Annotated in this window: 108 protein-coding genes and 4 pseudogenes; 62 read left to right on the top strand and 50 right to left on the bottom strand. The window is 56.7% G+C overall.

Translation table 11 applies throughout. The annotated features are described in order from the left end of the window. Positions 1-220 (bottom strand): transposase (locus PH552_RS26165; protein WP_285166369.1); only part of this gene is annotated, 220 nt, incomplete at its 3' end. Positions 221-401: 181 nt separating this feature from the next. Here PH552_RS26165 and PH552_RS26170 point away from each other — a divergent pair. The 5 genes from PH552_RS26170 to PH552_RS26190 all read left to right on the top strand — a co-directional run bounded on the left by PH552_RS26170 (position 402) and on the right by PH552_RS26190 (position 4,676). After that, entirely contained in the window at positions 402-1,142 is a 741-nt protein-coding gene (locus PH552_RS26170; RefSeq protein ID WP_285166370.1) for a fused DSP-PTPase phosphatase/NAD kinase-like protein, read from the top strand. 143 nt (positions 1,143-1,285) lie between these two features. Continuing rightward, on the top strand, positions 1,286-1,681 hold the full coding sequence (locus tag PH552_RS26175; protein ID WP_113251804.1) for a cytochrome c: 396 nt from the start codon (positions 1,286-1,288) through the stop codon (positions 1,679-1,681). 33 nt (positions 1,682-1,714) lie between these two features. Beyond that, complete coding sequence (locus PH552_RS26180; protein ID WP_285166371.1) at positions 1,715-2,482, top strand: cytochrome b/b6 domain-containing protein; 768 nt, start codon at positions 1,715-1,717, stop codon at positions 2,480-2,482. A 233-nt stretch (positions 2,483-2,715) separates the two neighbouring features. Beyond that, on the top strand, positions 2,716-2,991 hold the full coding sequence (locus PH552_RS26185; protein ID WP_113251806.1) for a hypothetical protein: 276 nt from the start codon (positions 2,716-2,718) through the stop codon (positions 2,989-2,991). Positions 2,992-3,080: 89 nt separating this feature from the next. Further along, positions 3,081-4,676 carry an MBL fold metallo-hydrolase gene (locus PH552_RS26190; protein WP_285166372.1) on the top strand — a complete coding sequence of 532 codons (1,596 nt, stop codon included), beginning with the start codon at positions 3,081-3,083 and terminating at the stop codon, positions 4,674-4,676. 99 nt (positions 4,677-4,775) lie between these two features. Here the strand turns inward: PH552_RS26190 and PH552_RS26195 are convergent, their stop codons facing one another. Together PH552_RS26195 and PH552_RS26200 are read right to left on the bottom strand one after the other, a co-directional pair. Beyond that, complete coding sequence (locus PH552_RS26195; protein WP_285166373.1) at positions 4,776-5,222, bottom strand: DUF2267 domain-containing protein; 447 nt, start codon at positions 5,220-5,222, stop codon at positions 4,776-4,778. Positions 5,223-5,395: 173 nt separating this feature from the next. Continuing rightward, a complete protein-coding gene (locus tag PH552_RS26200) occupies positions 5,396-5,752 on the bottom strand; it encodes an SPW repeat protein (RefSeq protein WP_162737096.1) in 357 nt (118 codons plus the stop codon). Positions 5,753-6,587: 835 nt separating this feature from the next. Here PH552_RS26200 and PH552_RS26210 point away from each other — a divergent pair. The 5 genes from PH552_RS26210 to PH552_RS26230 all read left to right on the top strand — a co-directional run bounded on the left by PH552_RS26210 (position 6,588) and on the right by PH552_RS26230 (position 12,141). Continuing rightward, positions 6,588-6,956 carry an SPW repeat domain-containing protein gene (locus PH552_RS26210; RefSeq protein ID WP_113250106.1) on the top strand — a complete coding sequence of 123 codons (369 nt, stop codon included), beginning with the start codon at positions 6,588-6,590 and terminating at the stop codon, positions 6,954-6,956. 531 nt (positions 6,957-7,487) lie between these two features. Then, on the top strand, positions 7,488-8,981 hold the full coding sequence (gene arcD, locus PH552_RS26215; RefSeq protein WP_285166374.1) for an arginine-ornithine antiporter: 1,494 nt from the start codon (positions 7,488-7,490) through the stop codon (positions 8,979-8,981). A 12-nt stretch (positions 8,982-8,993) separates the two neighbouring features. Beyond that, on the top strand, positions 8,994-10,208 hold the full coding sequence (locus tag PH552_RS26220) for an arginine deiminase (RefSeq protein ID WP_285166375.1): 1,215 nt from the start codon (positions 8,994-8,996) through the stop codon (positions 10,206-10,208). Positions 10,209-10,220: 12 nt separating this feature from the next. Next, positions 10,221-11,222 carry an ornithine carbamoyltransferase gene (argF, locus tag PH552_RS26225; RefSeq protein WP_285166376.1) on the top strand — a complete coding sequence of 334 codons (1,002 nt, stop codon included), beginning with the start codon at positions 10,221-10,223 and terminating at the stop codon, positions 11,220-11,222. Between the two features lies 1 nt (position 11,223). Further along, complete coding sequence (locus PH552_RS26230; RefSeq protein ID WP_285166377.1) at positions 11,224-12,141, top strand: carbamate kinase; 918 nt, start codon at positions 11,224-11,226, stop codon at positions 12,139-12,141. Between the two features lie 70 nt (positions 12,142-12,211). On the opposite strand, the gene mgtA is transcribed toward PH552_RS26230, so the two are convergent. Further along, complete coding sequence (mgtA, locus tag PH552_RS26235) at positions 12,212-14,830, bottom strand: magnesium-translocating P-type ATPase (RefSeq protein ID WP_285166378.1); 2,619 nt, start codon at positions 14,828-14,830, stop codon at positions 12,212-12,214. 677 nt (positions 14,831-15,507) lie between these two features. On the opposite strand from mgtA, the gene groL reads away from it, so the two are divergent. Further along, a complete protein-coding gene (groL, locus tag PH552_RS26240; protein ID WP_285166379.1) occupies positions 15,508-17,136 on the top strand; it encodes a chaperonin GroEL in 1,629 nt (542 codons plus the stop codon). Further along, positions 17,117-17,320 (top strand): phosphoketolase family protein, encoded by a 204-nt coding sequence (locus tag PH552_RS26245; protein WP_285166380.1) that lies wholly within the window; start codon positions 17,117-17,119, stop codon positions 17,318-17,320. Before groL ends, PH552_RS26245 begins: the two co-directional genes overlap by 20 nt. A gap of 584 nt (positions 17,321-17,904) precedes the next feature. Here PH552_RS26245 and PH552_RS26250 read toward each other — a convergent pair. After that, the gene (locus PH552_RS26250; RefSeq protein WP_113250114.1) at positions 17,905-18,159 is read right to left on the bottom strand and encodes a DUF982 domain-containing protein; all 255 of its coding nucleotides are present in this window, start codon (positions 18,157-18,159) and stop codon (positions 17,905-17,907) included. A 212-nt stretch (positions 18,160-18,371) separates the two neighbouring features. Between PH552_RS26250 and PH552_RS26255 the strand changes: the two genes are divergently transcribed. From PH552_RS26255 to PH552_RS26265, 3 genes are all read left to right on the top strand, one after another. Next, positions 18,372-18,680, top strand: coding sequence for a hypothetical protein (locus PH552_RS26255; protein ID WP_285166381.1), 309 nt, complete (start codon positions 18,372-18,374; stop codon positions 18,678-18,680). A 133-nt stretch (positions 18,681-18,813) separates the two neighbouring features. Beyond that, the gene (locus PH552_RS26260) at positions 18,814-19,260 is read left to right on the top strand and encodes a pyridoxamine 5'-phosphate oxidase family protein (protein ID WP_113250115.1); all 447 of its coding nucleotides are present in this window, start codon (positions 18,814-18,816) and stop codon (positions 19,258-19,260) included. Positions 19,261-19,311: 51 nt separating this feature from the next. Further along, on the top strand, positions 19,312-19,641 hold the full coding sequence (locus PH552_RS26265) for a hypothetical protein (RefSeq protein WP_162736976.1): 330 nt from the start codon (positions 19,312-19,314) through the stop codon (positions 19,639-19,641). A 115-nt stretch (positions 19,642-19,756) separates the two neighbouring features. Here PH552_RS26265 and PH552_RS26270 read toward each other — a convergent pair whose 3' ends face one another. Beyond that, positions 19,757-22,345 (bottom strand): erythromycin esterase family protein, encoded by a 2,589-nt coding sequence (locus PH552_RS26270; RefSeq protein WP_285166382.1) that lies wholly within the window; start codon positions 22,343-22,345, stop codon positions 19,757-19,759. 419 nt (positions 22,346-22,764) lie between these two features. On the opposite strand from PH552_RS26270, the gene PH552_RS26275 reads away from it, so the two are divergent. Beyond that, positions 22,765-23,061: a hypothetical protein gene (locus PH552_RS26275; protein ID WP_113250118.1), complete on the top strand. Its 297-nt coding sequence runs from the start codon at positions 22,765-22,767 to the stop codon at positions 23,059-23,061. A gap of 270 nt (positions 23,062-23,331) precedes the next feature. Here PH552_RS26275 and PH552_RS26280 read toward each other — a convergent pair whose 3' ends face one another. The 4 genes from PH552_RS26280 to PH552_RS26295 form a co-directional block, all read right to left on the bottom strand. Next, positions 23,332-24,123 carry an amino acid ABC transporter ATP-binding protein gene (locus tag PH552_RS26280; protein WP_112342128.1) on the bottom strand — a complete coding sequence of 264 codons (792 nt, stop codon included), beginning with the start codon at positions 24,121-24,123 and terminating at the stop codon, positions 23,332-23,334. Then, positions 24,120-24,788 carry an amino acid ABC transporter permease gene (locus PH552_RS26285; RefSeq protein WP_113250119.1) on the bottom strand — a complete coding sequence of 223 codons (669 nt, stop codon included), beginning with the start codon at positions 24,786-24,788 and terminating at the stop codon, positions 24,120-24,122. Before PH552_RS26285 ends, PH552_RS26280 begins: the two co-directional genes overlap by 4 nt. Then, a complete protein-coding gene (locus tag PH552_RS26290; RefSeq protein ID WP_113250120.1) occupies positions 24,785-25,426 on the bottom strand; it encodes an amino acid ABC transporter permease in 642 nt (213 codons plus the stop codon). Before PH552_RS26290 ends, PH552_RS26285 begins: the two co-directional genes overlap by 4 nt. Positions 25,427-25,523: 97 nt before the next feature. Continuing rightward, complete coding sequence (locus tag PH552_RS26295) at positions 25,524-26,351, bottom strand: transporter substrate-binding domain-containing protein (RefSeq protein WP_113250121.1); 828 nt, start codon at positions 26,349-26,351, stop codon at positions 25,524-25,526. A 228-nt stretch (positions 26,352-26,579) separates the two neighbouring features. On the opposite strand from PH552_RS26295, the gene PH552_RS26300 reads away from it, so the two are divergent. The 4 genes from PH552_RS26300 to PH552_RS26315 all read left to right on the top strand — a co-directional run bounded on the left by PH552_RS26300 (position 26,580) and on the right by PH552_RS26315 (position 30,282). Then, positions 26,580-27,323 carry a histidine utilization transcriptional repressor HutC gene (locus tag PH552_RS26300; RefSeq protein WP_285166408.1) on the top strand — a complete coding sequence of 248 codons (744 nt, stop codon included), beginning with the start codon at positions 26,580-26,582 and terminating at the stop codon, positions 27,321-27,323. Beyond that, positions 27,320-28,261 (top strand): LysR family transcriptional regulator, encoded by a 942-nt coding sequence (locus PH552_RS26305; protein WP_113250122.1) that lies wholly within the window; start codon positions 27,320-27,322, stop codon positions 28,259-28,261. Before PH552_RS26300 ends, PH552_RS26305 begins: the two co-directional genes overlap by 4 nt. Before the next feature lie 111 nt (positions 28,262-28,372). Then, a complete protein-coding gene (locus PH552_RS26310; RefSeq protein WP_113250123.1) occupies positions 28,373-29,713 on the top strand; it encodes an LLM class flavin-dependent oxidoreductase in 1,341 nt (446 codons plus the stop codon). Positions 29,714-29,724: 11 nt separating this feature from the next. Then, on the top strand, positions 29,725-30,282 hold the full coding sequence (locus tag PH552_RS26315) for a flavin reductase family protein (RefSeq protein WP_113250124.1): 558 nt from the start codon (positions 29,725-29,727) through the stop codon (positions 30,280-30,282). A gap of 71 nt (positions 30,283-30,353) precedes the next feature. Here PH552_RS26315 and PH552_RS26320 read toward each other — a convergent pair whose 3' ends face one another. Next, positions 30,354-31,517 carry an aminotransferase gene (locus PH552_RS26320; protein WP_113250125.1) on the bottom strand — a complete coding sequence of 388 codons (1,164 nt, stop codon included), beginning with the start codon at positions 31,515-31,517 and terminating at the stop codon, positions 30,354-30,356. A gap of 96 nt (positions 31,518-31,613) precedes the next feature. Here PH552_RS26320 and speB point away from each other — a divergent pair, with 96 nt between their 5' ends. Then, complete coding sequence (gene speB / locus PH552_RS26325; protein WP_113250231.1) at positions 31,614-32,669, top strand: agmatinase; 1,056 nt, start codon at positions 31,614-31,616, stop codon at positions 32,667-32,669. A gap of 323 nt (positions 32,670-32,992) precedes the next feature. Here the strand turns inward: speB and PH552_RS26330 are convergent, their stop codons facing one another. Further along, a complete protein-coding gene (locus PH552_RS26330; protein ID WP_285166383.1) occupies positions 32,993-34,174 on the bottom strand; it encodes a Fic family protein in 1,182 nt (393 codons plus the stop codon). Positions 34,175-35,036: 862 nt separating this feature from the next. Between PH552_RS26330 and PH552_RS26335 the strand changes: the two genes are divergently transcribed. Both PH552_RS26335 and PH552_RS26340 read left to right on the top strand, forming a co-directional pair. After that, positions 35,037-35,387, top strand: coding sequence for an antitoxin Xre/MbcA/ParS toxin-binding domain-containing protein (locus PH552_RS26335; RefSeq protein ID WP_112345404.1), 351 nt, complete (start codon positions 35,037-35,039; stop codon positions 35,385-35,387). 10 nt (positions 35,388-35,397) lie between these two features. Continuing rightward, positions 35,398-35,895: an RES family NAD+ phosphorylase gene (locus PH552_RS26340; RefSeq protein WP_112345409.1), complete on the top strand. Its 498-nt coding sequence runs from the start codon at positions 35,398-35,400 to the stop codon at positions 35,893-35,895. A 402-nt stretch (positions 35,896-36,297) separates the two neighbouring features. On the opposite strand, the pseudogene PH552_RS26345 reads toward PH552_RS26340, so the two are convergent. The 5 genes and pseudogenes from PH552_RS26345 to PH552_RS26365 all read right to left on the bottom strand — a co-directional run. Then, positions 36,298-36,515, bottom strand: a pseudogene (locus PH552_RS26345) (ATP-binding protein); the annotation flags it as partial. Further along, positions 36,505-36,804: pseudogene (locus tag PH552_RS26350) on the bottom strand (IS21 family transposase); the annotation flags it as partial. The pseudogenes PH552_RS26350 and PH552_RS26345, both read right to left, overlap by 11 nt. A 60-nt stretch (positions 36,805-36,864) precedes the next feature. Beyond that, a complete protein-coding gene (locus PH552_RS26355; RefSeq protein ID WP_112345403.1) occupies positions 36,865-37,104 on the bottom strand; it encodes a tautomerase family protein in 240 nt (79 codons plus the stop codon). Positions 37,105-37,316: 212 nt separating this feature from the next. Next, complete coding sequence (locus tag PH552_RS26360) at positions 37,317-38,030, bottom strand: SDR family NAD(P)-dependent oxidoreductase (RefSeq protein WP_181592447.1); 714 nt, start codon at positions 38,028-38,030, stop codon at positions 37,317-37,319. A gap of 136 nt (positions 38,031-38,166) precedes the next feature. Then, positions 38,167-39,099 carry a LysR family transcriptional regulator gene (locus PH552_RS26365; RefSeq protein ID WP_112345402.1) on the bottom strand — a complete coding sequence of 311 codons (933 nt, stop codon included), beginning with the start codon at positions 39,097-39,099 and terminating at the stop codon, positions 38,167-38,169. 554 nt (positions 39,100-39,653) lie between these two features. On the opposite strand from PH552_RS26365, the gene PH552_RS26370 reads away from it, so the two are divergent. Both PH552_RS26370 and PH552_RS26375 read left to right on the top strand, forming a co-directional pair. After that, the gene (locus PH552_RS26370; RefSeq protein WP_112345407.1) at positions 39,654-39,932 is read left to right on the top strand and encodes an HU family DNA-binding protein; all 279 of its coding nucleotides are present in this window, start codon (positions 39,654-39,656) and stop codon (positions 39,930-39,932) included. A 109-nt stretch (positions 39,933-40,041) separates the two neighbouring features. Next, a pseudogene (locus PH552_RS26375) lies at positions 40,042-40,791 on the top strand (IS6 family transposase). A 46-nt stretch (positions 40,792-40,837) separates the two neighbouring features. Here PH552_RS26375 and PH552_RS26380 read toward each other — a convergent pair. From PH552_RS26380 to PH552_RS26390, 3 genes are all read right to left on the bottom strand, one after another. Continuing rightward, entirely contained in the window at positions 40,838-43,927 is a 3,090-nt protein-coding gene (locus tag PH552_RS26380) for an efflux RND transporter permease subunit (protein WP_285166384.1), read from the bottom strand. Then, positions 43,924-44,961 (bottom strand): efflux RND transporter periplasmic adaptor subunit, encoded by a 1,038-nt coding sequence (locus PH552_RS26385; protein ID WP_112345400.1) that lies wholly within the window; start codon positions 44,959-44,961, stop codon positions 43,924-43,926. The genes PH552_RS26380 and PH552_RS26385 overlap by 4 nt, the downstream gene beginning before the upstream one ends. Before the next feature lie 95 nt (positions 44,962-45,056). Next, on the bottom strand, positions 45,057-46,520 hold the full coding sequence (locus tag PH552_RS26390; RefSeq protein ID WP_112345399.1) for an efflux transporter outer membrane subunit: 1,464 nt from the start codon (positions 46,518-46,520) through the stop codon (positions 45,057-45,059). A gap of 294 nt (positions 46,521-46,814) precedes the next feature. On the opposite strand from PH552_RS26390, the gene PH552_RS26395 reads away from it, so the two are divergent. Together PH552_RS26395 and PH552_RS26400 are read left to right on the top strand one after the other, a co-directional pair. Then, positions 46,815-47,498 (top strand): response regulator transcription factor, encoded by a 684-nt coding sequence (locus PH552_RS26395; RefSeq protein ID WP_183764330.1) that lies wholly within the window; start codon positions 46,815-46,817, stop codon positions 47,496-47,498. Continuing rightward, positions 47,498-48,763, top strand: coding sequence for a sensor histidine kinase (locus PH552_RS26400; protein WP_285166385.1), 1,266 nt, complete (start codon positions 47,498-47,500; stop codon positions 48,761-48,763). Before PH552_RS26395 ends, PH552_RS26400 begins: the two co-directional genes overlap by 1 nt. 157 nt (positions 48,764-48,920) lie before the next feature. Here PH552_RS26400 and PH552_RS26405 read toward each other — a convergent pair whose 3' ends face one another. Continuing rightward, positions 48,921-49,898, bottom strand: coding sequence for an SDR family oxidoreductase (locus PH552_RS26405; RefSeq protein WP_112345396.1), 978 nt, complete (start codon positions 49,896-49,898; stop codon positions 48,921-48,923). Positions 49,899-49,980: 82 nt separating this feature from the next. On the opposite strand from PH552_RS26405, the gene PH552_RS26410 reads away from it, so the two are divergent. Further along, complete coding sequence (locus PH552_RS26410; protein WP_112345395.1) at positions 49,981-50,367, top strand: winged helix-turn-helix transcriptional regulator; 387 nt, start codon at positions 49,981-49,983, stop codon at positions 50,365-50,367. 46 nt (positions 50,368-50,413) lie between these two features. On the opposite strand, the gene PH552_RS26415 is transcribed toward PH552_RS26410, so the two are convergent. The 4 genes from PH552_RS26415 to PH552_RS26430 all read right to left on the bottom strand — a co-directional run bounded on the left by PH552_RS26415 (position 50,414) and on the right by PH552_RS26430 (position 53,213). Further along, on the bottom strand, positions 50,414-50,743 hold the full coding sequence (locus PH552_RS26415) for a hypothetical protein (protein WP_245430508.1): 330 nt from the start codon (positions 50,741-50,743) through the stop codon (positions 50,414-50,416). Positions 50,744-51,116: 373 nt separating this feature from the next. After that, the gene (locus PH552_RS26420) at positions 51,117-51,536 is read right to left on the bottom strand and encodes a cupin domain-containing protein (protein WP_183764339.1); all 420 of its coding nucleotides are present in this window, start codon (positions 51,534-51,536) and stop codon (positions 51,117-51,119) included. A gap of 25 nt (positions 51,537-51,561) precedes the next feature. Continuing rightward, a complete protein-coding gene (locus tag PH552_RS26425; protein WP_183764342.1) occupies positions 51,562-52,314 on the bottom strand; it encodes an SDR family oxidoreductase in 753 nt (250 codons plus the stop codon). A 62-nt stretch (positions 52,315-52,376) separates the two neighbouring features. Continuing rightward, positions 52,377-53,213, bottom strand: a complete 837-nt coding sequence (locus PH552_RS26430) for an alpha/beta fold hydrolase (protein ID WP_112345393.1) — start codon at positions 53,211-53,213, stop codon at positions 52,377-52,379. A gap of 621 nt (positions 53,214-53,834) precedes the next feature. Here PH552_RS26430 and PH552_RS26435 point away from each other — a divergent pair. The 4 genes and pseudogenes from PH552_RS26435 to PH552_RS26450 form a co-directional block, all read left to right on the top strand. Beyond that, positions 53,835-54,404: a DUF4269 domain-containing protein gene (locus tag PH552_RS26435; protein ID WP_210209444.1), complete on the top strand. Its 570-nt coding sequence runs from the start codon at positions 53,835-53,837 to the stop codon at positions 54,402-54,404. Positions 54,405-55,054: 650 nt separating this feature from the next. Next, a complete protein-coding gene (locus PH552_RS26440) occupies positions 55,055-56,461 on the top strand; it encodes a cytochrome B6 (protein WP_112345392.1) in 1,407 nt (468 codons plus the stop codon). A gap of 17 nt (positions 56,462-56,478) precedes the next feature. After that, positions 56,479-57,102 (top strand): DUF4142 domain-containing protein, encoded by a 624-nt coding sequence (locus tag PH552_RS26445; protein WP_285166386.1) that lies wholly within the window; start codon positions 56,479-56,481, stop codon positions 57,100-57,102. A 460-nt stretch (positions 57,103-57,562) separates the two neighbouring features. Then, positions 57,563-57,700, top strand: a pseudogene (locus PH552_RS26450) (SOS response-associated peptidase); the annotation flags it as partial. 138 nt (positions 57,701-57,838) lie between these two features. Here the strand turns inward: PH552_RS26450 and PH552_RS26455 are convergent. Both PH552_RS26455 and PH552_RS26460 read right to left on the bottom strand, forming a co-directional pair. Continuing rightward, the gene (locus PH552_RS26455; RefSeq protein ID WP_285166387.1) at positions 57,839-58,672 is read right to left on the bottom strand and encodes a nucleotidyl transferase AbiEii/AbiGii toxin family protein; all 834 of its coding nucleotides are present in this window, start codon (positions 58,670-58,672) and stop codon (positions 57,839-57,841) included. 24 nt (positions 58,673-58,696) lie between these two features. Next, entirely contained in the window at positions 58,697-59,314 is a 618-nt protein-coding gene (locus tag PH552_RS26460; protein ID WP_285166409.1) for a type IV toxin-antitoxin system AbiEi family antitoxin domain-containing protein, read from the bottom strand. Between the two features lie 219 nt (positions 59,315-59,533). Between PH552_RS26460 and PH552_RS26465 the strand changes: the two genes are divergently transcribed. The 4 genes from PH552_RS26465 to PH552_RS26480 all read left to right on the top strand — a co-directional run bounded on the left by PH552_RS26465 (position 59,534) and on the right by PH552_RS26480 (position 61,734). Beyond that, positions 59,534-59,803, top strand: a complete 270-nt coding sequence (locus tag PH552_RS26465) for a hypothetical protein (RefSeq protein ID WP_112345412.1) — start codon at positions 59,534-59,536, stop codon at positions 59,801-59,803. Positions 59,804-59,839: 36 nt separating this feature from the next. Further along, positions 59,840-60,493: a nucleotidyl transferase AbiEii/AbiGii toxin family protein gene (locus PH552_RS26470; protein ID WP_285166388.1), complete on the top strand. Its 654-nt coding sequence runs from the start codon at positions 59,840-59,842 to the stop codon at positions 60,491-60,493. Positions 60,494-60,963: 470 nt separating this feature from the next. Continuing rightward, positions 60,964-61,203: a hypothetical protein gene (locus tag PH552_RS26475; RefSeq protein ID WP_112345468.1), complete on the top strand. Its 240-nt coding sequence runs from the start codon at positions 60,964-60,966 to the stop codon at positions 61,201-61,203. Between the two features lie 201 nt (positions 61,204-61,404). Next, on the top strand, positions 61,405-61,734 hold the full coding sequence (locus tag PH552_RS26480) for a helix-turn-helix domain-containing protein (RefSeq protein ID WP_112345414.1): 330 nt from the start codon (positions 61,405-61,407) through the stop codon (positions 61,732-61,734). Positions 61,735-62,248: 514 nt separating this feature from the next. Here PH552_RS26480 and PH552_RS26485 read toward each other — a convergent pair. Beyond that, entirely contained in the window at positions 62,249-62,518 is a 270-nt protein-coding gene (locus tag PH552_RS26485) for a hypothetical protein (RefSeq protein ID WP_181592448.1), read from the bottom strand. 460 nt (positions 62,519-62,978) lie between these two features. Here PH552_RS26485 and PH552_RS26490 point away from each other — a divergent pair, with 460 nt between their 5' ends. The 4 genes from PH552_RS26490 to PH552_RS26510 all read left to right on the top strand — a co-directional run bounded on the left by PH552_RS26490 (position 62,979) and on the right by PH552_RS26510 (position 67,229). Next, positions 62,979-63,356, top strand: coding sequence for a helix-turn-helix domain-containing protein (locus PH552_RS26490; protein WP_169646475.1), 378 nt, complete (start codon positions 62,979-62,981; stop codon positions 63,354-63,356). Then, positions 63,356-64,462, top strand: coding sequence for a HipA N-terminal domain-containing protein (locus PH552_RS33845; RefSeq protein ID WP_483315508.1), 1,107 nt, complete (start codon positions 63,356-63,358; stop codon positions 64,460-64,462). The genes PH552_RS26490 and PH552_RS33845 overlap by 1 nt, the downstream gene beginning before the upstream one ends. Positions 64,463-64,651: 189 nt before the next feature. Further along, positions 64,652-65,827, top strand: coding sequence for a GGDEF domain-containing protein (locus PH552_RS26505; protein ID WP_285166389.1), 1,176 nt, complete (start codon positions 64,652-64,654; stop codon positions 65,825-65,827). A gap of 499 nt (positions 65,828-66,326) precedes the next feature. Beyond that, on the top strand, positions 66,327-67,229 hold the full coding sequence (locus PH552_RS26510) for a hypothetical protein (protein ID WP_285166390.1): 903 nt from the start codon (positions 66,327-66,329) through the stop codon (positions 67,227-67,229). A gap of 134 nt (positions 67,230-67,363) precedes the next feature. Here the strand turns inward: PH552_RS26510 and PH552_RS26515 are convergent, their stop codons facing one another. The 11 genes from PH552_RS26515 to PH552_RS26565 all read right to left on the bottom strand — a co-directional run bounded on the left by PH552_RS26515 (position 67,364) and on the right by PH552_RS26565 (position 75,722). After that, positions 67,364-68,227, bottom strand: a complete 864-nt coding sequence (locus PH552_RS26515) for an alpha/beta fold hydrolase (RefSeq protein ID WP_145646840.1) — start codon at positions 68,225-68,227, stop codon at positions 67,364-67,366. Positions 68,228-68,278: 51 nt separating this feature from the next. After that, positions 68,279-69,082 (bottom strand): exodeoxyribonuclease III, encoded by an 804-nt coding sequence (gene xth / locus PH552_RS26520; RefSeq protein WP_285166391.1) that lies wholly within the window; start codon positions 69,080-69,082, stop codon positions 68,279-68,281. Between the two features lie 3 nt (positions 69,083-69,085). Next, entirely contained in the window at positions 69,086-69,262 is a 177-nt protein-coding gene (locus PH552_RS26525; protein WP_285166392.1) for a DUF3606 domain-containing protein, read from the bottom strand. 137 nt (positions 69,263-69,399) lie between these two features. Continuing rightward, complete coding sequence (locus PH552_RS26530) at positions 69,400-69,855, bottom strand: hypothetical protein (protein ID WP_285166393.1); 456 nt, start codon at positions 69,853-69,855, stop codon at positions 69,400-69,402. Between the two features lie 104 nt (positions 69,856-69,959). After that, the gene (locus PH552_RS26535; protein WP_112345422.1) at positions 69,960-70,337 is read right to left on the bottom strand and encodes a response regulator; all 378 of its coding nucleotides are present in this window, start codon (positions 70,335-70,337) and stop codon (positions 69,960-69,962) included. After that, positions 70,334-71,320 carry a PAS domain-containing protein gene (locus tag PH552_RS26540; RefSeq protein WP_285166394.1) on the bottom strand — a complete coding sequence of 329 codons (987 nt, stop codon included), beginning with the start codon at positions 71,318-71,320 and terminating at the stop codon, positions 70,334-70,336. Before PH552_RS26540 ends, PH552_RS26535 begins: the two co-directional genes overlap by 4 nt. A gap of 352 nt (positions 71,321-71,672) precedes the next feature. Next, positions 71,673-72,065 (bottom strand): response regulator, encoded by a 393-nt coding sequence (locus PH552_RS26545; protein ID WP_113250133.1) that lies wholly within the window; start codon positions 72,063-72,065, stop codon positions 71,673-71,675. Between the two features lie 14 nt (positions 72,066-72,079). Next, positions 72,080-73,120: a sensor histidine kinase gene (locus tag PH552_RS26550; RefSeq protein ID WP_113250134.1), complete on the bottom strand. Its 1,041-nt coding sequence runs from the start codon at positions 73,118-73,120 to the stop codon at positions 72,080-72,082. Positions 73,121-73,126: 6 nt separating this feature from the next. After that, complete coding sequence (locus PH552_RS26555; protein WP_162736994.1) at positions 73,127-74,542, bottom strand: DUF7125 family protein; 1,416 nt, start codon at positions 74,540-74,542, stop codon at positions 73,127-73,129. A gap of 237 nt (positions 74,543-74,779) precedes the next feature. After that, on the bottom strand, positions 74,780-75,388 hold the full coding sequence (locus tag PH552_RS26560; protein WP_113250136.1) for a general stress protein: 609 nt from the start codon (positions 75,386-75,388) through the stop codon (positions 74,780-74,782). Between the two features lie 25 nt (positions 75,389-75,413). Beyond that, a complete protein-coding gene (locus tag PH552_RS26565) occupies positions 75,414-75,722 on the bottom strand; it encodes a PepSY domain-containing protein (protein WP_112345428.1) in 309 nt (102 codons plus the stop codon). Between the two features lie 343 nt (positions 75,723-76,065). Here PH552_RS26565 and PH552_RS26570 point away from each other — a divergent pair, with 343 nt between their 5' ends. Continuing rightward, a complete protein-coding gene (locus tag PH552_RS26570) occupies positions 76,066-76,356 on the top strand; it encodes a hypothetical protein (protein ID WP_285166396.1) in 291 nt (96 codons plus the stop codon). Between the two features lie 28 nt (positions 76,357-76,384). Beyond that, positions 76,385-76,516 carry a hypothetical protein gene (locus PH552_RS33785; protein ID WP_350223718.1) on the top strand — a complete coding sequence of 44 codons (132 nt, stop codon included), beginning with the start codon at positions 76,385-76,387 and terminating at the stop codon, positions 76,514-76,516. 706 nt (positions 76,517-77,222) lie between these two features. On the opposite strand, the gene PH552_RS26575 is transcribed toward PH552_RS33785, so the two are convergent. Beyond that, positions 77,223-77,963, bottom strand: coding sequence for an SDR family NAD(P)-dependent oxidoreductase (locus tag PH552_RS26575; protein WP_113250138.1), 741 nt, complete (start codon positions 77,961-77,963; stop codon positions 77,223-77,225). A gap of 81 nt (positions 77,964-78,044) precedes the next feature. On the opposite strand from PH552_RS26575, the gene PH552_RS26580 reads away from it, so the two are divergent. After that, positions 78,045-78,707, top strand: coding sequence for a TetR/AcrR family transcriptional regulator (locus PH552_RS26580; protein ID WP_210249898.1), 663 nt, complete (start codon positions 78,045-78,047; stop codon positions 78,705-78,707). A 103-nt stretch (positions 78,708-78,810) separates the two neighbouring features. Beyond that, positions 78,811-79,062 carry a DUF982 domain-containing protein gene (locus tag PH552_RS26585; RefSeq protein ID WP_113250139.1) on the top strand — a complete coding sequence of 84 codons (252 nt, stop codon included), beginning with the start codon at positions 78,811-78,813 and terminating at the stop codon, positions 79,060-79,062. Between the two features lie 309 nt (positions 79,063-79,371). Here the strand turns inward: PH552_RS26585 and PH552_RS26590 are convergent, their stop codons facing one another. Next, on the bottom strand, positions 79,372-80,085 hold the full coding sequence (locus PH552_RS26590) for an SDR family NAD(P)-dependent oxidoreductase (RefSeq protein ID WP_113250140.1): 714 nt from the start codon (positions 80,083-80,085) through the stop codon (positions 79,372-79,374). A gap of 158 nt (positions 80,086-80,243) precedes the next feature. On the opposite strand from PH552_RS26590, the gene PH552_RS26595 reads away from it, so the two are divergent. Then, a complete protein-coding gene (locus tag PH552_RS26595; protein WP_281411494.1) occupies positions 80,244-80,366 on the top strand; it encodes a hypothetical protein in 123 nt (40 codons plus the stop codon). Between the two features lie 109 nt (positions 80,367-80,475). Here PH552_RS26595 and PH552_RS26600 read toward each other — a convergent pair whose 3' ends face one another. After that, entirely contained in the window at positions 80,476-80,958 is a 483-nt protein-coding gene (locus PH552_RS26600; RefSeq protein ID WP_112345434.1) for a hypothetical protein, read from the bottom strand. A 346-nt stretch (positions 80,959-81,304) separates the two neighbouring features. Here PH552_RS26600 and PH552_RS26605 point away from each other — a divergent pair, with 346 nt between their 5' ends. Beyond that, entirely contained in the window at positions 81,305-89,797 is an 8,493-nt protein-coding gene (locus PH552_RS26605) for a GH36-type glycosyl hydrolase domain-containing protein (RefSeq protein ID WP_162736978.1), read from the top strand. A gap of 346 nt (positions 89,798-90,143) precedes the next feature. On the opposite strand, the gene PH552_RS26610 is transcribed toward PH552_RS26605, so the two are convergent. After that, the gene (locus tag PH552_RS26610; RefSeq protein WP_210260784.1) at positions 90,144-90,992 is read right to left on the bottom strand and encodes an NmrA family NAD(P)-binding protein; all 849 of its coding nucleotides are present in this window, start codon (positions 90,990-90,992) and stop codon (positions 90,144-90,146) included. Here PH552_RS26610 and PH552_RS26615 point away from each other — a divergent pair. Further along, complete coding sequence (locus tag PH552_RS26615; RefSeq protein WP_113250141.1) at positions 90,939-92,024, top strand: LysR family transcriptional regulator; 1,086 nt, start codon at positions 90,939-90,941, stop codon at positions 92,022-92,024. The two genes, PH552_RS26610 and PH552_RS26615, sit on opposite strands and share 54 nt — an antisense overlap. Before the next feature lie 266 nt (positions 92,025-92,290). On the opposite strand, the gene PH552_RS26620 is transcribed toward PH552_RS26615, so the two are convergent. Beyond that, positions 92,291-93,694, bottom strand: a complete 1,404-nt coding sequence (locus PH552_RS26620) for an aminotransferase-like domain-containing protein (protein ID WP_113250142.1) — start codon at positions 93,692-93,694, stop codon at positions 92,291-92,293. Positions 93,695-94,059: 365 nt separating this feature from the next. On the opposite strand from PH552_RS26620, the gene PH552_RS26625 reads away from it, so the two are divergent. The 10 genes from PH552_RS26625 (at position 94,060) to PH552_RS26670 (ending at position 103,437) form a co-directional block, all read left to right on the top strand. Beyond that, a complete protein-coding gene (locus PH552_RS26625; RefSeq protein ID WP_069610638.1) occupies positions 94,060-94,542 on the top strand; it encodes an MSMEG_0572/Sll0783 family nitrogen starvation response protein in 483 nt (160 codons plus the stop codon). Between the two features lie 53 nt (positions 94,543-94,595). After that, positions 94,596-95,651: a Nit6803 family nitrilase gene (locus PH552_RS26630; protein WP_113250143.1), complete on the top strand. Its 1,056-nt coding sequence runs from the start codon at positions 94,596-94,598 to the stop codon at positions 95,649-95,651. Next, positions 95,575-96,696, top strand: coding sequence for an MSMEG_0568 family radical SAM protein (locus PH552_RS26635; protein WP_183764369.1), 1,122 nt, complete (start codon positions 95,575-95,577; stop codon positions 96,694-96,696). The genes PH552_RS26630 and PH552_RS26635 overlap by 77 nt, the downstream gene beginning before the upstream one ends. After that, positions 96,693-97,235, top strand: coding sequence for an MSMEG_0567/Sll0786 family nitrogen starvation N-acetyltransferase (locus PH552_RS26640; RefSeq protein ID WP_113250144.1), 543 nt, complete (start codon positions 96,693-96,695; stop codon positions 97,233-97,235). The genes PH552_RS26635 and PH552_RS26640 overlap by 4 nt, the downstream gene beginning before the upstream one ends. Before the next feature lie 3 nt (positions 97,236-97,238). Next, a complete protein-coding gene (locus PH552_RS26645) occupies positions 97,239-98,228 on the top strand; it encodes a sll0787 family AIR synthase-like protein (RefSeq protein ID WP_113250145.1) in 990 nt (329 codons plus the stop codon). After that, a complete protein-coding gene (locus PH552_RS26650; RefSeq protein ID WP_113250146.1) occupies positions 98,225-99,379 on the top strand; it encodes an MSMEG_0565 family glycosyltransferase in 1,155 nt (384 codons plus the stop codon). Before PH552_RS26645 ends, PH552_RS26650 begins: the two co-directional genes overlap by 4 nt. Beyond that, entirely contained in the window at positions 99,372-99,659 is a 288-nt protein-coding gene (locus tag PH552_RS26655) for an MSMEG_0570 family nitrogen starvation response protein (protein ID WP_113250147.1), read from the top strand. Before PH552_RS26650 ends, PH552_RS26655 begins: the two co-directional genes overlap by 8 nt. Positions 99,660-99,677: 18 nt before the next feature. Further along, positions 99,678-100,958 (top strand): MSMEG_0569 family flavin-dependent oxidoreductase, encoded by a 1,281-nt coding sequence (locus PH552_RS26660; RefSeq protein ID WP_285166398.1) that lies wholly within the window; start codon positions 99,678-99,680, stop codon positions 100,956-100,958. 4 nt (positions 100,959-100,962) lie between these two features. Continuing rightward, entirely contained in the window at positions 100,963-101,808 is an 846-nt protein-coding gene (locus PH552_RS26665; protein WP_162736979.1) for a Pnap_2097 family protein, read from the top strand. A 1,203-nt stretch (positions 101,809-103,011) separates the two neighbouring features. After that, a complete protein-coding gene (locus PH552_RS26670; protein ID WP_113250149.1) occupies positions 103,012-103,437 on the top strand; it encodes a phage prohead protein in 426 nt (141 codons plus the stop codon). A 198-nt stretch (positions 103,438-103,635) separates the two neighbouring features. On the opposite strand, the gene ligD is transcribed toward PH552_RS26670, so the two are convergent. Both ligD and PH552_RS26680 read right to left on the bottom strand, forming a co-directional pair. Continuing rightward, the gene (gene ligD, locus PH552_RS26675; protein ID WP_113250150.1) at positions 103,636-104,679 is read right to left on the bottom strand and encodes a non-homologous end-joining DNA ligase; all 1,044 of its coding nucleotides are present in this window, start codon (positions 104,677-104,679) and stop codon (positions 103,636-103,638) included. A gap of 52 nt (positions 104,680-104,731) precedes the next feature. Further along, the gene (locus PH552_RS26680; RefSeq protein WP_285166399.1) at positions 104,732-105,220 is read right to left on the bottom strand and encodes a hypothetical protein; all 489 of its coding nucleotides are present in this window, start codon (positions 105,218-105,220) and stop codon (positions 104,732-104,734) included. On the opposite strand from PH552_RS26680, the gene PH552_RS26685 reads away from it, so the two are divergent. From PH552_RS26685 to PH552_RS26695, 3 genes are all read left to right on the top strand, one after another. Continuing rightward, positions 105,219-105,437 carry a hypothetical protein gene (locus PH552_RS26685; protein ID WP_113250151.1) on the top strand — a complete coding sequence of 73 codons (219 nt, stop codon included), beginning with the start codon at positions 105,219-105,221 and terminating at the stop codon, positions 105,435-105,437. The genes PH552_RS26680 and PH552_RS26685 overlap by 2 nt on opposite strands. Then, positions 105,430-106,017 (top strand): hypothetical protein, encoded by a 588-nt coding sequence (locus PH552_RS26690; protein ID WP_113250152.1) that lies wholly within the window; start codon positions 105,430-105,432, stop codon positions 106,015-106,017. Before PH552_RS26685 ends, PH552_RS26690 begins: the two co-directional genes overlap by 8 nt. 138 nt (positions 106,018-106,155) lie before the next feature. Beyond that, positions 106,156-106,389: a hypothetical protein gene (locus PH552_RS26695; protein ID WP_113250153.1), complete on the top strand. Its 234-nt coding sequence runs from the start codon at positions 106,156-106,158 to the stop codon at positions 106,387-106,389. Between the two features lie 233 nt (positions 106,390-106,622). On the opposite strand, the gene PH552_RS26700 is transcribed toward PH552_RS26695, so the two are convergent. The 4 genes from PH552_RS26700 to PH552_RS26715 form a co-directional block, all read right to left on the bottom strand. Then, positions 106,623-107,027 (bottom strand): barstar family protein, encoded by a 405-nt coding sequence (locus tag PH552_RS26700; protein WP_113250154.1) that lies wholly within the window; start codon positions 107,025-107,027, stop codon positions 106,623-106,625. 302 nt (positions 107,028-107,329) lie between these two features. Further along, entirely contained in the window at positions 107,330-107,701 is a 372-nt protein-coding gene (locus PH552_RS26705) for a hypothetical protein (RefSeq protein ID WP_162736980.1), read from the bottom strand. A gap of 8 nt (positions 107,702-107,709) precedes the next feature. Further along, the gene (locus PH552_RS26710; protein WP_285166400.1) at positions 107,710-112,491 is read right to left on the bottom strand and encodes an RHS repeat-associated core domain-containing protein; all 4,782 of its coding nucleotides are present in this window, start codon (positions 112,489-112,491) and stop codon (positions 107,710-107,712) included. A 55-nt stretch (positions 112,492-112,546) separates the two neighbouring features. Further along, positions 112,547-112,870 carry an RHS repeat domain-containing protein gene (locus PH552_RS26715; RefSeq protein ID WP_162736981.1) on the bottom strand — a complete coding sequence of 108 codons (324 nt, stop codon included), beginning with the start codon at positions 112,868-112,870 and terminating at the stop codon, positions 112,547-112,549. 407 nt (positions 112,871-113,277) lie between these two features. Between PH552_RS26715 and PH552_RS26720 the strand changes: the two genes are divergently transcribed. Next, positions 113,278-114,282 carry a hypothetical protein gene (locus tag PH552_RS26720; RefSeq protein WP_285166401.1) on the top strand — a complete coding sequence of 335 codons (1,005 nt, stop codon included), beginning with the start codon at positions 113,278-113,280 and terminating at the stop codon, positions 114,280-114,282. 143 nt (positions 114,283-114,425) lie between these two features. After that, positions 114,426-115,322, top strand: a complete 897-nt coding sequence (locus tag PH552_RS26725) for a hypothetical protein (protein ID WP_285166402.1) — start codon at positions 114,426-114,428, stop codon at positions 115,320-115,322. Positions 115,323-115,343: the final 21 nt, after the last annotated feature.

The following is a 115,343-nucleotide window of genomic DNA, read 5'->3' on the forward strand; positions in this document are numbered from 1 at the left end:
CAACTCCCGATGCCAGTGCCTTGCGACGCCACCCATAAAGCTGCGAGGGATCCAAGCCTTCAGACCGGGCAATCGCCGAGACATTGGCCCCAGGCTGCAACGTCGCGGCCACGATCCGCGCCTTCTCATCATCCGACCAGTCACGCGGCTTGCGTCGTCTTCGCACCGGCTCCGCCGTCAAAACCTCAAAGGTTCGAGGGTGATTCACACTGTCGCTCATGGAATTCTCCGCATGACTCATGCAGAAAATCGCCGATCAGCAGGCCGAAAGATACGTGGGGTGGCCTACGCGCTTACGACTGAATGTTGCATCTGAGGGAAAGGCTAACCGCACCAGGGAAAATGCCTCATCGCCGAAAATCGTAGCCTTCACATTAGGGATCGCATGAGGTTTTGAAAATTTGAGCAACCATGGATATACCTTTTCATGCTTTCGTCAGCACACTTCTGCTGCAAGGGAATCCAAAAGCTGGCGATATAATTGTCTTTATTCAGGTAGCCGTCAGGAGGATCTATCAAATGTTGTTGCAGGACAAATAGCCCCTTGGGAAGCAATGACGGAAATTGGCTTTCGGCGAATGATGGCTATCATCTTATCAGCGATCGGCTTTTTAGGTTTGAGTTGCGCCGCTTATGCTGCCTGTCTTCAACTGCATGATAATTTTCATACGGTCATCGATGGTCAACTCTATCGCTCAACACAGCCAACTTCTGACCAGCTTTCTGCCTATGTACGAACGCATGGCATCAAGACGATCATCAATTTAAGAGGCAATCATTCAGGAGCAGCGTGGTACGACAATGAAGTCACCGTGGCGAGAGGGTTGGGGATAATTCCTATCGACTTCGGCATGTCTTCTTCTAAGTCAATATCTCCTCAGACGGCACAGCAAATTGTCGAGCTCATTGCCACAGCATCCAAACCGATGCTTATCCATTGCCAGTCGGATGCCGATCGCAGTGGACTGGTCGCTGCTCTTTACATGAAAAAGATTGCCGGGTTTGACGGGAAAAAAACGCAAGACCAATTATCGTTTTATTATGGCCATGTCGAAATTCCCATAATTTCATCCGCCTATGCGATGAACCGCAGCTGGAGAGTTATCGAGGCGAACGATGAAAACAGGAGCGGATCGTATTAGAAAGTGCAGCTTTCGTGCGGTAGACGTCATGGCGTGCACGTCCGCCATGACGCCTATCACGAAGAACGAGCTCCTGCCACGGCACCGGATTTCACTATGACCCGCCGAGGCCTCGGCATGAAAATTGAGGACTGACAAGCTTCATGAGAATAATTCACCGACCATCCATCCGTTCGCGCCGCTATATTGCTGCCGCACTTGTTTTCTCCATTGTGGTCGGGCCGGCAGTTGCAGCCTCGCTGAAAAGCATAATGGGCGATATGCGAGACAACACAACATCGGCCAAAGCTATTCTCGTCAATTTCGACGCCGCCGCCGCCAAGCAGGTTCTGCAACGTTATGCTTCGCAAGCTCAAGCAGCAAACAACATGTTTGCAGGCCAAGGTGGCGCCAAGGAAAAAGACTTGAGCGTGCGCTTCCAGAAACTGGCAGCTATGGCAGCTGCCGCAAGCCAGGCCCCGCAGACAAAAGTCTCATTTCGCAAGGCATTCACCGAAGTGGCAAGCGAATGCAAATCCTGTCATTCGACGTACAAATAATGGCTCCGGACCTCGTCGGAGCAGGAGTATGATATGAAAGAACATCGGCATTTGATTGACAACCGCTCTAATGAAGACTCGGGTAACAGCAGCGATATTTCCTCAGCAAAGGACGAGCATATCCGGGCGTGGGATCTTCCTACACGTCTTTTCAAATGGTCGCTTGTCGCGCTTATCATAACGGCCTGGATATCGAGTGGCTTCGATGATCCCGAGATGGTCGTCCACAAGTTGGTGGGTTATGGTATTCTCATACTTATTGTTTTTCGAGTTCTCTGGGGCTTCGTTGGTAGCACGACTGCCCGCTTCTCAAACTTTGTGCGCTCGCCATCCATAATATCGAACTATCTTAAGGCATTGCGCCGGAACAGGGCCGAGCATTATCTCGGTCATAATCCCGTAGGAGGAGTGATGGTTATCGGGCTGCTTCTAGCTTGCGGGGTTCAAGGACTCCTCGGGCTGTTTGCCAGTGATGGAGTGACGGCAGCGGGACCCTTTGCCGACGCGGCAGGTGACACGATTTCGAGTTGGGCGGCCTCTGTCCATGCAACATGGTTCTATATCGCTATTGTTGGTCTTGCCTGCGTGCACATTGCGACAAACCTCTACTACCAGCTTATCAAGCGTGACAATCTCATCGGTGCGATGATTACCGGACGCAAGAAACGTGTGTCCTATGTAGAACGCGATGAGGCGCGTGGCGGATCCCTATTCGCCGCGGCAATTTGCCTAATTGTCGCAGCCGGCCTCGTCTTTGGAACGATTACCTTGTTTGGAGGAACTTTCTTCAACGCGACTTAGAAAGAGATCATCCATCCTAACTGCGCATTCGTGCCTGACAGGCATCTCTATCCGCAGTCACGATGATCAACACGTGTGAGGTCTTCCGGCGGAGCTTGTCGATCGACGAGCAACAAGCCAAGCAATGCGATCGTTGCGACGAGATAACGCTTTGACATGGCTCAAAGTGTTGGGCAGCCCATGTGGCGCATACTGGTTTCTCCGACATCATGAAGCAAAGTTTGGAGAGATCAATGCCACTTAAGCTGGTCACGGGAATGATGAAGTCATCCGGCAATGAAGCCTTGTTGGTCATGGATGCAGGAGCCATGAACAAGATCGTTCTTGTTACCAAACAAGCCCTCCTTGACCTGGCATATCCGCCACGTTGCGATGAAAGCCGGCTGCAAGAATATATCGGCGTGCTCAGCGATATCGCCAGCACGAAATATGATCGCGGCGAGATCAAACCTGACGGTCGCGTCCTGATCACCTCCAACGACGTGACAAAATGGAAAGAGCTTCAATAGGGCCGCCCGCCTACCTCCGCGCATCTCAAACTCAGTCGCAAGGAATTTGAACCTGTTTCTCTTAGCCACCCAATGGAGTGAAGAAAGTCATGGCTGATCCCCTTCTGTACTTTCATGGCGCTGCCGGCTCTGTGACGGGATCTTGCTTCCTGCTCGAACACGCAGGCAAGCGAACGTTGATCGATTGCGGTATGTTTCAAGGCTCGAAAACCGAAAAGGAGCTGAACTATCGCCCTTTCCCTTTCGAAGCCTCATCGATACATTCCGTTATCCTGACCCATGCCCATATCGATCATTCAGGCTTGCTACCAAAGTTGGTGAAGGCAGGTTTCCAGGGACCGATCTATTGTACGGCCGCGACATCCGATCTCTGTGCAATCATGCTGCAGGACTCGGGGCATATACAGGAAATGGAAGTCGAGCAGTTGAATCGGCGAAACAAATCCCGGTTCCGGCAAATGATTGAGCCGATCTATACCGTTGGCGATGCGCAGGCTGCAATGACACAGTTTCATTCGATTGAGTACAAAGAATGGCAGGAAATAGAAGGCGGCTGTAGATTTCGTCTTTGGGACGCGGGTCATCTACTTGGTTCGGCATCCGTCGAACTCGAATTTACTTCCGTCGGCGAAACAATCCGCGTGCTGTTTTCCGGTGATATCGGACCGCGACACAAGTTGTTCGAGTCTGCTCCTGAAGCTCCAGAAGGCTTCGATTACCTTATCTGCGAAAGTACTTACGGCGACCGGGAAAGGGAGGACGCATCGCCTGACGCGCGACGCAGACAGCTCCGCCAGATTGTGAACCAGGCGTACCATCCGAACGGTGTGCTGCTTATTCCTTCCTTTGCTGTCGAACGCACACAGGAACTGCTGGCCGACCTGAATACATTGATGGATGCCAACGAATTGCAACGCATCCCCATCATTATAGATTCCCCGCTCGCATCTCGCGCGACCTCCGTCTTCAAGCGACATGCTCGCTCATTGTCGAATGGCGATCTTCTCCTTCGAGCACTAAACGAGAAAAATGTCCGCTTCACCGAGAGCGTCGAGCAATCGAAGGCAATCGATCTCATTCGCGGATTTCATATCGTCATTGCAGCAAGCGGAATGTGCGAGGCAGGCCGCATACGACATCGACTGAAAAATTGGCTTTGGCACGACGAGGCGACAATATTGCTGGTCGGCTTTCAGGCCGCCGGCACCTTGGGGCGCATCCTGCAGGATGGAGCGCATGCAGTGAAAATCCAGGGTGAACAGATTGCAGTGCGTGCAACGATCAAATCGTTGGATGCCTATAGCGGCCATGCGGATGCGGCAGAATTGGAGGATTGGATCGAGGCACGACTACCAATTCGCAAGGGCCTGTTTCTCGTCCATGGCGAACCGGCGGCGATCGGCCAGTTGAGTAGCAGACTATCCAAACATCGATCCGTCCCCGTCGTGCTCCAGCCAAAACTTGACAGCGCATATCGGCTCACTAGGGACGGGGCCGTTGTCGCTGGCGCTAATATTTCGCCCCCCAGGCTGCGAGCTGAAGAAGTCGGGCACTTCGACTGGCATAACGACTACCAGTCGCTCGTCCTTGATCTTGACGAAGAACTCCGGCAGGCAGCCGATGAAAAACGCAGGGCGATTATCTTGAGGCGTGTCAGAAAGGCACTTCAGCATGCAGCGGATTAGAGAGGAATATGCCGCACGTGACAATGCCGCTTGCGAAAGCCGTTATGACGAGGAAATACCTATCCCTGCCATTTCCTAATCACTGCCGTGAAGAGATGTCTATCGCTGGCCTGACTGCGTGCCTCTCGTTGATAAAGATGGCGAAAGTGCTGCCCGCGGTAACGCTCGAAGCTTTTCGGTAATGACAGGATTTGCCCGAAGTTCGAGTATCTTGAATACCTCCGCAATCGCCCGCCGGCTTTCGGCTTCATCGCAGTCCAGCCGCGCACCAACGGCTGCGGAGATGTGTTCGATATCATAGCGAGCAGCACTAGCTGCTATTGGATGCCAATTCTCGTAAAAAATGCCCCGAAGAAGCACCGGCAAATAATTGGCAAACTCACTTATATCATACACCGTCATTGAATCGCGCAGCGCATGCAAAACCGTGCGTAGGACCTCGTAGGCCTCCCGCTGTTCGCAATCAAGATGATCGGCCAGCTCACAGACCCATAAGTTAGCTTGCTGGGCGGCATCAGGAAAGGTGCGTAGCGGAAAGTAGCTCATTCAGATCTCCATTCGATCGGCATATTCACACCACGCATTGTTGAGCCCGCGATAGATTTCCTGGGCGTATGTCGATAAATGCCTGAGGACTGAAACGAACGACTTGCGAATTGTAGTGTAGGGCATTAGCTGAACTCCTGATCGCAATACTGTCCAAGAAAAGCAGTCACGAATTACCCTTCTTTGCCATGCCCCACCTTGCTCAAAGCCCATATTGACGCGATAAAGAGAATGCCTCCGCTCAAAAGGAGATTCAGCGTTGCCAGCGGTTGAGCCTGAAATCCAAGTAACCAAGGCGACATCACGAGCCACGCGGCGATAAGTATCTCGAACCATATTTCCCATCGTTGAGATGGGATCATCCCAATTAAGCTTAGCATCACGACAAGCGCGCCACTGATTACGAGGTTCCAGATCTCCATGCCAGCATGTATCGAGCCGTTGAAGAGATAGCCCAATATCCAGGGCGAAAAACATAACCAAAAACCGACCATGCGTATGGCGAGATTCCACCATGAAATACTACGCATCGGCATCACTCCAAGCCAAAGCGATACATTGGGGTTAAAAGCTCGACAGCGCATTGCGCAAGATCAAACTCAAGTTCAGGTGATTTCCCCGGATTAGGGTTTATTGACGAGAGACAGGTCAACTGGACTGACAGAGGCTCACTGCTGACCGCCGTTCGCGCGGAACACTTCGAGCCGATCGAGAAATGACCGCCGGGCCGGAATGATCTTTGCACAGACTTGTTCAAGGGTGATCCATTCTGTGCGATCAATCTCGCGAAAGGGTTGGTCGCGTTTGCTAACCGGCGGCCATAGGGTATCAAATGTTTGGCTTCGCAAGGTTGCGACCTTAAATCGCCCTTCATCGCCAAGGCCGCAACGAGCTTGCCACGGCGTTGACGACTTGAACGAGGGAGCGAAGCTCGGACAGCGGTGGCCAACCCGTTTCCTCCGCAAATTCTCGCCTGGCAGCTATATCGGACGGCTCGTTGCGCGAGTGTTCACATTTTGGAATGGACCAAGCGCCTAAATCGCGATTTTGCCAAAAATGGACCACCCGGATGAAGCAAAAGAACCTCGACGTCATCATGATCGAGGCGGTAGGGCAGAATAATTGCGCGTTGCCTTACCATGATCTGCCGCGACATGTCGAGGCGTCAAACCACGACGACTATGCCCTTCGATCAGAAGATCATTAGAGGGTACCCAGCGACAGGTCAAATCAACTCATTTCAGCATATTTGTGTGTTTGCCTTCCTATAGGCATAAATGCCGTCACGGTATTTTTCTTGATCTCGATCAAGTTGCTTCTACCTCTATGGCCATACAATTGTTCTTCTTCTAGCGGGAGGTAAATATGCATGAACCGCGATGGCAAAATTGGTTTGGGCTGCTTCTTGGTATCTATATAATGGTGACACCATGGCTCATTCCGAGCATTTTTTCTCTTGCCCCGGCATCAATGATCACAGGCATAGCTGGATCAGCTTCCGGGCTCACGCTTGTAAGTATCTCGCTACTCGGAATTGTCGATCCTGAAATTTGGCTCGACTGGCTAAAGTTCCTGCTAGGCTTTGGCCTCCTCGTGACACCATGGTTGTTTCGATTCAGCAACGATATAATTATTACCTTCAGCTTTGTTTTCGCGGGAATGCTTTTGATTGTTGTCAGCGGATTAGCGTTTGCTTGGCGGCGCTCGAAGATTGGGCGTGACCAGTCCGATTGACAGACGCGGCGCGAAACCGACCGCCCACCGCAATCAATTCCACGATTGAAAGTGGAATGATTTACACAGGCCGACTGTTGCCGCTGGCACCTCAATAAGACCTGTTGGAAAGGTCGATCGCGGAGAGCTCAGGCCTGTTCGCGAAAGGCATCTTCGCTACCTGAAAAAATCCGGATGTTGAGCGGATATTTAACTTTGTGGTGAGTCAGTCATGATTTGAGCCTCGCGACCGTGGTGCCGATTGCCTCCCCGCTCACCTGTTTGTTCTGTGCGCCTGAGGAGTGAAGAATCCACGCACCCTAAGAGGGATCGAGCTACTTTGGAAAATGAACGATTTCATTCGTGACATGAAGAATAGTTAGCATATGAGATTGATGGTAAACTGTAACCTCGGAGCGGAAGGTGGAAATTCCTGGCAGATAACAATGCTCTCGTCTTTTCCAATCGTTCTGATGCTTCATTGACACGTATCAATGTCGCCGCTGATGTCTGATGATGAGGTTGCCGAGTTCGAAATAGGAAGAGGCAGCCATGTCGTCAATTCAGCCAAGACCGGCGGAATCAGCCCCGGATGCCAATGCCGCGGCTATCACCAACGCAGATAGTCCTAAGGGAAAGCTTCGCCTCGCGTCGCTGTCTGCGCTCGTCATTGGATCTATGGTTGGATCAGGTGTTTTTAGCCTCCCTCAGAATATGGCTTCCGCCGCAGGCCCGCTCGCGATAATAATCGGCTGGGTGATCACTGCGATCGGAATGCTGGCCCTTGTTTTCGTCTATCAATCACTCGCAACCCGCAAGCCCGAACTGAATGCTGGTCCGTATGCTTATGCCAAGGCGGGTTTTGGCCCTTTCATCGGCTTTAATAGCGCCTGGGGTTACTGGTTGAGCGCTTGGGTTGGCAATGTTTCATATGCTGTTGTTGTCTTCAGCGCTCTTTCCTATTTTATTCCCTCTTTTGGTGAAGGAAATACCTGGCCTGCCATCATAGGCGCATCGCTGCTTTTATGGATGGTTCATGCTTTGATCATGACTGGAATCCGAGAAGCTGCAATCGTCAATCTGCTAGTGACTGTAACAAAAATAGCTCCCATTGTTCTGTTCATCGGCGTGGCGATCGTCGCGTTCAAGATCAATATCTTCTCTATTGACTTTTCCGGCCTAGGCAACGCAAGCCTCGGCTCTGTCAGCAAACAGGTGAGGAGTACCATGCTCGTCACACTGTGGGTCTTCATCGGAATTGAAGGTGCAAGTGTGTTCTCAGATCGGGCAGAACGCCGTCTGGACATTGCAATCGCGACGATTACAGGTTTTCTAACCTGCCTTGCTCTATACGCACTTGTATCACTTCTTTCACTCGGTATCCTGAGCCAACCGGAACTTGCCGTACTTAAGAACCCCTCCATGGCGGGAGTTCTCGAATCGATCGTCGGCCCCTGGGGGGCCATTCTAATCAATATCGCATTGGTGCTCTCAGTCGCGGGCGCCTTTCTAAGTTGGACGCTTCTAGCTGCCGAAATCCCTCTCGCGGCGGCAAAGGATGGCGCCATGCCAGCATTCTTTGCGAACGAAAGTCGCAAGGGAGTTCCCTGGACTTCGCTGTTGATTACAAACCTCCTGGTTCAAGCGTTTTTATTTCTCACCTTATTTGAGCAAAGCACCTACCAAGCTCTGTTCTCGATAGCTTCGGCTGCCATTCTCGTGCCCTATATCTTTTCCGGCGCTTACGCAGCAAAGCTCGCATTTACCGGAGAATCCTACCAACGGGAAGAAAGCCGCGTCGGTCCGATGATCATGGGATTTGTTGCTACCATTTATGGTCTGTGGCTCGTCTATGCCGCCGGCCTTGCCTACCTCTTCATGTGCGCTGTTCTTTATGCGCCCGGCATTATTTTCTACATTATCGGACGCCGTCAGACGCACCAGCAGGTCTTCAAACCGGTCGAAGCTATTCTTGCCGTTGCTCTCGTCGCTGCAGGAGTGATTGCGGCTTACGAGATGTGGGTCGGTGCGGTTAGCCCTTTCTAAGGAGATATAGCGATGATGACCTTGGGCGTACACTCCGAGGTTGGCCGTTTGCGTGAAGTGATGGTTCACAGGCCTGATCTCAGTCTGCTTCGACTTACGCCAGCCAATTGCAGGGCCTTGCTTTTCGACGATGTCCTTTGGGTCAAGCGAGCGCGGCAGGAGCATGACATATTTGTCGACGCATTGCGCGAGCGAGGTGTCGTGGTCCATTCGCTGGGTGATCTTCTCGCCGAGACGCTGGAAGCAGCCGAAGCAAGACAATGGCTCTTGGCCCGAAGGATCAAGCCGCCAGCCGTCGCTGAGGACATGGTGTCCGAATTGCAGGCATGGCTAGAGGAGATGCCATCGCAGCAGCTTTCAACCTGTCTGGTGGGAGGTATCTCTCGTGCAGAGCTTCCATTTGAGCCTTTCGGGTTAAGTGGAAGAACACTATTGCAAGAAGACTTTGTCTTGCAACCATTGCCTAATCAGCTCTTCACCCGCGATAGCTCTTGCTGGATCTACGGAGGTGTATCAGTCAATTCCATGTATTGGCAGGCACGTCGACCGGAAGCGGCTAACGTGGAAGCTATTTACCGCTTCCACCCTCGTTTTCAAGATCTTAACTTCCCCATATTTTCCGCGGATGGAGACCAAGCACCGAGCCTTGAAGGCGGGGATGTCATGCCTATCGGCAATGGCGTCGTTCTTATCGGCATGGGCGAAAGAACGATTCCCCAGGCAGTGAGTGCTCTCGCCAAGCGGCTGTTTGCTGCAGGGTTGGCGACACAGATCGTTGCCGCTCTCATGCCACGCGACCGCAGCTTCATGCATCTCGATACGGTTTTTACATTCTGTGACCGCGATCTCGTAACGATGTATCCGCCGGTTGTCGATAGGTTGCGCTGCTACTCCCTGCGTCCAGGTAACAGGGAAAACCTGGTCGATGTCCGCGAGGAAGCCGCGCCGTTCGTTGATGTCGTGGCCGAAGCTATGGGACTCAAGAAGTTGCGCGTCGTCCAGACCGGGGGAGATCGTTACGAAGCCGAACGTGAACAATGGGACGACGGCAATAATGTCGTCGCCGTCGAACCTGGCATCGTGATCGCCTATGACCGCAATGTCTACACCAACACGCTTCTACGTCGCCAAGGGGTCGAAGTCATTACCATTGAAAGCGCAGAACTGAGCCGCGGGCGCGGCGGCGGGCATTGCATGACGTGCCCCCTGGTTCGCGAAACCGCCTAGGAAGGAGTACTTATGCCGATCAATCTGCGTGGCAGGAGCGTCTTGTCGCTCGACGATCTATCCCCCGATGAAATCCGTTTCCTGCTGCGCATGGCGGCAGAACTGAAGGCGGCCAAGATCGGCGGTTACGAGGTTCCGCGCCTGACGCGAAAGACCATAGCATTGATTTTCGAAAAGGATTCCACCCGTACCCGGAGCGGCTTCGAAGTGGCTGCTTATGATCAAGGCGCCCATGTCACCTACCTTGGGCCGTCGGGCAGCCATATCGGTCACAAGGAATCGGTCAAGGATACCGCGCGAGTCCTCGGCCGTATGTATGATGCAATCGAATTCAGGGGCTTTCAGCAATCAGCCGTAGAGGAGCTCGCGCGTTACTCCGGCGTCCCAGTCTACAACGGCCTGACGGATGTCTCGCATCCGACCCAAGTCCTGGCCGACTTCATGACGATGCGGGAATTCACCCACAAGCACCTTTCTGACGTGGCGATGGCCTTTGTCGGCGACGGCCAGGACAACGTTGCCTTGTCGCTCGCTCTCGGCGCCGCCAAAGTGGGGCTCGATTTCCGACTGGTTTCGCCAAGAGCGCTCTGGCCGGAACAAAAATTCGTCGAGCATATCAAGACCGAAGCGGCAAAGACTGGCGGACGGTTCGAACTCCTCACTGATATCGTTTCGGGCGTGAAGGGGGTGGACTTCGTTTATACCGACGTCTGGCTTTCGATGGGAGAGGCCGAAAGTCACTGGAAGGAGCGCATCGATCTGCTCTTGCCCTTCCGCGTCACACGGCAGGTGATGGAGGCAACGGGCAATCGCTATAGCAAGTTTATGCACTGCCTTCCCGCCTTCCACGATACCCAAACGGAAGTCGGCAGTCAGATCGCGGAAAAATACGGTATCGACTGCATGGAGGTGACGGACGAGGTGTTCGAATCTGAAGCCTCCATTGTCTTCGATCAAGCGGAGAATCGACTGCATTCCATCAAGGCGTTGCTTGTCGCAACGATCGGAGGCTGAGATGTTGATCGTCGCGGCTCTCGGAGGCAACGCGCTGCTGCGGCGAGGCGAGCCGCTGACTGCAGCGAACCAGCGCGCCAATGTCAAGCGAGCCGCAGTCGCGCTCGCCGAATTGATCGCAGACGGCCATTCGCTGGTCATAACGCATGGAAATGGCCCCCAAGTCGGGCTCCTGGCCCTTGAAACTGCCGGACCGAATGGGGCCGATCTACCGTTCGATGTTCTTGGCGCCGAGACCCAAGGCATGATCGGCTACATGATCGAGCAGGAACTCATCGGCATGGTGAAAGACCGTCGCTTCGCCACGCTTGTAACGCTCGTCAAAGTGGACGCCAACGATCGCGCGTTCCGGAACCCTACGAAATTCATCGGGCCTGCCTATACCGCCGCAACTGCCCAAAAAATCGGATCCGAGCGCGGCTGGCAGATTGCGCCCGATGGAGAGATGTGGCGACGTCTCGTCGCCTCACCGGCACCAAAGACTATTGTGGAAGCCGACATCATTTCCCTTCTCGTCAAGGAAGGTATAACGGTGATCTGCACGGGTGGTGGCGGAATCCCCGTTATTGATGGGGGCGATGGCAGCCTGCAGGGCGTTGAAGCCGTCATCGACAAGGATGCGGCCAGCGCGCTTCTCGCAGAACAGCTCGGTGCTGACATGCTGCTCCTGCTGACCGACGTTGACGCCGTCTACGAGGGTTTCGGGACGCCGGGTGCACGGTTATTGAAAAGGCTCGACCCGGAGCAAGTCGACGAAACGAAATTCCCAACCGGTTCGATGAGGCCAAAGATTGCTGCTGCGACTCGCTTTGCAAGGAGCGGCGGACGGCGCGCCGCCATCGGGCGCCTGGAGGATGCCGCCGCGATCGTGGCAGCGACAAAGGGAACTGCGTTCTCCGCAAAAAACGCACAAGTCTAATTTGCCCGGGCTCGCCTAGAAACGTAATATTTCAGCTTGGCCCTCAAAAAGTACATCAAGAAGCAATTAATCACACACCCCAGCGGCGCACAAACCAGGCTTTCACAAAATGGGTCAACAGGCCATAGGCAACAAGCATAATTACGACCAATGGCCAATAAAGCCAAGGCAGGGGGATGAAACCCAGCGCCGCGCCGATTGGCGTCAGCGGTAACGCGATACCGACGCAGGCAATAATGATACTCGTTGTCATCAGAGTTCGGCTGGCTCGACTCTCGATGAACGGAACCTTTGATGTGCGGATAATATGAATGATGAGGGTCTGACTGAGAAGAGACTCCACGAACCAGCCGGTCTGAAACAGCGAAGGATTGCTCCAGGCTCGAAAAACCCACAGCATCATGGCGAAAGTCGCATAGTCGAAAATCGAGCTGATAGGTCCGATAAAGATCATGAACTTGAAAATATTATCGATATCCCAGCGTCGAGGTGACATGAGGTAGTCCTCATCCACATTGTCCGTGGGAATGGCCGTCTGTGAAAAGTCGTAGAGCAAGTTGTTAGTCAGTACCTGGATAGGCGCCATCGGTAGAAAGGGCAGAAACAGGCTTGCTCCCAGAACGCTGAACATATTGCCGAAGTTCGAACTCGCTCCCATCTTGATATATTTGGTAATATTGCCGAAGATCTTGCGACCTTCAATGACTCCCTCCTGCAGCACCATCAGGCTCTTTTCGAGTAGGATTATGTCGGCCGACTCCTTGGCAATATCCACTCCCGAATCGACCGAAATACCGACATCGGCGACCTTGAGCGCCGGGCTGTCGTTGATACCATCGCCAAGGAAACCGACGACATGACCCTTTCGATGCAAGGCATTGACAATGCGTTCCTTCTGAGCCGGTGCTAATTTAGCGAACACATCTGTGCGGTCGGCAGCGTCAGCGAGTTCCTCGTCTGTCATGGCTTCGACATCGGAGCCGAGCAAGATCTCCTCAGCGTCAAGCCCTACATCACGACAAATCTTCCGCGTGATGACTTCGTTGTCGCCGGTCAGAACCTTGAAGCGAACTCCCTTCTGCGCGAGTGCGGCAATCGCTGCGCCCGCACTCTGCTTCGGGGGATCTAGGAAGGCAATGTACCCGATCAAGGTCAGATCGCCTTCGTCGGCAACCGAATAAACGGGACCATGACCGACCAACTCTTTACAGGCAACTGCAACAACTCTGAAGCCATCTGAATTGAGGGCAATGGTTTCTTTCTTGGCCGTGGCAAGATGGTTTTCATCCAGCAGCTGTGTTTTCCCGTCGATTTCGCAGCTCTTGCAGATGGAGAATATCTCCTCGACGGCACCCTTGCAGATCAACACATTTCTGCCTTCAGGGGTCGAAACCACTACAGAGAGCCGGCGACGGACGAAATCGAAAGGAATCTCATCGATCTTTGCGAATCCTTCATCGATCCCGAGGGCCTTATGTATCTCGACATGTTCAAGCACGGCGACGTCGAGGAGGTTTTTCAAGCCCGATTGGAAATGACTATTGAGATAAGCATATTGTAGCACACGCTCGGAATTCTCTCCTTTGATGTCGAGATGCCATTTCAGGATGATGCGATCCTGCGTGAGTGTGCCGGTCTTGTCAGCACACAGGATAGTCATGGCGCCAAAGTTCTGAATTGCATTGAGTCTTTTGACGATCACCCTTTTGTCCGCCATGGCAATCGCACCCTTGGCGAGATTGACCGTCACAATCATGGGAAGCAATTCCGGCGTAAGACCCACCGCCACTGCCACAGCAAAGAGCAGCGCCTGCAGCCAGTCATGTTTCGTGACTGCATTTATTACGAATACAATCGGTACCATAACGACTAAGAATCTGATCATCAACCACGTGAAACGATCGACACCTCGGTCGAACGCGGTCAGTTCACGCTGGCCGGCGATCTCATCGGCAAGTTGCCCGAAGTAAGTTCCACCGCCCGTGCGCACTACCACGCCTGTGGCATAACCGCTGACGACATTGGCTCCCATGAAACACATGTTTGATATATCGAAAGGATTGTTCGACCGGGCTTCGCAAGCATGCTCAAACTTTTCGGTTGGCATTGCCTCGCCGGTAAGTGCTGCCTGGTTGATGAACAGATCCCTGGCTTCAATCAGGCGCAGATCCGCCGGTATCATATCGCCGGCAGATAGACGGACTATATCACCTGGAACAAGTGTCTCAATAGCTATTTCATGGAACGAGCCTGCCGCAGGGCCAGTTCGCCGCTTCACTGCGGCCGTGGTCCGTACCATGGATTGCAAACGCGCCGCCGCTTCATTTGAGCGGTGCTCCTGAACAAAGGCCGTGGTAATCGCCAGGACGACCATAACGGCGATTACGACCGCTGCCCGGACATCACCCAGAAGGTAAGATGTGACTGCCAAAGTGATCAAAAGCGCATTCAAAGGGTTTTTGCCTCGGCCCCATATCTCCCGAAGAATAGTCGGCCTCCGCTCCCGCATAACCAGATTAAGCCCATATATCTTAAGTCGACGCTCCGCTTCTTCGGTAGTCAGTCCCTCCAAACTTGATCCGAGACGTGCGCAGGAGGGCTCGGGTTCGAGCTTACCTAGCGTGAAGACCTCTTCGGTTTCTCCTTCGCCTTTAGGTGGCCTCGATATATCCATGTGCTGATAAGCCATCGTAGTCTTGTCCGTGCCATCCGCCGACTATGCCGAACACGGCATCGGTTCCGGCGGTTACAATCAGCCAGGGCACTCCTCAAATTTGAGGGAGTGAAAGGCAGTTTAGCGAAGCATGCCTATGAGGAGAACGTGCACGATGATACAGATCAAATTGGCAATTGCGGATCGGGACACGAGCCGAAGGAGGAGGAAGGTAAACTTTATACCACTGATAGCTAAAGACGGAAAATGGGTGGGCCGCCATTCAATGCGCTATCGGAACTCCCATCTCGTGTCGTGCGGACCCCGAGACGAGTTTCATCGACATTTTACGCGACTGCTTCGCTTAGAGATCTCTTAAGATAGCTCTTGCAATGCCTCCTCACGTTCAACCGACAAGGCGGTCAGATTGAGAATGCCGCGCCTCATTTCGCCCGACTTGCTCCAGCGAGAACTACCATTAAACCGTCACTGCCACCGACATTGATTGCCGATATCTAGGTAAAACCTCAGATGGACTCAGTCGTTACCGAACATATGCGCAACCACTTCCGAGAGCGGACACCGATAGAGTGGCGCAATTCGGTTCCACTCTCCTCCAAGAAGCAATTCTTTCCAATACGACATCGGCAATTGATCGTCGTCAAAGCCGTTAATCGAGTCCGCCAATATGATCGCCACAATGAGGTGATGCCATGACATATAAAAACGTTCTTTTTCGTTCCGCAGCTCGGGAAAAGATCCTCAAAGGGACTGCACAACTGGCCGATGCGGTGCGCGTGACACTCGGCCCGCGATCCAAGGCCGTACTCATCGAAAAGAGATGGGGTAGTCCACTTGTGTGCAATGACGGCGTAACCATAGCCAAGGAATTCGAATTGAAAGATGCGGAGGAAAATCTCGGCGCGCGCATGTTGCGACAAGCGGCGGAGAAAACGGGCGACGTTGTCGGAGACGGTACGAGCACCGCGACGATTCTTGCGCAGGCGATCTTTTCAGATGGTCTGCGCAACGTGGTAGCCGGCGCTAGCGCGATCGATATCAAACGCGGTCTCGATCGGGGACTTTCATGCACGGTCGACTTTCTTAAACGGAACAGTCGTCCTGTGGCGGGCAAGCGGGAGAAAGTCCAGGTAGCCACGATCTCCGCGCATAATGATGGCCAGATCGGAGCTCTGATAGGTGACGCCTTGGAGACGATCGGTGATGATGGTGTTATCACTGTTGAAGAGTCAAAAACGACAGAAACCGTACTCGATGTTGTGAAAGGTCTGCAATTTGACCGCGGCTTTCTCTCTCCGTATTTCGTTACGGACAATGAACGCATGGAAATTGTTCTGGAAGAGGCCGCGGTTCTCTTGGTCGATCGCAAACTTGGCACCCTCAACGACTGCGTGTCCCTATTGGAAACAATCGCCAAGGCAAGTGTGCCGCTTCTAGTCGTCGCCGAAGACGTGGAGGGTGAAGCCTTGGCAACGCTTATCGTCAATCAGATTCGCGGCACGCTGAAGAACTGCGCGGTGAAAGCTCCGGGCTTCGGCGATCGGCGAAAAGCGATGCTGCAAGATATCGCCATTGTAACCGGCGGCCAGGTTCTGTCGGAAGATCTGGGAATCAAGCTTAATGCTGTGTCTCTCGATCAACTCGGCCGCGCTTCGCGCGTCGTCATAACCAAGGATACGACGACGATTGTCGGCGGCGCAGGCAACAAGAGCGCAATCTCCGGCCGCATTGATCAGCTGCGTCAGGAAATCAACGAAACTTCCAGCGACTACGACAAGGAAAAGCTGCGTGAGCGTTTGGCCAAACTCGCTGGTGGTGTAGCAGTCATCCGCGTCGGTGCGGCAATAGAAGCTGAAATGAAGACAAAGAAGGAAGCTCTCGACGATGCAATCAATGCTACTAAGGCTGCCGTCGCCGAGGGAATTTCTCCTGGCGGCGGCCTTGCTCTTTTACGCTGCACGGAGGCGATTGCAGCGGAGGAAACGAAGTGTGAAGGGGACGAGCGCACGGGAGTGCAAATCCTGAGACGAGCCCTGGAAGTGCCAATCCGACAGATCGCGGAAAATTCGTCCATCGATGGTGGTGTGGTTGTCGCGAAGGTATTGGAGGGCAACGGAACCTTCGGCTACGATGCAGAGAAGAAGGTCTATGTAGATATGTTTGAAGCCGGTATCGTCGATCCGACCAAGGTCGTTCGTGTAGCTCTGGAGAACGCTGTTTCGATTGCGAGCGTGCTACTGCTGACGGAAGCCACGATGACCGAAGTCGATGAAACCCTCAAAGACAAGAGCGCTTTGAGCGATGCGACCATGCAGGTTTGAGTTCGACAGCGTTTTGGCAGATCTCCAAAGCGAACTTGCCAAACGATCCGCTTTAAGAAAATGTGCCAGAATTGTCGTCATCGCATGCGCCGGCGATGTCCCGACCATGAAGACAATGTCCGCGGCCGATGTCCTTCGCCAAAATGCTCTGGAACTCTGGGTTTGGGTGGTCGATGTCGTCTAACCCTTGGCGCTGCAGCCCAAAGACCAGCGTCCGCACGGACTGGCTAAGGACGCCCTCGACAGAATTTTCACACCGTATCGGCCTGTAATCTTTGCCTCTGAATACTGTAGAGCAGCGCTCTCGACGAAGATACGAATCGGCAACTCGACGTCCATATGCTCGGAATACAAGCTACTGATTTCCCAAGGCGACTGCGATCTCAGATGAGATCGCTTTGGTTGTCACGTTTCCGAAGACTGGATGAGGGTCGCGGCCTCGGGGAGATAGGCAACGGACTCAATACTCACAGCGAGGATCTCGATCATCTCTTTGTCCAGTCAATTCCAGCTATTCATGCAAGGCACGATGTATTGCATGATGCTGGTGATAACGTCATCTCAAGGCCATCTAATCCATCGATCTAGATAAAAACCGACTGATTATTCGCTTAGACATCGTTTCATTGGAACTTGCGCTTTTCGCTTACGATCATCGATCGTGAAATTCTTCTAGAAGTGACGATTAAAGTATCGTTTGTAGGCTCGTCGATATGCAAGTTGGCGAAGAGCTCTCCTTCCAAAATCAAGCAACCGCATCTCGATCTGTCACTGCATTACTGATATACCTGCTTCTTCCGCAGCCTTTACCAATGCCTCTCGTACAGCTTCGGGAGCGACTCGGCCATGTATAGCATCGAGGCATACGTGCACCGCTGTTAGATACTCATCCCCGTCATCAATCGGCCAGTGGTCTAGAAGTGTCTCCACTGCATCTTGTACGGTATTTATGCATCGCGGAGATACCGCGCTTTCCGTGGTTAGCGTAATTGAAGGTATCTTACGACGCATTCCCGGCTTCATGGCAATTCTCTTCACAACGAAAAATTCGGATTGAGTTTATAAGATGCGTTTCGGCGGCAATTGATTTGCGTCAATCTCAGTTGACTTACCCGCTCTAGCCCTTCCGTCATGCAGCAGGCCATGCCGGAGATCGGTTGATCTACCTCAATGCGATGACGCAGCGGCCGTTGTATCGTGAACTTTTATTAACACGCTGAGATTGGATCGATACGATGGTAAGGAGCGAGCGTGGCAAATTGGGCGGACCATTTGGTTATGCGATTCCGTCTATGAGCGAAGTTGAGGGCAGAATGCTCGTTACACGGGTGGTCGCAACTGCATCACTTGAAAGGCTTTTGAAACACTACGATGAAAGAGGTCGAGCCATGCTGCTGGCAGCGCTTCGCCGCGCAATCGAGAGAAGAGGCAGGCATTCAAACTTTGCTGAAACCGACATCACGGCCGCTACGAAATATGCGCAAGGTGTATTCAGCGAGGCGCTTTCGATGATCAACAGGAACTCCTCTGTCAATCGTCGCTGATTTCTTCCGTTGCCCGCAAGCTCATCGCTTCAGCGGTTTCAGTGGTAAAACGGGGCTGCATTGTCGCGTGAAATCGGACAGCTCGATTGAGAATCACAGCTAAACGACCGCCTAACGACGGGAGGTGAATTCAATGAATGTTCAAAAGATGTCCTATGATGAGTGTATTACATTCATAAAAAAGCAATGGTTAGCGAGACTGGGCTGCGCGGACCGAAATGTCCCATATGTTGTTCCCATTCAGTACTCCTATTCTGGCGACAGGCTATACGCCTTTACGCTGCCCGGCAAAAAACTAGAGACCATGAGAAGAAATCCACACGTCTGCCTGCAGATCGATCAATTGAAAAGTAGGCATTCTTGGAAGAGCGTCGTCGTCGACGCCCACTTCATCGATCTCAGCACGGAAGAATGTCGAGAAGAAAAAGACCAAGCTTGGGGATTGCTCGCGAAGCGCGCCGATTGGTGGGAACCGGGCGCTTTGAAACCGATCGGCAAAGTGGCGGATACCTCCTCCAATACACATATATTTTTCGCCCTCGAAATTATCGATTTGAGCGGGCGGAAGACTGACGAGTAGAGTGCAATCTGCTGCCCCAAATCAGGTCAAACAAAAAGGAGGAGTTCAGCCATGCCGAAAGCAAAAAGTTCTGCCCGGAATGAGACGACCCGGGCCACGGCACCTTCAATCGGAGAGGTTATGGCGAGCCTTATGGTGCTCGACATGATTACGGCGAGCGCGACCGTCAGATTGTTACGCTTTCACGATAGCAAGGAGAAAGCAGAACTTACGGCCCAGATCCTGGACGAGATCGATACCACGTGCCGCCGGAAAGGACTTTTCGTTCGCGATATAATGGATGCTCAAGACTACGCCAGAAAACTACTTTACAACGCTCAAGCGCAGGCAGACCGCCTTGATGATATTAAACATGGTTATATCAACCAGGAGCAGAGCTAAGATTTTCACAAGATGCTTTCCAGGCGCCAGCGTCGTCATGGGATGATGACGCAACCAATCTTTCTCGATACCGGCGCTATTTTAGCGCTCATGACAATGGTTACTCGCGTCGATATCACAGGCCAAAGGGATAGGTTTCATCTTCGCTGATGGACACCTTCATTGGCAGGGGGATCACCGCGCTAGTCTTGTCGAACCACACGAAAGCATCGTACTGATCGGACAGCGAAGCAAAACTATAATGGCTCCAACGCTCCGTCTCCGGGCGATAGATAACGCCTATGTAGCGTTCAAGACGTGGGTCAGCCATGGCGCGCCGAAGATCGTCGTGCTGCCCAGCGCGAAAGTCGAGTAGGAAGCGTTCGGTACCGACGTCGTGGCAAAGAGCCTCATAACTGCCGGGCCGAGACGGGCGCACTGTCTTTATTTCCATGGGGGCATCCCATTCCGATGCCGCAGCAACAGTCCCGGTATGCATGCCGAAACCAATCAGAGCTGCATCCCTTCCGTAGGTTTGTTTGCATAACTGACCAATGTTCAACTCTCCCCTCTCCATCCCCATATCGGTGAATCGTGCATCCCCGATATGTGAGTTATGTGCCCAGACAATCGCTTTTGTCTTTGCACCTGTCCACGCAAGGATATTTTGAAGCGTGTTGAACATATGCTGGTCACGCTGATTCCAGGATTCATGGACGCCATAATACATCGCTCGATAGTATCGCTCCGCATCGGCCACAAGGTGAGCATTCTGCATAGCGTCAAAGAATTCCGCGCCATCCTTTTTTACGTACTGGAGCTCTTTCTGCAGGAGATCGACGAGAATACGTGTCACGGGCTGTTCGCACAAAGCATAGCCCTCCGTCAGAGATGCGCGGCCGTAAGCTGCCGGCTCTCGCGACCAAGGCGACAGGCAGGCATAGCGCGCTCGGGCCAGGTGCGCAGCCTGCGGATCCACACGATCGAGATAAGCGAGCACGGCGGCGATCGACGCCGTCATATTATAGAGGTCTAGTCCGTAGAAGCCCACTTTATTCGCGGGCGGCTGATTGGCGTTATGATCGCGCAGGAAGCTGACAAAGGCATCAACGTCCTTGTTGCGCCACATCCAGGTCGGAAAACGCGAAAAGGGAGGCGCATTCGTCAATTGATACGGCTTTTGGCGTACATGGCGGTCGACCGCGGCTGCGTCTGGCCAGTCAGCCTCCACGGCAACGACAGTAAAGCCGTGTCGCTCGATTAACCTGCGCGTGATGGCGGCGCGAGCCTGGTGGAATTCCGAAGTACCGTGCGAAGCTTCGCCAAGCAACACTATGCGAGCATCAGCAAAGCGATCGAAGACGTATGCGAAATCCGGATCATCCAGTGAGGGCAACGGCTCAGCGGCGGCTCGCACGATGGCCACTGTCGGAGCCTGCTGCGTTGACGACATTTCCGCTGGTGCTGGCATTTTTCTGGATGAAAGGACCAAGTAATGCTGAAACCACGCGCTGGCCATATCGGTCACGGTCTCCAATGTGCCCGGCTCCTCAAACAGATGTGTCGCGTTTGGCACGATCTTCAGCAATTTCTCACATGCGAGAGCAGCCAATGCCCTGCGGTTCAGTTCAAGAACTTGTTGGTCGTCACCGCCGACGATGAGCAAGGTTGGCGCCTCCACCTCGGGCAGTCGTGGAGCCGCAAGATCGGGCCGGCCGCCGCGCGACACCACCGCGGCCACGCGGTCACGCAGCTCGGCGGCTGCCAGCATTGCTGCACCTGCGCCGGTACTCGCACCGAACAAGCCCAACGGCAGGTCTGCTATATCCGGTTCAGCGCCGATCCAGATCACGGCCTCGAGCAAGCGTTCGGCGAGCAATGGGATATCGAAGACGTTCCGGCGATCTCTCGCCTCGTTCACCGTCAACAAATCCAGGAGAAGGGTAGCAAAGCCCTTTGCATTCAGACTTTCGGCAACTGCAGCGTTTCGAGGACTAAGGCGGCTTGAACCGCTACCATGAGCAAACAGGATGATGCCCCGCGGGTCGGCTGGCACGCTTAAATCACCCACCAGACCGAGCGGTGGGACCGCAATCTGCCGCTTCATGGAGCTGATAGCTGCCGGATCAACCTCAGCCCATCCCTGACGCAGCAATCCGATTGCTTCCTCATCGGTTAGCTGATGAAAGTCCTGATAGAACGATCCCACTCCATGGAAGCTCTTGGCGGGATGAAGGCACACTACGGTATCGGCGTGCTGACGCATCTCGGCGAGCGTTTCTGCCGGCGCGACCGGAATAGCGAGGATGACCTTGGCGGCTCCTCGGCTTTTGGCCGCGCTAAGCGCGGCTTTCGCGGTGGCTCCGGTGGCAAGACCGTCGTCAACGATAATGGCTGTATGTCCGGTCGGATCCACTTGCACGCGATCACCGAGATATACCGCGCGGCGGCGCTTAAGTTCAGCAAGTTCGCGTTGTTTCGCACGCTCTAAATAGACCTCATCGGCCCCGCTGAAGCGGCGAACATCTTCGTTGACAACGATTTCGGGGCTTGCTCCGTCCACAATGGCACCGAGTGCCACCTCGGATGCACCGGGTGCACCGATCTTACGCACGAGGATGAGATCGAGAGGCGCATGCAGCGCACTCGCGATTTCCAACGCTACAGGAATCCCACCGCGCGGCAGCGCATAAATAATCGGCCGGACAGGATCGAGTGTCACCAAGCGAGCTGCCAACTGGCGCCCCGCATCGCGTCGGTCCGAGAATTGAAAGAAAGTTCGCGTCATGAAATTATGGTATTCTCTTTGGCGATCTGATGCGTTGACCCGGATCAAAGCAGCGTTCCGCGAACTTATGGTTAGCGCAATCGACCCTTTGGGCGATCTGAAATAGGCCGATATTGACCCAGCGCCAGTCCACATCAGAACCGTCACGCCCAAAGGTGAGCTGACTAAACCCCTGAGAAGAGACCACTGGCGGCACGTAAAAAAGCGGATCAAAAGGCTTGTCTGAAAAGCGCGGTCGGAGGTTTGCCCGGTAACGATCTTAGCAGCATAGTGAGATTTCGTTGTAGGGCTTCTTGAAATGTATATCGGATTCTGTTGTCGAGATGCTTTTGAGCCAATAGGGATAGGATAAAACGATGGATAGTACGCTGATCTGCACCTCGTGCGGAATTGACACGACTGAGTCGATCGTCCACGGAGGCTCATACATACTTGGATGCGCCGCTTGTGGCGAAGTAATTGTCGCGACGTCATTCACGGCGATGCTCGACTCGGAATACGACTGGACCGCCTTTATCGACGCCGGTCCTGGAAAAATCCTGCTACCGGAGGCGCTCATCGCGCGTGGGCGGCTTCAACAGATATCGGTGGCAATCAAGGCCGCGGCACGTGATGGAAATCCGATCCGTCTGATCCTCGAAACAAAAGACTAAAGCGCCGCCTTCGCGCTACTTCCCCAGCATCGCACAGGCGACTTCAGCCATCGTTTAGTGATCGCTCAGACGAAAGTGGATCACCAATGGCTCATCTGCTTACGGCATCACATAAGCCGCTCTCTTTTGAATTCCCACCCACAGCGTTTGCGGTAGGAGGAGATATGATCACATGCACCATTCGGCGCAGCAACTGATTTCGGCTTTGCCGGAGCCAAACAGGTTCGCCGGAGCAACAGCGAGGCTTGGCTCAAGCCGCTTGACGCGATGTCAGAGCAACATCGACGCACCACGGTCGAGATAGGTATCGAGGAATTGCTCGAGACGAGGATTTCTCGGCTTCTTGAACACTTCCTGCGGCGGCCCGCTAAACAGCACCTTGCCATGATCGAGAAAGATGATCTGCTGGCCGACGGTCGCGGCGAAACCGATTTCGTGCGAAACCACCACCATCGTCATGCCCTCGGCCGCCAGGTCGCGCATGACGTTCAAGACTTCGCCGGTCAGTTCCGGATCGAGCGACGAGGTCGGCTCATCGAACAGCATGATCTTCGGCTTCAATGCCAGGGCGCGGGCGATCGCCACGCGTTGCTGTTGTCCGCCCGAAAGCTGCGAGGGGTAATGCCCTGCCCTTGCTTCGAGCCCGACCTTGACGAGTTGCACCATGGCCGCATCTTCGGCCTGCTTACGGCTCATCTTGTGAACCGTCTTCAGAGCCTCGCTGACATTACCGAGCGCCGTCATATGCGGCCAGAGATTGAACTGCTGGAAGACCATGCCGATCTGGGCGCGGATCGAACGATTGGTCGCTGCCGAGATACGTTCACGACGTCCTTGAGCATCCTCGGTAAAGCCAAGGACCTCGCCGTTGATGGAGATTGTTCCGCGCGTCGCCTCTTCAAGGAAAGCCATGCATCGCAAAAGCGTGCTCTTGCCGGAGCCGGATGGGCCGATGAGGCAAGAGACCTGCCCCGGCTCGATGGCAAGATCGATGCCATGAAGGACCGTGGTCTCTCCGAACGTCTTGACGAGATTCCTGACTTCTATAGCGGGGACGCTCATGCGTTGAAAAACCTGAATCTGGAAAGTTTCGTTTCGGCAAGGTTGCCAAGCCAGCCGGTGACTTCGACGAGCACCCAGTAAAAGAGCGCCAGGGCAGACAGCGCCTCGACGAAGGCATATTGCTGCGATCCGATCGCGCTCAGCGTCGCCGTCAATTCCGGCACGGTGATAATGGAGAGGACTGCCGTCTCCTTCATCAGGATGACAGTCATGTTCACGCAGGGCGGCAGCACCAGCATCGTCATCTCCGGCAAGAGAATACGCCTGACGATCTGCGCCCGCGTCAAGCCGACGCACTCGCCGGCCTCGATATGGCCTTTCGGCACAGCCCGAAATCCGGAACGGAAGATTTCGCTGAAATAGGCCGCACCATAGATCGAAATACCGATCAGTCCTGCCGGCACGGGATCAAGCTCGAGGCCGACGAAAGGACCGCCGTAATAGACGAGGAAAATCTGGATAAGAAATGGCGTGCCGCGCAGCACCGCCACGATGGCACCCAGCACCTTGTCGACGACCAGGCCGCCATATTGCCGGGCGACCGCCATCAGGAAGCCGATAATGGCCGCGGCGATCGTGCCCACAATCCAGATCATGATCGTGACGCCGGCCCCGCTGAGGATGGCTGGCCACTGGCCGATGAGGACGTTGATGTCGAAGGTCATCGCGCTACCCCCGGCAATCTGCTTTCGATCAGGCCGCCGGCAAGCGCCACCACCCAGTTGATCACGAGATAGATGAGGCCAGCGGCTGCGAAGATCTGCAGCGGCAGAAACGTGCTGCCGGCGAGATCCTGGGCCATGCGGGTCAGTTCGATGATACCGACGACGGAGACCAGCGACGATGCCTTCAGAATGAGGATCGCCTCGTTAACGAGGGCTGGGAATGTGAGACGCAGCGCGATCGGAACTTTGATGCGGCGGAAAATCTGACGTGGAGTGAGGCCCACCATCTCCGCCGACTCCACCAGGCCGCGCGGCACGCTGGCAAAGCCGCCACGTAGGTTCTCTGCCTGATAGGCAGCCGTGCAGAGCGACAGGCCGATGATTGCGGCAACGACACTCGGCACGTTGAGGCCGACAGCTGGAAGCAGATTGTAGATCAGCAGCAATTGCACCAGCAGCGGCACGCCGCGAAAAAAGCTGATGAAAAACTGGGCAGGTCGTACGAAAAGGCCACGCCCCGTCAGCAACATTCCCGAAATCAGGATCGCAATTGCAAAACCGATAAAGATCGACACAAAGCTGATCGTCACCGTGTAGATGGATGCCTGCAGAAGCAACCCAAAGAGCTCGATGGACATTGTTGAGTGTTCGCCCGCGTGGTGACCAGGAAGCTGAGATCTCGCTCATCAGCCGTGCCCGGCAGCAAAGCGGGCACGGCTGATTTCCGAGGGCTGATCAGAATGCCGGGTCCTTGACGGCGTCAGGCGTGTCAAAGCTTGCACCGAACCATTTCTTCTGCAGCGCCGCCATGCGGCCGTCAGCCTTGATCTTCAACATGGCTGCATCGATGGCGTCCATCAACGGTGCGTGATCGGCGTCCTTCAAGCCGATGAAGCCGAAATAGGACTTCTTGCCGAAGGGCGGCAGCACGACTTCGAACGTGCCTTCACGCTGCTTGGCGACGAATGCAATATTCGGCAGCGAGTTGGCAACGCCGGCGATACGGCCAGCCGCGAGATCGGCGTAGGATTCCGTAAAGGCCGGATATTCGCGGATATCGACCTTGGTCGGCAGGGTTTCGGAAAACTCCTTCAGCTGGTCGAGCTGCGCGGTCGCCTTGCCGACGCCGATCTTCTTGCCGGCGATATCTTCCGGCTTGCTGATCGTCTTGTCACCGGCCTTTTTCAGGACCGCAATGGTTGCTTCGGCCAGAGGCGGTGTGAAACGATAACGCTCCATGCGCTTCTTAGTGATCGTCGCCGGGCCGGCAACGACGTCGAACTTTCCAGCTTCAAGCGCCGGGAAAACGCCGTCCCATGGCAGCGTGACCCATTCGATCTTCACGCCCAGTTCCTTGCCGATCTCGTCGAAGAGGTCGACGTTCAAGCCCACATGCTTGCCTGCATCGATGAAGTCGAATGGGGCGAAGGCCGTCTCGGTGCCGACCTTCAGGGTGCCGGCGGCCTTGACGGCGGCAAGCGTGTCAGCCGCATGGGCCGACATCGTTGCGCCAAACAAAAGTGCGGCGCCCACCAAACCCTTCAGAAGCGAATTCTTCCTCATATCTTTCTCTCCAGTTTTGTACCCTTCGTTTGGAAGGTTCAGATTCCCCAAGCATTGTCCCGCCAGGCCGATTTTTATGACCTTTTGTCTATACAAATAGATACAGCCTCGCCTACACTGTCAAATACAAAACATAACGAACGCAAGAATTATGCCGCATGATGCCCGATGGATCTGGCAGGCGCGGTTTCCACGGACACTGAATTCATTGCCGGAGCAAGGCGAGCGTTGTTCCCAATTCATCAGAGAATTCTGAAGGATATCGAAAGCAGGATCGTGAGCGGCATCTGGCCGCCGGGGCACCGAATACCCGTCGAACATGAGCTGCTGAAGGAGTATCGATGCTCCCGGATGACGGTGAACAAGGCGCTTTCGACCCTGGCCGAGCGCGGCATGATCATACGTCGTCGCAGGCTCGGTTCCTTCGTCGCTTCGCGGCAAATCGACCGCACGGTCATGGATATCCAGGATATTTCCACGGAAGCGGAGTTGGCGGGACACGAACATAGCCACACGATGCTGATGCGGAAAATCGAGAGGCTCGATCCCGCCACCGCGATGCGGCTAGGCGAAACCACGGGCGCGGAGATCCTGCGGCTCCACTGCCTGCATGCGGTCGACGGCAAGGCGAATGCGCTGGAGCGGCGCATCATCATGCTGGACCTGGTGCCATCGGCAAGAACCGAGAGTTTCGCTTCGGTCCCACCCGGCAAATGGTTGCTGGACATGGTGCCCTGGTCGAAGGCCCGGCATGTCATTCGTGCAGTCTCGGCCGATGCCGCGACGGCGCGCCTGCTCGAAACCGAGCGCGGCGAAGCCTGTCTGACGCTCATCCGTCAGACATGGCAGAGCAGTCGCACGGTCACCTATGTCGAGTTCATCCATCCCGGCGATCGTTTCCAGTTTGCCGGCGACTTTTATCCGAATGAGAGAGCTGTCACCGATCAACCGTCGCAGGGAGACGACCCTTGAACGAGAAGCGGATCAGCAGGGCAGTTCCGCTCAAGGGCTTGCAGGCTTTCGAAGCCGTCGGCCGTTGCGGCAGCGTGAGCGCCGCAGCATTGGAATTGAAGGTTTCGCCCGGAGCGATCAGTCAGCAGATCCGTAAGATCGAGAGCTTTCTCGGTGTCACCTTGTTCGAGCGCAATGGTCGCACGGTGGAACTCACCCAATGGGGTCGGCTCTATCATCAGGAAATATCGAAGGGATTCGAGCAATTCGCACTTGCCGAACAGGTCCTGGAACGAGCGCGCAACGAGAATGCCCTTGTCCTCAGCGCGCTATCTTCCGTCGTCAACAAATGGATCGGGCGCCGGATCTTCGATTGGCAGGCCCTTCATCCAAACGCACATGTCCGGATCGTCGGGCGCGACAAGGAACCGCGCATGGGCTTCGACGACATCGATTTCCGCATCAGCTACGGATCGGACGTACTGCAGCATGAACATTATAGCGAGCTGTTCCGCGATTGGGTGGTTCCGGCCTGCTCGCCGGCCCTGATCAAGGGCAAGGCACTTTCTGCGGCGCAACTTCTTCAATATCCGCTCCTGCATGTCGAATGGGAGCGGCATTTCACGCCCTATCCAAGCTGGCTTGAATTCGCCGCGAAGACGGGAGCGGCGCTCGAAGAAACCGCCGCCGGCCTTTCCTTCACCCTATCGAGCAGTGCAATTGACGCCGCCGTCAACAAGCGCGGCGTCGTTCTCGCACAAATGTCGATGATTGCGGATGAACTCGAGGCGCAGACGCTCGTCATTCCCGTCGACATACGCATTCCCTTGCGCGAAAGCTATTTTCTCGCCTGGGACAGGGCGGCCCTGGAAAAACCCTACGGGCGCCAATTTCGCGATTGGCTTCTCACCATTTCCCGCCAGCAGGGCTTGGTATCGGCACCCGGTTCGACATTTTAGAAAAACTAAAACGGAACTCAGCTGCACGATATTGATGAAATTTTGCCCCTGGCGATAATTTGCGCATTCGCCGTCAGCGGAACGGCGTGACCGACATAATGGGAGAGTTCGATGGCGCGGACCGACAAGATGAAACTCGGAACTTTCGTCTATACGTTCGGCTTTCATCCGGCCTCCTGGCTGCATCCGGCAAGCGACGTCAACGGCGCCAACGACTTCGCGCATCTACTTGATGTCGCCAAACGATCCGAGGCGGCCAAATTCGATTTCATGTTCATGGCCGATTCTCCGGCAGCTGCAGTCGGCGATCCGAATGCGCTCGCCCGCATTCCCACGAAGATGAACCGTTTCGAACCCCTCTCGCTGCTCTCGGCACTGGCGGTCACGACCAACGATCTCGGGCTCGTGGCAACGGTCTCGACAAGCTACTATGAACCTTACAATGTGGCCCGTCTGTTTTCCTCGATCGACCATCTCAGCAAGGGCCGCGCCTGCTGGAACGTCGTCACGTCAGACCATGACGAAACCGGCTACAACTTCAATCGCGAAGGGCTGGATCCACACGCGCTGCGCTATGAACGCGGCAACGAGTTCGTCGACGTCGTCTTCGGTCTTTGGGACAGCTTCGAGGAGGGCGCGCTGCTCCTCGATCGCGAAAACGGTGTCTACTATGACAAGGACAAGCACCACACACTCAACCACAAAGGCAAGCACTTCCAGGTTCGCGGACCTCTGAACATTGCGCGAACGCCTCAGGGCCGTCCTGTCATCGCCCAGGCGGGCGGTTCCGAGCCCGGTATGGACATGGCGGCACGCACGGCCGAGATCGTCTTCAGCCTCGCATCGAACATCGAGCGGAACCGGGCCTTCTACGAGAATGTCAAAGGCCGGATGGCTGCCTATGGGCGTGATCGCGACGACCTGAAAATCATGCCGGGCATCGTCATCAACGTCGGAGAAACCGAGGCCGAGGCAAAGGCGAAGGTGGACTATCTGATCGACAAGATGCATCCCGATGTCGGGCGGCTGATGCTTTCCGAGTTCCTGGAGGCGGACCTGCGCGGCGTGGCGCTCGATGAGCCCTTCCCGATGGACCGTCTGCCGGCCGCTCCAAAAGGATCACGCGCGCTGTTCGACGAACTAGTCGATTTCGTCAAGAGCGGCCACACGGTCGGCGAACTGATCCGGCACTATGCCGAGAAACACACCGGCAATGGCATAACCGGCACGCCGGCCCAGATCGCCGACTACATGGAGGAATGGTTCGAAACGCGTGCCGCCGACGGCTTTATCCTGATGTTCCCGACCCTGCCATCCAGCCTCGACGATTTCGTGCGGCTCGTGCTGCCGGAACTTCGCCGCCGCGGCCTGTTCCGCGAGGAATATGAGGGCAGAACCCTGCGCGAAAACCTCGGCATTTCCACGCCGGCAAACCGTTTTTCCAAGAGCTGAGGGCCGGTCCAGTGAGCGACGAGGCGCTGATCAGCGACACGGAATTCAAGCTATCGATGCGTCACTTGGCCGGTGCGGTCAGTGTGATCACGGTCGGTGACGGACAGGACCGCACCGGCTTCACCGCGACCTCGGTTTCCTCATTTTCGGCGGATCGGCCTTCCGTCATTGTCAGCGTCAACAGGGCTTCCTCCTCCTGGCCGGCGCTGCAGCGGTACGGCTGCTTTTGCGTCAACGTGCTCGCAGCCAACCAGCAGCATGTGGCGCAATCCTTTGCCGGTATTGACGGGCGCAAGGGTGCCGATCGCTACGATGGTGCCGGATGGTATCGCCTCAGGACGGGTGCAGCCGCACTCGAAAATGCCCTCACGGTCCTAGACTGCAAGCTCGAAACCGTGTTTCAGCATCATTCCCATGCCATTCTGATCGGGCACATCCGTGCAATGGAAATCCGGCAGGATGTCGGGCCGCTGCTCTACTGGCGAGGCGGCTATCATGAACTTCCGACCGCCGTTGATGAGCGCTGCCTAGAGCCGGATGATTTTAGATCGAGTCGCGCTAAAATCTGAATCCGCTCTAGAATCAAAGAGGTAAAGCGTGATGTCGTCCGAAAACCGCCTACACTTTTCGGCATTACGCTCTAACGTAGTCGATCCGGCAATAGTCCGATCGAGGCGACATCGGCATTGGCGAAGGCAAGCCTAAGGTAGCGCTCCTGCCCCTCCCCGAAATATGCCCCGGGTATGCAGACGACACCACGCTCCCTGGCAAGTTCTTCGGCAACCTCGGACGACGATCGATCCTCGAAAGGATGGCGAACGAAGGCGAAATAGGCGCCGATCGCTGCGATCTCCCAACCCGTCAGCTCCGAAGCGGCCAGTCTCAAGGCATCGGCACGGCGAATGATTTCCAGCCGGTTGCCGGCCCGCCAATCGGCAAGGATAGGCAGAGCCGATGCAACGGCGATCTGAGGCGAACGCGGGGCGCAGATCTGCATATTGTCCATGACCTTCGCGATCTCAGCGATGAGCCCGGGGCCTGCCGTGACAGCACCGAGGCGATGACCGGGAATGCAGAAGGATTTCGAGAAGCTATAGAGAAGAACGAGCGTATCCTCCCAACCCGGCTCCGACAGCAGGGCGTGCGGCCTGCCGTAATCTTCGGCCAGGAAGTCGCGATAGGTTTCGTCGACAACCAGCCAGGCGCCATATTTTCGGCACAGCGAGAAAAGCTGGTGAAGCAGACCGGGCGGATACACAGCCCCGGTAGGATTGTTGGGCGTAACGACGGCGAGCATCTTCGCGCCGGCTGCAAGCGCGGCTTCGGCTGAGCCGAGATCTGGAAGAAAGCCGGTTGTAGGGTCGCAGTCGACCAGCAACCGCCCGATCCCCAGCATCGATAGCGTTGTGTCGTGATTGAAATAGAAAGGATTGGTCAGTGCTATCGTATCGCCTGCACCAGCAAGCGCAATCGCAGTGCACATGAACGCCTGATTGCAGCCGGCCGTGATATGGATATTGTCGGCAGATATATCCGCACCATAAAGCTCTGCGACATGAGCAGCATAAATCTGGCGCAACAAAGGCTCGCCCTCGATCGGCCCGTATCCGGTCATCGCCTGTTGCGCAGCCGTTTCGCCGAGAAGGCGCAGCATTTCAGGATGCGCAGGATAACCGGGCACGGCCTGTGACAGATTGATGAGTGGCCCCTTCAATCCCTTGTATTCGCGGCCCCAGGCGACGACGGAAGGAATGGGCGGAGGGGAGAGGCGGGAAACGAACGAATTGAATTTTGCAGCTGTCATATCGATTTCTCTTTGATACCGATTGCTACAACGATACCAATTGCTTTCTCAACCTCTTTGTTGAGTGAGACGGACCTCAAGTGGAGACGCATGCGCATGGTGTGGGACAAGATGCGGCTTGAACAGCTGCGCGCGGAATTTGCAGACGCCAATGGCGGCGAGATATTCGACGAGAAGTTTCGCAAAGTGGCGGAGAAGATCATCTCCAAGAGCGGTACGAGACTGGCGCCATATGCGGGTGTGCCGACTTTCCTCAGCGCGCCCTACATGCAGGTCGCAGCCGACGAGCCGGATTTCGGCAATCTCCAGGTCGCGATAACGGGAATCCCGATGGATCTCGGCGTCACCAATCGCCCCGGTTCCCGCTTCGGACCGCGTGCCATTCGCGCCATCGAGAGGATCGGTCCTTACAACCATGTTCTGGGCACGGCGCCTGTCTTCGATCTTCGCGTCGCCGACATTGGCGACGTACCGTTTCAAAGCCGCTACCGGCTGGAACTCAGCCACGACGACATCGAAAAACGTATCGGGCAGATTGTCGATGCCGGCGTTGCACCGCTCTCGGTCGGAGGTGACCACTCCATCACGCATGCCATCTTGAAGGCTGTCGGCCGGAATCAGCCGGTCGGTCTCATTCATATCGATGCTCATTGCGACACCAGCGGAGCCTTCGATCAGACGAAGTTTCATCACGGCGGACCGTTTCGCAATGCCGTGCTGGATGGCGTGCTCGATCCGACAAGGACGATCCAGATCGGTATCCGTGGTTCGGCGGAATATCTGTGGGAATTCTCCTATAAATCGGGAATGACCGTGATCCACGCAGAAGACATCAGCGCAATGGGGATCGCTGCCGTCATCGCCAAAGCCAAATCCATCGTCGGCGACGGCCCGACCTATCTCTCCTTCGATATCGACAGCCTCGATCCTAGCTTTGCGCCCGGTACGGGCACACCCGAGGTCGGCGGATTGACGACGCGTGAGGTTCTTGAGCTGATACGAGGACTAAAGGGCATAAACCTCGTGGGCGGCGACGTCGTCGAGGTTGCTCCCCAATATGACGCGACGACCAACACCGCGCATGCTGGAGCTCAAGTACTCTTCGAAATCCTGAGCCTCATGGTGTTTAGCCCATCAGTCGGCAAACGCTAGACACAAACCCTCGCAACCTTAGCAATTCGGATGATCGGACGCGGCGAGGCGGGAGCGGTTTCACGCTTGCGCCCCTACTGTTCGTATCTGCGAACGTAATCGTTGGTGACATCGCCATGGATCAATCTATCGTATCGTCAACGACAGGATTATTCCCGTGGCTGCGCCTCGATAACCTCAATCGCAGAGTCGAACTGACTGACCGGGAATCTGACCCGTAACTGAATTTTTGCTCTTGAGCGGATTCGAAGTGACGACCTCGCGATTTAAAAAGCATGCAGTTGAACGGATACGAACCAGCGACCTATAAATGTTCGGTCCGTTCACGCGGCCGGGGGCAAGGGATCGGTGCCCTCACTCAGAATTGCAAGATATCGGCTATAGCTGAAAACTCTGCCGCGCTTGCGACCCGTTATTTCCTTGATGATGCCGAAGCGCTCCAAGTCTGCGAGCGCCGCGTTAACTGTGGGCGCAGATAGGGCTGTCTTCTGTACGAGCTGATTTGCTGTAAAGAACGGATTTTGCTGAAAGAGATCGTGAATGCGAAGCGCTGAACCCGCGCGATCGCTTTCGGTTGTGATCTGGTCACGGTCTTCCTTGAACACATCCACAATCCGCGTGACAGCGTCGAACGCCTGATTGGCGGTGTCGGCAACACCCGTGAGAAAAAAGTCGAGCCAGCCCTCCCAGTTGCCTTGTTCGCGGACTTCCTGAAGCAGCCGATAGTACTCTGCCCTATGTGTCTTCAAATAAAGACTGAGATAGAGCAGCGGCTTGCGCAGAACGCCGTTCATGCAGAGATAAAGCGTGACCAGGAGGCGGCCGATACGCCCGTTACCATCAAGGAACGGATGAATCGTTTCGAATTGGACATGCAAAAGACCGGCCTTGATGAGGGCGGGCAGTCGCGACCGATCTTCGTGCATAAATTGCTCAAGCGCCTTTAAGCAAGCGTCCATCTCCGTCACCGGCGGTGGCACGAAGAGTGCATTGCCAGGCCGTGTTCCCCCAATCCAGTTTTGCGAACGGCGGAATTCTCCAGGATTCTTGGTGCCGCCGCGCCCGCTTTGCAGCAATCGCGCATGCATTTCGCGGATTACGCGTAGCGACATAGGAAAGGCTTCGAGCCGTTCCAGACCGTACATCATGGCATCGACGTAGTTGGAAACTTCACGTATGTCGTCGATCGACTGTCCTGCCTGCGCTTCTGTCTCAAAACGCAGCAAGTCAGAGAGTGTCGATTGCGTCCCCTCGATCTGCGAGGATAGAACAGCTTCTTTCCTGACATACATATAAAGAAACAGCTCCTGACGCGGGAGCAACACTGTGATGCCACCCAGGCGTCCGAGTGCTCGCTCCGCCAGGCTGAGGCGCTCCAACAGCGAAAGCACGTCAATGGCCGGCCATGGCGGCAATGGCGGCGGTACAAACGCTCGCACCTTTTCGCCGGCTGCGGATGTTTCTACAAAGCGTCCTAGCCGCCGAGAGCGTTCAGAATCAGACATGGCGATAGTATGATTTTTGATCGCTATTTAAGCAATGGCCATCTCACTTAAATAAGTGGCAGACTAAGGTAAGCGGCGTTAAATAAACGAGTTTCGGATCGTCCTTATGCTCTTGAAGAGAATCGAACCGAAAGCACCCAAGAAAATGGGTAAATCATTGATTGAACTGGAATTTGTCTTTGAGTTTATTTTATCGCATGCGCGCCAATACATAGAGTTTGACAGGCGCGCGGCATGTAGTGGTCGTCGGCCATGTCCTTCCAGAAGGTGAGGTGATCTCTGGATTTTTATTGTTTAGTGAGGAAGATTTTGGAATAGTGTACTATATAGCTTCATGCTGTCAGCCCTTTAGGCCATTACTACGACGTCTATTGCCTCCTGGACCAACCGGACGTTCGGGCATTTTTCGGTGCAGATGCATATCGCACTCACAAAGACCGGCGTTTCCCGAAGCTCAACAATCCCGATTAGCAGCAATCCGGCATTCAGCCTTGCTGACCCTGATACCTTCAGGCTTTACGAACGCGCGTATTAGCGGGCCGCGGCGCTTTATTACCACGACAGGCCCAATCCAAAAGAGATTCTCGCGCGTATCGCATCCAAATCGGAGCGCCTCCAGCGGTCCGCGTTTGCCGCAACTGCGGCTGAGCATCCTGCTATGTGTGACAGGCAGGGCTACCAGCCCGGCGAAGGACAAGCGGCTCGGATGGCGCAGGCGGCAGTTGTGCGATAGCGTCGGCAGGAGGACTATCTGCAACGGATTTCCCTTCCCCTTCAATTTTTCCCGAGAGGCGTTGAACGCCGCCATTATTGACGCTATATAGCGTCTACACTATTGGCACTCTGAAGATGGAGGTGGATCATGGGCATCGCTCAATATGCAGATGATGGGCTGTTCGCACCGCGCAAGATCGCGGATGCATTTCGCACGACCAGCGAAGAGATCGCCCGCACCGCCGGACTCGGAAAAGACGCAATTCAACGCAAGGATCGTATTCGTTCCGACAGAACGCAGCGCCGCTTACGCGAGATGATTGAGATCGTCAATAAGGTCGAACCGCGCTTCGGCTCGGCGCTGATGGCTTATGCCTGGTATCGCTCCGAGCCGCTGTCTGGCTTCTCTGGTCAGACGGCGATGCAACTGGTCCGCAACGGTCGCGCCGACGAGGTGCTCGATTATATTGACGCGGTCGACGCCGGCGTTCACGCATAGCCTCCGGCCGATGCAGTATCGAGGAAAGCTCTACCGGGCGCTCAACCCGATCTACGCCGGCGAGCCTCTGTCGGGACGCGGCGCGGAACTCTATGGCGGTCGCTTCAACCCGAAAGGCGTGCCCGCCCTCTATACGTCGCTGACAATCATGACGGCGCTGAAGGAAGCTAATCAGGTCGGAAATCTGCAACCGACGACGCTGGTTTCCTATGATGCCGATGTCGAACATGTGTTCGACTGCCGGGACGACGCAGCCCTTCGGGCGCAGGGCATGGATGCGGCGGCACTCGCCGATCCGACCTGGCGTGACCAGATGAAGGATTCGGGTGAGGCGAAAACACAAGCCTTCGCACGCCAGCTTGCTGCCGATGGCTGTTGCGGGCTGCTCGTGAAGAGCTTCGCACCCGCTGCAACGAATGACGATCTTAATCTCGTCCTCTGGACATGGGGCAGCACACCGCCTGGCCGCCTGATCCTGATCGACGACGAACACAGACTGTCCCGATAGTCTTACGCAGCATGCCATCTGTCTCGACGCGGAAAGGCGCACCGCAGATGACCACGCGACCGGCCTATCATTGCAGTGGTTTTGATGACCTATGCGGGGACTTTGCCATGGAAAGCAATGCAACAGAGCAAGCTCAATGAGTTGAGTCTTCCTTGTCTCGGCAACTCACCGTCGAGGACCTGTTACTGATGACGTTTCGGCTCCCTGCGACTCAATCGAAATAGCGTTCGCCTCCGGGCCGGAGATGATCTGCTGACCGTCAGGGCGCTTGTGGCGATGGGAATGGGAATTAGTTTTCTTCCCGGCTATCTTGCCCATCAGTTCAATCTCGCGCGGGTATGTCAGTACCGGAGCAATACTCCTCATGAGTGCTTCTGGGGAAAATTCACGCGGCATTGACACACGATAGGCAGGAAAGCGGGCGGTCTTGAGCTATAGGCGGTCGATCGCACCTCCCGTTCGGCTGTTTCCGCTTTCAAGAGCTGCGACAGGATCGGAACGGCAGCCTCGAACGCCGGCGATCCTTGCTCAGTCAGCTCGCCGACGGCTTGTGCCATGCCGTGCATCTTCAGTTGCCGCAGCATGATGACGATTGCACCGCTCGCTGGATTATGACGCATGGCCGGCCTCCGTCTTTCTCAGGGCATCGTATCGTTCGACATTGGCCTTGGGCTCGTTGACGAGCGTCAGGGCTTGCGGCGCATCGATCGTTGGCGGAATGAAGGATTTGCCGTCGACGAGACGGTGCAGCAGGTTCAGCACATGCGTCTTGGTTGGAACGCCGGACTTCAGCGCCATGTCGACAGCTGAGAGCACTGCTTGTTCGTCGTGCTGGAGAACAAGCGCCAGGATATCGACCATCTCCCTGTCTCCGCCTGGCTTCTTGAGCAGATATTGCTGCAAGGACTGTGTTTCGGCATGCAAATTTGCACGCCGATTGACAGTGGCGCTGGAGAAGAGCCAACGATCCTAGGAAGGCTTTGCAGCAGAACGTTGCTTTCTGTATTCTTCGACCGGTAGGCCGCCCCAGCCCCAGTTTTCAAGATCGACTTCCTCGATGACAACGAACGTTGAGGCCAGCGGCTTGTTCAGGACCTCGAGGAGGACGTTGCTGACGCCTGCAATGATCCGGGCCTTTTCCTCAACCGTCACCGAGTTCGCGCCGGGCGTATTGCCTTCTCGGGTGACCTGAATATTTACAATAGGCATCGGGAATTCCTTTCAGTTGGCCGGCTGGTTTAAAAGCCCAACTCCGACAGGTGATGTTCCAGGATGTCGACGTGTGCGTAGCCGGCCCCGACACGGGCTAGCCCTGCATCCTTTCTAACGAAGAGTGTCGGAAAACTGGTTACGACCATTGATCGTCCGCCTTTCGCAGGTGGACCCGGCGATTGGTTGCCGGATCCACTCCCAAAGCTCGTTCACCAGCGACCGGCGTTCTGACCGCCGTCGACGTGGAGGATTTCACCGGTTACGAACCCGGCGTCTTCGAGGAACAGGACGGCGTTAACGATATCGCTGACTTCGCCCATGTGAGCCACGGGATGAAGACCGGAGAGGAACTCGTGCGTCTCGGGCGCATGCATCGGCGTCTTGATGATGCCCGGAGAGACCGCGTTCACGCGAACACCCGACTTCGCATACTCGAGGGCGAGGCCTTTGGTCACGGAGTTGAGACCACCCTTCGTGAGCGACGCCAACGCAGCAGGCACACCCTGTATCGGCTGATCGACCAGGCTGGTGGTGATCGACACAATGTGCCCTGCACCCTGCTTCAGCATCTGACGTGCGGCGCGCTGCGTGATATGAAAGAACCCGGCAATGTTGACCCCGAAGTTGAGATCGTAGTCCTCTTGAGTGAAGTCGACGAATGGCTTTGCCGTGAACACGCCGGCGTTATTGACGAGCGTATCGATCCGACCAAAACGTTCCAGCGCTTCGCGCACCACACGATCTGCGGTTTCGGGCTTAGCGATATCACCAGCGATGGCATAGACTCCGGAGTCAGAGCCAGCTTTTGCCGACCGGGACGTCGCAACGACGTTATAACCTTTTTCGCGGTAGCCCCGCACCAAACCCTCGCCGATGCCCTGTGACGCGCCGGTGATGATTGCAACTTTCTGAGTGCTCATGATGTGCATCCTTCTCATATCCACGGCCGTTTCTTTCGGTCGTGCAACGCCCTCGGCGTCGATGGGTATGATTTAGATGCTCCCGCAGACCGGGAGAATTGCCACCATCAGGGTGACACTGTGCCGCTATACGGCATAATCACGACATTCCTTCAGCTTCCGATGCTATGCGTCTAAGGTCGCTTCTCAGGCGCGGTGCTGCAAAGTCGACGAAAGCACGAACTTTAGGGACTGTCATCCGGCCAGGAGGCGATAACAGATGGACGGGAAGTGCGGGAAGTTCATCGTCCGGCAACACGATCTTGAGGCTTCCGTCTTTGACAAGATGAGAGACGTGGTAGGAATAGAGCCTTGTCAGGCCGAGGCCACCCACAGCCGATGCAGCGGCCGCTCTCACGCTGTTGACGACGTATCTCGGCGTGAAGTGAACTGACCGCGGAATCGAAGATCCTCTCGATGGCGAAAAGTTCCACGATTCCAAACCGAAATTGCTGAACGCGATGATGCTATGTGCCGCGAGATCGGAAGGATCTTCGATAGCAGGACGCCCGGCCAAGTAGTCTGGCGAGCCAACGACCACTCGTCGCACGTCGCCACCAATCCTTGTCGATATGTTCGACGAGTCCGGCAAATTGCCGATGCGCAACGCGATATCGACACCCTCGTCCACAAGGTTTACAAATCGATCTAGCATCAGAAGCCTGACGGACACCGGCTCGTGCAGCCGGAGGAAGTCATCGATGATTGGGCGCAAAACCTCTTCCCCCAATATTGGCGGGGCGGAAATTGTCAGCATCCCGCGTGGGGAAGCTTCTTCGCCGACTGCGACAAGATCGGCTTCTTCGAGATCAGAAAGAATTCGTCTGCAAACGACCACATACCGCTGGCCCGCTTCGCTCAAATGCAGGCTCCGGGTAGTTCGATGAAGCAACTCGGTTCCGACATGCTTCTCGAGCATGCCGAGTGCACGGCTGATCGCTGTCGGTGAGCGCTTCAGCTTGCGGGCTGCTCCGGCGAGGCTGCCTTCATCTACGGCTGCAACGAAAACCTTCATTGCATCGATACGATCCATTCCTTACTCCGTGTTCTTCAGTTGCCATCCCCGGCCTGGGCATGATCGTGGGGTTGAGCACCATTGTACGAATGGTATTGCCCACACGGCGCTGCAATGGAAGGCGTTTCTGTTGAACGCCACGGTGATGTCATTTCCGGTTAGCGTTAAAGGAGAGCGACATAACCGCGAAGAAAAGTGATGTGACGAGAAGAGGCATACCGTGCGAGGCTGGCGCCTCAATCGAAATGTCGCATCAGGTTCGCAAAACCTCTCAGCTCTGCCTCACGCCAACGAGGCATAGCTTTCGCCATCTCCGTAAGTGTCAGTAGACGATCACGCAGTTCGAGCGAAGCTCTTAGCCCTCTATTCGCGATATCCGTGGGTATCGCTCGCCGGCTCGATCGAAAGCTTCTCATCAACTCGAACGTCGTCCGATCACGGCAATTCCAAAGTCTGGCTATCCGCTTCGGGGCGTGGAAATAGGGGGATTTGCGGCCTTTCCGACGCTTCAGCCAGGTGACAGAAAGCGATTGGAGTGGAAGCTATCCCCCGTGTTCAACAAGGGGACCATCATGACCACCACCAACGAAATTGCAGACAAAATCGCATCAGAGCACAGCCTCACCACGGCGCAGAGCAAGTCGATCGTCGAGGCTGTATTCGCATCCATCACCGCGGCCGCGGTAGCCGGCGCCGAGACGTCCATCCCGGGATTTGGCAAGTTTAAGATCAAGGATACGCCGGAACGCGAGGCCCGGAACCCAGGAACCGGAGCAACCATCAAAGTGGCCGCGGCAAGAAAGCTAACCTTTCAGCCCGCCAAAGCTCTGAAAGATGCGCTGAACAAGTGACGGGGATAACCTGCTAGAAAGCCTACTTGTGTTCGGCCTGCCAGCGAAGGTTTTGATGGCGGTTTGGTTTACGATCTTTCGCTCGGATCGGCGAGAAGGCTGGCGGGTGATGTCACGTTGTTGGTGGCTTAACTGTCGCTGGCTAATCGGGCGCGATGAACGCATCGGCCATAAGCTACAAGAACCACCGTTTTCCACCGCAGATCATCGCCCATGCGGTGTGGCTTTATTTCCAGTTTCCTCTAAGCCTGCGGCTGGTCGAGGAAATGCTGTTGGAGCGCGGGATCGTCGTGTCCTATGAAACGATCCGGCGCTGGGGCCGCAAATTTGGTGCAGCCTACATAAAGCAGCTACGCAGAAAACGTCCGTCGCGAAAGGATATCTGGCATCTGGACGAGGTGGTGATCGCCATCGGCGGACGGAAGCACTGGCTTTGGCGAGCGGTCGACCAGGACGGATACGTTCTCGACGAAATCGTTCAGGCGCGCCGCGATACAAAGGCTGCCAAGCGATTACTGGTCAGGCTGCTGAAGAAGCAAGGCCTCGCGCCGAAGCGGATCATCATCGACAAACGCGCTCATATGGAGCGGCAAAGCGGTGCGTGATGCCTGCCGTTGAACATCGATCGCACAAAAGGCTGAACAACCGCGCGGAAAATTCACATCTGCCTCTGCGAAAACGAGAACGGGTGATGCAAGGCTTTCGATCCGCCGGCGGATTGCAACATTTCATCTCGGTCTTCTCAGCAATCAGAAACCACTTCATCCCGCCGCACCAGAAGCACTCCGCGCTTGCAAATCACCTCCATCGTATCCGTGCAATGGCGCAGTGGAAGACTGCGACCGGCGCGGCAGCTTGATTTCAACCGTAAGCCCTTCGCCTGGCTTCAGCCAAACAACGTGACATCACCCGTCCGACAGATGAGGCAGTTCTGCGGGTTGGGTGCGATTAGAAGTGGAGGCCCACATCATGACACAAACGAAGTCATCTATGAAAGTGAAGATGGTCGGTATGACAAGCAAGCTCAAGAACGTCGAGGTGAGCAAACCGCCAATTACGACGATTGCCATTGGTTGTCGAAAACTGGAATCTCCGCCGGTCAGGCTCAAAGCGACCGGCAACATGCCAGCACCCATCGCGATTGTTGTCATGACGATTGGCCGGGCACGCTTATGGCAGGCATCGACCAGCGCATCGAAGCGCGCCATGCCCTGTCGTCGGGATATGATCGCATATTCGACAAGGAGAATGGAGTTTTTGGACACCACCCCCATCAGCAATATCAGCCCGATAATCGCAGGCATCGAAAAGCTCGTACCCGTGATGGCTAAGGGAGCCAATGCTCCCCCGAGTGCAAGCGGAAGCGCCATCAGGATCGTGACAGGCTGGAAGAAATCATGGAAGAGGAGCACGAGGACGGCATAGATGCAGAAGACGCCGATTCCCATGGCGGTGCCAAAGCTTTCGAACAGCTCCGAACTGCGCTGAAGTTCCCCCTGCTCCACCTGGTAAACGCCTTGCGGCAAATGCTGAAGTGCGGGGAGAGCCTGCGCTTCCTTGTTCACATCACCGAGAATGCGTCCATTAAGTTCTATGGATAGTGTAATGTTTCGAGCGCGATCGATCCGGTCGATTTCGGATGGGCTGCCTCCGATCGCGATCGCCGCGATGCTTCCCAAAGCCACCTTGCCGTTTGTGCCGGCAACCTGGATCTGCGATATGGCGTCGACATTCCTGCGAAATTGCGGATCGAAGCGGACTCGGATGGCAATCTGTCGCTGCGGCAGATTGAGCTTGGCCAAGTCGTTCGAGTAGTCGCCATTGGTCGAAACGCGCACCGCCTCCGCGATCGCTTCAGATGTCACACCCAGTACGGCAGCCTTGGCGAAATCGGGCCTTATCTGGATTTCAGGCGCTTGAAGGGAGGCGCTCGATGTCACGGCTCCAATACCCTTCAGCCCTCGAAGCTGTTCTTCAAGCGCACTTGCCGCCTGTTCCAGGGCATTGGAATCGTCACTTGCGAGCGTCAGCTCTAACTTCGTGCCATTGCCTCCGGTGCCAACTTCCACGCGCACGCCAGGCAGCACGGAAAGCGCGTGCCGAATATCATCTTCTATTGCGGATTGCTTCCGCTCCCGCTGGCCAATGTCCTTGAGGTTCACGACCAGAGTAGCCTTTGTCACATCCGTTGTCGTTGTCGAATCCAGTCCGCTGCCGCTTGTAGAGCTCCCCACGGCGCTGAAGACCCGCGTGATATTGGGCAGTTTCGAAATAATCTCGCTCGCCCGTTTAGATACGGCATCAGTTTCATCCAGCGTGCTGCCAGGCTGAAGCGTCAGACTGACTTGCGTCTGCGCGTCGTCGGAAGCGGGAAAGAAGCCTGTTCGCATGAACGGAATGGTCGACAGGGACAGGATCAGCAGTATCCCGGTAACGAGCAGCGTCAATCCGCGATGATTGAGGCAGATTTTCACCGTCGCGATGTAACCCCGCATGATCGGGCCGTCACCTTTCGCAACGTGGTGGGGTTTCATCAAATAAGCCGCCATCATCGGCGTCAGGAAACGGGCGACGAGCAACGACGCCAATACCGCCACGGAAGCGGTCACCCCGAATTGCCGAAAGATCAGACCCGGAATTCCGCCCATGAACGCCGTCGGTAGGAATACGGCGACCAGGGTAAAGGTCGTTGCGATGACTGCCAGTCCGATTTCGTCGGCCGCTTCAAGGGCCGCATTCATGGGCGACTTGCCCATCTGAAGATGACGGGCGATGTTTTCCACCTCGACAATCGCGTCATCCACAAGAATGCCAACAACGAGTGACAGTGCGAGAAGCGTTACCGTATTGAGGCTATAATCGGCCAGATGCATGACCAGGAATGTCGGTATGATGGAGAGCGGGAGAGCAATTGCCGAAAGGCACGTCGCACGAAAGTCACGCAAAAATATCCAGACGACGATAACCGCAAGAATGGCGCCTTCATAAAGCATATGCATCGAGCCGTCGTAGTTCTCGATGACGGGATTTACCGTTGTATAGGCCTGGACAATCTCAACTTCCGGCTGCTTCGACGCAAACTCCTTCATCTTTGCCTGGATGTCATCGGCAACAGCCGTATCGGAAAAGCCGTTTGAACGCTTGATCTCGACAGCGACCACACGATCCCCATCGAGATAGGCAAGGGAGGATCGGTCTTCGAAGCTGTCGGTGACCTTGCCTATTTCGTCCAGGCGTACGCTTTGGCCATTTGATAACGGAATCGCCAATTTCGATAGATCTTCGACCGAAGGAACCGCGCCGAGGGTCCGCACGGTTTGACGCGCGGAACCGATATCGCCACGACCGCCGGACTTGTCCGATTGAACGGATTTCACGCGCGACGAAATATCCGAGGCGGTAATGCCGAGGGATCTCATGAGATTGGGATTGAGGTCGATGTGAACCTCGCGGTCCACGCCGCCTAGCCGGTCAACTTCTCCCACGCCGCCGACGGAGAGCAATGCCTTCGTCATGTCGTTGTCGACAAACCAGGAAAGCTCTGTCTCATTCAATTGCTTGGAGCGAACCGCATAGGTGAGGAGAACGGAAGATTGCACCGTCATCTTGGAGACGGTTGGCGAGTCCATTTCAGACGGAAGATCGCTCTTGGCGCTATCGACGGCATTCCGCACCTCGTTCAACGCTTCTTCGCTGTTCTTCTCGAGCTTGAAGGAGACGCTGATCGATACAGATCCGTCGGTAATCGTCGTCGTGATGTGATCGAGAAGGCTGAGGGAGGCGAGCTTGTCCTCGATTTTACGCGCGACTTCAGTCTCGAGCTGGGTTGGCGCAGCACCTTCAAGCGACGCCGAGATTTTGACGGTCGGCAGATCCATGTCCGGAAAATTCTGGACATGGAGCTTCGAAAAGGCGAGCAAGCCGCAAACCGTCAACAACACGAACAGCAATACGGCGGGCACGGGGTTGCGAATTGACCAGGCGGAAATGTTCATTCTGCCGTCCCTTCGACATTGACGAGCGCACCTTCCGAGAGGAAGGCCCCGCCAGATCGCACAAGCGTCTCATCGCCCGAGAGACCGGCGGTGATCTCGACATGGTTCTCTTCGCGGCGACCGACATCGACGCGGGTCCGGTGTACCCGGTGCGCTTGGTCGACTGTAAAGACATAATTGATACCGTCTCTGAAAACCAAAGTGGCTTCCGGCACGGTCAACGCTCTTTTCATACCGATCTCTATGTTCCCGGAAACATAGAGACCGACGCGGGGCTGAGGCTCTTTCGGCAATTCCACATAGACGATCGAACGCCCTGTATCGCTGCTGACGGTCGGCGCGACAAGTCTGACCATACCCTGAAACGTCTGTCCGTTCGATCCCTTGATTTCCACGCTCTGGCCCTGCATCACTTGCAGGAGATATTGAGCCGACACTTCAGCCTGCCATTCGATACGTTGCTGACGAATAAGGCGAAAGAGTTCCGTGCCGGTCGAGACGACCGCACCTAGCGAGGCCGATCGCGAGGTGATGATGCCATCGTCGACAGCGAGAATGGAGGTCTGCGCAAGTTTTATTCGCTCGCTCTCGAGCGCAGCCTGTTCGGATTCGAGATCCGCCTTGGCTGTCTGCTCCGTAGTCAGGTATTCGACTTTCTTTTGGTCGGACAATGCACCCGAGCCTCCGATTTGTCGTGCGCGATCCGCGTCGACTTTCGCCTTTGCCAGATCCGCCTCCTTTGTCGCAACGGCTGCCTCCTCCTTGCGCAGATCGGCCAGCACGGTGTCCTGGTTCAGCCGGACGAGAAGGTCGCCCTTTTTGACGACGGACCCGACATCGACAAGGACTTCTGTGATCCGCAAACCACTCGTTTCGGATTCAATTACGGCTTCGTGCCAAGGCTTCAACCATCCGCTCGCTGGGACAGTCTCAGGCCAATCCCGGGTCGAAGGCTTGACGGCGGCGACGGTCAGTGCCGCGGCTCCTTGGCTCTGCCCCTGTTCTTCCGCGGCGACATGAGGTGCTCCAGCCATGCATGTCGATATGATTGCAAATGAAGCTCCGCACGCGAGACGCTTTAGGCGGTCGCGGAGATATGCATGTCTCTGATAGGTCTTAAAAAAAATAGTCATGGGGTGGATTGCTTTACCTGAAAGTGCGGAGCTTCGTGCAAATCGCTGACGGCCGGACGGGAGATATCGATCGGACCAGTCCACCCGCCTCCGAGCGCTTTGTTGAGCGAGACATAATAGGTAGCGATATCGGCCTTGGCCTCGATGAGATTTGTTTGGGCGGAATACAAGGACCGGTCGGCATCCAACACGTCGAACAAATCACCTTCGCCGGCGATTTGCAGCTGTTTGGAAAGCTTGGCGGCCGCGCGATAGCCCTCGACGGACTTTGCCAAATCCGCCGAACGCGCCCTTGATCGATTAAAGGAAACGATGGCGTTCTGAACATCTTCCATGGCGGAAAGTACGGCGGACTGATAGGAGAAGAGATATTGATCCCGCTGCGCCTTGGCGACGTCAACAGCCGCCTTCAACTGGCCGCCTTGAAAGATTGGGATCGTAAGTGAAGGTCCGAACGACCATCCGATGGTGGATTTCTTACCGAAATCGGAGATGCTCGCGGCGGAAGAATCGATGGAGCCGGTAAGCTTCACCGACGGATAACGATTGGCTTCCGCCTCGCCGATCTTTGCCGTAGCCTGCGCCAATTCGCGTTCTGCCTTGCGCACGTCGGGGCGGATATTCAAAATGTCGGCGGGTATTCCCACGGATATTTTCGCCGGCGGAAGTGGGAGCCTTTGCCTTTTGCCAAGGGCGGTCTCAAGCAGCAATGGCGACTTGCCAAGCAAGACTCCCAGCCGATTGACTGACTTGGCATAGGAAATTTCGTAGGAGGGAATATCGGCGCGGGTGGAAGCCGCTTGCGCTTCGGCCTTGGTCACATCGACCAAGGAGGTACTCCCGGCCCCATATTGCGTACGCGTCAGCGCAGCCGTTTGGCTCTGCGATTTTGCCGAATCTTTAGCGAGTTCCCCTAGCTGCTGATATTCGCGCGCCTGAACGTAGTAGGTAGCGACATCCCCAATCAGGGTGACCAGTGTATCGCGCAGGTCCTCTTCCGCAGCATCGACGCCGTATTTTGCAGCCTCCGCCGTACGCTTGTTGCCGCCAAACAGGTCAAGCTCCCAGCTGGCATCGAAACCTGGTTCATAGTCGTTGTAGATGGTGGCGGGCGTGCTACCGGATGCGGCCGTGCGGTTGCGTGTCGCGGAAGCCGTGCCTTCGATCGTCGGAAGCAGTGCGCCAATCTGTTCGCGATAGGTCGCACGAGCCTCCCGTATCTTCGCCTTTGCCGTGGCGACGTCGAGATTGGCGGCGACGGCTTGAGCTATGAAATCATCCAGGATGGGATCTTTCATTTGCTTCCACCATTCCGCAAGCGCCGGCGGCTTGTCGGAATTGTCTCGCGCCTTAGCGTGCCAGCTCGCTGGCATGGAGAGGCTTGGCTTCTGGTAGTCCGGGCCGACGACACAACTGCTGAGCGCGCCAGCCAAAAGAAGTGGAGCGCTAAACTGGTGCATCTTCCTTCTTATGGTTGAGCTTCGGCACCTGTCGCATGTTGTAGCCGCAAGCGTGCTTCTGCGAGACTCGCCGTCGCGATCTGATGCCGCTTCCCATATAGGCATGGTATAAGGAGACCGCGAATGGGATTCAGTTGTTTCAGTCAAGACGAGGCTCCAGGGCAAATTGCCGACGGACCTCTGATAGCGGCTGTGATGTTAAGAGACGTTAAGGAAGTGTAAAGTTGTGTAAAACTTCTTCCGATCGACGTTGTTGGGTGTATTCGTGCCAACACAGTGCACACGGAACCCGAGATGGCGAAAGTACTTTTGATCGATGACGACACCGAGCTAACGACCCTTCTCAGCGAATATCTTGTGGAGGAGGGTTTTCAGGTTGAGACGTCGGAAGATGCCCGTGTTGGCATAGCTGGTGCCGCCGACCAATCGGTGGATATCATTGTTCTCGACGTGATGATGCCGCGAATGAACGGTATAGACGCTCTGCAACGCATCCGTCGGCTAGGCAACGTGCCCGTTTTGATGTTGACAGCAAAGGGAGACGACATCGACCGGATTTCTGGGCTCAACCTTGGCGCGGATGACTATGTGGCAAAGCCATGTTCTCCCGGTGAATTGGTTGCTCGCATTCGCGCCATTCTCAGGCGAGCAGGAAGCAGGCTCGGTGACGAGAATATTCTTCAGGTCGGCGACCTAGCCTTATATCCGACTAGTCGAACCGCCCAATGGCAAGGCAAGCCGCTGGAACTAACGGGTGCCGAGTTCAATATACTCGAAGTATTGGCACGCAACGCCGGGCAGTTGGTACCAAAACAAGAAATCTCTCGGCGCGCATTCGGCCGCCCCCTCACACCATTTGATCGTCGCATCGACGTTCACATCAGCAGCGTCCGCCAAAAGCTCGGCAGCCGAGATGACGGCACGTCGTGGATTCACTCCATACGTGGCCAGGGATATCAGCTAGTGCAGGGGCTCTGATGCGAAAGTTGTTTTGGAGAATTTTCGCGATCGTATGGTTCACGACGGCAATATCGATCGTGGTGCTGTTTGCGATCAGCTATGTCTTCAGATTGTTGCCGCCCACCGAGGAACTGCGCGAAGAACGGACATCATTCGCGCTCGATACGGGGGCAAGGCTGCTGGCGACGGGCGGGATTGATGTGGCAGAACAATTCCTGTCCGTTGTTGCACAGACATCCCCACCTGTTCACCTGAAACTGAAGGCCATCGGCGCGCCCGTGGAATGCGCCATCAAGGCAACGGACAGATTTGAAAGACGGGTGGTCAATGCAGACCATTGCTATCAAATGAACGCTGAGGTACCGGAAATCGGCTTTCTGTCACGCAATTTGCCGAAGCTCATTCCCTGGACTTCGGCGATGTTTGCTGCCGCATTCGCAGCCTATTGGCTGGCCCAATACCTAACACGGCCGGTGGAGCAGTTGAGGAGCGGATTGCGTGCGCTGGCGCAGGGCCAGTTCGACAAAAGGATCGGCAACAAAATCGATCGAAAGAGGGACGAGATTGCGGCGCTTGCTCATGATTTTGATATCACCGCCGCGCGACTGCAAGAGTTTCAGGATGTCCAGCAGCGCCTCTTTCACGACGTCTCACATGAACTCCGCTCCCCTCTTTCTCGACTGCAGGCCGCAATCGGCCTTCTAAGCAAAAATCCCAATCGGCTGCATGCGATGACCGAACGTCTCGAACGGGAAATCGCAAGAATGGATGATCTCGTTGGCGAGATCCTGACCCTCGCCAGGCTGACAGCAACGGAGAGCCAGCCACTTGAGCGGCAGATCCTGGATGTGGTCGACCTCATTCGCGAGATCGCCGATGATTGCGCGTTTGAAAGCGCTCCGCGCAAGATATCCCTATTCTATGAGGGAGCCGAGTCCTGCGTGACATCCGTCAATGGCGAGCTCATCTATAGAGCGATAGAAAACGTCGTGCGAAACGCCGTCAAATATTCTCCATCAGATACCCAGGTGCTCATCCGCACCAAGAGAGAAGACCAAGTCTTCATAATCACCGTAAGCGATCAAGGCCCTGGTATTCCCCAGGAGATTCTCGACGCAATCTTTCAGCCATTCCGACGCGGAAACGATCTGTTGGCGGGTGCCGGCGGTTTTGGTTTAGGATTGGCTATAACAAAACATGCCTTTGCACGCCATGGGGGCCAGGTGCGTGCCGAACTTCCTGCGGAGGGAGGGCTGCTTATACGAATGATCCTACCTGTTTGAGCCACCCATTGGAGCGTGCACTACACTACCGTCTATCTCTTTGCTCTTGATGGGAGCAAAACCTCTGACCCCGTCATTCTTCCGCAGTAGCTGAAGAGATCATAACAAATACCGCAATTCGCATTCGCCCAATCGACAACAAGACATGTGGTGGCCATTAAACCGAGCTTACGACGCCATAACGAAATAGACTCTGGGCCGTATCGATGATGGTTTCCTCCTTGGGTCGAGGACGCCATCCCAGCACTCGCATAGCCTTCTCGCTGGTGCTCCGGCGAACGGGCGCGCTTGCTACCTTTTCCATCTCCGGTGTTTGCACTATCGAAGCGAGTTCGCCCAGCTTTTCCTTGATAATCTTCGCGACATCGAACAGCGTGACAACATCGCCGCTTACCCCGATAAAGCGCTGGCCCTTTGCCGCATCAGCCGTCATCGCAAGGATGTGGAGGTCCGCCAGATCACGGACATCTACCATGCCGAAGCTCAAGCCAGGCAGGGGCGGAGCGCCTTCGAGCAGCTGTTTGATGAAGGCGATCGATGCAGAGATATCCGGCCCCAGAACCGGCCCGAAAATGCCCACTGGGTTGACCACCGACATTTCCAGAGAGCTGCCTTCCCTGGCGATGAAGTCCCAGGCGGCCCGCTCGGCAAGGACCTTGGATTTGATATAGGGCTGCACATCTGGTCCGTTCGGGTCCGTCCAGTCCTCCTCGTCAAAGATCCTGTCGTAGTTGGTGTGGCCGTAGCCGATGGCTGCAAAGGAAGACGTCAATACGACACGCTTCACGCCTGCGTCTCTGGCGGCGCGCAAAACGCGCAACGTACCGTCACGCGCCGGAACGATCAATTCTTCCTCGTTCTCGGGCGCTTGCTGTGGAAATGGCGAAGCCACGTGGAGCACATAGTCGCAACCAGCAACGGCAGCCGGCCAGCCATGGTCATTGGTCAGATCCGCCAAGCTGAAGGAAAGCTCCTTGCCGACCTGCAGGCCAGCATTGCGCACCATTTCTCGAACTTCGGCTTCACGCCCGGCGCTGCGTATTGTCGTACGAACCTCATGGCCTTCCTTCAGAAGCTTTGCGACGACGTGGCTGCCGACAAAACCCGAACCACCCGTAACCAATATCTTGCTCATAATGTCACTCTGATTGTTTGCTTTACTGCAACATCGAGCTGTTATATGAGATTATCAAGTAGGATGGATTTTCGGACCCAGTATGAAAAATCAGACCATTGAGCCGCGTGTCTACGACGAAGACGAATGCGCGGGATGCACTGGCCCGGAGGCGATCGATATCCTGCGCTTCCAGCGCGCCATTCGTGCGATTACCGGCAAGTGGAAGATCGAAATCGTCTGCATCCTGGTCGAAGGGCCGCTCCGGTTCGGCGAATTGCGCCGACGGCTACCGGGGGTGACTCAGCATATGCTGACCGAGCAGCTGCGCGACCTCGCCAACAACGGCATCGTGATCCGCAATGCCTTCGCGGAGATTCCGCCTCGCGTCGAGTACGAGCTCTCGCAGGCCGGGATCGACCTGATGCCGATGCTTCGCGAGATGCGTGACTGGATGCTCAAATATGAGCATCAATTGACGGCCCCCTGACCGACCCCCGGCAAAACGCTGGTGGTTGGAGAGTCGCAGCTGACCTTTATTCGTCGAAGGGGGCGTTCAGGACGAGATCCACTACCGAGGGAGCCTTGTAGCCCTGAACGAAACGTTCGCCGAAATCGCGTGCGAAGTTGTCATATGTCGTCTCCGCATTCCGCTCGACGATACAGCAAAAGCACTTCGTCATCTTTTGCTTCATTTCGAGCCTGGGGAACTCCGAAACGATCCTGGCCATGTCGGCAGAGGAAAGAGCGCTGTAGCGCCAACCGATGACATCGAGGCCGATCCCCGCAGTGCAGAGCGCAACCTCCGGCTCTTTGTACAGACCGATCGAAGGCGTCGAGTTGAGAGCGACGCTATCCCAGATCAATTGCGCGCGACGACCATCGACACCGCTGTCGCAAATGTTCGCGCAAGATCCGCCCCTTCTACCTCGAAACGGCGGGGTCCGGCGAACCTTTCGTTCAACGTAATGTCGTGCAGCAGTGTCCCGACGGCAACGACTTCTGCATCGTGTTCGATGCTATCGATCTGGCCAAGCCGGACCGCGAATAACCAGGAAAACGGACCACGTGGTTGAGCAGATAGGGCTCGCAGTTTTTACGCGCGTAGTCGATCGCCTTGTTTACGAGCGGTGTGTCGGGAACGGTACCCCGGCAAGCATTCGACTGGCAGATTCGGTCATGATCAACTCCGGTGCTTGCTGAATGGGCCGCCCCTGGGTGACGGGCGGCGGCTGCAGATTACTTCTGATCCGGGATCGTCAGCACCTTCTCGTCAGTATTGACGACGAACACCGCCAGCAGTTTCGACGGCTCCTTGTCACTGGCATTTGCACTGACGCCGTGATGGTCTCCCGGCAATTCCGTGAAGCTTTCGCCAGCCTTGAAGGTCCGAACTGGGCCTCCGTTGATCTGGCTCTTCACGGCACCTTCCAGGACCGTCGCATAGATGATCGCCGACTTCGCATGCGTGTGTGCCGGAGAGTAGCCGCCGGGACCATATTCAACCAGGACGCCCCGAATGCTCTTACCGGGAACATCTGGAAGCGCATGCTCATAGACGAGCGTGACCTTCGCGTTCTCGGCCCCCGGCACGTTGTCGGCAAATGCCGGGGCGGCGTGAGCGGAAGCCAGGAGCAACGGGAGAAGATAGTATTTCATGGGATATCCTTGAAGATTGGAAACATCAGGTGGATCGGTGGCCGCGCAGCCAGCCGTCGAGTGAGATGCGACCGATTCTCGCTTCGCCAAGCGGCACCAATGATGTCTGCACGACCGTGCCGCCGAAATATCGCGCTTGCGGGTCGCTCACAACGCGCCGGCCGTCGCCGATCGCCTCGAGATAGCGCGCGACGATCCGGTCGAAGGGCGCACGGTCAGGACCTGCGATGTCGAAATACTCGCCGCGCGGCGTCCCGATAGCGGTTTCTGCTACGATAGCTGCCACATCGTCCGCGGCAATCGGCTGGAACAGACCCTCGGGTAGACGGACGGTTCCATCGACGACGCTGGTATCGGCGATGGCGCCGAGGAATTCCATGAACTGGGTGGCGCGCACGATGCTGAAGGGGACGCCCGAGCTTTCGACAAGCTTCTCCTGCGCCACCTTGGCCTGGAAATAAGCGTTGTCAGGCATGCGGTCCGTGCCGACGATCGACAGAGCCACATGATGGCGCACACCGGCCGCACGTTCGGCGGCGAGCAGATTCCGGCCTGAGGTCTCGAAGAAGGCGAGCACCGCTTTCGGTTCGAACGAGGGCGAGTTGGCAACATCGACTACCACTTCGGCGCCGGCAAGGGCTTCCGAAAGCCCTTCGCCAGTAAGCGTGTTGACGCCGGTGCTGGGCGAGGCGGCGAGCACTTCGTGACCTGCATCTCGCAGCAGGGTGACGGTGCGCGACCCGATTAGTCCGCTGCCGCCGATAACGACGATTTTCATGAACATGTCTCCATTGGAATGCGGGCGGAGAGCCGGCGTCCGGGACGCCGGCCTCCACTGACTCAGCCCTTCACGAAGGTCAGGAGATCGGGATTCACCACATCGGCATGGGTCGTGCACATGCCGTGGGGGAACTTCTCGTAGACCTTCAGCGTGCTGTTCTTCAGCAGCTTTGCCGATAGAAGCGCGGAGTCCGCGATCGGCACGATCTGATCGTCGTCACCGTGCATAACCAGCGTCGGTACGGTGATGATCTTCAGGTCTTCCGTGAAATCGGTCTCGGAGAAGGCTTTGATCCCGTCATAATGCGCCTTGGCGCCGCCCATCATGCCCTGTCGCCACCAATTGTTGATGACGGCCTGGATCGGCTGCGCGCCGGGCCGGTTATAGCTGTAGAAAGGACCCGACGGCAGATCTATATAGAATTTGGAACGGTTATCGGCCAGCGCCCTGCGCAGTCCGTCGAACACCTCGATCGGCAAGCCACTGGGATTGGTTGCCGTTTTCACCATGATTGGGGGAACCGCACCGATAATAATCAGCTTGGCAACTCTGCCTTGCGGCTGCCCGTGCTTGGCCACGTAATGCGTCGCTTCACCGCCACCGGTGGAATGGCCTATATGCACGACATTTTTAAGATCAAGATGCTCGACAACCGCTGCTGCGTCGGCGGCATAACGATCCATATCATGACCTTCGCTCGCCTGTGCCGAGCGCCCATGCCCTCGCCGATCATGAGCAACGACGCGATAGCCGTGTTGCAGGAAGAACAGCATCTGCGTGTCCCAGTCGTCAGATGACAACGGCCAGCCATGGTGGAACATGATGGGCTGGGCGGTCTTCGGACCCCAGTCCTTGTAGAAGATCTCAACGCCATCGCGTGTGGTGACGGTGGCCATGCTTTGGTCCCTTTCGAAGGTTGGCCCTTGGGCTGTGTTTGACTGCGCTACGACCGGCCAGCTTGGAAGCAACGCGAGCGCCGCCGCACCAAGCCCCAGGCCAAGCATCTCGCGACGGCCGCGGTCGGCCGGTTGATATAAGTTTGTGTCTGTCATCAATCGTCCCCCGGTCTTCGTTTGTGACTGAATGACTGTTGTCCATTCGGCTCGCTTCGAGGGTGGGACGATCTGTTGCCTCAAACGAGTGCGTACCCAGGATCCGGCAGTCACCAACGGCCGTTTTCTGATATGCCTACAAATCCTACCAGCAAAATTGGAAGTTTTATCGAATATGATTTGATCAGGTTGCGCCAGTTCTAGGACAAAGTGCCACTCTATAAATCGATCTATTGTTGAACATGCCCGCCCCCGATGCGTTGATCTGCATCTTTAGGTATTTGCCGCAAAGCAGCAAGTAGGATGAATTTCATGACCTAGTCTGAAGAACCAGACCATCGGCAACGCATGCCCGTGGTCTCACCGGTGACATCTCCAAACCAAGCCCTCCGCTGATCGACGGCTCGGTGCTTGTCTTAATCGGCGATACCCAATTGACTTCGTGGCATCGAGGATATGGCGGCGATGCGCGTTGCAATAATCCTTCGCTCGAGTAATTTGATCTGCATGACGAGACCTCGCTTTACGGACGCGTTAAGCCGCATAAAGCTTCTGGAGATTTTGGCTCCATTCGATCCCCACGTCGCGGGTACGCCGCCTCTGGGCATTGATCTGCCCACCAGCGATATAGACGTCCTCTGCTACGCTCCAGATCCACATGTATTCACCCGAGCCGTTTGGGATGCATATTCCACATGCGATGAATTTTCCGTCCGACAGTGGACCGGTCGAGAAAACCCGATCATCGCCTCGTTTGCCGCCGCTGATTGGACGTTCGAACTATTTGGTCAAGCTCTCCCGGTGCCTGAGCAGCACGGCTGGAAGCATTTTCAGGTGGAGCACAGGCTGCTGAGGATCGGCGGAAGCCGCTTCCGCGCGGCCGTGATGCAGCTTCGAGCCGACGGCATGAAAACCGAGCCCGCATTTGCGGCTTCACTCGGCATCGAGGCGAGCAATCCATATGAAACGCTGTTCGACATGGCAGGTTGGTCTGACGAGGCCTTGGCTGCTTTGCTAAGGGAACATGGATTCTAGACCCTCAGGACGGTTAATCGGACTACCTCCAGCAATGTGGAGGCAGACAGACAATCAGCCCGCCTCGAAGTTGTCACCTCAAACGTGTCTCCGCGGATGTGCAGATTGCCATCCACCGCACTGAAAACCCCGCGCGTGATAGGCGCCCTGCTCGCGGAGGCGTTTGTCCAAACTTCTGTACCGGCCAGAATGTGTTAAGATCCCACCGTAAGCGCAGCAGATGACGAATGAGATTTTAGAAGCCTTTTGTGGCCATGCTAGCCTCCCAGACTTAAGTGAGACCACTGCTTGAAAGGAATCGAAACCCTAAGAGCCGACAGATCTGATCTGCGCTAGGTCATCGATTAGAAGTCACAATGGCTCTTGCCTGATATCGATTTATCGAGATCGAATAGGCAGGCAAGAAAATACTCCCACACCTGCTATCTCGTCTGACGTTGCCCCGTTGAAATAATCTATTTTGAAGTAAGCTCTGGCGCATTGAGAGGACCAGAGAATGAAACCTACGCCAATACAGGGCAATACGTAGAAAAGCACCATCGCCTCGATCTCGGTTCGGAGGCTTCTTCACAGTGTTCGATTGCTGCCCGGAACTTTTGATCTTCTACAAAGTTGGGAACGCTGACTTTGGCCGCGACGGGGAGAGGGACATGCGGAGATCTCGTTATTTAAGTCTGGCTTTTGGCGCCTCCTTTTCTGGAGTTGCGGTCCTTGCCGTCGGCGCCATTTCCGACCCGTTGCCGCCTGATGCGACCTATAGGCCGCTGCCGACCATGCCGCTTTCGCAAGCCCGGGCGATCGACGAGGCTCAAAAGCCCGCGGTCATGGAACGGCAGCGCATGTTGCTCGAGCGGCGCTATGATCTTGCCGACAAGCCCATGCCTGACGTCAAGATGTCCGGCGGCATGAAGCCGGTGCAGGACGGCGTTCGCATCAAGCTCCCGGCAAATGTCAGCTGGGATCAGCTCGCCGCCATGAAGCCATCGGACATCCGAGAGCGGAACCTTCTACCGGAAGGATTTTTGCCCTTTCCTCATGTCAAACAGGCGGCAGGCGGCCAGGTCTTTCCAAATCGCGAAATCGATGAAATCCACGCTCAAGAGATGCGCGATCTGCGTCGTTTCGACGTCGATTTCGATCTTCCGGACAATTTCACGCCCGAGTTTCCGCCGCCGATCTTCCTGACCACACATCCGGAACTCGGAGACGTCTCGCGAGGTCAGCTGCTGACGATCAAAAACTTCTACGAAATCATGAACGGCGTCATCACGCCAGTCCAGATGGAAGGGCTTCGGCTGCTTCTGACCCCGTTTCCGCAGGAAGAATTCAACCAGACCGAAGACCGCAAGGTTGCGGATCAGAGCACCGGCGTCGCCTGTCTCGACTGCCATTCCAATTTTCACACCAATGCCGCCTTTCATCTGACGCCGGACGTTCGTCCTCAGGCCGACCGGTTTCGACTTGACACCACCAGCTTGCGCGGCCTCTTCAACCAGCAGATCCACGGGTCGAAGCGATCGCTCCGCTCGGTCGAAGACTTCAGCGAATTCGAGCAGCGAACAGCCTATTTCAACGGCGATCACGTGAGCGCGACACGCAAAGGGGTCAATCTTCCCGACCGACCTAACCAGGTCGCAATGATGGCGCAGATGCAGAACATCATCGATTTTCCGCCGGCACCCAAACTCGATCCGTTCGGGCGGCTGGATCCAGCACTTGCCACGCCTCAGGAACTGTCCGGCGAACAGATATTCATGGGCAAGGGAAGATGCGCCGAGTGTCATGTGCCGCAGACAGCGTTCATGGACAACAACATGCACGACCTGAAGCTTGAACGCTTCTACAAGATCGGCCAGGTCTTCAACGATTTCGTCACGCTGCCCGATGGGCCGATCAAGACCTTTACCTTACGCGGCATCAAGGATTCTCCACCCTACCTTCATGATGGCCGCTTGCTGACCCTTGCCGATACCGTCGAGTTCTTCAATCTCGTTCTGGGAGTGAAGCTGACGGAGCAGGAAAAGAAGGATCTCGTCGCCTACATGCTGACGCTGTGAGGACAAAGGAGAAGCGTATGGGCCGCCATATTATCGTTGCTCTCAGCACATTGGTGCTGCTTGCAGGCACAGCCACTGCCCAGATCGGCAATCCAGCCGGAATGGGCGTCGACACGAGAATGGCAAAGCCAGGCGTTCCTGCTCCCAATCAGACCAACAACCAAGACCGGCTGTTCGCCCAGCTTGCAGCCGCAGGTGGGTTGGCCGAAGTGGAGTTAGGCCGCATGGCGGGCCAGAAGGCTGGCGCCGAGGCCGCAAAGCAGTTCGCCGACAGGATGGTTCAGGACCATAGCGATGCCAATGGAAAGCTTAAAAATCTCGCCGATGCCGCGAAGATCCCACTGCCGACAGAGCTTGATGCCGATCACCAGCTGATCCGTGACCGCCTTGATAAGCTGAACGGCGAGGCTTTCGACAGGGCCTATATTGCGGCCCAGATTGTCGATCATCAGAAGACGGCGCAACTGCTGGCATGGGAAATCTCCTTCGGCGAGGACGCAGAGATGCAACGTCTGGCCGGATCGCTGCTGCCGATCGTGCTCGATCATCTCCGTCAAGCACAAGAGATCAACGCCGTCCTCACCGGGGCCGGCGTCCGGTTTCTGCCGAACGCTGTCGCAGCGAGCGAGCACAGGCCTTAGAAAGGCATCGTCTCGGGCGCTGCGTCGAATTGGAAAGGATGAGGTGGCGGCTTTCCTGCTGACCTTGCTCGAGCCAGCGGAAACTGCTTCACCCGATCACGGGGAAGTCTTCCGCGGTTCAGAACTTATAAGGTGATGCCGCTGAATGGCACACACATTGCGCCCCCCTGCAGCCCAATTTGGACAAGTCTGATGGAGCGTGTGCGGATGCTGGAAAACTGCTACTCTCCCTGAATGCGCGCCAGTGAGATCGAACTTCAGATGGTCATGCGACACGTTCGAGATGGAGCCGCCATCCTCGCTCGCCAAACCGCGTTGATCACGAGGTTGGCCGCTCTCCGGCTGCCGACAAAGGACGCCGAGGATCTGCTCGTCCTGCTGGAGCGCGCGCAAGCCGAGCATGTATCACACCTGCAGCGACTCGTTGCTCGGTGATAGGACCACATTCGAAGGAAAAGCAATGTGCAATGATTACCGGCTAATGGTGGATCCTGCCTTGATTACGAAGGACTTCGCGGATCTGAAGATCAAGATCCACTTTGGTGAAGGCATACCGAACCTCGAACCGCGTGAAGACATCAAGATCACCGACATGGGTACCTTTAAAGGTCACGACCCACAGCCAACAAAACCGGTCCGTCGATGTGAAGGGACACGAACGTGTGACCAGTTATTTACGTGGTCAGCGAAATCGATTTGTCATTGCTCCATGACCGGGCGATTGTGAGCAAAATGCTCATTTGCGCAGCCTCACAGCGGCAATGACGTGTGGCGTCAGGAACGCGGCAATCTCTATGACATCCTTCAGATCGCCGGGTTCATGTGCAACGCCTTCAAGGAAAGCGTGCCATTGCCGCTGCTTTTGCTCGTCCTTGGCAAAGACGTCCGTCAGGGCGTCCGGTAGCTCGGTCGGGATCGGAGTTTGGCGCCGCTCGAACGTCGCTGCGATTGCGCGCGCCAATCGGTCATCGGTGAAATCGAATGACCTGCTGAGAATCCAGATATCGTAGAAGTCCTTCATGCGGCTGTTTGCACGCCCCAGCATGACCATCGCCTGGAACTTTTCGGCAATGACCGTCTCCCGCGCATAGGCTCTGAGCCGGGCCGTCGGAAAAACGAGCATAGAAGGATAATCTAGCATCTCCACCCCAGGCTCGAGCGCATCGCCAAATCCGATGTCGATCGTCAGGGTAATCCGGGCGCCGCTGATAGAAGCGACCACCCGTAATCTGAGCCCACCATATTCCAGTCCCTCGCGAATGCGATCCACGCGGAGGGTTTCGGCGTCGAACGTGACGCCATCGTCAGCCTCTTGCGCTAAAATCTCTCGAAAGGTCTCAAGCATCGGTTCTGGTTCAGGATTGCCAAAGCCCAAAAGGTCAAGGTCGCGCGTGCCGCAGTGCGGATCGTCAAACCAACTCATCATCAGCATCGCGCCCTTCAGCACGAAACGGCCCGCATGGGGTGACTGGCTGAGCCGGAACAGCAACCGTTCAAGAGCGAAGCGCGTCAGGATCAGATCAAAACTTTGCCCGTTTGCCTTGGCGAGTTGCAACAGGCGAGCGCGCACCGAGGCTCCGAGATTTCTGATTCCTTAGCCATTGGCGGTCAGTGCCTCGAGATACGGACGGATTACGGTGCCAACACCACCGCGCTCGGCTTGGTCAGTGATTTCGCCGGGAGTAGCCCTTCGTTGCCGCAGCGTCTCCTGCAGCCCCTCTATCGCTACGGACAGGCCAATCTTGTTGCGATAGCGAAAGCAATCGGCAATCGTCTTGGCGATTCCAAAAACCTTCACCGGAACGCCTTCTACAACATGGGTCTCGACGCTTTCGTTAAGAAGGCTGTCTGTGAAACGCACGATGCGCATAGCAGGGCCTTCCGGTTGCGGAGCCCAGTCTTTGCGGCCTATGGCAAGCCAGATTTGTCTCGGAAGTTGATCCGTCAAGCCGTGGAAAGCGAGGGCCGAAACAAGGCAGATAACGGCCTTCGGGGCGCGTTTGGCAATCTCCGCCAGGCTATGATTGGCATCGAGCTCTGCATCGGGAAGTTGATAAAGACCGCGGGCAAGCCGCACGACCTCACCATTCCGTTCCATTCGGCTCACGGTCGCCGCCGTCACGCCTGCATTCCGCAGTTCCGCGAGACGTGCTATCCCGCGTTCAGCGAGCACGGTTCGGGCGATTTGGCGTTGCGTGACGGAAGCCGGCATTGATACGAGAACTCGGAGCATAGAATCTATTATCCGAGGATTTGTATCACAATCCTTAAACCCAAGAAAGCCGCCAATTGGCGAAGTCGCCAGCCGATAACAAACACTTGCTTTTGAATGGAGTCGAACCAACGAACCGAAGCCCTCAAACTGCTCACTCCTTGTCTCCACCGCTGCGAAAGGCTATATAAAGCAATGTATTCATTGCGGTAAAAATCGATGACGTTTGTCACTATGACAGTATTAGCCACGGTAAACGCCCCTTACGGGACGAGCCTTTCGGCTGAACAGTTGGCGTCGAAGATTGTCGACCCGGCAAGCGCCGACCATTACGACGCATCTGCGTTTGCGTTCTTTTCTGAAGTTAGCGAAAGCCTTCAGCATTCGTTTCTGGATGAAATGCACGTCAATCTTACTGATGCCTCCGTCGTTGCACAGCGGTTTTCCGACATGGCCGGATACGAATTGCCGCTTGCCCGGGCCGCCTAGTGACACAATCGCAAAATAGTCATTGGGCAGAGCTCTTTGACCAGGCCCTTGAAAATAATCAGCCAAGTTAATTCGAAGTTCCCCGTTCTCGACAGCTGGAGTTTCGGCGGCGGCACTGCGCTGATGCTCCAAATCGGCCACCGGGAAAGTTTCGATGTTGATATCTTCATCGACGATCCTCAGGTGCTACCTTATCTCAATCCACAAACGCAGGGCTTCGCTCTCGATCTGTATCCTGACGCTTACACTTTCGACGGCACGCACGCTCTCAAAATCGTGTTCAAGGATATCGGAGAGGTCGACTTTATCGTCGCAACACACCTTACGTTTGGGCCCACGACAGAAAGAGAAATACGTGGGCAGAGGGCTTACCTCGAAACGCCAGCCGAGATCGTTGCGAAAAAGATTTTCTATCGCGGGGGCTCAATGCAGCCACGCGACATGTTCGATATCGCATGCGTCCGCGAGAGCGAAGGCCATGATTATCTCGTAACGGCGCTCATTCCATTCAAGGACTCATGCAGACGCGCGCTGAAAACGGCGCGCGTGATGGACGCCCGGCTCGCCGAGGCTGTTATGTCTAAACTTCTATACCAATCAAAATACTCAAGGATTCCATCGCAAGCACAGCAGATGACAATTGAGATTTTAGAGGCCGTTTGTGGCTATGGGCCAACAACCGAGGTTTAAGCGGGCTCTTGAAGAGAACCGAACCGACGGCCCCATTTTTACGAAGGCCATCTGTCTGAATTTCCCCAGTAACGGACATTAGTCCTTCTGGCATGTAATGACCGATTTAGGGACCGGAACCGGACTGACATCCCGGGATGGCAAGAGATAGCTTCTTGTGGTTGAGCATGTGGAAACCCTATCGCAAATGGCGATGCAAGCTCGGCAGCGGGTCGTGGAGGAACAGCGCACCCCATGCCGAATTCGCGACGCAGGAGCCCCAAAAGGTAAACTTTGCGTGGAAAATGCAGAGCTTTGTTTGTAAAGCACCGGCCCACGTCAAAAAGCACAAAAGGGCTATGCCGCTAGCGTGTTATCGCTTCCAGTGCTTTTTGCAGATGCCGCTACGCCACCTCTTGCAGTTAGCCACGTCGCCGGAACTTCCCTGGCCGGCGCGGGTTCTCTTTCCCAAAGAAGAAAGGAGGAATATCATGACCGACGAACTCAGTGCTGGCTTCACAGGAACACCCGCAGAGCCCCTGACAGGTGTCCCGAAGGTGGCGAAGGGCGCCAAGGACGCCGTTGTCCGTGAGAGTGCCGCAGTGGTCGCGGGCGCCGCTGAGCATCCGCACGCGGCAACAGGGATTGTCCTTACGATCGGCGCCCTCGCCTTCGCGATTGGATATGTTCTCGGACGCGATGCGTCGTCAAATAGTTCGCGATGGTGGTGATCGGGAGTGCTGGCCCACGGAGCGCCATTTGCGTTGCGTCCCACGGTGCATACTCAATCATCTCGCTCTGATCGAAGAGCATACATCAGCGGTCAACCTCTCTCCGGCCGTGATCTCACTCGTCGCGTGATGCAGCAAGATTATCGGCGGAATCGGATGTGCTGTCCAACACCTTTGGATACGAGATTAAAGGACCTTAACATGCTATCTGGCAGGCAGATTTCGGCCGCTCGAGCGCTCGTCGGCATGTCGCGAGCAACGCTCGCTCTCGCTGCGAATATCTCAGTGCCGACGCTGAAACGCATGGAAGCAAGCAAAAGGCAGGTTGCCGACACGCGGAATGATGTTGCCGCAGTCCGTATAGCCCTCGAAACAGCCGGCGTGACGTTCCTCGAGGCCGGTGGCGTTGCGTCCGGTATGGGCGTCTCGCTGCGTAAGGCGAATGGTGCTGCGATCGATGTAGACGAAAGTGAGTTTGTACAGTACCCCGAGAACTTGGAGAACGACGCGCCGCCCGGCGCCGGTGGCTAGGTCCCGGGATTGATCGCTTACGCGCCCCGCAATAACCTTCATCTGCGCCCACCAATCGGCACGCACACCGCCAGCACTGAGGAAAACATAACAGAGCTTTCCGACGGGCGAGCGCGGCGGCAACAGATATGATTGGGTTGTTGGGTTGGTACCATGAGTATAAGGTTGGGCGCAGGCTGGTGACCGAAGATGGACGACCTGACAGATGACTTGCAAGACCAGCGCCAAGCTCAAGTTTCACATCGAGTAGGTGAAAAGCCACCTCTCCGAATTGGAATCCGGCGCGGTAAGGATCTCTCTTCGGGGCCTTTGAAGCGGTCCACCTTGGGATAAATTGGAAGCTTTCGGACAAAAGGCTAGGCTAGCTAATGTCGTCAGGAATAAAACCGCCGATCTGGCGTTTCCATAACCGAGCATTCAAGTCGTGGTCGCGAACATGCTTTGTACAAACTTGTTCTTTTCGGCGGACTGTTGCGGCGAACTGCCCCTGGTAAGGGTGATCATCCTCCACACATTAATTACCAGATACGACAATGATCACCTCGACCGCAGCATCCTTGAACTTCACAGAGCTTTTGGTGGCACCCAGGCCAGGCATGGTCTGGACCGTGATTGGCTGCCATTCCGACGTTATAGTAATGCTCGATGCTATCGCGTGCTTGATGGCATCGGCATAGCTAAGGGCGTTTACCCCTTGAGATCCATATTGTTCGTAGCCGAAAATGACCTCCGCCAGCAGTTCGCTCGAAGCAGAGTGGAAGGCGCGGCCGCCATTTTTCTCCATCTACATCGGCGCGGTCGCGCACCGACCTGGCCATCTCCGACAGGGAAAGGTAGCTCTCGTCGGCCGGACGCGAGATTTCATTCGGACGAGATTTCGCCGATCCGCTGGCCAGGGCTGACATCCACCTTGTAACCGTCACGCCCATCACGGCGCGAAGCGAGAACCTGCATGTTCGTGGGTCCAATCTCCGCGACGGGCGCCGGAGCCTCCCTCCCAGCCTCTTCCCGTCACGGAAATCCAGTCCGCTCTCTCACTCTGAGGGCATTGCGGAGATCTCCCCGCTCGAAGGGTTGACCGGGACCAATGCTCGCACGCAGCGGAAGGCTTTTCTCCTCCCGCAGATATTGAAGCGAGACGCTGGCGCTGCCGGGCGGGTGCGGACTCGAATCCTTGACTACGGCTTTATTAAGTCATATATGATTGATTATATAGATTATTAAGTCAAATATGATCGATTGAAATGAGCTCTCCCAAGACGAAGCCAGCACTGGAACAGCTGGGCCAAGATATCAGGAACGCGCGTCTGCGGCGTGGCATCGCCGTGGCGGATCTCGCCGTACGTGCGGGGACGTCGCCGAGTTCCATCGCGCGCCTTGAACGGGGTGATGCAGGCGTTGCCATTGGCACGCTTGCCGACGTTCTCGTTGTGCTGGGTCTTCTGGAGCGTCTCGCTGACCTGATCGATATCCGCAAGGACGATCTGGGGCTGGCGCTGGCAGCGGAGCACGGACCGCGCCGGGGCCGCTCCTTCGCGGCAAGGCTGAGAAAGCAGAAAGCTAAGACGGAGGAGAAGCAGGAACGGCAGGACGTTGTGGACCCTGATGGGGCTTCCTTCTGATGGCCGAGTTCGTCGCCCACGTCGCGCTTGGCGAAAGCCAAACATCGGTGGGCCAGTTGCGTTTCACGCATGCCGGTCCACGGCAATTCTCGACCTTCGCCTATGGCGCCGAATGGATCGAAGACCCGCGCGCCTTTGCCATACAGCCCGATTTTCCTCTTGAGGCCGGCCCATTCCACACTTCGAGACAGCCCGGCCACATGCGCGACGCATTGGCAGGCGCTTTCGCCGGTGCGGCTCCCGACAGTTGGGGACGCAGGCTGCTCGAGCGCGCATATGGCAATGGCCTCAACGAATTCGAGTATCTGACGCTTTCCGACGATACCTGCCGACAAGGCGCGTTACGCTTTCTGGATGACCACGGCGAGGTCATTCGGGGCAAGGCAGCAGACGCCATTCCGCGTCTGGTCGATCTCGAAACCATAACGGCGATCGCGCGAGCCTATGAACAGGGCAAGGAAATTTCGCCCGAGGAAATGCAGGCCCTGGCCGGCGCCGGCGGCTCCGGCGGCGCTCGCCCCAAAGCGAATGTCAGGGATGGCGATGTGCTATGGCTGGCGAAATTCACCTCGGTCGACGATCAGCAGCCCATAGAGCGCGTCGAGGTAGCGACCCTTCGTCTGGCCGAAGCCTGCGGCAGACACGCCGTTTCCAGTTGCTCTGATCCGGCGGTTCGACCGACGCAGGGCCGCACGAATTCCCTACATCTCCGCGCGCACCGCGCTCGGCAAGACAGGGGCGGAGCTGGGTTCCTATACCGAGATCGTCGATTTCATGCGCTCTTATTCCCCCGATCCTTCTCACGATTTCCGCGAACTTTACCGGCGTCTGCTCTTCACGATCCTCGTGTCCAACAAGGACGATCACCTGAAAAACCACGGCTTCCTTTATGTCGGGGCCGGTCAGTGGCGCTTGTCGCCGGTATTCGACGTGAACCCGACGCCGGATCGCAACCTGCCTGGGCGGAAGATGTCAAGGCACCATGGAGCTGCGAATTTACATCGCGACACTCTCAGCTAAGGGTAGAAATCTGTCATACCGAGCTGTCCCTTATGGAGAGGATGCAATCGGTTTTACGACGCGGTAGATACATATTAAGCTCCTGAAGGGATGCGAACCAGCGACCTCGTGGAATTGCTGGTTATTGCCCTCAGCGCTTCGGCGATATTGGCAGCAACCTTGATCACGATGCATCCTTGCACTGATGCTGGAAGACAAACTGCTTAAATCTTCGCAAAATATTTAAGTGTTCAGCGTATTGCGCTCCTAACGAACGACCATTGCCGTGGGGCTTGATGATTAACGAACTGGATATGCCGACAGTTCTCTTCCTCCAGAAGACATCCTATATCGCCGGTGCTTTGACCTTGGGGTATCTGCGCCTGACATCGGAAGAAAGCCGTGGAGTTGGACTTCTAGCAGCAAGCTTTATTGTTCTCGCCGGAGGTTCGACCCTTGCGGGCCATGCAGAAATTCATCCGGCACTTTACGGCCCTCTCAGCCTTATCAATATTGTTCTCGCCGTACTTGGATATTGCCTATTGGGCTTCGCGTTTATTGTCATCAGCAACCCTGATCGAAAAATCAATACGTGGCTGGTTCTCATACCAGCAGCGGCAACGCTGGCAATCGGGCTGATCACGGCCTTCCACCTGAACAACACATATCGGGCGACGACTTTCACTTTTCTCGGTTGCCTGACGATGGCGGGCACGGCAGCTGTCGTGTTCCTGGACAGCTATATCGAGCCTCTTCCAATTCGGAAGCTGGTCGCGGCGATACTAGCGTCCGCCAGCCTACTCGCGTTGATCATGGGTCTGGAATTTGCATTCAATACCTTTCCCTTGCTCGACGTAGCGAGCGGCTTCTTCCTGATGATAATTTCCAAATTCGTGCTTGCGATTGCCATCGTGATTTTCATTAGCGAGCGCCAACATATCAAGATCAAACGTCTGGCCGACCGCGACGCTCTTACGGGTCTGTATAACCGCCGCTTCTTTAATACGAACGTGCCCAAACAAGCCCAAGAAGGCGACGCCGTTCTCTATCTGGATATCGATCACTTCAAGCAGTTGAACGATCGCTGGGGGCACGCTGCAGGCGACGAGGTTCTGGCAACGATGGCGCAGGCAGTGCAATCGATCCTGCCATCCTCGGCACTGTTCGCACGACAGGGAGGCGAAGAATTTATAGTTTTTCTCCCAACAAATGCGGGAAACGCCCTGCTCCATGCCGAGCAGATTCGCAAAACCGTCGCTGAGCTTCGCTACCCTGCCATTGCCCGCGAAATCGTCGTAACGACAAGCATCGGTATCGCAAAGGCTACTCATGAAGGATCGGAGCTGTCGCATCTTTGCCGAGAAGCCGATCGAGCGCTGTATTTGGCGAAAGCCGCAGGGCGAAACCGTGTTTGCGATGCTACGCAAGACGTGTTTCCTGCCAAGAACCAGAACCTGGCGCGCTCCTCGTAAGTCCGCATTGCGAATGCGCCAGCCGAGCGCTCCCCGAGTGGGGCGGCAACACAGACGGGCGGGATCGAGAAGATCCCATGACGCGGCGAGGCCGCGCGAAGCGCCAAGAAGACGGCAAATGATCAAGACGCCCGGCGAAGTTACCGAGTAAAGCTTCGTCAGGCCGGGAAGGATCATCCGACATGGGAACATACCAGTCTCATGCCGACAGGATTTGCGAAGAAGAACCTTCGCTACAAATCCTGCTGTTGCGGTGCCCTCCCGCTGATGCATCAGGATGATATCGAGAACGACCTGTCGCTCCATATTCGTAAGCAACTGCTTACTCTATGTGCGGACGAAGACTCTGGAACAAACTGTCTCCATCGCCGTTGGGATAGGCATCAATTCACCCCCATTGGAGGATGGTAAAATGGGTCGAGGTATTTTGCTCTGGCTTCTCGGTATTCCCTTGCCGATCGTCATTCTTCTCGTTCTCTTCACGCGATAGGAGGCGTCAATGTCGGTCATTGAAGACGTCCCCAGAGGTACGGTTCCTGTCGAATCTTCCAAGCCCGCTATCGTCTGGGGCCCCATCATCGGAGGCGCCTTTGCGGCAACCGGAATTACCCTCATTCTTCTATTGCTTGGATCAGGTGTTGGGCTCACGATGGTTTCTCCCTGGTCTGACCAGAGCAATTCGGCGACAGCCGTCGGCATCACTGCGGCGATCTGGCTGGTGGTCGTTCAATGGCTGTCATCAGCGATCGGTGGCTATCTTACGGGCCGTCTCCGTACGAAATGGGTTGAAGTCCACTCCGACGAGGTCTTTTTTCGCGACACGGCACACGGGTTTCTGAGCTGGGCGCTGGCAACGGTGTTCGTAGCAGGGTTTCTCGCCTCTTCATTGACTTCGCTGGCGAGCGCGTCGGCCAATGCCGCCGGTCAAGTCGCGCAAAACGCGGTTAGCGCCGGCGCCGCTGCATCAACACGTGGTGCGGACGCAACCGCCTATTTTACAGACGCGCTCCTCCGGCCCGCAAAGGCCGCAGACCGCGCTCAATCCGACGATGGCGCAGCCGCGGCCGAGATCTCGCGGATCCTCGTACAGGGTGCGGCCAGCGGACAGCTTCCGGATGGAGACAAATCCTATATCGCAACGATCATTTCCGCGCGCACGGGCCTTTCCGAAACGGATGCCCGCAACCGGGTCGATGCGGTGCTCAAGCAAATCGATGACGCCAAGTCGGCAGCAAAAGACGCGGCTGACAAAGCCAGGAAAGCGGGCGCGACGAGCGCGCTGGTCGGGTCCCTATCGCTGCTGGTCGGCGCCTTCATGGCATCGGCGGCCGCGGCACTTGGCGGTCGTCAGCGTGATGAAGAAGAGGACTTGCTCGTGGATACACGCAGCCGACGTCCTTGAGCCGCAACGGCAAGCGTTTCGCTCTGCGTCATCGCGGTGGCGCAGAACGTCAGGCAACAAATGGAGACACCAACAGCCTCTATGTGGAGGCGTGCCTTGAGCCGGTTTGATAGTGGATCGGCGCGATCAAAGATTTATCCTTTCTCGAAAAAACGCCGGAGTGAATTCGCGAGATCGACGGGATTTTCTTCAGCGACGTGGTGGCCGCTTTCGATACCGTGACCCGTGACATCCGTCGCCCACGACCGCCAGATTTCCCTCGGGTCGCCGAAGAAATGCTCGAGATCGTCTTTGGTCGACCAAAGGCAAAGCAATGGGCATGTGATCCGCCTTCCGGCAACCCGGTCCTGCAGTTCATCTTCCCGATCGACGCTCAAGCCTGCCCTGTAATCCTCGATCATTCCGTGGACAACGGCTGGATTTTGGATCGCCGTCAGCAGGTCATCGTAGGCCTCTTTGCCCATGATATCCGGACGGATGGCATGGTACCAAGCCCGAGGATCGGCATTGATCGCTTGCTCGGGCTTTTCAGGCTGCGCGAAGAAGAACCAGTGATACCAGTCACGCGCAAAATGCCAATCCATCCGTTCGAGATGCTCCACGATCGGAATGCTGTCGATCACGGCCACCCTGGTGACGATCTCGGGATGATCGAGCGCAAGACGGAATGCCACATAGCTGCCTCGGTCATGCCCCGCCACGGCAAATTTCCGATGTCCCAAAGCTTGCATCAGTGCCACACAATCAAGTGCCTTCGCCCGTTTCGAAGAATGCCGGCTGTTCTCGCTATCCACGGGTTGGAAAGACTTTCCAAATCCCCTGAGGTCGGGGCAAACAATCGTGAAGTGCGCAGACAAGAGGTCCGCGACTTGACCCCACGTCATATGCGTTCGCGGATGGCCGTGGAGCAACAACAGGGGCGGGCCATTGCCGCCGTGGCGAACGCGTAAAAGGCCGGGGCCAACGTCGATGTAATCCAGTGCCATTCCGCTGAACATATCCGGTCTCCTCGAATATTAGGTCGGCTGTTCTTACGCCCACCGCCTCGGTCATGATTTCCTCCTCTTCTTCTTAGCGCTCTCGTCGCTGAGTTCGATCCATACGGGAGCATGGTCGCTGGCGTGCTCCCAGCCGCGGACGTGCTTGTCGACCTCGGCCTTCGACAGACGGGCTGCCACCTCCGAGTTGAGCAGGAAGTGGTCGATCCGCAGTCCGGCGTCGCGAGCATACGCGTTTCGGAAATAGTCCCAGAACGTGTAGATGCGCTCGTCCGGATGCAGATGGCGGAGAGCATCGGTCCAGCCTTGATCGACGAGTTTCCTGTAGGCCTCGCGGACTTCGACGCGGAACAATGCGTCGTTCGTCCAGCGTTCCGGCTTGTAGACGTCCATCTCGGTGGGCATCACGTTGAAATCGCCGACGAGAACGACCGGCACCTCAAGCTCCAGCAGCTCGGCGGCGTAGGCTTGAAGCCGCTTGAACCAGCGGAGCTTGTAATCGAACTTGGGTCCCGGATAAGGATTGCCGTTCGGGAGGTATAGGCCGCCGATTACGATCCCGTCGACGATGGCTTCGATGTAACGACTGTGCTCGTCTTCCGGTTCGCCCGGAAGCCCTCGCCTCGTAAGATGGGGTTCCTGCCCCTCTGCAAGGATCGCAACGCCGTTCCAGGATTTCTGGCCCTGCCACACTGCGCCATAGCCGGCGGCCTCGATCGCCTTGATCGGAAACTTCTCTTGCGGGGCCTTTAGTTCCTGCAGGCATACGACATCCGGCGCGGCCTCTTCCAGCCATCGGAGGAGGATTTCAAGCCTGCCGTTTATGCCATTGACGTTGTAGGTCGCCAGCTTCACGGCTTAGTGCCGGCCGATTTCCGCTTCGACCTTCTTGCGCGAGCTTCCGGCGCTCTTCGCGGCCTTCTTGACCCTGTCCTTCGAGACGCCTTCCTTCTTCGCCTCGTAACGGACCTCGTGATCCTGGCCGCCTGCGACCTTCGCACGATCCCGGGCGCGACCTCTCGATGTGGTTGCCATGACAATGCCTCCTGACGAGTTTCGACCCACGAAAAACGGGCCTCGAATCAAGAAGTTCCATGGGCCAGCCTCTTCGGGTTGAGAATGCTGGTTGGCAAACATGGTTCGGGATTTGCAGGCGATCGTTATCCGATCGTCTAGTCATACTGTTCACCATGACCGATCTGCGCACGACCAAGGTCGCTCACCGCCGCATCTTCGGCAGGATCAGGATCGGCAGCGTTTGCTTTCTCGAGAAGCCTTCCAGCCTCGAGGATCGCGACCACAATTTCATGCGTGCCCCAGCCAGCCGCGTTAGCCGATGCGACGAGACTGTCCAAAGCATCGCGCACAACGGCCTGTGCTTCCTTGGCGCGGTCAGCCTCTGTGTTGCTGGCCGGCGAAGGAAACACATGATTTGCCGGCTCATGACCGGCCAAAGGTTTCGATTCTTCGCGGTCGGTGGTACCTGCCTCGCCGTCCTGGTGCGAGATCACGACATCAAGATCGTCCGAAAGTTTGGTCGCCTGGCTGGCGTTCATGATACCGATCGGCACGTCTTCTCCATTATCAGTCGTCACCTTCACCTCGACGATCTTCTTTTTCTCGGTCATGGCAGCCTCCTTCAAGGGGAAACTTCCCGCGCCCTCGTCGGTTCCACCGGGCGTGACCCCGATCGGGCGCGCAGAGCGGTGATTGTCAATCTCTCGGCACGGCTTCAAAGCGATCGAACGACCTCCACAAGACGTTTCATGTCGGTGGGCTTCCCGAGATTGGGCACGTTAGCCAAAACATCATGCCTAGCGAGTTCCGCCGGATCGCTCGCACTGGCGAGGACGAACGGAACACCCCACGTCTTGAGAAGGACGGCGACAGGCGTAATGTTCTCGCCATTGAGAGTGACATCCAGAACAGCAGCATCCGGACGTTGGCTCCTCAGCAGCTCGAATGCTTGCCCGACCGAACTTGCCGGGCCTAGGACCTCAAATCCCCCTCTGGTCAACACGCTTTCCAGCTCCATCGCGATAAAGAACTCGTCTTCAACCACAAGAACGATCCTGCGCACGACGACCTCGCCTTTTTCAGGTTCGCTCATAAGCGTTTCCAAGGGAGTTTGATAATGGCTGTCAAACCTTTTGGATCGAAGTTAAGTTCCACAGTTCCGCCAAGATGTCGGCACGTGCCTTCGATCAACTCGGTGCCGTATCCTCTTCGCTTCGGCGGCTCCACCGCCGGGCCGCCTAATTCGCGCCAGTGGCAAACAAAGTACGACCGGCTCTCCGGTCCATCCTCCAATGACCATTCGACATGCAAGGCGCCGTTTGGAACGGAGAGGGCGCCGTACTTCAACGCATTTGTCGCCAGCTCATGGAACATCATGCTGACGGGCACGATCTCCGAACTCGGGATCTGCATTGTGGGTCCTTCGCAATGGACCCGATCCGTTCCAGGCTCGCTGACCGACTGCCTCAACAGGGTTTCAAAATCGGTTGCTTCATTGATAGCGGCGATCTCCTGGGCATGAAGCGTGACCTCGAGGCGTCCCAGGAAGCGATCACGGTAGTCAGTGCCTGTGAGATCTTCGGCATCCATCTGCATCGCAAGCGATCGCACCACTGCGAAGAGATTTTTCATCCGGTGGCGTGTTTCCGAAATGATGAAATCCTTCTCCGCGTCCTGACGCTGCCTTTCCGTCACATCGTCGAAGAGAACGAGGATATTGTTGCTGTTATCATCCGGATGGACAAGACGCCGTGCATCGACGAGGAAAGTGCGGCGGCCGATGGTTGGGAAGTCGTGCGCCACTTCGTATCCGATGACAGCGGCGGCTTTTGGGATAATCGCGGCGATCAGCTGCCGGAGTTCGGTAACATCCCACTGACCGTTGCCGAGATCAAAGAAACTCTCTCCCAGAATATCGTCGCGCTCGACCTTGAAGGTTTTCAAGAATGCATTGTTTGCGGTTGCGACGCACAGGTTCTGATCAAGGACGACAATCGGCTGCGTCATGGTATCGACCACGCCCTGCCCTTGGACATGTCCGCTTCGCAACAAGCGATATAGATCTTCCAGCATCATCCCCAAGCCCTCCCAGCAGCACCCGACATGTTTCGTAGCTTTCTATTAAAAGTAATGGAGCACCGAGAACTGGCAAGACGGTGGATCAAGGAATGTTGCTTGACCAATCCAGCTGGCGCACAAGCCTTGTCTTTGCAATGGCGGTAATGGATGGTAAAGCGACAACGCTTTACGATGAACAATACTTCATCGACACATTGCGACTAATACCAGCCAACTAGAAAAAGCACACCAATCTAACCCGGACTGGCAGGGGGCTACAGTCACGGCACCCGACCGACGATTTGCCGCCAGACGCCCTGCGGCTCGACAAACCTCGCCGTCCATAGGACCTTCACTCCGCCGCCGCAGTTCAACTCCTTCGGTCATGATTGCGGTTGGTGTGCCGAAACAGCTCCAGCTTTTCTGCGAGTTCGATCTCTGAGACGGGTTTCCCAATAGTTGCAAGCACTACTTGGGAATACTCCGCCGCGATCGCCTCCTGACCTGTGACGAAGATGCTCGCAATCCCCTGCCGGGAAAGCCAGATCGCCGCATCAGGGCCGGTGCGTCCATCAGCAAGATCGATATCGACAAGCACTCCGTCGACACCGCCGAGATCCTGTCTTTTAACAAGGTCGGTGAAGCTTATGGCAGATCCTGCGAAGATATGCCCCAAATCTTCAATCATGGCCTCAATTTGAAAGATGATCAGTGGATTGTCTTCAAGACAGAATATGCGAAGCGGAGACGCCGAAGATGACATGGCTAAAAAGCCTCCTAGAGGTCAAGGTCCTTCGGTGACACGCGCGCGAGGGGACCGATCTGAGTACAGCTTAGCCCCTGTGGATGGAACAGGATGGTGGGCGGCGTGCCAAAGAGGTTGTACAACGCCGAACGGATATACCGTGTTCCATATCCGCTTCTTTTAGGTTCCGAGACTGGCGGACCTCCTCTCTCAAGCCATTCAAGATCCAGGTTCCCATCTTGTGAGACGGACCATTTCAGACTTATCCGGCCCTCTGGCTTTAAAAGGGCACCATATTTAAGCGCATTCGTCGCAAGCTCATGGAAGCACAAGGCAAGCGTCGTCGCGGCTTCGGCACTCAGCAAAATCTCCGGCCCTGTGAAACTAATGCGATCCGCGCCCTTTGCCCGATATGGGCTGAAGGTCAATTCGGCAATATGGGAGAACTCGGCTGCATCGCCGTTCGCTTGAAATACTGCGGAATGCACATTGGCAAGAGCTGCAAGCCGACCGGCGAAATCATCGGCAAACTCATCCAGCGAGACGGCACGCCGACGGGTCATCTGGAAGATGGAGGAGATGCTGGAAAGAATGTTCTTCACCCGATGATTAAGCTCGCGCCGAAGTTCGCGCTCGCGCTCAATGTGATCGCGAACGTCTCGCTGGCGCAGGCGCGCCAAGAGGCTCGATTGAACGCCACTCAGCAATTCGAGCGCTGTTACGGGTCGTTGGTAATAGATCTGCCGCGAGCGAGGCCAAGCGGCCGACAGCTCAGCCTGAACGCGGGTCGGAGGAACCATCCGGTCCAACAGGACGAGGACAGGCATTTCGGACCATTCTGGCTGCTCGACAAGGTGGCGACCGATCGCCTTCTGCACCTCCGGATCAAGTGCCTCCTGGGTCGCAACCAGCACGCCGGGCGTTTGCGCCAACAGCGCCGTCAGCTGTTCCAAGCCCTCCGCCCGCCGCGCAGCTACGCCATTCTGAGCTAGGAGCGTCTCCAAATGTTCGGCATCGCGCCGATAAGGCGCGATTACCAAAACCCAGTCGAGATGGCTGTCATTCGCGGCCACGAGCGATTAGGCCTCCGGAATCGGGTTATATGGGATCACCGTGACGCCGGAACTTTGAATAAACAATTCCCGTACGTCGAGATCGTGCGGTCCGTGCCGCTTCTTCACGACCGTTATGCTGCGCCGCAGCCTGCCCTCGTGCTCGGTAATTCGCAGCAGCAGCACCGTGTCGCCCAGAAAACTTACATCGACATCAATGCCGATCCCTTGGCCGAGCAGACCGTGTTGCGCGACGATAAGGATGGTAAGCACACCCGCTCGAGCGAGAAATTTCAGGAGCGATTGGATGTCGCGGACCGCCTTCTCACGATGCGGCAATGAATTCAGATATCCGGTGAAACTATCGATGACGACGACCTTCACCCTTTCGCTGCTCACCGCTTGCTGCACAATCTGACCGAACTCACCTGGCGAGATCTCATTGGGGTTGAAATCCCGGATGATCAGCTGACCATCCTTATGGAATTGGCGCAAATCCATGCCCAACCCCTCCGAACGCCGGAAGAAAGTCTCTATTCGTTCCTCAAACAGGAAGAGGCCTACGCTCTCGCCCCGCTTGAGAGCCGCAGTCGCATAGAGCGAGGCCATAGTCGATTTGCCAGTACCCGCCTGACCTATGACGAGGGTGGTGGTTCCTGCTTCCTGCCCACCGCCGAACATGTCATCGAGGGTATCCACGCCGGATTTGATCAACTGAGGCTCGACGGCTCTCGCCACGGCGCCTGGTATAATCCGTGGGAATACGACCACGCCCTCGCCTTCGCGGATCGCCATGTCGTGATAGCCGTCAGCGACAGGCACACCGCGCATCTTACTGACCTCGATGCGGCGGCGAACCGCGCCATATTCCTCAAGCGATTTGTCGAGACGAATGACGCCGTGAGCAATGCCATCAACCTCTTCGCCTGTTCGATCGGTCTCTGGTGTTTGGGTGTCAAGCAGCAGAGCCACGATGTCGCGTTTGGCAAGAAACGCCTTGAAGGCGATCAGCTCGCGACGGAAGCGGGGTGAATCGCCTGTGATCAACCGTATTTCCAACAGCGAGTCATAGACCAATCGGCTGGGTCTATGCTCCTCGATTGCACTTTCGATCATCTTCCGCGTCTCGTCCAGACGCAGTTCAGCCGTCTGAAAAATCGACTGGTCGGTCGCTCCCTTGATCGAATCGGAAGCCGCGAGCTCTTCCACCCGGATGCCCTCGAGCGTCCAGCCGTGGGACAGGGCGATCGCCTCCAGCTCCGCCCTGGTTTGTGACAGGCTGACATAAATGCAGCGCTCCCCGTTCGCCGCACCGGCACGGAGGAATTGTAACGCTGCGGTCGTCTTGCCCGACCCAGGCGCACCTTGAACGATATAGAGATTTGATGCGGGCAAACCGCCGCGAAGAATTTCGTCCAGTCCGGGAATACCGGAACTGACCATTGTCAGCTTCTTGCTCTCAACCACGTTCACCTCTCGCTTACGCCTAAATTGACGACGTACAACGCCCGATCACGATATCGAGTTCCTGGACTGCGAAATAACTATGCGGGCAAACCGCCTGCGTTCCGAAACGCGGTCTTGGCCTGAGCTTCTTCGTACGGTCTTCGAGCTCGCACCTTGTTGCAGAAAAGCGCCCGCTGCCGCGGACGCCATCGTGTCTTCGAATTGCTGTGCTTTTCAAAGCCGGTTCATGCGATATCGCTGGCGCTCGGCTTCGATTTGCTCAGGCGTATAGGGTTCGGCTGCCTCATCGAAGCGGGTCCATCCCTCTTCCGCATAGAGTGCCCGCCGGGATGCAATGTCGACGGGCCGCGACCGGTCGAGGATTGCCTGGGCCTCCGGTAGCTTTGCCTCCTCAACCCTTGCGGTCACAACCGAACCTCCACGACGGATGCCTTCGGCGTAGACATGCGCCTCGTCTTCCGGGACACCTTCGCTGATCATCGCTCCGACGATACCTCCAACGGCACCGCCAGCGACAGCTCCGGCTACCGCTCCCGCGGCGGTGGCCGCCAGCCAGCCCGCCGCGACAACGGGGCCGACGCCCGGGATGGCCATGATACCAAGGCCGGCCAAAAGACCGCCGGCGCCGCCTGCGACAGCTCCGACGCCAGCACCTGTTCCTGCCCCCTCGGCTGCGTAAGTGCCCTGCCCTTCGACGTCGACGCCATTGGCCTTGTTTGTAACGATGCTAATGTCGTCAGATGGGATGCCTGCATCCTCGAGAGATTTCACCGCAGCTTTGGCGTCGTCATAACTGTCATAGAGTCCGGTAATGGTGCGCATATCGCGTCTCCTTGTTCTCAATTCGTTACTTGGCCATCGTGACATTGCCCTGGAAGTCCAGAGACACGCCTGTGTCCTTGCCGTCCTTTTTGGCAGTCGCTCGCCAAACGCCTTGATCATCCAGTTTAAGCCCCGTGACGTCGGTGTAGCCGGCGGCTTCGATGCGGGATTTGGCCTGGTCTTCTGTGAAGCTGTTCTTGCCAGCAATCGGCGCTGCCGGATTCTGACCGGTGTTGACGGCCGGAGTTGTCTGGGAGGTCGACGGCGTCTGGCTCTGGGCCAAGGCTGCCGTCGCCGATAGAAGAAGTGCGGCGGCGAAGATGGATCTCTTCATGGAAGTTTCCTCCTGTTACGCTAATCGAACAAGAGAAAGCTCAATTTGTTCCGCACGTTATGGCGACCGGCTGCGCTCGGGACGAAAGGCGCGACGAGTTCCAGCAGGCCGGGTCGGTCCTACGACGCGCGCGAAAGATTAAGCAGCGCGGCTATGGAACAAGCAGGCCAACAGAGCCGCTGGCAAATTGTCTCCACAGCCAAAAAGGCGGGGCTAGCGTACCTCCATAAACGTAAGCTCTCAAGCCGCATTGATCATTGCACGTACTCAATATTTCCTCCTCGACGGAACTTTCAGCTCGCCGATCGAGTTGCTTGGAGCGGAATAAGGAGGATCATCAGATATGGAAATGCAACGGCCTTTCGAACGGCGCCGGACGATAAGAGGTGCCGCCTATTCTCTGGCGGATTTCCAGAAGAAATACGGACTCGATGACGCGACGGCCGAAGATCTGTTCGTTCGGTTCGGCCCTTCTTCGATCGAGCTTGATTTGCTCATGGCAGCGAAGTGGAAAATATTCTCCTTCGACGACCTCACGAAGGAAATGCTCTTACGATCGGCTTGCCCGACGGAAAACAATCCATCTTTGGCTAAAGGAAGAAACTTTACTGGCCGTCAACGAAGAACAAGATGACGGAAAATGCCGTGAGCGTGCCTACAGGATTTGGGAGGAAGAAGGACGCCCGAAGGGCGCCATCTCGGCGATTGGCAGCGAGCGGAGGATCAGCGCGAGAAGACGGAGCAAGAGGCCGAAAGGCCACTCGCTCCGACGTGATATTCATCGACGGAATTAGTCCATTCATCAGACATCTCGAATGGCAAGGCAATGGCGTGTGCTCTTTCAGTGACCTGGCACTTCTACAGGTACCAGCAAGCCGTAAACCCTTATAGGATTTTGGTCAAAACCTCGAAATTATCCGCTCTCCGTCTGCAAATTCCCCAGCGCCGCGTTTCGTGGATTATATCCGTAGCCTCCATCTGAGACGATCGCGTCATCGAGGAAATGAGGGCTGCAGCTTCCTTCTCGTCGAAAATTCCCGATTGAAGCTCAATTGTTCCACCTGTTCGCACCGCAATGCTAACGCTCAGCATCTACGCCCATCCAATTGTCGATCACGGCGTCATAAACTCCCGGACAAGCGAGACGTTCCAAGGCTTTTCGAAATATCTGATGCATATTGCGGAACTGCTTAATCAAATGCCCTGTGAAAAGGCGCCGGTCCCCAACATGCAATCCAATCACTTTCACCAAAATGGTGCCAACTCAGCTAAATTAAGTCTCGAGTTGGCAACCGTCCGCAAGGGCGCAACGCAACTTGAGACGACCTGACAAGTTGGCTTAAAAGAACATGGTCTTGCGTCCTTCCCACGCGAGACCGGTCATAAGGACCTGTTGGCCACAGCCCGAGAACAAAGCTTTCACATGGCCGTTCGACCTCATGTTGATCGATGAGAAGAATGTCACGACCGTCGCCAGCCCTCGTGAAGGAACCGCTGCGCTCAGGTATTCAACCCGCCGTCAACGTTGAGGGTCACGCCGGTGACCTGCCTTGCCGCAGGACTCGCCAAAAATGTCACGGCGGTAGCGATGTCCGAAGGTGCCCCATATCGACCCAACGGGATGAGGTTCCGCTGGAATTCGGAATATTCCCCGTCCGCCGGGTTCATCTCCGTATCCGTCGAGCCCGGTTGGATGAGATTGGCCGTGATATCGCGCGGTCCCAGTTCCTGTGCTAAGCCCCGGGTGAAAGACTGGAGTGCCGATTTCGTCATGAAGTAGACTGTGCCCGTCGCGCCGACGATGCGGTCGGCACCGGCAGAGCCGATCGTGATCACTCGCCCGCCGGCGCCGAGATACGGAAGGGCGGCCTGCGTCGAAAGAATGGTGCCGCGGACATTTACTGCAAGGAGCGCATCGATGTCCTCGACCTTGATGTCGGCAATCGCTCCGTAGAGTGCGATCGCGGCGTTGTTCACCAGAATGTCGAGGCCGCCAAGCTCCTTTGCCGCTTCATCGACCGCTCCCCGGATCGCGGTCGGATCCGCGCTGTCGGCCTGGATCGCTATGCCGCGCCGACCGTGGGCCTCAATCGAGGCGACGACCGCCCTCGCGCGATCCGTCGAATTCTGAAACGTCAATGCAACATCGGCGCCATGCTCGGCAAGCGCAAGAGCGATTGCTGCCCCTATACCGCGAGAGCCACCGGTCACAAGCGCTCTCTTTCCCTTCAGATCAATCATCTCGACTCCATTTATGTAGTGATCGATACATAATGCATATGGACGTTGAAAATGGGAGTCAACGGGTTTATGTAGCGATCGATGCAAAAAGATCGAAACGGCACATCATCGAAAGTCTCAACGACAGGTTCCGCGCGTGGCCGGCCCCGCGCGTTCGACCGTGACGCAGCCCTGACCTGCGCCATGCGGATGTTTTGGATCAAAGGTTACGAAGCGACGTCGATCTCTGATCTGACGGAAGCCATGAGCATCGCGACGACAAGCCTCTATGCGGCGTTCGGCTCGAAGGACGAGCTCTATGCGGAAGCACTGAGGTACTACGCTTCTTACTACGAACATCTGGTCTGGGGACGTTTCCGTGATGCGACCACGGCACGCGAGGCGGTGAAAGCGTACCTTCATGACTCGGCCGCCGCCATGACCGGTTCAGACTGCGACCTGCCTCACGGTTGTCTGGCGACCCTCGGTACGGTCGGCAGCGATGGACACGAGGAACTTGCCGAGCTGATGCGCTCGACACGGGGGCTGGCCTTCGATGTGCTCGCGTCGCGTCTGAAAAAGGCGGTCGACGAAGGAGAGCTTCCACCGGCCCTCGATATCGCCATGGTCTGCAGGTTTCTCCAGACCGTTCAGAGCGGGATGGCAATCCGTGCCCGTGACGGAGCGGAAAGAGCCGAGCTCCAAAGCGTGGCGGAGATCGCCATGGCCGGCTGGGACGGTTTTGTCTCAAAAGCTGCGGATTGACCCGTTTTTGACGTCAACCCCTGGAATTGGCTACGGGGCTCAGAAATACCGTTTCCGGAACATTCCACCTGACGGGACGTTGAGCGCGACAAGGAGAAAGCTCATGGCTCAATGGTGGAGTAAGCCCGTCATAGTCGAAACTCGGAAGACGGGAGACCGTTTGACAACCTCCAGCGCGGAGCGCGCGGCGGAATTCATGCTCAACGAGTGGCCGACGCTCGAAGATGGTCAAGCCTATCACGCTGCGATGAAAGCACTTATGGCGGTTCAGCAGGGAAAAATTGAAGAAAACGAAGCCAGAGAGGCATTTCTTGCAGCGCTGAAGGAAGGCGACATATATATTTTCGAGGAGTGAGGTCATACCATCCTCATAGTTTGTCGATACTCTGCATCCGGATACTCATCAACGGATATGCTGGGCCACGGGAATTCCGGTCGTTCCGATTGTGGAACGCGGATATCCGCCGGTGAAACCGGCCATCTCGCAGTGCGTTCAGACTTCGGCACCTTGAAGCTCAAATAACCTGGAAAACCTGGCGACTATAATCCGAAGGGAATGTGATGACGTCGCAATAGAGGTTACCTCGGTGAAAGTTGCCGATAGTCGCTGCCTTTGCATGGCTGCTAAGGGCCTCCGAGTGTCCCGTTGTTGGATGGATCGCCCCTAACGCATGAACAAGCCACCGCTGCAGACAACTGTCTCGCCGGTGACAAATTGCGCACCTCGGCCCTCAACGAGCCAAAAGATAAGATCGGCGATCTCGGACGGAGACGCGACCCGTCCAAGCGGAACCTGCCCGGCGGCTTCCTCCAAACGGCCACCAAGTGCTCTTACCCCCTCAGTGTCAACCGGACCGGGCGCAACCGCGTTCACGCGAATCCGCCTGGGTGCCAGATCAGCCGCCATGCTCCGCGTTAGGCTGACGATCGCTGCCTTGGTTGCGGCGTAAAGCAGCTGATCAGGGCGCGGGACAAAGGCGTTGATGGATGAAAGATTAACAATAAGACCGCCATCGGTCATACTGCGGCTCACCAATTGGCTTAAGAGCAGCGTCCCTAGGACGTTCACGTCGAATACCTGCCGGTACTGCTCAATTTGAAAGTCACTTAAAGATGTAGGGGGAAAGACCCCTGCCGCGTTGATCACCGCTGCGGCGGGGGATGGGAGGCGATCCAACTCCGCTTGAAGCGCGATTGGGTCTGTGACGTCCGCAACAAGCGGTATCGCTCTTTCGTTCTGCGCGAACACGGTCCGAACTGTTTCGTCTTGATCAAGCGCTCCGACCTGCCAACCTTGTGCAACGAAGATTTCGACGCACGCACGGCCTATTCCTCTTGCTGCGCCCGAAACGATTGCGAGAGGTCTTTCGTCGTTCATTTTGTCCTTCCGAATCAACCGCACCGGCGCTCGTTGAGCGACGCACTTCGAGGCCCCATTCCTTCATTCATGAACCGATGTCTGTGAAACAAATCGTGCGGCAATGTGTTCCGGTGGTATGCGAATTTTTGGAAACCTGGAGACTTCGGGATTGCGTGATGTCGGACAAAAATTTCCACATGCGCTGGGATTCCGCCGCACTAGCCTCATTGCGGGCACGCATTCAAAGCTTCGAATGGCCGCGCGAGATTGCCGATAGCGGCTGGCGCTATGGCTTATAATATCTACGCATCGTAGGTGTCGCGTGATCTCTCCGTGGCAAGCTTACGCACTGGCACGAAGTTCCGCTGGAAAACTGCAGGGTAGGCTAAGGGACGCCAGAATTCCCGCCTAGAGGGCGGCTCTCAGTCTGACGCGCTCCTCAGCTGACAGGCGACTTGCCACAGCAATCAAGAGATTAGCCAAAACATGATCGTCTGCCGATCGATTGTTTTGGCTTTGGTAGAAATCGCTGGTTACGCTGATCCGACAAGCTGTACTCGGCGATTTGCCGTAGCCGGCAAGAAATGTAGTGAGCGCTTCCGTTAACTCTTGATTAAGATGATCGGCATGGGGCACGGAGGTGAACCAGGATTGTAGCTGCTTCTCCGCTCGACGCCCATCGCGTCTATCGTCGTATTTCTTCGCGGTCATATCCTTATAGGCACAGAACTTCATCGGCGCGAAGAGCCACTTGCCATCTTCGGTTTGGAGAGCATACCAAGCGCGAGCATATGCCAGGCGACGCCGGAGGTCAGCGCTGCTGTCTAGCTCTGCCTTGAACCGCTCAATATTTTGAAGCACATGAGAAAGTGTCGGTGCGATCACGGACATTTAAGCTCCCCTTCTGGTAGTTCATTCCTGTGTGAATTTGTTGGATCAAATACGCCGTTAGATCGTGTGTCAATATTTCAGGAATTAGATGATTTTGTTTTGCCTCTAAGGAGCTTTGCAGGAAAGCTCGGCCACGACGGCCGATTGCTTCAAGACGGCAACTCCGACTGCCGCCAAGTTTGCCAGCCCAGACAATTAATCCTGCGTTCAGGGTGGTGCGGCTAGTTAAGCGGCAATCATTGCCCCAGTTGCCGTCAACGGGGTGTTGCAACGAAGATCTCAGGCTCCGGGTTCTCGTTTCTGGAACTCTGCGTTCGAGAAACGACGAGACAAAAGCGAAAGACACATGTCATCTAAAGATACTGTCAACGATTCTGCTCCAACTCCTCAGATGGCTCATTCGGATCGCGAATTCGGAATTCGCGCCGCTCTTTTGTCCAACGATCAGCTGAGAGCGATGGCAGCAAAGTTTGCAGAAACTCGCACGCTTGATCTCCTTAAATTCAATGGCTTCGATTTCTATCTCCGGCATAAGGAGAACGAAAACGAAATCCTGCGGGTCTATCGCGCTGCAGCTGCGGATGTCGATGCTGGCGAAAGCATCACGCCGGCTGCCGAATGGCTACTCGACAACCACTACATCGTCGAAGAGGCAATCCAGGAAGTTCGCCGCGATTTTCCGAAGAAGTTCTATCGCGAACTGCGCAAGATCAATCTCGACGGCACGGAGGTGCCGCGCACCCTCGCGCTCGCCTGGCTCTACATGGCGCATGCGCACAGCAATATCAGCAATGCCGGCATGACCGCGGTGACCGAAGGGTTCCAGGACCGCGAAACCTTGCGGATCGGCGAACTCTGGGCGCTTCCTTCGCTGGTGCGCTACGTGTTGATCGACAATCTTCGCCGGGTGGCATCGCAGATCGATAAGAGCCGCGAAATGCGCGCGGCTGCCAACACGGCGGCCACCGAGGTAATTTCGCTCGGTGACGCCGGCGCAGCGCAACATCTGGAAACGCTGGCCGCCAATCTCGACGACACGACCTTCGTCACGCAGCTGCATTATCGTCTTCGCAATGCGCTGGAACCAACCGAAGCTGCGCTGAACTGGCTGGAGGCAAAGCTTTCCGCCAAGGGAACGGATGCAGAAGCCGTCATGTCGGCCGAGCAGATCCGTCTCGGCGCGGCCAATGCGCTGATGGGCAGCATTATCAAGAGCCTGCGCGAGATCAACGACACCGACTGGTCGGAGTGGGTCGAAGAGGTCAGCACCATCGACAAGCTCCTCTGGCAGCAGACGGATTATGCAGAGCTCGATGCCGGATCTCGCAACAGCTACCGCCGCCAGATCGAAAAGCTTGCAAAGCGCTCCGACAAGACAGAAATGGATATCGCCGAGGCCGCCGTGCGGCTGACCGACCGTGCAAAAAATGAAAGCAGGGACGGATCTGCGAGCAATATCGGCTACTATTTCGTCGGCAACGGGCGCCCGGCACTCGAGGCGGAGATCGGCTTCCGGCCGACGCTCAGCCTGCGGTTCATGCGGATGGTCCGCAAGCTGAACTGGCTCTCGATCGCCATCCCGGTGCTCCTGTTGACATTGCTGGCGCTCGTCTTGGTCGAATGGGCATTCGTCGACGCGGGAATGCCGCTGTTTGCGACGATCGTTCTGCTGCTGATGTTCGCGCTCCCGGCATCCGAGGGCGCGACCGGCCTCTTCAATTTCTTTGCCACATTCTTCATCACGCCGGATCGTCTCGTCGGCTATGAATTCAAGAAGGGCTTGCCGGCCGACGCCCGCACCCTCGTCACTATTCCTTCCCTGATCGGCAGGCGCGAGCACGTGGATGAGCTCGTCCGCAATCTTGAGGTACATTACCTTGCCAATGCCCGCGGTGAGATCTACTACGCACTCCTGACCGACTGGCCGGATGCTGAGGAAGAAGAGACCACCCGCGATCTCGACGTTCTCGATTATGCACGCAGCAAGATCGCCGAATTGGAATCACGTTATTCGGAAGAGGGCAAGCAGCGCTTCTATCTCCTGCATCGCCGCCGACAGTATAACGCGGCCGAAGGCGTCTGGATGGGTTGGGAGCGCAAGCGCGGCAAGCTGCACGAGCTCAATATGCTGTTGCGCGGCAGCCAAGACACGAGTTTTATTGCGGGCTTCGATCTCGTGCCGGCCGACGTCAAATACGTCATGACGCTGGACAGCGATACGCGCGTTGTTCGCGATACCGTCGTCAAACTCGTCGGCAAGATGCATCATCCGATCAACCGCCCGGTTTTCGACCACAAGAAGCAGCGCGTCGTCGATGGCTATGGCGTGCTGCAGCCGCGCGTGACGCCGTCGCTGACGACGGGCAAGGACGCATCGACCTTCCAGCGCGTCTTCTCGGTCAATCGCGGTCTCGACCCTTACGTCTTTGCGGTTTCCGACGTCTATCAGGACATCACCGGCGAGGGTACCTTTACCGGCAAGGGCCTTTATCATGTCGACGCCTTCGAGGCCTCGCTGAAGGGGCGGATCAGCGAGAACTCGATATTGAGCCACGACCTGCTCGAAGGCTCGATGGCGCGATGCGGTCTGGTGACGGACTGCGAACTGGTTGAGGATTTCCCCATCCGCTACGAAGTGGAGGTCTCGCGTCAGCATCGCTGGGCACGCGGCGACTGGCAGCTTATTCCGTACATTTTCGACGAGCGCCGTGGCATTACCGCGCTCGGCTGCTGGAAGATGCTCGACAATTTGCGTCGCTCGCTGACGCCGATCGCCTGGTTCTTCGCTTCCGTGCTCGGTTGGTACTGGATGGATCCTTTCGGCGCGCTTATCTGGCAGATCCTGCTGATCTTCAGCCTGTTCGTTGCCCCGACATTGTCGCTGATCAATGGCATCATCCCGCGAACCAGCGACATCATCCTGCGGGCGCATCTCCATACCGTCTGGAAAGATATTGAGAATGCCAATGCCCAGGTGGCGCTGCGCATCATCTTCATCGCCGACATCGCCTGCGTCATGGCTGATGCGATCGGCCGCTCGCTCTACCGCATGTTCGTCAGCCGCAGGCTGATGTTGCAATGGCGCACCGCCGCAAGTGCGCAGGCCATGGCTCAGAAGACGATCCTCGGCCATTACAAGGTCATGTGGCGTGCCCCCCTCCTGGCCATTCTGGCACTGGTCTTCGCCGCCTCTTCCGGCGACATCGCGTGGCTGGTCGGGCTTCCTTTCGTGTTTCTCTGGGTGCTGTCGCCAGCCATCGCCTGGCTGGTCAGCCAGACGGCGGAAACCGAGGATCGGCTTGTTGTGCCCGACCACGTCCGCAACGAATTGCGCAAGATCGCGAGACGTACCTGGCGCTATTTCGACCACTTCGTCGTTCCCGATCAGCACTTCCTGCCGCCCGACAACGTTCAGCAGACGCCGCATGCCGTCGTCGCCATGCGTACGTCGCCGACCAATATCGGAGTCTATCTGCTGTCGGTCATCTCGGCGCGTCGTTTCGGCTGGATTTCGTTCGAGGACGCAGTCAAGCGCATTGAGCAGACGATCGAGACAGTCGAAAAGCTGGAAAAATATAAAGGTCACCTCTTCAACTGGTATCATACCGACACGTTGAAGCCGCTGGGCCGCAAATATGTATCCTCGGTCGATAGCGGAAATTTTGCCGGCCATCTGATTGCCGTTTCATCCGCATGCCGCATCTGGGCTCAGTCTCCCCTTGCCCATATCCACACCGATCTCGATGGCATCGGCGATGTCGCGGCAATTCTGCGCGAGGTGCTTTCGGAGCTTGATGACGATACGCGGTCGAACCGATCCCTCCATGACCGGCTCGACGGCCGTATCGCCGAGCTCGAAGCGGCGGTCGCGACCGGTAAACGCGAGAAGGAATTCTCCTCAGGCCTTATCGAACGATTTGCCGGGCAGGCTCGGGAAATCCGCGAACTTGCCGGAAGCCTTGACAGGGAAGTCAAGACCACGCGGAGCGAGGAAGTCGTCCATTGGGCGGAGAAGCTGGTCGAAACCTGCGAACTTCATCAGGTCGACAAGGCTTTCGATCCCACACAGGCACCTGATATCAGCGAAAGGCTGATCCGGATCGGCAATCGCGCCCGTGAAATCGCCTTCGATATGGATTTCAGCTTCCTCTATCGACCGGAACGCCGGCTGCTGTCGATCGGCTTCCGTGTCGAGACGGAAGAAGTAGATGCCGCCTGCTACGATCTGCTCGCTTCGGAAGCGCGTCTGACGAGCCTCTTCTCGGTCGCCAAGGGTGATCTGCCGACCGAGCACTGGTACAAGCTCGGCCGCCATGTCGTGCCTGTCGGCACGCGCGGTGCGCTGGTCTCCTGGTCCGGCTCGATGTTCGAATATCTGATGCCGCCTCTCGTCATGCAGGAGCGTAGCGGCGGGATTCTCAACCAGACCAACAATCTGATCGTTCTCGAGCAGATGAACTATGCTCGCAAGCTTGGCACGCCATGGGGTATCTCGGAAGCGGCCTTCAACGCCCGCGATCATCAGATGAACTATCAGTACAGCAACTTCGGGGTGCCGACGCTCGGTCTGAAACGCGGTCTCGGACAGAACGCCGTCATCGCACCTTACGCCTCGTTGCTGGCCAGCCAGTACAATCCGGTCGCAGCCCTCGAAAACCTCGAGCGGTTGCGGGCCGTCGGTGCACTCGGCATGTATGGTTTCCATGACGCCGTCGATTTTACGGCAAGCCGCGTGCCCGAAGGGAAGCAATGCGCGGTGGTCTATAATTACTATGCGCACCACCACGGCATGTCGATTGCCGCGGTTGCCAACGTGGCTTTCGACGGCCTGCTGCGCGAGCTGTTCCATGCGGATCCGATAATCGAGGCAGCCGAATTGCTGCTGCAGGAAAAGGCGCCGCGTGACATCCCCGTCATGGCCTCGAAGCACGAAACCGATGCGCCCGCGACCATCCAGGGCGACCTGATGCGTCCGGAAGTGCGGCGCCTGGAAGATCCGGCGTCACGGGAGCGCGAGTTGCTGCTGTTGTCGAACGGCCGTTACTCGACCATGCTGACGGCGACCGGCTCCGGCTACAGCCGCTGGAAAAATCTCTCCGTCAACCGCTGGCGTGCCGATCCGACCGAGGATCGATGGGGCTCGTTCATCTTCATGCGCGATACGGCATCGAACGAGTGGTGGTCTGCAACGGCGGAGCCGCGCTCGATAGCCAACGAGCATGTTCGGGTGAGCTTCAGCGACGACAAGGCGGAGTTCATCAAAACTGTCGGTGAGCTGACAAGTGGAATGGAAGTCTTCGTCGCAAGCAATTACGATGCGGAAGGCCGCCGCCTGACGATCAGCAATACTGGCACGGAAGATCGGGTCATCGAAGTGACCTCGTACATGGAGCCTGTCGCCACTCTCGATGCCGTCGATACGGGTCACCCCGTCTTTGCCCGCATGTTCCTGAAAACCGAGGTTGCCGCGAAAGGTGATGCGATCTTCGTCGAGCGCCAAAAGCGCGGCGTGACGGATCCCGAAGTCGCCATCGCCCATCTGATCGTCGATACGTCCGGCGAAGATTTGCCGACTTACCATGAGACGGACCGCATGCGCTTTCTTGGACGGGGTCGTACTCTGACGGAAGCTGCGGCCTTCGATGCCGGTGCGGAACTTTCCAATAGCAGTGGCTTCACGATGGATACCTGCCTGTCGCTGCGTCGGACGCTTCACGTGCCGGCCGGGGAAAAGGTCAGCGTAACCTTCTGGACCATTGCCGCGGCCGAACGCGCCGAACTCGAAGCAGCCGTCGAGCACTATCGCCGGCCGGAAAGCTTTGCCCAGGGTCTCGTTCAGGCCTGGACGAGAACGCAGAGCCAGTTGCGCCAGATCGGCGTCAATTCGAAGGAGGCTGCCGCCTATCAGCGCTTTGCCCGCTACATCATCTATCCCGACATGGCACTGCGCGCCGACAATAAGACAGTTCGCGAAGGCCTGAAATCGCAGTCCGTCCTTTGGGGAGCGACTCTCTCCGGCGATGCACCATTGATGACCTTGCGCATTACCGACGAGCTCGGCACGGATCTCGTCAAGGAATTGCTGCGTGCGCAGGGCCTCTTGCAATCGCGCGGGGTCGAGGTCGATCTCGTCATCTTCAACGAACGCTCCGGTGAGGCAGCCGCCGAAATGCAGCGCACCATCGACCAGCTCTGCGATGCGGCGCGTCACGCCAGCGAGGTCGCCGGCATCCAGCGCAATATCTACGTCCTGCGCAAGGATCTGACGTCTTCTGAAGCCTATGATGCCATCATAGCCGCCTCGCGCGTCGTGTTGCGTGGTCGCGATGGCAGTCTCGTCGATCAGTTGCAGAAAGCCCGTTCCGTTTCCGGTTCGCCCGCGCTGCTTGGTCAGTGGGGCGACTCCACCCTGGTGCCGCGTATGGTTCGCAGCACAGCCGGGGGCGTGCCGGTCGATGGCAGCGATCTTGCCTTCTGGAACGGTTATGGCGGCTTTGCGGCCGATGGCAGCGAATATGTCGTGCGCCTGTCCGGCGGCGAACAGACGCCGCATCCATGGGTCAACATCATAGCCAACGAGAGCTTCGGCTTCCATGTCTCGGCGGAAGGCGCCGCCTTCACCTGGAGCCAGAATTCCCGCGATCATCAGCTGACGCCCTGGACCAACGACATGGTCACGAACCGCCCGGGTGAGGCCTTCTATTTGAAGGATCTCGATCGCGGCTCCGTCATCGTACCCTACGCGTCGCTCGCGCAGCGCGCCGATACGCGCTTCGAAGCCAGGCATGGCCTTGGCTACTCGATCTTCTCGACGATTCAGGACGAGATTTCCCTGGAGGTCACCCAGACCCTCGACATGGAAAAGCCCGTTAAGCTGACGCAACTGCGTATCCGCAATGATGCGGGTGAAGCACGCAAGCTGCGTCTTTACGGCTATGCTGAATGGATTCTCGGCAACAACCCGACGAAGAGCAAGCCCTTCGTCATATCGAGCTTCGACAGCGTGAGCGGAGCGGTCTTTGCGAAAAATCCGTTTAGTGTCAGTTTCGGGACGCGTGTTGCGGCATTTGCAGCAAGCGAAGCACCATCGAGCGTTTCCACCAGCCGCCGCGAATTCATCGGCCGGCACGGAACGATCCAGCAGCCACGCACGGTTTCGGCCGGGTCGCGGCTCTCCAACGCCGTCGATCTCGATGGTGATCCGGCAGCTGCCATGGCATTCGATCTGACGATCGAGCCGGGCGAAGTGCGCGACATCTGCTTCTATATGGGTGACGCCCCCTCGCAGAAAGAAGCGGCGGCTCTCATCGCCGACATCCGCTCCATCGGTTTTGCAGAGGTTCTCGAGAAGACGCGTGAGTTCTGGAAGAGCTTCACCGGCAAGGCGCATGTCTCGACACCGGACCAGCGGCTTGACTTCATGGTCAACAATTGGCTGCCCTATCAGACTTATAGCTGCCGCATCATGGCCCGCACCGCCTTCTATCAGTCGAGCGGTGCGTGGAACCTGCGCGACCAGTTGCAGGATTCGCTGGCCTTCCTGCTGCATTCGCCTGAGATCGCCCGCAAGCAAATCCTCAATACCGGCCGCCGTCAGTTCCCGGAAGGCGATTTCCAGCATTGGTGGCTGGAAGATAGCGGTGCCGGCGTTCGCACGAACATCTCCGACGATCCGGTCTGGCTCGCCTATGCCCTCGACCAATATTGCACCGTGACCGGCGACGCCTCGATCATGGACGAGATGCTGCCCTTCGTCGAAGGCGCGCAACTCAGCCCTGGCCAGTACGACGCCTTCCTGCAGCCGCGTGTTTCCGACGGGACCGCACCGCTCTACGAACATGCCGCTCTCGGCCTCGATCTTACGATCAAGCGCACGGGCGTGAACGGTCTGCCGTTGATGATGAGTGGTGACTGGTGCGACAAGATGGATCGCGTCGGCATCGCCGGCCGTGGCGAGAGCGTGTGGCTGGCATGGTTCCTCGCCGGCGCCTTGCGCCGCTTCATCGCCTATGCCGAAACGCGCGGCGATACGCAACGCGTCAGCCGTTGGTCGGATCATCTTGAAAAGCTCAAAGCCGCGATCGAAACGGCCGGCTGGGATGGCGAATATTATCGCCGTGGCTATTACGACAACGGCGCGCCTCTCGGCTCCAGCCAATCGGCGGAAGACAAGATCGACTCGATTGCCCAATCCTGGAGCGTGCTGTCGGGTGAAGGGAATCCGGACCGCAGCAACATGGCCATGAATGCAGTCCTCGATAAACTGGTTGATGAGGAGGGTAAGCTCATCCGCCTGCTGACGCCGCCCTTTATCAAGCCGATCAATGATCCCGGTGTGATCAAGGCCTACCCGCCAGGCGTCCGTGAAAACGGCGGCCAATACACCCATGCAGCCACCTGGACGGCTCTTGCCCTAGCCCGGATGGGCCGCGGCGAAGATGCCTGGCGCGCGGTCGAAATGCTCAATCCGATCAACCACGCACTCGACAAATCCTCTGCGGAGACCTATCGCGTCGAGCCCTATGTAATCGCCGGCGACGTTTATGGAGAAGGTGACCTCAGGGGTCGCGGCGGCTGGAGCTGGTATACCGGTTCGGCCGGGTGGTTCTATCGCGTCGCAATCGAAGGCATCCTCGGTATTCGCACCGAAAGCAGGCGGTTGCACGTCAAGCCTGTGCTGCCGGCCGGATGGAATGGCTACTCGGCTACGCTGGAACTGCCGAGCGGCAAATACGAAATTTCGGTTTCGAGAGTTGACGCGACAGGAGGATATTCGGTCACGATCAACGGGACCACAATGGATGATCTGCGGGAGGGATATTTGCTCGCGGCATCGTAATCGGTCACGATCAGCCCGGCGGCCGCGCGCTGTGCGAAATACTCTCCCATCAGCGGCGTCGGCGCGTTGTCGAGCGTGGCGCGGGTGCGCGTCATCGCCGACATCCAGATACGATTGGGCACAAGAAGGCAGCTCCCCCAGGTCAGCAAATGCGCCGTTCTCCCGCTCGCTCGTAACGTCGCCGGCTTTGACGATGAGGCGATCGCTTGCGATTACGTCCGCCAGTTTACCTAGCGCCTCCTCGTCGGTGTCGGTGGCGAGCACATTTTCGCCACTCGCGATAAACCGTTCGAGTAGGCGCCTGTGCCGTCAGCTACCCTTGTCACGACGAACGTTCGTCTGGCTCTTATCGCTTCGTCTCGGTGGCCGCGAGTTCATTGAAGTACTCGGCGAGCTGGCGCGGTTCGTGGCCGAGGATCGCTCGCAGCGTCAGAGCGTTGGCGCGCAAGCCGGTGCGGTCGTAATGCGCGAACATCGGCCTCAAGGGTGCAATGTCGTCGCCAAGCGAGTTCGGATCGATCCGCTCTGCCCGAACCGATCGGCCAAGCGCTTCGCCCATGAGGCGGGCAACATCGTGGCGGTTAAGCCAGCCGTCGGACGCGAGCTCATACGTGCCGTAGAGCAGGCGGTCTTCAGTGAGGGCGATGGCCGCGACTTCGGCGACGTCACGGTAATCGACTCTGCTGAAGCGTGTGTCACAGGACCAGGGCTCAGCCAGTACGTCGGTCACAGCCACCTTCTTCCACATCGCCTCGAAGTTCTGAAAGTAAAGCGCGGGGTGCAGGAAACTGTATTCGATCCCGTATTCGAGGATCATGTCTTCGACTGAAGCCTTGGCGGAATGGTTTGAAAGGCCGGCGATCACAGGATGGAAGACCGAGGAAAATACGATCCGCCGGACACCCGCGCGGACCGCCGCCGTCACGAAATTTCGGCCAATATCGGCCTCGCGGGGGATGAAAGCCGGTGCGATGTAGAAGACCCGCTCTATGCCTTCGAGCGCGCTCGCGACACTCTTCGGATCGGTCAAGTCCGCGACAACCGTTTCTGCTGCTCCATGTTCACGGACCGAACTCTCTCGGCTGTGGTCCCGGACGAGACCACGGATGTGCGCCCCGCGGACGGCTAGAGCGGGCACGACATGACCGGCGAATTTGCCGGACGCGCCGACAACAAGTGTCGTTATGTTCGTCATGGTTGTTTTCCTGTTTCGCTTTGGCAGGGAACGATGCGAATCGACAAAAGGATCGATCCGTTCCGTGGACTTATCGTCTACGGAATGGAACAATGGATCCCGATGATTGACCTCAATGACTTGCGCGTCTTCAACAAGGTGGCCGGTCTGCGCAGTTTCTCTGATGCAGGGAGCGCCCTCGGTATGCCCAAGTCGAGCGTCAGCCGGGCGATCAGCCGGCTCGAACGTGATTTGGCAATCCGATTGTTCCAGCGGACGACACGCGATGTGGCGCTGACGCAGGCGGGGCAAGCGCTGTACGAGCGCGCTCGGGATCTGCTCGCCGGACTTGAAGACGTTGCGGTCTTCACAACCAGTTTGGCGGACACGCCGCGTGGCAGGCTCACGATCAGCGCCGGAATCGGGTTCGGCATAAATGTTCTCGGCCGACAGTTGCCTGGCTTTCTTGATCGTTATCCGGAGATCAGCGTTTCGATCGACCTCACCAGCCGCAATGCTGAACTGGTTTCCGAACAGGTGGACGTGGCGATCCGCATGGGACCGCTTGCCGATTCAGCACTGGTCGCCACCCGCCTCGGGACACTGACGCAATATATCTGTGCGGCAAAATCCTACCTGGATCGATGCGATCACCCGAACGAACCGCAAGACTTGCTTTCCCATCAGATCATCGACTTGCCGACGGCGAGCAGTAAGCCGCGACCGTGGCGTCTGGTTAGGGGAGATGAGAGCCGGAATATCTCACCGACGGCCAGAGTTGAGGTCAACGATATGTTGACAATCTGCGCACTGGTGAGGGGTGGCGCCGGGATCGCCGCTGTGACCGCCTATTTGTGTGGTAACGACATTCTCGAGGGAACACTCGAACGAGTGTTGCCAGAGTGGTCGCTCCCGCCGCTGCCGGTCAGTTTGGTGTTTCCCAGCAAGCGGGAGGTTTCGCCCGCCGTACGCGTCTTCGTTGACTACCTGCGCGAGACGAACGTTGCCGGGAATGACTGGCTGGCAGATCCGTTGCTGGCGAACGGCAGGTAGTTTGCACTTGGCAACAGCAAATCCGCTCGCGTCCATCTGTCAATATGCATTCGACGCTCCGGCTTATTGGGTCGAGGCTTCCGGGCACCAGACAGATCCGCGGCATGAGTTTCAATCGGCGCCCAACGATTTTCACTTTGGAGCAGGAAGATATCGTGCCCGATCTCGTCACCATTGCCAAAGGTCTGGGAGGCGGTTTCCAACCGACCGGCGCAGTGATGCTGTCACGCAGGATCTATCAGGCATTCGGGCGTTTAGCACATTCTCTAGAAAAAGGAGCCGGACATTTCGGGTGCGCCTTCAAGCGCATGGGCCATGAATTCCACGGCGGCCTTCAGCTTGTCCCGTTGGATCGGTCCTCCGAGGCAGACGCGAACCGCTTCCTGCGCAGGTCCATCGACCGTGAAGGCATCGCTCGCGACGACACCTAGGCCGGAGGAACGCATGTGGCTTCCGAATGTCGAACGCGTCCAGCCATGAACGAGCGGCAGCCAGATATTGAAGCTTATCGCGTCGCCGCGATAGCTGCCAGCGGGCAGCACGTCCGCGATAAGCGCCTGCCGTGCCGCGGCTTCGGCTCTGATGAAGCGCAGGATGCTGTCGGCCGTTCCGTCCTCTATCCAGCGCGTGGCAAGCGCGGTGGCAAGCGGCGAGGCCATAACGTTATTGGCGCGCATCGCTGCGACGAACGGCCAGCCTGCCTTCGAGTCTGGCGCGACCACGTAAGCGAGCCTGAGACCTGCACCGATACATTTGGCGAGCCCGCCGATATGCCAGGTCAAATCCGGCGCCATGGCGGCGAGCGGCGGCGGGCTATGCTGCGGGATGAAGCCATAGGCATCGTCCTCGACGATCGGCACGTGATACTTGCGGGCAACGGCGCAGATCTCGGCGCGGCGTCCCTCCGGGATGGTTAGCGTCAGCGGGTTCTGCAACGTCGGATTGAGATAGAGAGCCTTCGGCTTTAGCGTCTCGCAGGCCTCGGCAAATGCGGTGGCAATAATGCCGTCCTCATCCATCGGCAGGCCGACGAGGTTGAGGCGCAGCTGCGCGGCGATCGACCGCATGCCGGGATAGGTGATGTTTTCCGAAAGCACCGTTTCGCCCGGCTTTGCCAGCATGCCGAAGATCGCCAGCAGCGCCGGATGCGCTCCGGGGGTGACGAATATCCGCTCCTGCGACGGCACCAGCCCGCGCCGGCTAAGCCAGGCAGCCGCCGCCTCCTTGTCCATGCCAGCACCACCAAAGCCTTGGTAACGAAGCAGAGAGACGAGATTTGTCGCGACTGACGACAGCCCTTCCCGCATGCGGGCCAGCAGATCCGGGTCGTCCGGCTCCGGCGGCATGTTCATGGAGAAATCGACCGCCGACGTTCGTCGGATATCAGGAACGGCATCGGAGGAGAAACCGAGCCGCTCCTTTTCCAGGCCACCGGTCACGAACGTACCGCGGCCAACATGAGTCTTCACCAGCCCGCGCTTTTGCGCTTCTACATAACCGCGTGCGACCGTCGTGAAGTCGATGTTGAGCTGCTTGGCGAGTTCCCGCTGCGGTGGCAGTCGATCCCCAACGACAAGGTTACCGCTGCGCAGGTCGAGTTCGATGACATCGGCGATCGCCATGTAGCGCGGGCCGCTGCTGCGGCTGAGGTCGGGAACCCATCGTTTCATGTGTCCGCAATCCGGTTAAACTGTTTTTATTGACCGTATATTGTTGCATCGGCCTCTTGTCACCTAAAATAATATACCGGCCGCGTTTTCTTGTGGCTCGAGGCGCTAGCAGCCGCTCGCAAACACTCACTCGCAAAATTGAATGCATATTGGAGGTATTCATTATGTGCATTGTCGCTTCCATTTTCGGCAGCCTTTTGGCGCAGCTTTCGGCAACGAGAAGTGCAGAGCAAGTAAATGACGGGAGAATTGAATGCTTTCTTCGACAATTTGAACGCATTTTAGGCAAACTTCATATTGGCATGGCCTTTGCAATTGAATGGCGTACCCCGCGACGGGGCCTGACATCAACATAGGAGCCATTCATGCCCGCAGTTACCGCACCCGCCCATGCCGACGGCGATTTCCTTGTCGATTACGAAGAAAAGGTCTTCGAGGATGTCCAGGCCAAGGAGGGTGAGAAAGCCCTCATCACCTTCCATACCGTCGCCTTCGAGGGATCGATCGGTCTCGTCAACCTTCTCCAGGCCAAGCGCCTCAAGCGCAAAGGCTTTGAGACGTCCGTGCTGCTTTACGGTCCCGGCGTAACGCTTGGCGTGCAGCGTGGCTTCCCCAAACTCGGAGCGGAAGCTTTTCCGGGCCATCTCAACTTCAACAACCAGATCAAGGGCTTCATGGAAGAAGGTGGCAAGGTCTATGCCTGCCGTTTCGCGCTGCAGGCGCTTTACGGCCATGGCGAAGGCTCGCTGATCCCCGGCATCACCCCGATCAGCCCGCTCGATGTCCTCGACCTCATCCTGATCCACCGCCGCGACGGCGCCTTCATCCTCGACACCTGGACGCTCTGACCGACCGGAGGCGGGGCGGGGCCCCGCTTTCATCCGCCCAAAAGGAGTTCGCCATGGAAAAGAAATCAATTGTGCGGGCCGCCGCAGTGCAGATCGCACCTGATCTCACCTCACGGGAAAAGACGCTGGCCCGGGTTCTGGAAGCAATCCATGAGGCCGCGGGCAAGGGTGCCGAACTGGTGGTCTTCCCGGAAACCTTCGTGCCTTGGTATCCCTATTTCTCCTTTGTCCTGCCGCCGGTGCTTTCCGGCAAGGAACATGTCCGGCTCTACGACGAGGCCGTCACCGTGCCGAGCGCCGCGACGGAATCCATCGCCGCAGCAGCTCGCAATCACGGCATCGTCGTCGTGCTTGGCGTCAACGAGCGCGACCATGGCTCTCTTTACAATACCCAGCTCGTTTTCGACGCCGACGGGGCGCTGATCCTCAAGCGCCGCAAGATCACCCCGACCTTCCATGAGCGGATGATCTGGGGTCAGGGCGATGCTTCGGGCCTCACGGTGGTCCAAAGCCATGTCGGCCGGATCGGCGCGCTTGCCTGCTGGGAGCACTATAATCCGCTCGCCCGCTACGCCCTGATGGCCCAGCACGAGGAGATCCACGTCGCCCAGTTCCCGGGCTCGATGGTCGGGCCGATCTTCGCCGAGCAGATAGAAGTGACGATCCGCCATCATGCCCTGGAAAGCGGCTGTTTCGTCGTCAATGCGACGGGCTGGCTGACCGATGAGCAGATCACCTCGATCACGCCGGACCAGGGGCTGCAAAAGGCCCTGCGCGGCGGCTGCATGACGGCGATCGTCTCTCCGGAAGGCAAGCACCTCGCCCCACCCCTCGCCGAGGGTGAAGGCATGGTGATCGCCGACCTCGATATGAGCCTGATCGTCAAGCGCAAGCGGATGATGGATTCCGTCGGTCACTACGCCCGACCCGAACTCTTGCATCTCGTCATCGACGGACGTGCGACCGCACCAATGGTCGCCTCCCGGACATCTTTCGAAACCGCCCCCGCTTCCACCGAAAGGAGCAATTCCGATGGACACTTCGACAACACGTCTTCCGACCGAGATTCTGATCAACGAGTTGCAGTCCTTCGGAGCCAGGCTGGTTGATCCGAAGGCGGGTCATGAAAGCCGCCGTGGCGGCGCCGGCCCTTCTGACCACAAGCCGATGACCATTGATGGCATGACCGTCATGGTTCCGGTCCACACCGCACCCGCCTTCGAAAGCCCCTATCTGGTCGAAAAGCCGGATGAGGAGGGCAAGAGCCGCATCAGCCGCGATGGCCGCGTGCTTGGCGAAGTCTCCTTCCCGCTGCGGCCCCGCTTCTACGAGCGCAGCACGGCGGATGGCGTTCCCTATTCGCAGATCGCCGTCCTGCACGGCCGCGATGTGCTGGCAACCACGGTGCTGCAGACCTGCATCCGCTATCAAAGCCGCACTAAGACCTGTCAGTTCTGCGCCATCGGCCAGTCGCTCGCCGCCGGCCGCACCATCGCCCACAAGACGCCGGAGCAGCTTGCCGAAGTGGCGAAGGCGGCCGTCGAGCTTGATGGTGTCAAGCATATGGTGATGACGACGGGAACACCGAAGGGTTCGGATCGCGGCGCATCCATCCTCGCCGACAGCGCCCGCGCCATCAAGGCAGCCGTCGACATCCCGATCCAGGCACAATGCGAGCCGCCGGAAGACGATGTCTGGTTCCAGATCATGAAAGATGCCGGCGTCGACGCGCTCGGCATGCATCTCGAAGTCGTCACACCGGAAATCCGGGCGCGCATCATGCCGGGTAAGGCACAGGTCTCGATGGAAAATTACATGAAGAGCTTCAAGGCTGCCGTGAAGGTGTTCGGCCGCGGCCAGGTCTCGACCTATATTCTCGCCGGTCTCGGCGATACTCGCGAAGCGATCCTCGACATCTGCGAGAAGCTGGTTGCGATCGGTGTTTACCCCTTCGTCGTGCCCTTCGTGCCGATCTCAGGCACGCCGCTCGAAAGCCATCCGGCGCCGAAGCCGGACTTCATGCATTCGATCCTGTCCCCGCTCTCGAAAATGCTCGTCGACAGCGGCCTGAAGGCCGCCGACATCAAGGCCGGCTGCGGCAAATGCGGCGCCTGTTCAGCCCTTTCGACCTACGAAAGGATGCTGACCAAATGATGCTCGAACCCTTCGCCCCCTATCGCGCCGCCGAGTTCCAGGTGAAGTTCGCCACCTCGTCATGGGAGCGGCAGCAGGCATACGCGCTTCGTCGTTCCGTCTTTTGCGACGAGCAGAAGATTTTCGACACTGACGACCGCGACGCGATCGACGACCACGCCATCCCGATCGTTGCACTGTCGATGATGGGCGTCGCCTCCGACCGGTTGGTCGGCACGGTGCGCATCCACGAGGAAGAACCGGGGCTGTGGTGGGGTTCGCGCCTCGCCGTCCACGAGGATTTCCGCAAGATTGGCGCGCTCGGCGCGACCCTCATCAAGCTCGCGGTCTCCTCGGCCAATGCGATGGGCTGCCACACGTTCCTCGCCAATGTGCAGGCGCAGAACGGCCTGCTCTTCCGCCGGCTTCATTGGGACGTGATCGAGGAATTCGAAATTTACGGCAAACCGCATCTCCGGATGAAGGCCGACCTCGCCTGGTATCCGCCCTGCCCCACCCCGGAAGCCGGTTTCATCGCGCTTCCGAGAAAGGCAGCGTGACCCATGGTGATCGATGTCACGGCACTCGCCGCCAAACTAATCGCCTCATCCGGCGTTGCCGCAAAAGCCGATATCGGCAGGATCGCCGCCGGGCTGGGGTTGGCTGGCCAATCCATCGCCGTCGGAGACGACTGTGCCGCCCTGCCCGATGGCGACGGCTACCTGCTCTTCGCCATCGAAGGCTTCATCAACGAATTCGTTGCGGCCGATCCGTGGTTTGCCGGCTGGTGCGGGGTGATGGTCAATATTTCCGATGTCGTCGCCATGGGCGGCCGGCCGGTTGCCGTGGTCGATGCGGTCTGGGCGAATGGCGAGGAGAACGCCTCTCCGGTGCTGGAAGGGATGCGCGCTGCGGCCGCCACCTATGGCGTGCCGATCGTCGGCGGCCATACGAATATCCGCACCGACCGCCACCAGTTTTCTGTGGCGATCCTCGGCCGAGCGAAAAAGTTGCTGACGAGTTTCGATGCCAAGCCCGGCGACACCCTGATCGCCGCCGTCGATCATCGCGGCCGTTATCGCGAGCCGTTCAACAACTGGGAGGCAGCAACCGACGCGCCGCCTGGGCGGCTGCGTGGCGACCTCGAAATCATGGCCGGGATTGCTGAAGCCGAACTGGCTTTCGCTGCGAAGGATATCAGCCAGGGCGGCATACCCGGCACGGCGATCATGCTGGCGGAGTGCTCCGGCGTCGGCATCGATATCGATCTGACGGCCATCCCCCTGCCCGAAGGCGTCGCTCTGGAGCGCTGGCTGTCGACATTTCCGAGTTACGGCTACCTCCTGTCGGTCGCGCCCGCGAATCTGGAAGCCGTCCTCAAAATCTTCACCGCACGCGGCATCGCCGCGGCCGCTATCGGCACGGTCAATGCCGGCAGCGAGGTCGCCATCAGCGCCGATGGCAACCGCGCGGTCATCCGCGACCATGCCAGGGTGCCGCTCCTGGGCCTTGGACGCACCGGCGAAAAACACGAGCGGGAGGATGCCGCATGAACCGTCCTCTGCGCATCGCCATGCTGGCCCATTCGACCAATCCGCGCGGCGGCGTTGTCCACGCCATGCAGCTTTCCGAGGCACTGACGGCGCTCGGCCATGACGTCGTCCTGCACGCTCCCGATTCCAAAGGAAACGGTTTTTTCCGCAAGGCGGAATGCGGCGCGATGCCGTTTCCCGTCGGCCCCGCCGTCTCCGACATGACCGCCATGGTAGAACAGCGGATCGCAGACTATGTGCAGCATTTCGAAAAGCCGGCAGCGCGGGCATTCGACGTCTTCCACGCCCATGACGGCATTTCCGGCAATGCGATGGCGGTGCTGAAGCAACGTGGCTTCATCCGACGATATGCGCGAACCGTCCACCATGTCGATCAGTTCGCCAATCCGCGGCTGATGGAACTGCAGCACCGCTCCATCGATGAGGCCGCCCTCTTCTTCACCGTCAGCGCCACGTGGCAGCACTATCTGGAGGGACAGGGAAAATCGGCATCCGTCGTCGGCAACGGCGTCAATACCACACGTTATTCGCCGAGCTGGAGCGGTGAGCAGACGGCGTTGAGGGATCGTCTCAAACTTCCCACAGGTCCCTTATTCCTCAGTATCGGCGGGGTGGAAGCCCGCAAGAACACGATCGGAATCCTCGATGCCTTCCGGCAATTGCGCGCCGTACAACCGGAGGCCCAACTGGTGATCGCCGGCGGTGCATCACTGCTGGACCACAGCGGTTACCAGGACGAATTCCACTCTGAACTGGCTCTGCTGCGCGAACACGCCTCGGCCGTCCACCTCATTGGCCCGGTCGCCGACGAGGACATGCCGAACCTTTACCGTCTCGCGGATGCGCTGGTCTTTCCCTCGCTGAAGGAGGGTTTCGGGCTTGTGGTTCTGGAGGCGATGGCGAGCGGCGTGCCAGTCATTGTCTCGTCGATCGCGCCGTTCACCGAATATCTCGCCGGCGACGATGTCATCTGGTGCGACCCGCGTCATTCGGCCTCCATCGCCGAAGCCATGGCACTGGCGCTCGTCCCGCAAATCCGCAACCGCATCATCCCGAGAGGTCTCGATGTCGCCAGCCGCTTTTCCTGGCGGCGCGTCGCAGAGGCCCATCTCTCCGCCTATGCGACATTGAAGGAGAAAGCCCATGCCTGAAATGCGCTTCGTCATTGCCTGGCCCGATGGCCGGGAGGAGAGCTTTTACTCGCCCTCGCTGGTGATCCGCGATTTCTTCGAGGAGGGCCAGACCTATCCGATCCGCGACTTCCTCGACCGCAGCCGCAAGGCGCTGACCATCGCCAGCGACCGGGTCGAGGCAAAGTTCGGTTACCCCTGTTCGCTTGCCCGTGGCCAGCTTGCCCGTATCGAGGCGGCCGGCGCGCTCTTTCTTGACGACGCCGATGCGCGCGTCCGCTGCCAGCAATTCATTCTTTGACCGCCGAAAGGAACCGTCATGACTTTGCCCCTCAAGCCGCATTACAGCGCCGTTGTCGTCGGCGGAGGCCAGGCGGGCCTGTCCGCTAGCCACTATCTGAAGAAACACGGCATCGATCACGTCGTCTTCGAGAGGAAAACCGTCACGCACAAGTGGAAGGACGAGCGCTGGGATGCGTTCTGCCTGGTGACGCCGAACTGGCAATGCCAGCTTCCCGACCACCCGTATGACGGCGACGATCCACATGGCTTCATGGTCAAGGACCAGATTATCGCCTATGTCGACCGTTTCATCAAAAAGGTCGATGCACCGGTTTTCGAACATACCGCGGTCAGTTCGGTGGAGCGGATGTCGGACGGTTCGTTCAGGGTCGAAACATCGGCAGGCACCGTCACCACGGACAGTGTCGTGCTGGCGACCAGCCTTTATGCCCGCGCGGCAATTCCGCGCGCTGCCGAGCGGCTACCGGACGAGATCCTGCAGCTTCACACTGTCGATTATCGCAATCCGCAGCAACTACCGGAAGGCGCGGTGATCGTCGTCGGTTCCGGCCAGTCCGGCTGCCAGATCGCCGAGGACCTGCATCTCGCCGGCCGCAAGGTGCATATGGTCACCGGTAACGCGCCGCGGTGCGCGCGCTTCTACCGCGGCCGGGATGTCGTCGACTGGCTCTCCGATGTCGGGCAATACGAGATCACCGTCGAGCATGACGGAATGACGAAGAAGAAGCACGACACCAACCACTACCTGACCGGCCGCGACGGCGGTCGGGATCTCGACCTCAGGAAATTCGCGCTCGAAGGCATGAAGCTCTATGGCCGCATGGAAGGCGTTTCAGGTGGCAGGATGCTGTTTGCGCCCAACCTCAAGGCCAATCTCGACAATGCCGACCGGGTCTATAATGGCATCAACGCCCTGATCGACAAGCATATCGCCGCCCATAACATCGATGCGCCACCGGCCAGCGTCTATTCCCCCCTCTGGGAACCGGCGTCGGAACCGGCGGAACTCGACCTTGCCGCCGAGGGCATCTCATCCGTCATCTGGGCTACAGGTTTCACACCGGACTGGTCCTATGTCGGACTGCCGATCTTCGATGGCACCGGCTATCCAGTCCAGCGACGCGGTGTGACGGGTATAGAGGGTGTTTATGTGCTCGGCCTGCCATGGCTCTGGACCTGGGGCTCGGGCCGCTTTCTGGCCGTCGGCAAGGATGCGGAACACGTGGTCGGCCACCTGGCAGGCTACCTTGAGAGCGCCGGCGAGAAGCCCTTCAGACAAGCTGCGACGGGTCGATGATCAGATGGGTGTCGCGTTTCTCAATACCTCCACGAAAACATCCGCCAAGCGCGCGCTGATGGAGCGCGCTCTTGATCCGCATATCCTTCTCGGCATGCCGCATCTCAATCCTTTTGGCCTGTCCGAGACATGGCTGATGAAAGAGCTCGGCCACCGCCACTGGTTGATGCTGGCGCAGCAAATGGACATGGAAGACGCCGACTTCCGGACTCCCGATGGACGCGAGGCATATGCCGCGATCTGTGCGACATCGCTTATGCAGGCGCGCCTTGAATTGGCCAGAGCCAACGATGTGCTGGTCGTTCATTCCTCGATGTCGCAGGTGTCTCGCACACAGCACATTAGCATCCACCATGTTTCTATTGGTGTCGGCATAATCGCTGTTGTCGAAATCCTGTCTGCCTTCGTTGCGAGAGAAAAAGGCGGCGACAACCGATCGCTGACCAAGATGGGAGTAGCCACAGGCCCAACCCAGCCTCGCCTCTCCAATTCCCTTGCTGCAGCGGCAGCGGCGTTCCGGCGCGGTCAATCAGATGTTGTCTCCGATATCTCCTTGGCAGAGCTTAGGCTTGCCCGAGCAACGATCATCCGTCCGAGTTTCCAGGAGGAATTCAACGGCGCGGGACTGCTTTATTTTGCAAACTTCCAGGCACTTGCCACGAGAGCGATCGAGGATACTGCGCCACCGTCCAAACTGATGCGGCGCGACGTGTTTTTTCACGGCAATATCAATCCCGGAGAGGCAATCGAACTCAAAGTTCGAAGTTCGGATGATAATGTCAGATGGGTTGTCGAGTTTTATCGAGCGGACGGGTCAAGACTGGGCTTAGTCACAACGTGGTTTGCCTAGGTTTATTTACTAGGGTCGGGACCCATTGAAATCACCAGTGCCCGACAATCGGCATCTGGCGTTTCTCAGTCTCGTCGATCTGCTGGACGAACTACATCGGGAAGCCTCCGCTTCGTGCCGATTTCCCACGGGCGCTTGCCAAATGATGAGCTTTCGCTCCTCTTGCGGAACACCCATCATAGATCTCCCGGTATTAGTGCGCTTCAAACGCTTCTTGAGACAATGCTTCGCTCGCTATCGCGGTCTTTTTCTTCTTCTGTACAGGCAGCCTCAAGACAGGAAAGCATTTAGAACGTGACTTGCCAGCTCTTGAGGGGATGCGAACCGTCGGCCGCGCCTTATTTTCTCTAACATATTGAAATATCAACACATTATAAATGTCGCGATGGCCTGTGTGGTAAGATGGCTTATGGACCACAGGTCAAATTTCGTTCTCGAAGTTGGTGTAGAAACGGAGCAAAGACCGGATTAATAGGGAAAACGCAGCGATGGGAACAGTGCCCGAAGCCAAAATATAGGACTTCCGAATGTCGGATGAAGGGGAAACCCTCAGCGTATCGCACGTCATGTCCAGGGACAGTGTTCGTCGTCATAGCCATCCCCTCTTATTTTTTATGGGAAATGTTTAGCGAGAGCGCTGCGTTGAGCCGATTGTCGGCCACGGCCGCGATTTTTCACTATACGGTGCGATGTGATGCAGACGGCAATCCTGTTGCCACGGGACAACCCAACTGCGTTGATCTTAATCGCTATGTGTTCGTCCATGGACCCATCGACCGCGCCTTTCGCAGGGCATGCTCAGGAAAGAAGGCAGGGATCCTGTCTTTCGAAGAGGGCAAGGTACCGAGATCGGAAATTAACTCCGTCCAAAAGGAATTACAGTTCAGAGCGCGAAATGGTTCAAGCTCTCCATGTTAGTCCGACCTCCACCAGCGCGGAGCAGCCGATCGGCGTTTTTGAAGGCACTGCCGGTTGTAACGTGAACCAGTATTTGGCGCGAGCCGCGCACCTTTGACCAGACGGCGATGCCACGCAGCAGCTTTGTGAAAACCTTGGCGGATCGGAAAGGCCCGCGAAATCAGTGTCAACCGCGATCGGATGGGTGGTGGTGAGAGCGAATCCTTCATCCAATAGATATTCAACCGCAGAAAACCGGGCTAGGCCAACAATCTTGCCTTCCTGAAACTCCCGCGAAAGAAGCGCATGTTCGTCATCAGGGAACTTCTTAATCGAAACGACTTAATTGAATGGGCGATCACCGAAGGCTTCCAGGAGATCGTGCCTGCGACCGCGTTACATGTCACGATCGGCAAATTCCACGACCCGAACGTCGGGCGGCAGTTGGTTCCCGCCGCGCACGATTTGACGGTCCGCGCGAGCCAACGAAGAGCTGTCCTGAACTTTGGAGGCATCCTCGTACTGGCCTTTGGTTCCGCTAAGCTTGCACGCCGTCATGCTGAGTTTCGCCGGGCGGGGATGACGTGGTTTTATCGAGACTACACACCCCACGTTTCGTTTGCGCTCGACGGTATGGATCTACGGGACATCCGGCCTTTTGACGGCCGCCTCTGTTTTGGACCAGAGATTTTTAAACCTGATCCGATCCTGGATTCATTGCCAACCGGTTGAAATGTTGTTTCTGGGCCACGCCCGGCGTCGTTTCGGGTTGCGCGTTCGACAGGGAGCTTTTGCCCTCTCAGAGTAAGAGGACTGATTTCGCGCCGGCCAAGGAGGAGATCGACGTGTTCACCGACCCGCGATCAACCACGCGATGTCCGAAACGCGATCACCTCCATACCGATCGCGCTTAGAGGATGGTTCTGAGCCTCATTGCGGCAGACGGTAGACGTCGGCGTTGTCCTGCCGTTCTCTGAGTCCCTTATAGGAAGCATGGCGCAGTTTGCCGTCATCCGTCCAGGCACGATATTCGATTTCGGCGATGAGCGTTGGCTGAACCCAGACAACGCCGCGCTGTTTAAAGGCAATCGGCGCCCGCGAGGTCTTGAGCTTATCCAAATCCTTGCGAAGCCTGGTTGCATCGCGCTCATTGAAGCCTGTTCCGACGTTGCCGACGTAGATGAGATCGTTTCCTTTGTAGGCAGCGAGAAACAAATTGCGGATCCCGCCGTGTGCAACAGCGGAGGGTTCATAGCCGACGATGAAAAAGCTGTCGCTCTGGACGCATTTCACCTTGATCCAATCACCGGTACGACCAGAGCGATAGGGCTGCTCGCGGTTCTTCGCGATGATACCCTCGAGGCCGTGCGCGCATGCGGCGGCCAACAGCTCGTCGCCATCGGCTTCGACTTCCTCGGATAGCCTTATGACGCCTGCATGATCGACGAGAAGGCCATCCAGGATCTGTCGACGTTCGGTGAGATCCAGCTTCGTGAGGTCATGGCCATCGAAATAAAGGAGATCGAAAGCATAGAAGATTGCCTCGTCCGCCCGGCGGTGCCCTCCCCTTCCCCCAAGGGCACGCTGGAGAGCGCCGAAGCTCGACTTCCCCTGCTCATCCAGGACGACAGCCTCTCCATCGAGAATCATCGTTGTACCGAAGTCCGTGGCCTCGTTAGCGATCGTCGGAAAGCGATCGGTCCAATCGTGGCCGCCACGCGTGAGGATCCGTACGCGGCCTGGTTCAACATGAATGGCGAGACGATAACCGTCCCATTTTATCTCATAGAGCCATTGCGGCCCTTTCGGGACTTCGGATTTCAGAAGCGCCAGCGCCGGCTCGATCCGCTCCGGCATTGGATCAAGCGGCAACCGTGGTTGGTCTGGATCACGAGGTTTGCGCACCCGGCTTCGCAGCGGCATTTCCGAGGTGGCGAGAAGTGGTTTCGATGACTTACGCGGGGACTTCGTCATAAAAACAGTGCAGCAGAGAAAGCTTCACGAGTCGAGTCTTTCCGCGTGGCAATCAATCCAGATTGCCTGCTCCTCCCGGCCCCGCCGCCAGTTCCACCAATTGCTTGGCTTGATGCACACCTTGTCGGTAGAGCTCTATGATGATCGCCGCTGCTCGTTGCGCTTCCTCCGTGTCCTTGCCAATCTTTAGCCTCGTTAAGATTTCATCCAAGGCCCGTTGGCAAATATCGAGATCATTCGAGGTCAATGGCTCATCATACTTGCTGACAAACCGCTCGGTCATTGCCGTTTTCCTCCTCCAACCTATCGACAATCCCGTATGCGGATAGAAATAATTTCGGTCATATTCCCCTGCAAGCTCTGGGCTTGCGCCGGCAGGCTGTTCGCTTTCGGCCAAACAGGAGGTGCTCTTGACTCCATCTAAAATGAGAACATAATAAGAACAAATTGCCGGAACAAAAACCGACCGCGCAATTTCCATATCACAAATCAGCAGTTTGACCCCCATAATTTTAGGGGTGCAGGAGACGTATTGCCTCATGACAGCCGCAGCCGTTCAAACGGATGAACTGCAATTCGATCAGGTGGTTTACGTGCTCGAGCTCTTTAAAGGCAACGCCCATGCGGCAATCAGCGCTCTTCTCGCCGAGCTGCAGTTCGTTCGAGGACAGCTGGCACTTAGCGAGGCCGGGATGAGCGTCGGCTTTACGCGCGGGTGGGTTCCGAGTTTTGAAAGCGGAGGAGATAGCAATGTTTGAATATTCGAGAGATCCACGGCCGAGAGACGGTGTTCTCACCATAAGCCAGGACGAAGCGCAGGCGCTTTATGACTTCGTCGGCTACTTGGGCCGGCATGCCTTCGATACGTTCAGAGACGATGTGCCTGGCTTCCGTGGCAAGTCGCCAGACATGCTGCACCATCTCTGCAGAATGCGCGATCTGCTGAAGAACGTCATGGACTACCCGACCTTGGACGAGGAACTTTGCTGGGATGAGCCGCAGCCGCTCGCGACGGACGAGGTTCGTGGCTTGCTGTTGACGGAGATCGGAAATCGGTCGGGCATCCGGTTTCTCAGGATTTCGGTTTACTGGAATGACGAACACCGAAGTTTCGGTACGCTCGACCTTGCCGTCGATGACGAGACTGGCGAAACCTGTGGCCTTTTCGAAGTCGAGGATCTCGCCGGCCAGCAGGTCAGTTGCGGTCCAGGCTGGTCGCAATCCGGTGCCGATCTCGACGAGACGATCCGCGTGTTTATCAGAGCCTTTCCGATGCAGCAGCTGGAAGCGCGCAACGAGGACTGCATCAACGAAATGCTCGCATCGAAAGTCGCCTGATTATTTTAATTGGAGGCGTGCGACGGAACGCCGACGGGATTTGCCTGCTGGACTCCCAAAAGTGTGGACGGCCATACGCTTTTTAGGCGTTTATGATATTCAATTGCCAACGCCGGCAAATCAGTTCACCTTTCCTCAATGGCCGATATCGCACGACCCTTCGTGACCACTGACGATCCTGACAGAAATATACGCTGCCAGGATGCGCTTCAAAAGGCTGTTCAGGAGCTGGTGAGTGCGGCGATTTCTGCGGGTTGGTCGGAACATGAGGTCTTGCTGGCGCTCGCCGATCTCGTGGATCATCAGTTGCTCGCGCTCGAAGCCAACAACAACACTGACGCCCTGATCGCACTATTGAAGCGAATGACCTAGCCTCGCTTTTAGCTCAGGTGGATGGGAAAACCTTCAGCGTGTCGATGTGCAGGTATGTGATGCTCAGCCAGCCTCCGACTGCCCAAGATTTCAGCCGCATTTTTTCGCATAATATTGAGTTTTATTTGACCGCTCTGCGCGTTCATTTTCTATCATTCGAGCTGCCTCGGCGAATATCGAAAGCAGCCTTTCTGTTTTGGCCGGAGCTATGACCGAAATGAACAAAGCGGACGTCACTCCAAAACGAGTTCGACATTGTCTCCGGCCTCGTCACCACCGACGCCATGAATTTGGATGATTTCAACAAGCCAATCGAAAACGGTGGCCCCTTGCCTCTTTTGCGCTCGGATTAGGTCGGCTCGCACAAGTTCACGATTGCTTGGGTGGCAGCGTTCCAACCGCTTCTCCAACTGTCTTTCCGTTTCCGGATGGCTCAGGTTTGTCCGAGAGACCTCTGAATGGGTCCACCGAAGGATCAATCCCTCGTCAGGTGTACCAAAGCCTCCGCGCAGAATGTCGTTGAAGGCATCAAGATTTCGTCCCCAATATGCATCCGGAATGAGTCTTTCACTCACTTGCTCATAAAAAGCCTCAAGCGACGTGATCTTCGATCCATCAAGGATATATTCTTTGGTCATCAGTCAGAACATAATGCACGTGGCTTGATGTCCGCAATGGGGTCGGTACCGGCCGATCCGCAACGCGCCCAATGTCGGTTGTATCGTTGGCAGTCGCGTCTTCCCGAAAGCAGACGTCGATCAGTTAGCTTTGAAGGCACGAAAGCGTCAGGACCAAGATTTCGCCACATTTGATCAAGCTCTTGGTTGCTGAAAACCCCCTTCTTCACCGCCTAAACCGTCGCGCTTCACATACTTCCGACCTCAGGCGATTCTAAAGATTACAAGTTAGGCCGGCACTCCTGAAAATATTGTCTCAATATTCAATTTTTTAACGCACGGGCCTTTAGGCGGTGTAACAGCTCCGCCCCCGTTTCAGTTGTGCTCAATCCATAACCTGTATCTCTTGTCATCGAAAATGGAGTATAATTTCTGTCATATTTTATATTAGATATGTCCTTGCACCTTTTTGGTTCGCCATTTTGAAATAGAATTAATTCAGCATATCCTTTTTTGCATAGATTATAGTTTAGTTCTATAATTTCATTGAGACTGCAGATCTTTGAAATATTTAACTGGGGATTGTGAATGTCCCCATCTGGTACCAACCAATAGGTCTCATATAGTCCGCAGTAATCAAACTCAGACAATTCCAATATCGCTATTAAGATCGCTGTTTGTGTACCGAAATTCATTTTCCTAGTCACCTGCCGAGCTTAAACCTGTCAGTTTTTCCACCTTTCGACACAACGCCATACGGATCATCGTGCAGCTCCGGATTCGAGGTATTTTTTGTGCCACCTGGATGAATCCTGACTTGTTCGCCTTTTCTATCGGGGTTTTCATATACCGTGCCCTGGTTATTTTTTGCAGGTCGAGAGGACCAACCTCGACCCGATAGGTCTTGACCGATATCATCCGCGGTCTTGCCCTCCAGATCCCCTGCGTCCGGCGTGTTCTGTGGGCCACTGTTAAGCAGAGGACCCGCTAAGTCCGGGAAATTATTAGGCGCCGGACACATGCCGAGCGATGGCTGTGACGGCTGTAATAGCTGCTGCATTAGCCAAGGAAAAATCGAAAATTGTCCACTGGCATCTGTATAGACTAGCGGAGAATTTTCTGCATAAGCGTACAAATTAAGGGTCTGGTTAGTTCCCTCGCCAAGTGGATCTCTGGAGACCCAGCGCCCCAGATTCGAATTATAAACTCTGAACCACGTCAGGCCAAGACCGCTCTCGCGGTGGGAGAACAATCCGGCGAAACCATAATCTGTAAGCGACTGCGCCGTCTGCAGCACTACGCCCCAAGGGTCATAATCGTAAGCGGGAGCGGCGGTTGCACTTTGGAACACTCGCCGCACAGAACCGACTTGATCGATGCCGTAGAAGAGCGCTGGATTTGCTGCCCCGACCTTAAATTCACCTTCGGTGAAGTAACTTTGTTTCGGAGAGTAGGCGGCATCGCGTGCTTGGCAAAGCTTACTGCCACACCAAATATACTTTAAGGTAACGGCGCTACCTCCACTCGCTGGCGTGTCGCCAATCTCAATACGACGCCCGCGTCCATCATAGGCGAATTTGGTGAGCTTCCCCGATTGCGAGGGATATGTGATCCCAACCAAACGATTTTCTGCGTCCCAGGAATATGCCCGTTCGCCGTCGGACAGCAAATTTCCGTTGGCGTCGTAGCTGTAGCCCTGACCAGAAGCCTGCGTGATCTCGTTGAGATTATTGAACGAGACTGCCTGCATCGCCGAACTCGGATCCGCGACGCTTGTGTCGCTGTCTTGCGTGATCGCGGTGATGAAGTTCTCCGGCGAGCTTTGAAAGGTGAAATTCGTATACTGCCCGCTCGTCAAGCCGGTGTTGGCGATGCCAGACAGACGACGGTCATGGGCATTATCGAGGTAGCTCCAGCTGGTCTTGAGAGTTGACGTTGCTGGCAGCAACTGCCGAACTGTGATCTGAGAGGTTTGCCCCAGGTAGGAAATCTGAAAGGCGCCCAGGTCGCTGGAGTGATTGATCACGCGACCGATAGCATCGTACTGGAAGGTCTCGGCGCCGCTGCCCGAAATCTGCCGTGTGGCTCGCCGCCCTAGAGCATCATAGCCATAGGTGATTGTGTGGGAGCAACTCGCAGAGCCGGATGCGGTAAAGCACTCCTGAGCCAGTTGCTGGGCACCATCGACATAGGACGGGTTATAGGCATAGGTCGTCGCCCCCACCCCGTCCGTCATCGAAGTGATGCGATCAAAATAGGGATCGTAGCCGAACGAAATATTCGGCGTCGGATTGACGGCATTGAGATATGTCAGACCAGTCAGATTGTTGTCGATCGCATAACTGTATTGTTTTGTCTGTTCCAATGCGTCGAGAACGCTCTTCAGGCGGCTGGTCGTGTTTTCGTAAGTGTAGGTAACATGACTATTGTCGGCATAGGTCTTCGAGGTTTGCCGATCCTGAACGTCGTAGGCCCAGGCCGTCACATTGCCCTTCGGATCCGTTAGAGAAACGAGATTTCCGGCCGGATCGTAGCCGAGCGTCGTCGACTGCCGCATAGGATCGACAACCGCCGTTAGTCGGCGATTGGCGTCATATTGATATCGCCAAAGCCGGCCCTCGCGATCCTGATAGGAAACGAGATCGAGCCGCTGATAGGTGTAGCGTTGCGATGTGCCGTCGGGATAAGTGATTTTCGTAACGCGGTCGGCCGCATCGTAATCGTAAGTGACCGTCCAGCCTTCGGAATCGGTATAAGTTCGCACGCGGGCGAAGCCGTCATAGGTGTAGGTAGCCGCAGTGGCGTTGTTGGCGTTCGTGACCGACGCCAAATTTGCGTTTGTGTCGTATTGATAGGCCGTCTTTTCACCAAGGGCGTCGGTGAACGAGGTTACCTGACCAACTGCATTGTAACCGATCGTGCTCGTCTGCCCGGCCGCGTCCGAATAAAAGATCGGCCGATGCTGCTTGTTGTAAATATATTGCGCCAGTGTGGACTGCGCGCCGAATTGATCCGCCTGACTGACGGCAACAAGATCGATGCCATTCGAATAGGAATAATAGGTGATTCGCCCGGCCGGATCCGTTGCCTGCGTCAGATTTCCGCTGCTGTCATAAGCATATAAGCTGATCTGCGATGAACCGTCATCGAGCACTCGGCCAATCGCCGTCGGCTTGTTATAGGTTCCGCCGTAAAGGGTGCCCGTTGATCCGGTCTGCCCGGGGTAGGTGTACCAGACGCGGTTCTCCAGCGGCTTTTTCTCGCTCTCGATTGCCGTCCCCTTGATAGAAGAGGCTGGCATGTGAACGAAATGCCGGATCCTGGCCTTGGTGTAATCGCACCCACCGGTATCTGTACAGCCGGCGGTGACGTAATCGCTCTTGTCCCAATGAAAACTGTTGCGGTAGGGCAGATAAGTGTTGGAGAGCGGAAGTGGCATGCCAACAGGTACAGTAGCGGTCGGATCGCTGAATGGAATCGGGGCGGGCTCGAGCCATTCCTCGCGCTCCTTATTGCCGAGCGGATCAGTGATCTGAACAAAGCGCGGCGGACCCGAGGTTCCAGGTGCCGTATAGCTGAACCGGGTTGTACCATAAGGCGTCGTCAGAGCGTTGATGAGCGAATTGGCGTCATAGCTGAAACTCGATGTCAGACCGATGATATCGGTGATCGACGCCAGCCGCCCTTGACCGTCGTAAGTTAGGACGGCGCTGCGTCCGAATGGATCCGCAATCTGGCTGACGAGCAGCGGACGGCCGGCGACGCCATAGCTAAAGGTCGTATCACGCCCGACGGCATCAGTGATTGAGGTCAGCCGCTTCTGGTTATCGTAGTGCAACGTTGCGGCGTTGCCTTGCGGATCAATCACCTTGCTCAGGAAGATTTTGCGCGGATAGGCGGCGCTTGCGTCGGACTGCTCATAGATCTCCATTCCACCGTTGCGCAATTGGCGCCGATAGCTGACGGGCGATTGCGAAATGAGAGAAAGGATCGAACCATCGGTGTCCTGCGCCGCGAAGGTTTTGCGGACGGTATCATAGCCGATGTAGTAGAAGGCGCCGCCCTCACCCATGATACGCGAAACATTGGCGCCCGGATTGGTTGGATCGTCGATAATGTAACTTGACCAGCTTAGCGACCATTTCTGACCGATATTGAAGTAGTCGAAATTAGCAGGCTGACTGTCTTCACGCTGATTGTAGCTGATGCCGATCTTCATCGAGGGACCGATCGGCGGAACGTAGCCGACGGGCACGTCCGAGAGCGCGACGCTAACACTGGATTCCTTAATGTTGACCACGCAGAGGGGGCATTGGTTATTGTCGCCGCCGTTGTTTTGATTGTTTGCGCCCTGCGGCCATGGCGACTGGTTTCCATTGCCGCCTAGTCCTCCCGAGCCGCCAAGAGATGGATTGTTGGGATCAGGAGGGATTGGTCCCGGCCCGTTGGCATTCGTGTCGCCGGCATCGCCCTGGCGAGTACTGTTCGTCGATCCTTTGCCGCGAATGGAGACTGCTTGTGGCATTGAAACGGACTGCCAGGCTTCACTGGTGACCTCGCTTGCGGGCACAAGGAAATATCCGCTGGCCTCCGCATTCAGTGCATCGGGCGTGACCCACATATCCGCATTCGGAAAGACTGCGTCCTGAACATGATAGCGGCCATTCGCCTTTCCGACGATCGCCGCAAAATGTCCCACCTTCCAGTGGACGACCGATGGCACGGGGACAGCTTCGTCCGGAGAACGGCGAATGAGGCGATAATCGAGCTTTACCTTGCTTGCCAATCTACCGAGTTCGGCAAGCGTCGTGCCTTCCGGCCCGGCATTGTAAAATTGCAGGAAATTGAGCTTGTCCGCGCTCATCCCCTGGGTCAACAGGAGAGCTCGTAGCGCAAGCGGGCCGCAGTTGAACAGATGCCGCGGATCGGTCTTGACCAGTGTCAGCATGTCGCGGGCAGATTGAATCGTTTCCGTTGCCGGCCCGGAAACCTTACGACCGTCCAGTTGGCTAAACAGTAGCGCCAGATCATCGCTCCGTCCCATGCTGGCGTTCAGGCTGGCGAGCTCGCCGATAGCACGATCGGTCAGTGCTCGTGCCTCTGAAGTGGATGCATCCTTGCCCTCGGTCCAGGCCTTTTGCCAGGCGTCGATGGCACGCGAGAAATATCCGTCATGCAGATAGGAGAGGCCAATATTGGTCCACAGAGCTGTCGACCATCCGCCATGGGGATACCTTTGGAGAAACCCCGTCAAACTGGAGAGATCGGAAGGATCATGACGATGCTGAAACGCATTGAGAGCAGCAGAAAGATCCTCGTCCTCGTTTGGAAAGGTGACCTTTGTTTTCACCAAAGGCTCGGCAAAGCCCGCCATGCTCGGGGCCGGAAACGACGCTATCGTCGGTGGTGCGGCCATCACAGTGCCGGCGGAGATCAATGCGAGAAGAAATACTGCTGCTGTTCCGGATTTGAATGCAGACATCATCGAGATCTCTCGTCAAATTTTTGAAAAGGCGTGGAAGATCGTCAGTCAATCTTGCTCAGGGTTGGGTCCACATGATGCACCCCCACGACCCTGAACCCCAGATCGCGTCAGCGACACCGCTCGCCCAGTTGACGGCGCCCCAGTTGACCTGACCCCAGATCGGTGGAGCGACATCCTTATTCGCGGTCAACTGAGATGTGCGATTGCCGTTCGGGTCATAGCCGTAAACGATGCATTTCGATTGGTCATAGAAGCCGGTGGTCAGCCGCCCGTTAGCGTCGTAGCCAAAATTGCTCGACTTCGAATCCGCGAACACGGGGACAGCGCTCACCAAAAGCGCAATCGAAACAATTATGTGGAAGCCGAGCCTGGAAATCATCGCTCTTTCCTCATGAGAAATTTGTTTACTGTCGCACAATCTGCATCTTGTGAGTTTATTTTGCAAAAGATAACTTGCGTATGAATTGCAGCATTCTTTGGACTCACCCGAAGCGGCCTGCGATGTCATTCAGCGAAGTCCCCAGCGTTTGAAATAGCATTCTCATACAATAACCAGAAATACAATCCCGTAAAATGCGGGAATCGAAGCATCGTCTTCAGTTTTGATCTGAAAAATGAACGTTTTTCGGAAGTAGATTTCTATGGTTATTCCCAATATATATTCTGTAATTGCGAATTTTATGGCATCTATATTTTACCAATTGACGAATTCTTTTTCAGCGTGCAATTAGGGTGCGTCTCGATTTGCTTGCGCATTGCTTTCATCAGTTTCCAAGAGGACGCCCGATGCGATCGGAAAGCAACCTTGCACTGAATTTTCTTGCATCTGCACTTTTTGCAGTGGCTTCGCCGGCGATGGCGGCGTGCACAGTGCCAAATGTATTGTCCAACGGTCAAACGGCCGATGCGACGCAGGTCATGCAGAATTTTTCGGCCGTTGCGGGCTGCGTCAATGCGACCGCACCATCGGGAGGCCAGAACACGGTTCAGCTCGAAACATTGAGTGGCAATCTGGGCGGCGTCTCCTTGTCGGATGGCCAAGTTATCCTTGGAACCACCGGCGGCGCGCCGCAAGCAAAGGCACTAACCGCCGGACCTGGTATCGCCATCCTGAACGCCCCTGGCGGAATCACGATTTCGGCGACAGGCAACGGCTCTGCCAATGCTGTCGATTGGTTGAATGAAGCCGCCGTCATCAGACCTTTAGTCACGAACTTTTCCATCGTGACATCAACGACAGCGCCAGCAGGAGCCTCTCTGGTGCCAACGGTCCGGGGGATGGCACTGACGACGACTGCCGTTGCGGATGGCACCGGCGTGATGGCCGAAACAGCTGCTCCGAGTGGCCGCTGGCAGGCAACGATGCTTGCGATCTATTCGGGGCCGCTATCAACTCTTAGCATGCCCGCGATTGCCGTGCGCGATTCCGTTGCGAAGCGTGCCATCGAATTCGGCATCAGCGGCATGAGTGCGAGCACCTATCAGTTTTCCTACGTCAGAAGCGTAGGTGGCCAAGGACTGGACACCATTGCGGGTCAAACGACCATCACTGATATCGGCCTTCCCCCGCCTTCGCAGCCGATTTGGTCACGCCTGACTTATGACGGCACGAATCTCTCGTGGTCGTTCTCCCGCGACGGTGAGGTATTCAGCACGGCATTCACAATCTCGGCGGCGGACAACCTGACCAACCTCGACCGTGTCGGACCTGCTGCCTTGTTTCAGCAACCGACGAATCCTTCCTGGCCGTCTGCTTATCATATCCTCTCATGGCGCCTCGCCAGCCTGTAACCCAGTTCCAGCCATCCAAGCACGGGGGTTTTCTAATGCCTAGAGCGTCATTTCTCATTCCAATCCTTGCCACAGTGCTTGTGACGGCTGCCGGTACTGCTTCTGCGCAATGCACGCTCCCCAACCAATTGCAGAACGCAGACGTGGCCGATGCCACGAAAGTCACTGCAAACTTTACTGCGTTGGCCAATTGCGCCGATAGTCAGACACCAAGTGGTAGTGCAAATTCGATACTCTATAATACAGGCAGCGGATCGCTTGCGGGCACAACACCTCTGACAAACGGTCAGTTGCTCATCGGCTCGACAGGCAATCCACCTCAACCTGGAACGCTCTCGGCTGGCTCCGGCATCGCAATTACTGGCGGTCCTGCATCCGTCACGATTTCGGCGACCGGCAGCGGCACAGGAGCGGCGGTCGACTGGTTGAATAAGGCGGCCGTAGCCAAGCCAAATGCCGCCGCGTTCACCATGCGCACGACCACGATACCACCTGTCGGCGCGGCAGTAGCGGCGACGACACGCGGGCTGTTGCTCTCTGCGACCACGAGCGCTAACAATCAGGCTATCATGGCAGATGTGCCGCTTCCTGCCGGAAATTGGCAGGCGACTATGCTTGCCGTCTATACCGGCTCGCTAAACACATACATCCAGCCATCGTTGACCGTACGCGACAGCACGACAAATCGGGCTGTCTCCTTTTCGCAGGGATCAAACGGCAACAACACATATCGATTTGACTACATCAGAACATCTGGTGGTATCGGTCTGGACACGAATTCGGGCGACTCGGCATTTCAGGACGTCGGATTTTCGACCCCAAGCGAGCCCATCTGGTCGAGATTGACCTATAATGGGACGACGCTGATCTGGTCATTTTCGCGAGACGGCGAGAATTTCACCAACGCGTACTCGATATCCGCGACGAACTGGCTCACCCAGCTCAGCACGATCGGCCCGGCAATTCTCTTCTACCAGCCAGCTCATTCCAACTGGAACAGTGGTTATCACATCCTGTCCTGGAACCTCGCCTCGCTTTAATCCCTGAGAACGTTGGAGCTC

It is taken from the genome of Rhizobium aureum (assembly GCF_030182495.1).
Classification (GTDB): Bacteria; Pseudomonadota; Alphaproteobacteria; order Rhizobiales; family Rhizobiaceae; genus Rhizobium; species Rhizobium tropici_C.

Coding starts and splice junctions, on each gene's coding strand:
- PH552_RS26590 (WP_113250140.1), bottom strand. CDS start 80,085: ATGAACGACGAAAGACCTCTCGCAATCGTTTCGGGCGCAGCAAGAGGA.
- PH552_RS26530 (WP_285166393.1), bottom strand. CDS start 69,855: ATGACCGAGAAAAAGAAGATCGTCGAGGTGAAGGTGACGACTGATAAT.
- PH552_RS26405 (WP_112345396.1), bottom strand. CDS start 49,898: ATGAGCAAGATATTGGTTACGGGTGGTTCGGGTTTTGTCGGCAGCCAC.
- PH552_RS26555 (WP_162736994.1), bottom strand. CDS start 74,542: ATGGTCAGTTCCGGTATTCCCGGACTGGACGAAATTCTTCGCGGCGGT.
- mgtA (WP_285166378.1), bottom strand. CDS start 14,830: ATGGCTTATCAGCACATGGATATATCGAGGCCACCTAAAGGCGAAGGA.
- PH552_RS26250 (WP_113250114.1), bottom strand. CDS start 18,159: ATGAAGCCGGGAATGCGTCGTAAGATACCTTCAATTACGCTAACCACG.
- ligD (WP_113250150.1), bottom strand. CDS start 104,679: ATGACGAAGTCCCCGCGTAAGTCATCGAAACCACTTCTCGCCACCTCG.
- PH552_RS26180 (WP_285166371.1), top strand. CDS start 1,715: ATGAAAGAACATCGGCATTTGATTGACAACCGCTCTAATGAAGACTCG.
- PH552_RS26385 (WP_112345400.1), bottom strand. CDS start 44,961: ATGGCTGGAGCACCTCATGTCGCCGCGGAAGAACAGGGGCAGAGCCAA.
- PH552_RS26580 (WP_210249898.1), top strand. CDS start 78,045: ATGCAAAAAGATCGAAACGGCACATCATCGAAAGTCTCAACGACAGGT.
- PH552_RS26395 (WP_183764330.1), top strand. CDS start 46,815: ATGGCGAAAGTACTTTTGATCGATGACGACACCGAGCTAACGACCCTT.
- PH552_RS26545 (WP_113250133.1), bottom strand. CDS start 72,065: ATGTCATCTTCGGCGTCTCCGCTTCGCATATTCTGTCTTGAAGACAAT.
- PH552_RS26635 (WP_183764369.1), top strand. CDS start 95,575: ATGGACACTTCGACAACACGTCTTCCGACCGAGATTCTGATCAACGAG.
- PH552_RS26435 (WP_210209444.1), top strand. CDS start 53,835: ATGCGCGTTGCAATAATCCTTCGCTCGAGTAATTTGATCTGCATGACG.
- PH552_RS26460 (WP_285166409.1), bottom strand. CDS start 59,314: ATGCCGGCTTCCGTCACGCAACGCCAAATCGCCCGAACCGTGCTCGCT.
- PH552_RS26560 (WP_113250136.1), bottom strand. CDS start 75,388: ATGCGCACCATTACCGGACTCTATGACAGTTATGACGACGCCAAAGCT.
- PH552_RS26430 (WP_112345393.1), bottom strand. CDS start 53,213: ATGGCCACCGTCACCACACGCGATGGCGTTGAGATCTTCTACAAGGAC.
- PH552_RS26330 (WP_285166383.1), bottom strand. CDS start 34,174: ATGTCTGATTCTGAACGCTCTCGGCGGCTAGGACGCTTTGTAGAAACA.
- PH552_RS26710 (WP_285166400.1), bottom strand. CDS start 112,491: ATGATGTCTGCATTCAAATCCGGAACAGCAGCAGTATTTCTTCTCGCA.
- groL (WP_285166379.1), top strand. CDS start 15,508: ATGACATATAAAAACGTTCTTTTTCGTTCCGCAGCTCGGGAAAAGATC.
- PH552_RS26575 (WP_113250138.1), bottom strand. CDS start 77,963: ATGATTGATCTGAAGGGAAAGAGAGCGCTTGTGACCGGTGGCTCTCGC.
- PH552_RS26595 (WP_281411494.1), top strand. CDS start 80,244: ATGTCGGACAAAAATTTCCACATGCGCTGGGATTCCGCCGCACTAGCC.
- PH552_RS26705 (WP_162736980.1), bottom strand. CDS start 107,701: ATGAATTTCGGTACACAAACAGCGATCTTAATAGCGATATTGGAATTG.
- PH552_RS26210 (WP_113250106.1), top strand. CDS start 6,588: ATGCATGAACCGCGATGGCAAAATTGGTTTGGGCTGCTTCTTGGTATC.
- PH552_RS26465 (WP_112345412.1), top strand. CDS start 59,534: ATGACGTTTGTCACTATGACAGTATTAGCCACGGTAAACGCCCCTTAC.
- PH552_RS26670 (WP_113250149.1), top strand. CDS start 103,012: ATGTTCGTCATCAGGGAACTTCTTAATCGAAACGACTTAATTGAATGG.
- PH552_RS33845 (WP_483315508.1), top strand. CDS start 63,356: ATGGCCGAGTTCGTCGCCCACGTCGCGCTTGGCGAAAGCCAAACATCG.
- PH552_RS26615 (WP_113250141.1), top strand. CDS start 90,939: ATGACCGGCGAATTTGCCGGACGCGCCGACAACAAGTGTCGTTATGTT.
- PH552_RS26340 (WP_112345409.1), top strand. CDS start 35,398: ATGCAGTATCGAGGAAAGCTCTACCGGGCGCTCAACCCGATCTACGCC.
- PH552_RS26440 (WP_112345392.1), top strand. CDS start 55,055: ATGCGGAGATCTCGTTATTTAAGTCTGGCTTTTGGCGCCTCCTTTTCT.
- PH552_RS26175 (WP_113251804.1), top strand. CDS start 1,286: ATGAGAATAATTCACCGACCATCCATCCGTTCGCGCCGCTATATTGCT.
- PH552_RS26220 (WP_285166375.1), top strand. CDS start 8,994: ATGATGACCTTGGGCGTACACTCCGAGGTTGGCCGTTTGCGTGAAGTG.
- PH552_RS26265 (WP_162736976.1), top strand. CDS start 19,312: ATGCCGAAAGCAAAAAGTTCTGCCCGGAATGAGACGACCCGGGCCACG.
- PH552_RS26295 (WP_113250121.1), bottom strand. CDS start 26,351: ATGAGGAAGAATTCGCTTCTGAAGGGTTTGGTGGGCGCCGCACTTTTG.
- PH552_RS26645 (WP_113250145.1), top strand. CDS start 97,239: ATGGTGATCGATGTCACGGCACTCGCCGCCAAACTAATCGCCTCATCC.
- PH552_RS26700 (WP_113250154.1), bottom strand. CDS start 107,027: ATGACCAAAGAATATATCCTTGATGGATCGAAGATCACGTCGCTTGAG.
- PH552_RS26510 (WP_285166390.1), top strand. CDS start 66,327: ATGTCGGTCATTGAAGACGTCCCCAGAGGTACGGTTCCTGTCGAATCT.
- PH552_RS26320 (WP_113250125.1), bottom strand. CDS start 31,517: ATGACAGCTGCAAAATTCAATTCGTTCGTTTCCCGCCTCTCCCCTCCG.
- PH552_RS26285 (WP_113250119.1), bottom strand. CDS start 24,788: ATGACCTTCGACATCAACGTCCTCATCGGCCAGTGGCCAGCCATCCTC.
- PH552_RS26260 (WP_113250115.1), top strand. CDS start 18,814: ATGAATGTTCAAAAGATGTCCTATGATGAGTGTATTACATTCATAAAA.
- PH552_RS26425 (WP_183764342.1), bottom strand. CDS start 52,314: ATGAAAATCGTCGTTATCGGCGGCAGCGGACTAATCGGGTCGCGCACC.
- PH552_RS26665 (WP_162736979.1), top strand. CDS start 100,963: ATGGGTGTCGCGTTTCTCAATACCTCCACGAAAACATCCGCCAAGCGC.
- PH552_RS26680 (WP_285166399.1), bottom strand. CDS start 105,220: ATGAGGCAATACGTCTCCTGCACCCCTAAAATTATGGGGGTCAAACTG.
- PH552_RS26365 (WP_112345402.1), bottom strand. CDS start 39,099: ATGGATCGTATCGATGCAATGAAGGTTTTCGTTGCAGCCGTAGATGAA.
- speB (WP_113250231.1), top strand. CDS start 31,614: ATGGTGTGGGACAAGATGCGGCTTGAACAGCTGCGCGCGGAATTTGCA.
- PH552_RS26335 (WP_112345404.1), top strand. CDS start 35,037: ATGGGCATCGCTCAATATGCAGATGATGGGCTGTTCGCACCGCGCAAG.
- PH552_RS26625 (WP_069610638.1), top strand. CDS start 94,060: ATGCCCGCAGTTACCGCACCCGCCCATGCCGACGGCGATTTCCTTGTC.
- PH552_RS26585 (WP_113250139.1), top strand. CDS start 78,811: ATGGCTCAATGGTGGAGTAAGCCCGTCATAGTCGAAACTCGGAAGACG.
- PH552_RS26720 (WP_285166401.1), top strand. CDS start 113,278: ATGCGATCGGAAAGCAACCTTGCACTGAATTTTCTTGCATCTGCACTT.
- PH552_RS26490 (WP_169646475.1), top strand. CDS start 62,979: ATGAGCTCTCCCAAGACGAAGCCAGCACTGGAACAGCTGGGCCAAGAT.
- PH552_RS26565 (WP_112345428.1), bottom strand. CDS start 75,722: ATGAAGAGATCCATCTTCGCCGCCGCACTTCTTCTATCGGCGACGGCA.
- PH552_RS26610 (WP_210260784.1), bottom strand. CDS start 90,992: ATGACGAACATAACGACACTTGTTGTCGGCGCGTCCGGCAAATTCGCC.
- PH552_RS26275 (WP_113250118.1), top strand. CDS start 22,765: ATGGATAGTACGCTGATCTGCACCTCGTGCGGAATTGACACGACTGAG.
- PH552_RS26690 (WP_113250152.1), top strand. CDS start 105,430: ATGTTTGAATATTCGAGAGATCCACGGCCGAGAGACGGTGTTCTCACC.
- PH552_RS26640 (WP_113250144.1), top strand. CDS start 96,693: ATGATGCTCGAACCCTTCGCCCCCTATCGCGCCGCCGAGTTCCAGGTG.
- PH552_RS26355 (WP_112345403.1), bottom strand. CDS start 37,104: ATGCCTATTGTAAATATTCAGGTCACCCGAGAAGGCAATACGCCCGGC.
- PH552_RS26620 (WP_113250142.1), bottom strand. CDS start 93,694: ATGAAACGATGGGTTCCCGACCTCAGCCGCAGCAGCGGCCCGCGCTAC.
- PH552_RS26280 (WP_112342128.1), bottom strand. CDS start 24,123: ATGAGCGTCCCCGCTATAGAAGTCAGGAATCTCGTCAAGACGTTCGGA.
- PH552_RS26475 (WP_112345468.1), top strand. CDS start 60,964: ATGACCGACGAACTCAGTGCTGGCTTCACAGGAACACCCGCAGAGCCC.
- PH552_RS26485 (WP_181592448.1), bottom strand. CDS start 62,518: ATGGAGAAAAATGGCGGCCGCGCCTTCCACTCTGCTTCGAGCGAACTG.
- PH552_RS26540 (WP_285166394.1), bottom strand. CDS start 71,320: ATGATGCTGGAAGATCTATATCGCTTGTTGCGAAGCGGACATGTCCAA.
- PH552_RS26600 (WP_112345434.1), bottom strand. CDS start 80,958: ATGTCCGTGATCGCACCGACACTTTCTCATGTGCTTCAAAATATTGAG.
- PH552_RS26310 (WP_113250123.1), top strand. CDS start 28,373: ATGGCGCGGACCGACAAGATGAAACTCGGAACTTTCGTCTATACGTTC.
- PH552_RS26660 (WP_285166398.1), top strand. CDS start 99,678: ATGACTTTGCCCCTCAAGCCGCATTACAGCGCCGTTGTCGTCGGCGGA.
- PH552_RS26290 (WP_113250120.1), bottom strand. CDS start 25,426: ATGTCCATCGAGCTCTTTGGGTTGCTTCTGCAGGCATCCATCTACACG.
- PH552_RS26190 (WP_285166372.1), top strand. CDS start 3,081: ATGGCTGATCCCCTTCTGTACTTTCATGGCGCTGCCGGCTCTGTGACG.
- PH552_RS26505 (WP_285166389.1), top strand. CDS start 64,652: ATGATTAACGAACTGGATATGCCGACAGTTCTCTTCCTCCAGAAGACA.
- PH552_RS26630 (WP_113250143.1), top strand. CDS start 94,596: ATGGAAAAGAAATCAATTGTGCGGGCCGCCGCAGTGCAGATCGCACCT.
- PH552_RS26650 (WP_113250146.1), top strand. CDS start 98,225: ATGAACCGTCCTCTGCGCATCGCCATGCTGGCCCATTCGACCAATCCG.
- PH552_RS26410 (WP_112345395.1), top strand. CDS start 49,981: ATGAAAAATCAGACCATTGAGCCGCGTGTCTACGACGAAGACGAATGC.
- arcD (WP_285166374.1), top strand. CDS start 7,488: ATGTCGTCAATTCAGCCAAGACCGGCGGAATCAGCCCCGGATGCCAAT.
- PH552_RS26255 (WP_285166381.1), top strand. CDS start 18,372: ATGGTAAGGAGCGAGCGTGGCAAATTGGGCGGACCATTTGGTTATGCG.
- PH552_RS26695 (WP_113250153.1), top strand. CDS start 106,156: ATGGCCGATATCGCACGACCCTTCGTGACCACTGACGATCCTGACAGA.
- PH552_RS26185 (WP_113251806.1), top strand. CDS start 2,716: ATGCCACTTAAGCTGGTCACGGGAATGATGAAGTCATCCGGCAATGAA.
- PH552_RS26420 (WP_183764339.1), bottom strand. CDS start 51,536: ATGAAATACTATCTTCTCCCGTTGCTCCTGGCTTCCGCTCACGCCGCC.
- PH552_RS26195 (WP_285166373.1), bottom strand. CDS start 5,222: ATGAGCTACTTTCCGCTACGCACCTTTCCTGATGCCGCCCAGCAAGCT.
- PH552_RS26685 (WP_113250151.1), top strand. CDS start 105,219: ATGACAGCCGCAGCCGTTCAAACGGATGAACTGCAATTCGATCAGGTG.
- PH552_RS26515 (WP_145646840.1), bottom strand. CDS start 68,227: ATGTTCAGCGGAATGGCACTGGATTACATCGACGTTGGCCCCGGCCTT.
- argF (WP_285166376.1), top strand. CDS start 10,221: ATGCCGATCAATCTGCGTGGCAGGAGCGTCTTGTCGCTCGACGATCTA.
- PH552_RS26525 (WP_285166392.1), bottom strand. CDS start 69,262: ATGGCAACCACATCGAGAGGTCGCGCCCGGGATCGTGCGAAGGTCGCA.
- PH552_RS26230 (WP_285166377.1), top strand. CDS start 11,224: ATGTTGATCGTCGCGGCTCTCGGAGGCAACGCGCTGCTGCGGCGAGGC.
- PH552_RS26535 (WP_112345422.1), bottom strand. CDS start 70,337: ATGAGCGAACCTGAAAAAGGCGAGGTCGTCGTGCGCAGGATCGTTCTT.
- PH552_RS26390 (WP_112345399.1), bottom strand. CDS start 46,520: ATGCACCAGTTTAGCGCTCCACTTCTTTTGGCTGGCGCGCTCAGCAGT.
- PH552_RS26445 (WP_285166386.1), top strand. CDS start 56,479: ATGGGCCGCCATATTATCGTTGCTCTCAGCACATTGGTGCTGCTTGCA.
- PH552_RS26370 (WP_112345407.1), top strand. CDS start 39,654: ATGACCACCACCAACGAAATTGCAGACAAAATCGCATCAGAGCACAGC.
- PH552_RS26655 (WP_113250147.1), top strand. CDS start 99,372: ATGCCTGAAATGCGCTTCGTCATTGCCTGGCCCGATGGCCGGGAGGAG.
- PH552_RS26715 (WP_162736981.1), bottom strand. CDS start 112,870: ATGATTTCCAGGCTCGGCTTCCACATAATTGTTTCGATTGCGCTTTTG.
- PH552_RS26570 (WP_285166396.1), top strand. CDS start 76,066: ATGGAAATGCAACGGCCTTTCGAACGGCGCCGGACGATAAGAGGTGCC.
- PH552_RS26605 (WP_162736978.1), top strand. CDS start 81,305: ATGTCATCTAAAGATACTGTCAACGATTCTGCTCCAACTCCTCAGATG.
- PH552_RS26400 (WP_285166385.1), top strand. CDS start 47,498: ATGCGAAAGTTGTTTTGGAGAATTTTCGCGATCGTATGGTTCACGACG.
- PH552_RS26245 (WP_285166380.1), top strand. CDS start 17,117: ATGCGACCATGCAGGTTTGAGTTCGACAGCGTTTTGGCAGATCTCCAA.
- PH552_RS26200 (WP_162737096.1), bottom strand. CDS start 5,752: ATGCGTAGTATTTCATGGTGGAATCTCGCCATACGCATGGTCGGTTTT.
- PH552_RS26480 (WP_112345414.1), top strand. CDS start 61,405: ATGCTATCTGGCAGGCAGATTTCGGCCGCTCGAGCGCTCGTCGGCATG.
- PH552_RS26380 (WP_285166384.1), bottom strand. CDS start 43,927: ATGAACATTTCCGCCTGGTCAATTCGCAACCCCGTGCCCGCCGTATTG.